Here is a 114,213-nt window from a genome sequence, read left to right on the forward strand (position 1 = left end):
ACAACGTGCCGACGCCGGTGTCGAGCGCTTGGGCGAGGAGTTGGCGCGTGCGTTCGTGCCGGGCGGCGTTGTCGATGAGGTCTTCGTCGGAATTCAGGTCGTAATACGCCACTTCGGGAATGGTGAGGTTGAGCGTATCGCGAAGCAGCGCAAGCAGTTCCGCGCACCCGTTCGCTTTCACCATCGCTTCGAAGGAATTGCCGCGCGTGATCGCGAAACTCGACTGACCGAACTGCGGCGGGTACCCCAATTCGCGGGCGATGGCGGCTTTGTCGACAGCGGCGGCGTCGAGTAGGGCACGGCGTGCGCAGCCAGGGTTAGCTGTGAGCGCGGCGATGGTGCGCGCGTTATGGCGCATTGCCGGTGCGGCACCGCGCAATTGGTTGAGTCGATCCGTCAGCGCGTTCATCTCACCTCCTGTAGCCGAACAACTGTGCGGCGGCGTCGAGTTGCTCGGCCGCCCGACGCGCTTGTTCCCGATGACGCGCATCCGCTTCCCTGTGTACCGCGAGTTCTCGTTGCGCGGCGGTTTTGCATGCTTGGAGATCGAGCGTGTCGGGGGTTCCTGTTACGTCGGGCACGGTCTTCGCGAGTTGCCAGAGCAAACGTCGGGCTTCCGGGGACGGATGCGCGCTGACTTTGTCGGCTAGGCGCGTGACCATGCTCAGCAAGTGTACGCGGGGGGTGAGCGGGCCGACTAGTCGTTGTTCGAGTGGCCACGTGCTCAAGGCGAGCAAACCGCGAGCGGCAGTGAGGGAGTCGACGGTGAGGGCGGCGCAGAGAAAGTAGGGACGTGCTTGTGGGGCGGCGCGGAAGGCGCGTTCTTCGTCGCGGCGGAGGTTGTGGAGTCGGGCGGGGTTGAGCGGTGTCTTCTGAAAGGTGTTGTGCACCTGGGTGATTAGCTTCGGGGTGGCGGGATGGCCGAGCAGGGTGAGTGCGTTGGCGATGTGATTGCGCGCGGGATTGGGCGTTCGTGGCTTGCGGGCAACGGTGTTGTGCGCGCCCCGATCGACTGCCCGCAGTTCGGCACGCAGCTCACGCGCGGCGGAGTGATCTCCCGCGGTGACCGCACGCCGCAACGCACCCTGCAATTCCGCGACCCGATCACTAAGGACCTGTGGTACCTCGCCCATAGCCTGGGTCATCCGCCCTCGCAAAACTCGTCGACACTTGTGCGCCGAAAGGTAGCAAGGGGGTCTGACAACATGCGCGTTCGCGCCGCTGCCGATACGTTCTCTTGGTGTATTGGGATCCGACGCGGTTTGTTTGGGAAGAGTCGGCCGGGACGCCGCTCATCGGGTCCGAGCGGACAGTGCTTGCGGAGCCCGCAACGTATCTGCGCGGTGAGTGGGCTAACCGAGACTGGCGCAACGTGCCCGGCCCGTTTTACGGCGCGTTCACCGATTCCTGCTGGGTCGGACGCCTCGTCGCGCCCGATCACATTGTTTACGAGAACGATCGAGGGAGCGAGGTCGTGTTTCGTCAGCCGCGCAACCCCATCGAGACGCGGCGAGTGCTCGCCGCAGCGGTCAACGATCCGTACCAGTGCTACGCGTGCGACGGTGACAGCCATTGGACTGTGTCGCTGATTCGGGAATGGTGGGCAGACAGGTCGCGAGTCGCGGAGTGGATCGAGGAGCAGTATGCCGCGTGGTCGGTGCTCCCTCGCGACCAGGAGCGGGACGCGGCCTTCGGTCTGCGCGCATACGGCGGCTATTTGAGCGGCGGGCTGGAAGCTGCGCTGCGTGAGTACGCTTTTTGGGTCGACAACGGGCGCGCTGCGGACCCCGGTGAGCTGTTGCCGACCATCGTTTGAGCGAGCGGGCGCAGCCTCAGGGGGCGAGTGGTCGGAGCGGCACGGTTCGCCTGCTACTCGCGTGGGCCTAGCTGCGTGTCCACGCTCGCCAGCCCCCTCGCGGACGTTGCTGGAAAAGCCATGCGCTAGCGCGCGTCGATTTGGATTCAGCATGATCGCAATCGGTCCACTATGGGCGTGAACTGGGCATTATCGGGAGATGAGCGTCAATGGGGACAGCGGGCAGAACCGGGCGGTTCGCGAGAATGTGATTCTTGTGCACTGGCACGACCTCGGACGCCATCTCACCTGCTACGGGGCTCAAGGGGTGGAAAGTCCGCATCTCGACCGGCTCGCTGCCGAGGGGATTCGCTTCACTGACGCCCACGCCACCGCGCCGCTTTGCTCGCCCGCGCGCAGTTCGCTGTTCACCGGGTTGCACCCGCATCGGAACGGGCTCGTCGGGCTCGCGCATCACGGGTTCGAGTACTACGACCACGTCCGCACGCTGCCCGCGCTGCTCGGCGCGAGTGGGTACGACACGGCGCTGTTCGGGATGCAGCATGAGAGCGCTGACCCGTCGCGGTTGGGCTTTGACACCGTTGATGTCTCGGATTCGCTGTGCGATTACGTGGTCGCGCGGTCACAGGAGTGGTTGCGCGACAACGACTCTCGTCAGCCGTTCTTCCTCACCGCGGGGTTCTTCGAAACGCACCGGCCGTATCCGGTTGACGAATATGAACCCGCTGACCCGGAGGCGATCGGCGTGCCTGGCTTCCTGCCTGACGCGCCGGAGGTGCGCGCTGACCTGGCTGGACTGCATGGCAGCATCACCAAGGCCGACGCGGCGGTCGGCCGGTTGCTCGACACTGTCGCCGAACTGGGCCTCGACGAGACCACCTGGATTGTTTTCGTCACCGACCACGGGCTGGCGTTTCCGCGTGCGAAGTCGACGTTGTATGCCGAGGGGACCGGGGTCGCGCTGATCGTGCGGCCGCCGCGGGGACGTCGGCTCGCGCCGCGCGTGTATGACGACCTGTTTTCCGGCGTCGACCTCACGCCAACGATCCTTGACCTGCTCGGGGTCGCGATCCCCGATGACATCGACGGTGATTCGCACGCTGCCGAACTGCTAGCCCCGACGGGCGAGCCGGTGCGCAGCGAGCTGTTCACGCAGAAGACCTACCACGACGCGTTCGATCCGATCCGCGCCGTGCGAACCAAAGAGTTCGCCTACATCGAAAACCTCGCCCCGCGTGACGCTTTGGTGCTTCCGCTCGACATCGCGGACAGCTTGTCGGCCCAAGCTTTGGACCCGCACGCCCTCGCCGCGCCGCGCCCGCGCCGCGAACTGTACGACCTGACCGTCGACCCGTATGAGCGTCACAACGTGGTCGACGAACCGGCGTACCAGTGGACGACGCGCCGCCTGTCGGGGCTGTTGGCGCAGTGGCGGGCGGAGACCCGCGACGTGGTCCCGGACGACAAAACGGGTTCGGCGATCGCGCAGCGTTTTATGGCGGCGTTCTTCGCGAAGGCGGCGGCGAAGAGGGACGCGGAGGAACTACCGTCCCGCCGCCCGCAGGGTGAGCGGCGCGAATTGGTGCCGCCGGGCGCGACGGCGAGTGCGGACCAAGCAGCCGGCTAAGCAGTCAGCGGGCTGGCCAGCAGGTGCAGCGGTCGCCCAGTAAAACCCGCTTGCTCAGCTGCGTACGCTGGACTGATCGTGCGCCCAATTCATGGGCACTAGATTCGACGAGAGGATCAGGCCAGTGCGGGAATCTGTGCGGCCCTTGGCAATCACGGTCGCTGACGCGGTAGCGCAAGCTATGTCCGCCGCGTTGCCGACCGATGTGTCGGGAGCAGATCCGCTGGTCCGACGATCCGATCGTGCCGATTTCCAAGCGAACGTCGCACTATCACTAGCGAATAAGATCGGGCAGCCGCCTCGCGCGGTCGGCGAGGCGATCATGCGGCATCTGGCTGCCGAATCAATTGCGGCGACCGAATTATCCGGTCCCGGATTCATCAATATCTCGGTCACCGGACCGGCGGTGTGGGCTCAGCTCGCAAACCGTGCCGAAATGCCCGAGCTTGGCATCGGTACCCCGCTTGAGGGCGAGAGAATCATCATTGACTATTCGTCGCCCAACATCGCCAAGCAAATGCATGTCGGGCACTTACGTACCACGATTATCGGCGACGCACTCGCACGGGTTCTCGGATTTCTCGGTGCGCAGGTGACGCGGCAGATCCATTACGGCGACTGGGGGACGCAGTTTGGGATGCTCATTCAGTACCTGGACGAGCACCCTGAGGCAAAATGGCATCACGACGACCTGGCTGGCGGTGCGGATGCTCCCATCGAAGCTCTCGATCGTCTCTACCGCGCCGCACGAGCGAAGTTCGAAGCAGAGGCGAGCTTTGCTGACCGCGCGAGATCTCGGGTCGTCGCGTTACAGTCCGGTGACGCCGACACGCTGCGAGTATGGCGCGACCTCGTCACCGAATCGCAGGTCTCGTTTCAGGCGCTGTACGACCGACTCGGTGTCCTCCTCACACCCGACGATGCCGCAGGCGAGTCGACCTACAACCAATACCTTGGCGAAGTCACCGATGAGCTGGTCCGCGCGGGTATCGCGGTCGAAAGCGATGGGGCGCTGTGTGTCTTCTTCGATGAGTTCACTGGCCCCGACGACAAGCCCGTGCCTCTGATCGTGCGCAAGAGTGACGCCGGATACGGTTACGCCGCAACAGATTTGGCGACGATCCGCTATCGCGTCGACAAGCTGAACGCGACTAAGATCCTCTATGTCGTCGACGCCCGGCAGGCGCAACACTTCGAGATGGTCTTCGCGACCGCTCGCCGCGCGGGCTGGCTGACCGAGGATGTCCAAGCGATCCACGTGCCGTTCGGCACTGTGCTTGGTGCCGATGGCCGACCGTTCAAAACGCGTTCTGGATCGACGATTCCGCTGAGCGAATTGCTCGATTCCGCCGTAGGCCGTGCCCGTGACATCGTCACCGAAAAGGCGGGAGACCTTGATGCGGCGACCCTAGATCAGGTTGCCGAAGGTGCGGGAATTGGTTCGGTCAAGTACGCGGACCTATCCGGATCCCGAATCAAAGACTACGTGTTCGATGTCGACCGGATGGTGAGTTTCACCGGAAACACCGGCGTCTACCTGCAGTACGCGCATGCGCGGATCCAATCCATCCTGCGTAACGTCCCAGCCGAGGAGTCCACGCCCACGGTCGTCACCGACCACGAACCCGAGGCTGCCGAGCGCGCCCTCACGCTACTGCTGGACGAGTTCGGCAAAGCGGTCACTGATGTCGCCGATACGCTTGAGCCGCACCGTTTAGCGGGATATCTGTTCGCACTTGCGCAGACTTTCACCACCTTCTACGAGGCTTGTCCGGTGTTGAAGGCGGACGATCCGCAGGTGCGCGGCAACCGTATCGCGCTCTGCCAACAGACTGGTAACACGCTCGCGAAGGGGTTGGAGTTGCTGGGAATCGCCGCGCCCGAACGCATTTAGCCTGCTCTCGACCACTGGATCGGACGATGGCGGGTAATTGCAAGGCAGCACGGGCCAGCGCACCTTCCGCAGGCGCGTCACGCTAGCGGGCAACCGTGCGAAAACCGATGTTGCTTGCCGTTGACTCCGGGGTGTTGTGGGAGCGGGCGGCTACTCGGTAGCGGTAGCAATAGCTGTCGTGGCACAGGTGGGAGCCGCCGCGTAGGACGCGGGATGCGCCCCGTTCCGGGCCCTGTGGGTCGAGTTCGGGGGAGGCGCGGTAGTAGCGGGCGCTGAAGCGGTCGGCACACCATTCCCAGACATTGCCTACCGTGTGGTACAGGCCGAAAGGGTTGGGCTGCAACGACTTTGCGGGCATCGTGCCGACCGGGGCGGTCGGGGACGAAGGGAAATCGCCCTGGAAGATGTTGCAGTCACTTGCCGTTGGGGCTGCGTCGCCCCACGGGAAACGAGCCGATGGCAAACCCCCGCGCGCCGCGAACTCCCACTGCGCTTCCGTCGGCAATGCGCGACCAGCCCACGCGCAATAGGCGAGGGCGTCGCGGTGCGAGACGTGGACCACGGGGTGCAGGGAGTCGGCGTGCGTTCCAGGCCCGCCGGGGTTTCGCCAGTTCGCCCCCGACACCGTCAACCACCAGGGCGTTCCCGGAACGGGCGTGCCCGGTGCCCCGGCATTCGCCTGAAACACCGCCGACGCCCCGAATTCCTCCGCGTCCGTGCGATACCCCGTCGCATCAACAAAGACGGCGAAGTCCGCGACGGTCACCGTCGTCACGTCAATCACGAAGGGCGACAGCCGAACTCGATGCACCGGCAACTCCCCGTCAGCGCGATACCCCTCGTCGTGCGCGTCGCCCATCAAGAAGTCGCCGCCTGAGAGGGCCGCCTGACCAATAGAGTGCCGGACTCGCCCCGTCGGAAAACGGGGCGTGGGCAGGCGGCCCAGATCGACCCCGTCATCGTCTCGACGAGGCCAACCACGACTGGGCGTGCAACAGCTCACTCCAGAATTATCCCGCGCTCAATCAGTAGGGCGATGATGCGGGCCGCCAATTCCTCCACCTCCGCGCCCGTTGTATCGAACGACAGGTCCGGGGTCAGCGGGTCTTCGTAAGGGGCGTCGATGCCCGTCAAGCCACGCAGCTCACCTCGGCGGGCCCGTGCGTACAGACCCTTCGGGTCGCGGCGTTCGCATTCCTCCACCGGGGTGCTCACATGCACCTCGACAAAGGGTAGGTCAGCGGCCTGGTTCAGCTCGCGCGCGATGGTGCGGTCCGAGCGCAGTGGCGACACCATGGACGCAATCGCGATCACGCCCGCATCGGCGAACAAGCGGGTCAGGTGGCCAACGCGGCGGATGTTCTCGGCGCGGTCACCGGGGGAGAAGCCAAGATCGTCGGAGATGCCGTGGCGGATGTTGTCGCCGTCGATCAGGTACGCCACGTGCTTGCGTGAGACAAGCGCGCGTTCCAGCGCCACCGCCACCGTCGACTTCCCCGACGCGGGCAGGCCCGTAAGCCACACCGTCGCCCCACGCTGACCCGTCTTGCCCCACCGTTCAGCGCGACCAAGCGAACTCGGATGCCACTTGATGTCGTTGCGAGTCGCCTTGCCCGGCACCACTTCTCGGGCAACACGGATCGTGCCCGCACCCACCGTGTCGTTCGATGCCTCATCGATGAGGATGAACGCCCCACCGTCGCGGTTGTCCGCGTAGGGATCGGCGACCACGATGGATGACGTCCGCAGCGTGACCGTGCCAATGTCATTGAGCCCCAACTCACTTGGGCTCACCTGCTCAATCAGCGACTCGGGGTCGAGCCGTCGATCAAGCGACTGCACGGTTGCCCGCACCGTCGACGTCGAATGCTTCACCGCGATCCGATCGCCCGCCCGCAACGGTTGCGACGACAACCAACACACCGTCGCCTCCAATTCCCGTGCGGGAACGGGCAAGTGGGCATCGGCCGCGCCGCTGACAATCACATCACCACGGCCGACGTCGATCTCATCAGCGAACTCCACCGACACCGAAAGCGGCGCGACCGCAACGCTCCGATCATCGTCGAGCGTGTCGAGCGAAAGCACGGTTGTCCGCGCGCCAGAAGGGAATACGCGCACGTCATCGCCAACGGCAAGCGTGCCAGCGGCGAGGCGGCCGGTGTAGCGACGGCGATGCTGCCCGGTCGGCCGCGACACCCACTGCACCGGCAACCGCAAATGCGACTGCACTGGCGAAGGTGCGTGCAGCTCAACATCTTCCAGGTACTCAAGCAGCGTTGGGCCCGAATAGAACGGGGTATGCACCGATCGCGTCACCACATTGTCGCCGCGCCTAGCGGCGACCGGAATCGCCAGCAGATCCGACACCCCGATCTGCGCACCGAGTTCGGTCAATTGCCGTGCGACAGCGGCGATCTGGTACGCGTTGTAGTCGATCAGGTCGATCTTGTTCACCGCCGCGATGATGTGCGGGATACCAAGCAGCGACGCGATGCGCGCGTGCCGACGCGTCTGCCGCACCACCCCGGCGCGCGCGTCAACAAGCAACACCGCGACGTGCGCGGTCGACGCCCCGGTGAACATGTTGCGCGTGTACCGCTCATGCCCTGGCGTGTCGGCGAGAATGTAGCTGCGCGTAGGCGTCGAGAAGAACCGATACGCCACGTCGATGGTGATGCCCTGCTCGCGCTCAGCGCGCAACCCATCCGACAGCGCGGCGAGGTCGATGTCGCCATCACCGCTGGTCACGGCGTCAAGGTGATCGGCGGGCAGGCTGCCGGTGTCGTGCAGCAGCCGCCCGATCAGCGTGGATTTACCGTCATCGACGCTGCCCGCGGTGGCGAGGCGAAGAAGTTGTCTGCTCATCAGAAATATCCCTCGCGTTTGCGGTCTTCCATCGCGGCGGCCGACGTGCGGTCGTCGGCGCGCGTGGCACCCCGCTCGCTGACGGTCGCCGCTTCGATTTCGGTGATCACGGCATCGATGTCGGTCGCGGTCGACTCAACCGCGCCGGTGACGGTGAGGTCGCCAACAGTGCGATACCGCACCGACAGCGTTCGAACCTCTTCGCCCGCACGGGGTTTCGTGAACTCCGAGACCGCGAGCAACAGCCCGTCGCGCTCGAACACCTCCCGCTCGGCGGCGAAGTAAATCGACGGCAACGCCAGCTTTTCCACCTGGATATACCGCCAGATATCGAGCTCGGTCCAATTCGACAGCGGGAAAACACGAACCGACTCGCCACGTCGAATCCGCCCGTTATACAGCGACCACGGCTCCGGCCGCTGCGCACGCGGATCCCACTGCCCGAACTCATCGCGGAAGCTGAACACGCGTTCCTTCGCCCGCGCCCGCTCCTCGTCGCGCCGCGCGCCGCCGAACGCGGCGTCGAAACCGCCCGCTTCCAGCGCGTCCAACAACGTTCGCGTTTGTAATCGGTTGCGGGAGCCCGATTTTTCGGTCGACTCCACGACGCGACCGTCGTCAATCGCCTCCTGCACCGACGCGACAACCAGCGTGATCCCGTCCGGGTTCTGCGCGCTCGGCGCGACACGGGCGTCGCGGAAGGCGATTACCTCGTCGAAGTTGTGTCCGGTGTCGACGTGCAGGATCGGGAATGGCAGCGGCGACGGCCGAAAAGCCTTCTCCGCCAAGTGAAGCAGGACAATCGAATCCTTGCCGCCCGAGAACAACAGCACGGGTCGCTCCAACTCGGCGACGACCTCGCGAATGATGTGGACGGCTTCGGCTTCGAGTACGCGCAGTTCGTCAACGCGATCACTACTGGTCATAACGGGTATCCGTTCTCGGCGGCGTCAACGCGATAGCGCGCGGCCCACTCAGCCGAGCGACCGTCGGATTGACGATGCAGCGGCGGCGGGGGAGCCAGGTCAGGGTCTTGACCGAGCGCTTCCAGCACGCGCGCGGTGGCTTTGGTTGGCTCTTTGGTGAGCGTCGGGAAGTCGACTTCCAGCGGCGTGATGTTTTCGGCGGCGAACCAGTCGCGCCACGCCTGATCTTGCGCACGCAGGACCCCCGCGAGATGCGCGATGCCGTCGGCGCGATACCGCGCGCGGTGGTACGCCTCGCCCGCGTCGCCGCGCCACACCCGCGTTTGCACGGCAACCCACATCGACACCGCCTGGCCGACGAGGTCGGGCCGGTGGACGTGGACATAAAGCGGGTCAGCACCGTCGAACAGCGACCGAATCGCCGTGCGGACCGACCCGGTCGCCGAGCGTGTCCGCGCGAGGAGCAGCGGCGTCTGATTCCACATCAGCTTCCCGCCCCACACGCCGTTGGGCGTTGCGCCCTTGCGGAGCAGGTCGGCACGCCACTCGTCGGTGGTTCGGGTATCGACTGTGCCGGGGTCGGTTGGGTCGAGCAAATCGAGCAACGACGGGTCGCTGACACCGGCGAACCATTCGCGCGGCTGCGGCGATAACGACGACGACGCGAAGTATTGGAAGAACTCTTCGGGCTTGCCCGCGACCCCGGTTGCGGCGAGCGATTCGACAAGGAGCGTACTGCCGCTGCGCTGAGAAGCGCAGACAAGATAAGCGGCTGACATGCACCGTAGTGTGCCCAATGTGGCTGAGCTATCAGCGTTTTGAAATCGGTGTGACGCTAATTCACCGAGAAGTTACCCACACAAAACTGCCCACGGCGCGGCACGCCGTGGGCAGTCTCGGAAGTGAAAAGACTAGTCGGTACCGGAGTCCATCGCGGCCTCGTCGAGCGCGGCACCCTCACCGGCGTCCACGCCGGAGTTGATCGCGATCTGATCGCCACCCGACTCCTCGGACAGGGTGTCGAGTTCCGGGTCGCCGAACAGCGCCGAGCGGCCGAGCAGGATCTCGGTCTGCGCGGCGTACTGCTCAAGCTTGGTGCGGCTGTCGGCGATGTCGAGGTTGCGCATGGTCAGCTGACCGATGCGGTCGGTCGGACCGAACGCGGCGTTCTCAGTGCGTTCCATCGACAGCTTGTCGGGGTGGTAGGAGAACGCGGGGCCGTCGGTGGCGAGGATGGTGTAGTCGTCGCCGCGACGCAGGCGCACGGTGACCTCGCCGGTGACCAGCGAAGCAACCCAGCGCTGAATGGACTCACGCAGCATGAACGACTGCGGGTCGAACCAACGGCCCTCGTACATCAGGCGGCCAAGGCGGCGACCCTCGGTGTGGTAGGCCGCGACGGTGTCTTCGTTGTGAATCGCGTTGAGCAGCCGCTCGTAGGTGATCCACAGCAGCGCCATGCCCGGCGCTTCGTAGATGCCGCGCGACTTGGCTTCGATGATGCGGTTCTCAATCTGATCCGACATGCCGAGACCGTGGCGGCCGCCAATGGCGTTGGCCTCCATGACAAGCGCGACCGGGTCGTCGAAACGAACGCCGTTGATCGCGACCGGGCGACCGGCCTCAAACGTCACGGTGACATCTTCGGTGTCGATGACGACCTCGGGGTCCCAGAACTTCACGCCCATGATCGGCTCGACAGTCTCAAGCGAAACATCAAGGTGCTCAAGGGTTTTCGCCTCGTGCGTGGCACCCCAGATGTTGGCGTCGGTGGAGTACGCCTTCTCGGTGGAGTCGCGGTAGGGCAGGTTGTGCGCGACGAGCCACTCGCTCATCTCAGCGCGACCACCCAGCTCGGTGACGAAATCGGCGTCAAGCCACGGCTTGTAGATGCGCAGCGCCGGGTTGGCGAGCAGACCGTAACGGTAGAACCGCTCGATGTCGTTGCCCTTGAACGTTGACCCGTCGCCCCAAATGTCAACGCCGTCTTCGCGCATCGCGCGCACCAGCATGGTGCCGGTGACCGCGCGGCCAAGCGGCGTGGTGTTGAAGTAGGTGCGGCCACCCGACCGGATGTGGAAGGCGCCGCACGCGAGCGCGGCAAGACCCTCTTCGACCAGCTCACGGCGACAATCGATCGCGCGCGCCAACTCAGCGCCGTACGCGATGGCACGGGCGGGGACGCCGGAGATGTCGGGCTCGTCGTACTGGCCGATGTCGGCGGTGTAAGTGCAGGGAATGGCGCCCTTGTCACGCATCCACGCGACTGCCACCGAGGTATCGAGGCCGCCGGAGAAGGCGATACCGACACGCTCGCCCTTCGGGAGGGACGTCAGAACCTTGCTCAAATCAATCTCTTTCCGAGTCGGTTGCCGGTAGCGGGATGCCGCTGCTCAGTTGATGATCGTACCGACCCGCCGCGCGGTGTTAGCTGACCAGGGTCGCCGCGCCGAACGACACATGAAAACGGGCGCACCAAATGCTGACTCCGGTGAACCGGGACAGGTCGGTGCCGGGCGGAATCGAATAATTCTGATTGCCCTCGTTGCCTTGCAGCGGCCCCAAATCGAGGTAGGTGCCGTCGTCGGCGTTGTGCCAGTCGTCGGGGGTGACCGGCTGGTCAGTGAGGTACACGTGCAATGCGGGACCGTCGGAGGTGCGCAGGTCAGTGAGACGCAACACGGTGCCGTCGACGGTCGACGCGATGGTGACGGTGCCCGAGGTTTCGTGCTCGTGCGAGATCAAGGTGCCATGCGCCAGCGGTGGCACCGGCGCGCCAGCCGAGTTGGTTGCCGCCGCGATCGGGGCTTCATCGACGCGGGTGGTCGTGAACAGTCGCCACGGCTGGAACAGCGACAGCGCGACGATCAGGCCAACAACGACGATCGCGCCCAAGGCGACGAGCCACAGGCGTTTCATGTCTCGTCAGTCTCCGGCGCGTCCGGCGCGCTAGCTGGTTGCTCGGCGACCGGGGTAATCCGGATGACGCCCGCGCTCAGATCCAAGTCGACGCGCGGGTGATCCTGCCCGTCGCTGTCCCCGCCAGCTTCGCTACCCAGCTTCTGACCAGGGAAAAGTTCGCCCATAATGCCCACCCAGTCGAGGGTACTCGGGCAGGGCCCACCAAAAGCTCACCAGAAGCTCACCAGAAGCGAGGTGTCAACCCCCATGCGGCGAATTCGGCGGCGATCACGTCTTGCAGGGCTTCGCGGGTGGGGAAGCGGTCGGGGTCGGCGCCCGTGACGACCAGTCGCGCGGTGGTTTCGTCGTGGGAAAACGCGAAGTTCACGCCAACCTCGATGCCACGGAACAACTCGATCGGGCCCGGGTTCACGACGGGACGCATCACGATGTCGGTCGCGCGATGGCCGCCGATGGTCGCGATCTGCTGTGCGGTGCTGCCCATGTTCGTGCACAGGCACTCGGGCGCTTTCGCCGTGCGCGCGAACTTATGCAGCACGAACTTCGGCAGCAACATCTGCACCGGCTGCAAATGCTGGATCGGCGGAATCGTTTCGGGGTTGCGGTAGGCGAGGCCCGCGGCCTTGAGCGCGGCGCGGATCGTCGGCAGATCGGCGCGTTCGCCCGCGCGGTAGTCGACGCTGATCGGCAAACCGGTGGTCGCGTTGGCGCGACGGTCGTCGGCTTCGCGCATCGAATGCGGGATGTCGACGCGGACCTTGGCGCTGTCACCGATACGGCCCGTGCGACCGAAGACGCCGACGGCGAGCCCGATCAGCAGACCGTTGGTCGTGCCGCCCGCCGCGTGCGCGACGGCGTTCCACTCCGCCAAGTCGACCTGCACGATCGCATCGGCGGCCCGGTACGTCTCGGGCAGGTCGAGCTTGGGCTCGACGGGACGCGGGTTGCGCGCGGGTTCGCTCACGCCCTTGGCCTTGCGCGCCGCGCGCACCCCACGCGCGACCGCGCGCAGCTGATGTCGCGCATCGGCAAGATCAGCGGCGAGCCGACCGCGACCAGCGACCGGACCAACGAGCCGACCCGACGAACTGTCGCGGTCGGGCGCTAACCCCGCGTTGAGGCGGTTGAGCGAGTCGGTGAGCGCGACCATCGCCCCGCCGCCGTCGCACGCGACATGCGACGCGACGAACGTGACGAGCGTGCCGCCGGAAGCCAGGGGCGCGCCAGCCAACTGCCACACTTCGCCGGATTCCGGGTCGAATTCGACCTGGGCGCGCGCGAGAAACCAGTCGAGCGCGTCTTCGTCAGCGACCGGCTCGTCCGACCAGACAAGCGGCATCGTCGAGGTCGCGGGCTCCCAGTGCGCACGCGCGATCGGGAACCGCGTCGTCCGCACTCGACGCGCGACCGAGCTGACCGCCAAATGCGCGTGCCACTGCTCAAGCAACTCGCGATCAAGTCGCGTTTCGAAGCGGTAGGCGAGCTGGTTGACCAGTGCGTTCGGGTACAGGCTGTGCAGTTTGAAGAACAGGTCGTCGTCGGCGGTGATCCGGTTGAGGCCGGTCTCGGTTGCCGACACCTGCGCGGGCGCGGTGACAGTCATCGCGATACTCCTAGCGACTAACGGGAACGAAGCGTGCGGACGGTGAGCGGCGCGAAGATCACGACAACGACGATCGACGCGACAAGCGACAGGACCGCGTCGGTGCCAACCGTGCCGTGGTTGGCCAGCTCGCGCACGGCCGAGACCAGGTAGGAAACGGGGTTGAGGTCGGAAACGTGCCGCATCCAGGTCGGCATCGCTTCCTCAGGGACAAGCGCGTTCGATGCGAAGCCGAGGAAGGTGAGCACCAGCATCGACATGCCTTGCACCGCGGCGGGTTTCGCGACCGTCGCGCCGATGAAGGCGAACAGCCAACTGATCGCGGTCGTCGCGAAAACAACGAGAACCGCGCCGGCGAGGAAACCGCCAACGTGCGGCGGGTGGTAGCCCATGCACAGGCCGACGATCACGACCGTCGTCGCGGCGAGCACATACCGAACCGCTCCCGCGAGCAATGCGCCAGCAACCGGCGCGCTGCGGGCGATCGGCATCGCGACGAAGCGATCGAATACCCCCGAATGGATGTCTTCGGACAGCGAAACACCCGTGGCAACCGACGACGTAAGCACGATCTGGACAAGTACGCCCGGAATCATGGTCGGCAGGTACGCCTCCATGCTGCCCGCGATCGCGGTGCCGAAAATGCTGCCGAACAGCACAGGGCCAACGATCGGCAACAGCAGCGCGTCATAGAGCAACTGCGGGCTGTGTCGGAACGTGAGCAGCCCGCGCCACGCCATCATCAGCGAGTGGCTCAGCGCCGCCATCGGGCCAACGCGGGTCACGCGAGGCTTGCGTACAACCTGTGCGGGGGTGAGAGTGGACGTCATCAAAGCAACTTTCTGCTGGTCACGCGGCGGCGTCGGCTTTGGCAGTCGACTGCGCGTGCCCGGTCAGGGCGAGGAAGACCTCGTTTAGGTCAGGACGGTCAATCGCGAAGCCGCGCAAGGTAATTCCGGCAGCGCGACAGCCAGCGACGATGTCGGCACCTACGGCAACGTCGCTCAGCGGCACGGTGAGCGTGCCCGTCGATGAGCCCTCGGGCACCTCGCCGGTCAGTGTTTCGATCAGCGCTTCGGCGTGACGCATCTGGGCGACGTCGGGAATGTCGAGGCGCAACACCTGCTCACCAATCGACGACTTCAGCTCGGCGGCGGTGCCCTCGGCGACGAGCGACCCGCGGTCGATCACCGCGATCCGGTCGGCAAGGGCGTCGGCCTCGTCGAGGTACTGCGTGGTGAGCAACACGGTGGCGCCTCGGGCGACGAGCCCGCGCACAACGCCCCACATCCGGTCGCGGGTGTGCGGGTCGAGACCGGTGGTCGGCTCGTCGAGGAAGATCAGCGGCGGCACGGTAATCAGCGTGGCAGCCAGGTCAAGACGACGGCGCATACCGCCGGAGAACGCGCTCACCGACCGCGACGCGACCGCGCTGAGTTCGAATTCCTCAAGCAGTTCATCGCACCGCGCCGCTGCTTCGCGACGGGAAAGCCCGAGCAGTCGACCGAACAGCTTCAGGTTCTCGGCCGCGCTCAGCGTTTCGTCGACCGACGCGTACTGGCCGGTGAGCCCGATCATCGACCGCACCGCTGTCGCGTCACGGACGACGTCGTAGCCGAACACCTCGGCGCTCCCGCGATCGGGGCGAAGCAGGGTCGCGAGCATGCGCACCGTCGTCGTCTTGCCAGCGCCATTCGGGCCGAGCATCGCGAACACCGTGCCCGCTTCGATCGTCAGGTCGACGCTGCCGACGGCGGTGAAGTCGCCATAGGACTTGCCGATGCCGGTCGCGCGGACGGCGATCTCGGTGGTTGTCACTGCATTCTCCCAGCGTGATCGAGTTCGACAGTCGGAAAGCGAAGCGGCGCAATGCTTTCCACCTGATCGGCAGCGCGCGCGACGCCATCGTCGGTGAAGTGATGCGCGTAAGCGGCAGCGTGGGCGACCACGTCGGGGTCGGCGATCTGGTCGAGCGCGGCGGTGAGGGTGTTCTCGGCGAGCTTGGTCGATGGCATCGTCGCGGCGAGGCCACGCTTGGTCAGCGCGTGCCCCCAGTACGGCTGATCGGCCTGCACCGAGCAGATGACCTGCGGAATGCCGGCGCGCAATGCCGCCGCTGTCGTGCCCGCGCCGCCGTGATGCACGGCGGCAACGCAGCGCGGGAAGACAACGGCGTGGTTGACCTGCTCGACAATGGCGACATCGGCCGACAGTTCGGTGTCAATGCCCGCCCAGCCCGACGCGAGCAGGAGGCGGCGGCCACGTCGCGCGCAGATCGCCCGCACCATCGCGACAAGCGCGGCGGGATCGTCGACGGCCATCGACCCGAACCCGACGTAAATGGGCGCGGGCCCGGCGTCGAGCCAGGCAAGCAGTTCGGGGTCGACCGGGGAACCGAACAGCCCGTCCCGATCGACCGGGAAACCGGTGACCGGATGAAAGTCAGGCAGTTCAGCGGCCAGACCGGGGAACAGGTCGATGTCGTAAGCCTGGATGGAAAGCCGGTGCGGCAGTTCGTGTTTCACGATGCCGAACTCGGCGAGCGGCTTCTTCAGTGCGGCGTCGCGCGCCCAGCGCAAGCCGCGCCACACCCGTCGATTAAGCCCGCGCGGCACCCGGTCGCCCCACGGCGCGGCGATCACCGACACCGACCGCGACGGATGAATCGGGAAGAAATGCACCGCCGCCAGCGGCAACCCGACGCGACGCGCGACCGTTTCGGCCGCCTCTTCGCCCGCCATCCCGGTCACCAGCACATGGTGACCGGGGGCGAGCGCGAGGAGATCACGCGCGCCTTCGGCGACGCCGCGTCGTTGCAAATCGAGCACCGCCGCCATCCGCTGCCGGGGCGATGGACTCCGAAACCGCTCGTCTTCATGTTGAGTGCGAAGCAATTCGGCACTGTCACAACCGAATTCGACCGCGTCAACACCGTGCGCTTTGGCGAAGTCGACCAGGTTGGGCGACAACGCGAGCGTCACGGCATGCCCGCGCGCGATGAGTTCGCGCGCGAGCAGGATGCCGGGCTGAGCGTCGCCTCGGCTGCCGGTGAAGGCGAGCAGTGCACGCACGATCAGCCCGCGCTGACCGCGGTGGTCGTCGCGGTGTCGACCGGCTGCGTGGTTGTCGCGACCGAGTAGATCGCCCGCGCGAACGCGGCGAGGTAGGCGTCCATGATCTCGGCGGGCATCCCGGCCGGGTAGCGCGTCGACACGTACAGGCCCTCAGGGCCGCGCACGACCCAGAAGTACACCTCGTCGGTGGAGTACGACACCGCGCGCAGGGTACGTCCGCGCAGGTCAGCGACGATTTCGTAGTCGGGAAGCAGACGGATGTCGAGGAACGACGACCCGAACGAAGGGCCGCTCAGCGCGCCCGCCATCGCCATCGCGCGCCCGAACGACGCGTCGTTGCAGGTGTGGGCGCGCTTGAGCGCGGTGCGGGTCGCGTCGAGCGCGGCGTGCATGTCGGCACCGGCGGGCACGGTGATGTCGAGCGGAACGACATTGACGAACCAGCCCATCGACATCAGCCACTTGAGGTCGGGGCGGGTCGCGATCGGCATCACGGTGCGGAAGCGGTCTTCGCCGAACACCTCATACGAGGCGACAGCGAGGGCGGCGAACACCGCCGTCGACAGTCGATGCCGCACGCCGTTGAGCGCGGCTTCGACCTGTTCGAGCTGATCGAGGGTCAACAGCGTGCGCGACACACTTGGCTGCGCGTGCTCGCCGTCGAGCTCAGCGACGTGGTCGGCACCGAAACGGGGTGTTGGCTGACCGGCTCCGCCAAGGAAGTCGCGCCACACCCCCACCGCGGGGGAGTCGGGGGTCAGCTCCTCGGCGGCGGCGCGTTCGATCGCGGCGAAGTCGGCGGCACTCGCGAAGATCGCGGGCGCTTCCTCGACGCTGTCGGTGCCGACCTCGGCGTAGAGCTTGCGCAGCTCAAGAATGAGAACGGCCTGGGAGTAGGCGTCCATGACCGAGTGGTCAGCGCCGACGAGCACGGTGAAGTCGTTGGTGTCGTGGGCGACGGTCGCGACAAGCAGGTGCGGCCAGACGAGCGCGGAGAGGCGCAGCTCAAGGACACCGGAGAGGAATTCATTGATCTCGTCGCCGTCGGTCAGGTCGGCAACGGGCACACCGGCGACGCGGACGGTGCCCGGCGCGGTGGTGACGCGGCGGTAGTCGCCGCCGCTGGTCGGGGTGACGGTGGTGCGGAACGCCTCGTGCCGGTCATGCCACAGCTCAAGGGTGCGCGCCCACTGCTTCGCATCAAGCGGGGCGTCCATTTCGAAGATGGTGCCGATCCAGCGGCCACGGCCGGGCGCGGGGTCTTCGGGGTCGAGGAAGCCCAGGTACTGCGCGTGCACGCTCGCCAGCGGGCGGTCGTCGTCGGCCCAGGTGCCCGGGGCGGAGGTCTCGGGAGTCCAGATCGTCAGGTCGCCGGAACGAATCTGAAATTCGGAGAGATGGGTGTATTCCATGCCGGGTTACCTCAGAGTGCGAAATGATGAATCGGTGAGCTGGTGCGCGTCATCGATGAGTTGCTCCGGTTGCCCGCACCTGGTGAAGCTGGCGAATCCTCGGCTACCGCTGGAGTCTATAACTCTAAGAGATTTCTGAAAGAGCGCTTAGTCACATTTATTTCGTGTGAAGAAGATCACTTTCACAATTCTCGTTCAAACCAAAGTCAAGACCCGTTTCTTAGGGTATTGCCAGGATTGCTCGCTCAGCCTAACGGCCATTCGTAGCCGCTGCCTCCACGGGAGGCGTGATGCTGATCTCGTCGCGGTGCTGTTCATTTACTGGCAATCGGGCGTCAATGAGCAGGCCCATTACGCCGATCGACAGGCACAGGGCCGAGATCGTGACCGCGACCGGGTTGGCCGATTCGGTCAGCGACCCGGCGAGAATGGCCGTCGAAATGGTGCCAGGAGCGGACCCGACGACAGTGGCGATGACGTAGGGAAGTGGTCGAACCGACGAGAGGCCACAGCAATAACTGACCACCGAAAACGGGGCAAGCGGAACCATCCGCAGCGCGCCGACAGCCAACCAACCGCGTTGACGCAGCCGCGTATCGATCGCTTGGACGGCGGGGTGGTGCAGATGCGCGGCGACGCGGTCCCGACCGATCGCGCGGACGCCAAACAGGGCAAGTGCCGCGCTCACGCCCGACGCACCAAGCGCGATGGCCGCGCCCAACGCGGGACCGAACAAGACACCACTGGTGACGGTAAGCACCGTGCGCGGGACCGGCGCGGTCGCGACAAGCGCGTAGAAGGCAAAGAACAGCACTGGCAACAGCGGACCGACGCCGCCTGCCCAGTCGCGGATCTGCTGCGCGTCAGGAAGGGGAACGAGCGCGGCGACGACGAACAGGGCCGCTACCCCGACCAGGGTCAACAGCACGCGGGGAGAACGGAGAAGTCGCAGCACCGGGCAAGCGTACCGGGCGGTAACAGATGGCCCGAGTGAGCGGACACCCTGTCACAGTTAGCATCAGTGACGAACCGGGCACATCCTGGTTCGCCGTGCACTGTGAGACATCCCAGCGATGTCGAGTTGGCACGGGTCGGCGGTAGCAGAGGGAACGACAACTATGCCGATTGGTTCAGGTGGTTCGGGAACCCAACCGGACGCGGGTCCGGTCCCGGAATTCGCCGCGTGGCGCCAAGGCGTCGCGGGCGTGCTCGCCAAAGCGCGACGGGTCGACGCGTCAACATTGCCCGACGAGCCCGAACGGCTGCTCGACGAGACCACCTACGACGGGCTCACGGTCGCCCCGCTGTATACGCGCCGCGATGAGCTGCCTGAGCAGCCGTTGCCCGGCTCGTTCCCGTTCGTGCGCGGCACCAGCGCGACGCGCGACCCGCAGCGCGGCTGGTTTGTCGCCGCTGACGTGGTCGCCACCGCCGCGGCTGCCGCGAATCGCACGATCCTGACCTGGCTGGAAAATGGCGTCAGCGCGCTGTCGCTGACTGTGGGCGCCGACGGTGTTCCGGTCGCTGACGTGCCTGCCGCGCTGAACGGCCTGCTGTTCGAACTCGCGCCGCTGCGGTTGGTCGCGGGTACCGACGTTGCCGCCGCTGCCGACGCGCTGTACAGCGTGCTTGACGGCTACGCGCTTGACGACCGCACCCAGATCCAGATCGGTTTGGGCGCAACGGTATTGACCGATGCCTTCGTCGGGACTGGCGCGGACGTCGACCTCGATCCTGTTGTCGCCCTTGCCGTTTCGGCTGCCGCACGATCAGAAACCGTGCGCGCCATCACCGTCGACGGCACCGCCTTCCATAACATCGGTGCCGCCGACGCCCAGGAACTCGGCGCGTCCGTCGCCGCAGGCCTTATCTATCTGCGCGCGCTCGTCGCCGCTGGCCTTGACGTGCCGACCGCGTTGGCGCAGGTGGAGTTCCGCTTGGCCGCCACCGACGATCAGTTCGCCACCATCGCGAAATTCCGTGCGGCACGGCGACTTTGGGCCCGCGTCGCCGAAGTGCTCGGTGCACCCGACGCTGGCTCGGCACCGCAACACGCGGTCACCTCCGCGGCGATGATGACCCAGCGCGACCCGTGGGTGAACCTCCTACGCACCACGCTCGCCGCGTTCGGCGCTGGCGTTGGCGGCGCTGATTCGGTGACCGTCGCGCCGTTCGACTCGGCATTGCCTTCGGATGAGCTTGGCGTTTCGCGCTCGTTCGCCGACCGCATGGCACGCAACATTCAGTTGCTGCTCCTTGAGGAATCGCGACTCGGACACGTTGCCGACCCGGCAGCGGGCTCCTGGTACGTCGACTCACTCACCGACGAACTCGCCGCGAAGGCGTGGGAGTTCTTGCGGGAGATCGAGGCGGCGGGCGGCCTTGTCGCCGCGCATGACCTGGTCACCGAGCGCATCGCGACCACCGCGGCGCAGCGCGCGAGCGACGTCGCCCATCGCAAAACCGCCGTCACCGGCGTCAACGAGTTCCCGAACCTGGGCGAGACCCCGCTGTCGGAAGCGGCTCGCGGCGACCAGGCTGGTGTCGTTCGCTACGGCGCGGAGTTCGAAGCGCTGCGCAACCGCTCCGACGCGCATCTTGCCGCCACGGGCGCGCGTCCGAAGGCGTTGATTGTCGCGTTGGGCCCGGTCGCCGAGCACAACGCACGCACGATTTTCACGGCGAACGTGCTCGCGTCCGGTGGCATTGAGTCGGTGAACCCCGGCCCGCTCGCCATCGACGCCATCGCGGCCGCCGCCACCGACGCGGGCGCGCCGATCGCGGTGCTGTGCGGGTCGGACGCCCGATACGGCGACGAAGCGGGCGCGGCCATCGACGCGTTGCGCGCCGCAGGCGTGGGCACGGTGTTGCTCGCCGGTCCGGAGAAGTCGGTCGCGCAGTACGAAGGAAGCCAGCGTCCCGACGGGTTCTTGACCCTGCGCATCGACGCGGTCGCCGTGCTTTCCGAGCTTTTGGAGAAGGTGGGAGCCTGATGACGACATCCGAAATCGAGCAGGTCGGCAGTTTCGCCGACGTGCCACTGACGGGCGAGTTGGCTTCTGCTGCCGCCGTCGACACCGAGGCGTTCATCGCTGACGCTGCCGCCGCGAACCAGACCACCGCCGACGCGCTCACCTGGGCGACACCCGAAGGCATCGATGTGCCGCCGGTGTTCACCAAAGCCGACCGCGATGCTGTTGTCGCACAAGGCTATCCGCTTGACACGGTGCCCGGCGTCGCACCGTTCCTGCGCGGTCCTTACCCGACGATGTATGTGAATCAGCCGTGGACAATCCGTCAGTACGCGGGCTTCTCCACCGCCGCCGATTCGAACGCGTTCTACCGGCGCAACTTGCAGGCCGGGCAGAAGGGTCTTTCGGTCGCGTTCGACCTCGCGACTCACCGTGGATACGACTCCGACCACCCGCGTGTCCAGGGTGACGTCGGCATGGCCGGTGTCGCGATCGACTCCATCCTCGACATGCGTCAGCTCTTCGATCAGATTCCGCTCGACCAGGTTTCGGTGTCGATGACGATGAACGGCGCTGTTCTGCCGATCCTCGCGCTCTACGTCGTCGCCGCCGAAGAGCAGGGTGTCGCGCCTGAGCAGTTGGCCGGAACGATTCAGAACGACATTCTGAAAGAGTTCATGGTCCGCAACACCTACATCTACCCGCCGAAGCCGTCGATGCGGATCATCTCCGACATCTTCGCCTTCACCAGCGCCAAGATGCCGAAGTTCAACTCGATCTCGATTTCGGGCTATCACATCCAAGAAGCCGGTGCGACAGCCGATTTGGAGCTCGCGTACACCCTTGCCGACGGTGTTGAGTACCTGCGCGCGGGTATCGACGCGGGCATGGATGTCGACAAGTTCGCGCCGCGCCTGTCGTTCTTCTGGGCGATCGGCATGAACTTCTTCATGGAGGTCGCCAAGCTGCGCGCGGGGCGTCTGCTGTGGAGCGAACTGGTTTCGCAGTTCGAGCCAAAGAGTGCGAAATCGCTTTCGCTGCGCACACATTCGCAGACGTCGGGCTGGTCACTCACCGCGCAGGACGCCTACAACAACGTCGCGCGCACCTGCATCGAGGCGATGGCAGCGACCCAGGGCCACACCCAGTCGCTGCACACCAACGCCCTCGACGAAGCGCTCGCGCTGCCGACCGACTTCTCGGCGCGCATCGCCCGCAACACCCAGCTCCTCATTCAGCAGGAGTCGAACACGACGCGCCCGATCGACCCGTGGGGTGGTTCGTACTACGTCGAGTGGCTCACCCATCAGCTTGCTGAGCGCGCTCGCGCACACATTGCCGAAGTCGAGGCGCATGGCGGGATGGCGCAGGCGATTTCGGAAGGCATTCCGAAGCTGCGCATCGAAGAAGCCGCCGCACGCACCCAGGCGCGTATCGACACCGGTCAGCAGCCGGTGATCGGCGTCAACAAGTACCAGGTCGAGGAAGACCAGCAGGTCGAGGTCCTCAAGGTCGAGAACTCGCGCGTGCGCGCCGAGCAGATCGAGAAGCTGGAACGTCTTCGCGCTGACCGGGATTCGGCTGAGGTCGAGCGGGCGCTTGCCGAATTGACCCGTGCCGCAGCCTCTTCCGAAGGTGGTATGGAGAACAACCTGCTCGCGCTCGCGATCAACGCCGCGCGCGCCAAGGCCACCGTCGGCGAGATCTCGGACGCGCTTGAGCAGGTTTACGGTCGCCATCAGGCCGAAATCCGTACGCTCTCCGGTGTGTACCGTGACGAAGCTGGCAAGGCATCCAACATCGGCGCGGCCATCGCGCTCGTCGAGGAGTTCGCTGAAGCCGAAGGTCGTCGACCGCGCATCCTTGTCGCGAAAATGGGCCAGGACGGCCACGATCGCGGCCAGAAGGTCATCGCGACCGCGTTCGCTGACCTCGGCATGGACGTCGACGTTGGCCCGCTGTTCCAGACCCCCGAAGAGGTTGCCCGCCAAGCGGCCGACAACGACGTGCACATCGTCGGCGTCTCGTCGCTCGCCGCGGGTCACCTCACGTTGGTGCCCGCCTTGCGGCAGGCACTGGCTGACGTGGGTCGCCCTGACATCATGGTCATCGTCGGCGGCGTCATCCCGCCGGGCGACTTCGACGAGCTGTATGAAGCGGGTGCCGCCGCGATCTTCCCGCCCGGCACGGTGATCGCGGACGCGGCGATCGACCTGCTGCGCAAGCTTGGCGCGTCGCTGGGGCATGAGATTGGTGGCGGCGCTGAGGAATGAGGCGCGAGTTGCGATGGGCCGATCGGCGATGAGCACGGGACGTGCGGCTGACGATCAGCCGAGTGTGTCGGCTGGCGATCAGCCCACGCGCTCGCCCAGCGCGGGCGGCGCGGCGCGGGATTCCCATCGCGGTGTCACGGCCGACGAACAGCGTGATGCCGTTGCCGCGCAAGGCAAGTCGAACGCACCCGGCGCGGCCAGTGCGCGCGTCCCCGGTGCGGACGGCGTGGTTCCCGGCACGGGGGTCGGCGACGGGCATCCCCGGTTGCTCACTACGTCTGGTGTGGGTGCCACGCGCAAAGGGGGAGCGGTTGCCGCCGCGCCCCGGCTCATCGACGTCGACGCGCTCGCTGACGGCATTCGCGCCGGTCAGCGGGCCGCGCTCGCGCGGGCGATCACGCTCGTCGAGTCGACGCGGTCGGATCACCGCGAACTCGCCCAACAGCTGTTGCTGCGGTTGGGGACCGAGCCCGGCGATGGTGTCGTGTCGAATCGTGTTGGTATCACCGGGGTTCCGGGTGTCGGCAAGTCGACGTTCATTGACGCGCTTGGCATGCACCTCATCGGCAAGGGGCATCGGGTTGCCGTGCTCGCCGTCGACCCGTCGTCCACGCGGACCGGCGGGTCGATCCTCGGCGACAAAACCCGCATGGCTCGGCTGTCGCTAGAGGCCGACGCGTTCATCCGACCGTCGCCCACCGCGGGCACGCTCGGCGGCGTCGCGAAGGCCACTCGCGAGACCATCGTGCTGCTCGAAGCCGCAGGGTACGACGTGATTTTGGTCGAAACCGTCGGCGTTGGGCAGTCGGAGGTGACCGTCGCGAACATGGTCGACGTGTTCTGCTTCCTCACTCTCGCCCGCACCGGCGACCAGCTGCAAGGCATCAAAAAAGGTGTGCTTGAGCTGGCCGAGGTAGTCGCGGTCAACAAGGCCGACGGCAAGCACGAGATGGAAGCGAAGTCGGCGGCCCGCGAACTTGCCGGCGCGCTGCGGCTGATTCATCCACATGACGCGCTGTGGAAACCGCCGGTGCTCACCATGTCTGGGCTGGAAGGCGTTGGGTTAGATAAGTTTTGGGACACCGTCCTCGACCACCGTCGCGTGCTCACCGACGCGGGTGAGTTCGATGAGAAGCGTCGCCGTCAGCAGGTGGAGTGGACGTGGACGATGGTGCACGACCAACTGTTGCGCCGCCTCGCCGACAACCCGAACGTGAAAGAACTCCGCGCGGGGGTCGAAGCCGACGTGCGCGCGGGCACGCTTACCCCGGCGTTGGCAGCCGAACGCTTGCTTGACGCGTTCGACGCCTGAGCCGCCGTTAGTGGTGGCTCATCCCGGCCATGGGCGCTGCCACCTGTCCCGGTGCGAGCACGAGGAATTGGCCCATCATGCCCTGGTCTTCGTGGTGGAGCAGGTGGCAGTGGTACATGTACGGGAACGTCGGGTCGGTGTGGTCGGCGAAGCGCATGGCCAGCGTGTAGGTGTGGTTGGGTGCGGTGTAGACGGTGTCCTTCCACCCCGAAAGCGTTGGGGGAGGCGGGTTTCCGTCGACGGCTATCACCTGAAATTGCACGTCGTGGATGTGGAAGTTGTGCGGCCAGTTGTCTTTGTTGGTGACGGCCCAGACTTCGGTGGAGTCGACTGGGATGGACATGTCGATGCGCGCCATATCCATGCGCTGGTTGTTGATCATGAACCATTGCAGGTCGAAGGTGCGGGTCGCTGGGGTGCCGGGTGCGGCAAGCGGCGTCATCGGGATCAGGGTCGCGGGGACGGCGGGGGAGGTGCGCAGGGTCGGCGCGGCACGCAGAGTGAGGATGTCGAAGGTGTCGTCGAAGCCGAATTCCTTGGCGCGGTCGATGCCCGCGCGGTCGGTGACCGGCAACGACCGCAGCGCCACGGTGTCGCCGGGATGGATCGCGACAACCACTTCGGCGCGTTCGCCGGGACTCAGTTGAAGCGTGGTGACCTCGACCGGTTTGGTGAGTAGTCCGCCGTCGGTCGCGACCAACTGGAACGGGCGATTGTCGGCGAACGCGAGGTTGTACATGCGGCCTGCCGAGCCGTTGAGCAGGCGTAGTCGGAGGCGTTCGGTGGTCGCGGTGAAATGCGAGTCGGCGATGCCGTTGGTGATGATGGTGTCGCCGAGCATGCCGATGCCCGTCGATTTCGTTTCGTCGAGCGCGCCCGCCGGGGTCAGGCGTCGGTCTTGAATGACGAGTGGGATGTCGTCGACGCCGTACGTCGATGGCAGGTTGAGCGCGTCCGCGGCATCGTCATCGAGGAGGAAAAAGCCCGAAAGTCCGCGGTACACATGCTTTTCCGTCGCCCCGTGCGGATGTGGGTGATACCACAATGTCGCCGCCTGCTGTTCGATCGTCCATGTTGGCGACCACGTCGCGCCCGGGGCGACGGGCTGATGCGGGCCACCGTCGAACCGCGCGGGCAGGTGCATGCCGTGCCAGTGCACCGTCGTCGGTTCGGGGAGGGCACTGGTGATGTCGACGGCCACTTGTTCGCCGCGCCGAGCGCGCAGCGTCGGTCCCAAGATCGCGCCGTTGAAGCCCCACGTCGGCGTTTGCTTGCCACGCACCATCTCCGTCGTCCCCGACAGAGCGTGCAAAGCGAAGCGGCGGACGCCGTCGGCCCCGACCGTCGACGGTGCCAGCGGGGGAATCGGCAACGGCCGACTCCCAGCGGCTGTCTCGGTGACGCGGGCCGCGCAACCTACGGCGTAGACGACCGGGGTGAGGGCGAGGCCAGCCAGAAATCCTCGTCGCGAAACCACATCTGCTCCTAGTTTGTCCGTGTCCCTCCACCCTTGTTGCCTCGGCAGCCTGGCGACTCCGTCGCGCGGCCCGACTAACCCGCCACATTTCCGCCCGCGCGACCGTTGCGGACGCGCCGGTCGTCTGGTATTGCTGCACGTCAGCGGGGTGCCGGTCACCTACTGTGGGGTCGTGATCGACCTCCGCACACGCCGTGACCTGCGCATCGCCTTGCGCTGGCTGCCCCTGGTGTTGGTCCCGGTGCTGCTGCTCGCGAGCACGTACCCGGGGCTTTACCGGGTGCCGCCGCACTACTGGGCGCTGGCGATGGGTGCCGCTGCCGTCTTTGTCGCGGGTGCGCGCTGGCCGTTGCCGGTCTCGCTGACCCTGTCCGCGCTCGCCGTGCCGATGCTGCGGACGCCAGCGTGGGGCTTGTCGGGGCTCGTCCCGTTTCTTGGTGCTGTCGCGCTGATCGACGTGATCGCGCGAACCCATCGCCGAACGATCGTCGTTGTCGCGACCGTGGCGTGGGGCGCGGCAGTGGTCGTCGGTAGGCAGGGCGCGCACGACACCTCGATTGGTGCGGTGTCGATTCTGGTCGAAACGCTTGCCTACGTCGGGTTGCCGTTGTTGCTGGGGTTGTATTTGCGTGGCCAACGCGACCTCGCTGACAACCTGCGCCTGCGGGCAGCCGATGCGCAAGCGCGCGCTCGCGTCGACGAACGGGCGGCGCTGGCCAGGGAACTACACGACCTCGTCGCGCACCACATCGCGTCGATTATCTTGCGGATCGCCGTCGCCAATCATGTTGTGCGCGAGGCGGACCCGCGCGTGGTTGAGGTTCTCGATGATGTGCGGGCGACCGCGACCGCCGCGCTGGCCGACATTCGCAAACTGCTTGTCGCCCTGCGTGATCCGACACTGGCGACGGTCGCCTTAGTTGACCCGATGTCGGTGGCCAGCGAGGTTGAGGCCGCAGCCGATCGGGTGCGGGCGGCAGGTTTTGCCGTCGACGTCGAATTAGACAGTGAGATAACCGGTTTGGATGCGATCGGTCGGTTGACGCTCTTGCGGTTGGTGCAGGAATCGCTCACCAACGTGATGAAGCACGCTGATCGCGGCGCACCCGTGCTGGTGCGGATCGTGCGCGACGGTGACGAGGTCGCCGTGCGGGTCCGCAGTGGCGGCAGTGGCGTCGCGAACCCGCCGGGGCACGGCATCATCGGCATGCGCGAGCGGGCCGAATTGGCTGGTGGGACGTTAGTGATCGGCAATACCGCCGACGGCTGGATTGTTGAAGGTCGACTGCCGATGGAGGCGCCATGATCACGATTCTCTTGGCCGACGACCAACGTCTCGTGCGCGCGGGCCTGCGCATGTTGATCAATGACACCGACGACTTAACCGTGGTGGGTGAGGCGACAAATGGGGTCGAAGCCGTTCGCATGCATGCCGAACTGGCCCCCGACCTGGTCGTCATGGACTTGCGCATGCCCGGCCTCGACGGTATCGCCGCGACGGCCCAGATCCGCGCGGCGACCCCGACAGCCAAGATCCTGGTGCTCACCACCTTCGATGACGACGACCACCTTTTCCCCGCGCTGACCGCGGGCGCGAGCGGCTACTTCGTCAAAGACACCGAACCGAGCGTGCTGCTCGACGCGATCCGCCGCACCGTCGACGGCGACCTCCTTTTCTCTCCCGCCTTACTGCGCCGTCTCGTCGATCGCGCGCTCCTCACCCCGGCCCCGACCGTTGCCGAGGTACCACTGACCCCACGCGAACGCGACGTTTTGCGGCTGGTTGGCGAGGGCTACGGCAACCAGGACATCGCCGACCGCCTGCACCTCGGCGTGAGCACCGTGAAATCGCACGTGGCGACCTTGCTAGCGAAAACGAACAGCGACAACCGAGTACGCCTCGCCGTTTACGCGTCGAAGCTGCCCTAACCCGCGCCAGCGGTGTCTTTCATCCGAATTGGGCGAGGTGCTGCTGGCGCTCGGCCGCGCAGTATTGGCCCATGTCGCCATTACCCGAGTTGGGACCCGTTGAGTTCGTCGCGCTGTCGTTTCCCGGCACGCGCGTAGACGCCGCCGTGGTGACGGCATTGACCGAGGTGATCGCGCGCGGCGACGTGACCATTCTTGACCTGGTCGTCGTCGTGCGCGACGCGGCTGGCGAGCTGACTGAGTTCGAACTCGACGACGACCTAGACAAGCTTGGGCTCAGTCCAGTCTCGGCGGCCAGCATCGACCTGGTCAGCGACGACGACATCACCGTGGTGCGCGATTCGCTCGCCCCGAACACCACCGCCGTTGTCCTTGTCTTCGAGGAAACATGGGCGCGTCGCCTCGCGAACGCCGTTCGCGACAGCGGTGGCGAAGTGATGCTCCACGTCCAAGTTCCGCGCGAGTCGGTGGAAGCCGCACTCGCCGCGTCCGTCTAGCCGCGTTAGCCGAGAAACGGAGAACTAAAATGCCGCTCATTGGACGACGCATGGGTCGACCCGGCCTGCTCGGCGCGGCAGCGCGCACCGCGGTGGTCGCGGGTACGGCGACAGCGACATCGAACGCCGTCAACAATCGTGCGCGCAGGCGCGCGGCTGAGCAGGATGCTTACGCCGACCAGCAACAGCAGGCCGCGTACGCTCAACAGCAGGCCGCCTATCAGCAGCCGCAGTACGCGCCGCCGTCACCACCGCAGGCTGCGCCAGGCGAAGATGACGTGGTCGCGAAGCTGGAGCGCCTCGGCAAGCTCCACAGCTCAGGTGTGCTCTCCGACGCGGAGTTCGCTGCGGCGAAGGCCAAGCTGCTTTCGTGACTAGCTCAGGTCGAACAGTTCAACCGCGTTGGTGGACAGCACTTTTCGGACCCAGTCGTCGCCTAGATCGAGGCGTTCGAGTGCGTTGACGGCCTCGCCGTAGTCGTACGGGATGTTCGGGAAGTCGCTGCCGAAGAGGATGCGGTCGCCCATGCGCACCAGGCGATCGCGTTCGGTGGTGGGGAACGGCGCGTCTGCCTCGGAGAATCGCGTGAAGACCATTGTGGTGTCGAAATAGGTGCGCGGGAACCGGTCGGCGATGTCGAGGAACGCGGAGTACTCGGGGGTGCCCATGTGCGCGATGATCAGGCGCAGGTTCGGGAAGCGCTCAAGCACTCGTGCGACCGGTGCGGGACCGGTGAATTCGCCTGGGGCAGGCCCACTTCCGCAGTGAATCAACGCCGGCACGTCGCGGTCAGCGAGGATCTGCCACACCGGATCGAGCAGGGGATCCTCGGGCGAGTACGCGCCAACTTGAATGTGCACCTTGAAGATTCGCGCGCCAGCGTCGATCGCCTCGGTCACGTAGCGGGGCGCGTCCGGTTCGGGGAACAGCGTTGCGGTATGCAGGCAGCCGGGCGTGCGGGCGGCGAAATCAGCCGTCCAGCTGTTCAGCCATTCGGCCATCCCCGGTTTGTGCGGGTACACCAGTGACGTGAATGCGCGAACCCCGAAGTCGCGCAACGTTTTCAGTCGCACCTGCTCGTCGTCGCGGTAGGTGATCGGCCACGGTCGACCAGTGAGCGGACCGGCCGAATCGAAGTACGCCCACACCTTGCGCATCACCTGGTCGGGCATGAAATGCGTGTGAATATCGACGATGCCGGGCAGGTCGAGGCGGTCACGAACGTCAGCGAGGTACGCGGCGGTGTCGGTCATCGGCGGTGTTCCATGTCGCTGCGGTGCTCCATATCGAGACGTCGGGCAAGCGCGCCGACGCGGGTGATCATCCGGTCAAAGAAAATGCCCGGCTCGGTGCCAATCACGATGTCGGCGTTGGGTTCTCGGCCCCACATCCCCGCCCAGTCGGCAACAGTAGTCGCGCGGGTGAGGCGACCGGTGAGTTCCACATCGACCGTCGCGGGCTTCGTCACCGCGAGCCCGGGATCAAGCGCGACCGCCGCAGCGAACGGGTCGTGCACGTGCGCGAGGTAGCCGAGGTCGTAGGAGTGATGGAAGTCAAAGTAGAAGCGGATCGCGTCGGTGAGGTAGGCGATCACCGGATTCGTTGCGGCCGAACGCCATTCAGTGTCGAAGTCTTCGTTGACCAGCTCGGGTGGCGTGCTGCGCGCGGCTTCGGCGAGCGCGACTAGGTGGTCGGGGCGCATCTCAATGGTCTCGGTGATGTCGAGCGCGCACACCACCGGGCGACGCCCCGGCGGGACCGCCGAAAACGCGTCGAAAACCTCTTTCGCGGCTTCGGGGTCGACGTGGATGTTCCACTCGTTGGTCGGCGTCGTATTACCCGGGTGGTTGAACGCACCGCCCATGATGACCAGGCGATCAAGCAACAGCGGCAGGTTCGGTTCGAGGCGCAGGGCCAGCGCGAGGTTGGTGAGCGGGCCGGTGCAGAGGCCGGTGAGTTCGCCGGGGTGCGCACGGACCTGATCGACCCACATTTGGGCGGCCGACCGGTCCGAGAGCGGACGCGGCGACGCCGGTAGCTGGGCGTAGCCAAGCCCTTGCGGGCCGTGCGTGTCCTCGGTGGTGCGCAACGGGATCGCGAGCGGTTCCGCCGCACCGAGCGCGACTTCGATGTCGTCGGCATCGGCGAGGTCGAGGATCGCGAGCGTATTGGCCGCTACCTGTGGCGCTGGCACGTTGCCCGCTGTCGCGGCGATGCCGACCAGCTCGGCGTCGGGGGACGCGAGCAAATACAGGATGGCAAGGGAATCGTCGATGCCGGTGTCTACGTCGAGGAGGATGCGCTTGGCCACCTCGCCGACCTTAGCCGTCCGCGCCGAACGTGACGCGCGTACTCGGTGACGCACCCCAGGTCCCGTATTCTGGATGCCAGTTGCGGAGAGTTTGCTTGCATGGCAGTTCGTTCTGGTGAAACGACGATCGTCAAGGGAGCCCCGATGAGCGACAACGACCGGCCGGATCTCATCAATCCGATGACCGAGTACCCCGCGCCGCCCTTCCCCGAACAGCCCCAGCCGTGGCCGGGTCTGCAATCGAAAATGCGGCCGATCCCCGACTGCGGTGAGACGAGTTATCGCGGGTCCGGCCGCCTCGCCGGGCAGCGCGCGCTGATCACCGGCGGCGACTCGGGCATCGGCCGCGCGGTCGCGATCGCGTTCGCCCGTGAAGGTGCCGACGTGGCGATCAACTACCTGCCCGCTGAGCAAAGCGACGCCGACGAGGTGCTCAACCTCATTCGCGACGCCGGCCGCACCGCCGTCGGATTGCCCGGCGACATTCGCGAAGAGGCGTTTTGCAAGCAACTCGTCGCCGACGCGGTCACCCAGCTTGGCGGCATCGATACCTTCGTCAACTGTGCTGGCCGCCAGCACTACGCCAGACACATCGAAGAACTGAGCACCGAAGACTTCGACTGGACGCTCAAAACCAACCTGTACGCGCTGTTCTGGTTGATCAAAGCCGCTGTGCCGCACCTGAAACCGGGCAGTTCGATCATCGCGACCACCTCGCGTAACGCGTACCAGCCCATCGACATTCTCATCGACTACGCGCTCACCAAAGCGGGCATCGCGAACATGGTGCGTGGGCTTGGCAAACAGCTTCTGCCACAAGGGATTCGAGTGAACGGTGTTGCGCCCGGCCCGTTCTGGACCCCGTTGCAGGTGTGTGGGGCCCAGCCGCAGTCGGTTGTCGCTGAATTCGGTGCCGACGTTGTGTACAAGCGGCCCGGACAGCCGGTCGAGATCGCGCCCGTTTATGTCACCTTGGCCTCACCGGAAGCCAGTTACGTGACGGCGCAGATTTGGGGCATCACCGGCGGCAACGGTGTGCCGGGCTGATCGCTAGTAGTTGGGCAGCGGGAAGTCGCCGGTGCTGTTGCTGAAGAAGATTTTCTTCGTCAGCGGGCGCATCGGGGCCGACAGCATCAGTCGCATGTTCACCCGGGCGAGCGCGGTCATCCACGCGCTCTTGGGCAGCATCACCTTGATGCTGCCGCCCGGGATTTCCCGCGCTTTGTCCAGGAACGGGACCAGCGTTTCCTCGTACCGCTTGAGCGCGCCGGTGAGATCGGTTGGGGTGCTTGCGATTTCGCCTGCCAGAACGTAGGCCCCGACGATCGCCATCGCCGTGCCCATGCCCGTCATCGGTGAGCCGCAGTAGCCCGCGTCGCCGAGCAACGTCACGCGGCCTGCCGACAGGGTTGGCATGTCGATGCGCACCAGTTCGTCGAAGTAGTAGTCGGGCGTTGTTTCCATCGCGGCGAGGATGTCAGCGGACCGCCAGCCCGCGTCAGCGAGGAACGAGTTCAGCAGATTGTGCTGCGCGGTGACGTCGCGACGCAGCGTTGGGTCGTGGTCGGCACGGACAATGAGGATCGCTTTCGACGTCGCCGGATCGCGATCGGGGCGCAGGCCGAGCATCGCACCGGGCACCGAACGCATTTCGAACCAGCCCGGCCGCACGCCCGCCGGCGTTGGCATCGTGAAGTACGAGCAGTAGCCGCCGAGGTAGGTCGCGAACTGGTCTTCGGGGCCGAAGGCGAGTTTTCGGGTCGCCGAATGGACGCCGTCCGCGCCGACGACCAGGTCGTATCGGCCCGTCGCGCCGCTGGCGAAGGTCACGTCGACGCCCGTTTCGTCCTCGGTGAGTGCGGTGATGTGGTCGCCGTAGCGGTAGTCGAGCAGGGTTTGGTCGGTGGTGTCGATCGCATCGAGCAGCACCTGGTTCAGATCGCCACGGGTGATTTCGATTTCGGCGACCGCGCCTTCGCCGTCGAAGTCCTCCATCGCCATTCGGGCGTAAATCTTGCCGTCGCCGTCGACGTAGGACATGCCGCGCTCGTCGAGTTGCCGCTTGGCGATGCCGGGCATCAGGCCCATGCGTTCGGCGGCTTCCTTGCTCGGCCCGCGCAGGTCGACGGCTTGGCCGCCGGGTCGGGGAGCGGTCGCCCGCTCGACGACGGTGGTGCGAATGCCGTTGCGCAACAACTGAAGTGCCACCGCGTTGCCCGCGATGCCGCCGCCGGAAACCAGAACGCGAAGAGAGGTGGTGCTCATGTCGGGAAGTCCCATCTGGTGAAGAACGAATGTCTTAGACATATGTCTAACAGACGTTAAGACGGATGTCTAGAACAAATGTCTAAGACGGTCGGGTAGGCTCGCTGACATGGGAAATCGAGAAGACCTGTTGGCGGGAGCGCGCAAGGTGATCATGGAGCGTGGCGTCGCGAAAGCCACCGCACGCGACATCGCGGCTGCCGCCGGGGTGAGCTTGGCCGCGATCGGCTACCACTTCGGGTCGAAGGAACGCCTCGTCACCGAGGCATTAGCCGACGCGCTGGGCAATGCGATTGGCGACGCGATGGAGTCGCTGATCCGCGACGGCGCGGGGGAGCAGCCGCTGACGTCGTTCGCGCGCATGTGGGACGCGATGCCGACCGTGTTCGCGGACAACCGCGAGGCGATGCTGGCGAGTTTGGAGAACGTGGTCCGCATCGTGCGGTCCCCTGAGGCGCGCGCGCAATTGGGCGACCAGCTGCCAGAGGTATACACGGATTTGGCCGCCCACTTGCGCGAGGCCCACCCGGAACTTGATGCGGTGCAGGCGGATTCAATCGCGCGTTTAATGTTCTCGCTGGTACAGGGTTTGAGCTTGATGTGGTTGCTAAACCCTGCGGCGATGCCGAGTGGGGACCAACTGGCCGTCGCGGTGCGGGCATTGGCGGGGAGCTAATCCAAGCGCGAGGATTCGAGTAGTGCCAGGATCGGACGATGTCGAAGAATCCGGTAGATCTAGTCACGAAGTTGTCGTTGGTGTCCGAGTACTGGTCGCCGAAAGTCGTCGCTCGGCTCAACGACTACGAGATCAAGGTTGTCAAGGTTGAAGGCGAGTTCGTGTGGCACACACACGAAGAAACCGATGAACTCTTCTTCGTCATCGAGGGTGAGCTAACTATCCAGATGCGGGACGGCGACGTCAATGTTCGGCCGGGCCAATTGTTCGTTGTGCCCAGGGGTGTTGAACACTGCCCGGTGGCTGATGGGGAGGTGCACGCGATGCTCATCGAGCCCGCGGGGGTCGTGAACACCGGCGATGTGGGTGGCCCGCTGACCGCAAACTATGACGACTCGCTCACGTCGTAGAACGGGGTTTCACGCTATATGAGTGCTGTTGACCCGTAGCCGGGGGCGGGGTGAGGGTAGTCGGCGTGTTCGGCGAAAGCTGGTGTGGCCGTTGTTAAGTCGCCGTGGGTGACTGTCGCGCTGGGCGTTGGTGGTGTCGCGGGTGGGTGGTTCGGGGTGCGGGTGGGGTGGGCCAGTAACCATGCGGCGGTGCGGGCTAGTGCCACCGCTACGTCATAGGAGATGCCGTCAGTGTTGCGGGCGCGCAGTGCGTCGATGACGGCCGCCACTAGGAGGTAGCCCGACGCGTGGTCGAGAGCCTGAGTGGGGAGCGCGCCTGGACGGCCCGCTCCCTCGATGAGCGCGATGCCAGACGCGGCTTGGACGATGCTGTCGAAACCGCGCCGCTCGCCCCACGGGCCGGTCGTGCCCCACGCCGACACCGATGCGGTGATCAGGTGTGGGTGCCGATCCGGGTGCACACCCAGCGTCGCGAGCGCGCCCGGTCGGTAGCCAGTCACCAGGACGTCGGCCTCGGCAAGGAGTGCGTTGAGCAGGGCGGGATTCTCGCGTAGATCTACAATCGCTGACCGTTTGCCCTGGCAGGTGTCGCGAAACTGGAACCCGATCTCGGGCAGGTGCGGCGGGTCGATGCGCAGGACATCGGCACCAAAAAGCGCGAGCGTGCGGGTGGCGACGGGCCCGGCGAGCACGCGGGTGAGGTCGAGCACGCGCACTCTGCCTAGGGGGCGATCGACGGTGGGATTGGTGCGCGGGAGCCAACGCCCGGCGGTGATAGCGCTCGCCGTCGCCGTCGCGTCTGTCGCATCTGGCGTGGTCGGCGTGGTCGCCGCGCGTGCTGCCGCCTCTCCGTCCTCTTGCCCCGGCGTGCCGAGGGGCAACGTCGTCCGAGGCGTCCACCGCACCAGCGGGCCCTGCGCGGCGAACCGGCCGGGTTCCGTTGCCGCCCACTCGCTTTCCGTGCGCACTGCCGCCGCGATCGCGCCCACTGCTACCGCGCGCCGCTCAATCTCCTGCGCGGGCAAATCCGCGAAGCACGCGCCTAACTCGTCGGCCGTTGTCGACTCCGGCAACTGAAACGCGGTCAACAAGCGGGCGCGGTGATGCGGGTAGTTCGCGTGGGTGCGCACCCACCCGTCGCGTGCGGCGAAGAAACCCGAGAGCTCAGCGAAAGCCCTTGGGGTTTCGCCATTTTCGCGGTAAACGCGGTCACTCGCGAAGGCGGCGGTCACCCGGTCGGGGTCAAGGTGAACAGGGCGAACAGGTAAGCCGAGCGCGGTGCGGAGCCGGTCGAGTGCGGCACCGACGGTCGCCACCGACCCTGCCGCCAACGCCCACACCGGTAACGTGGCCGCCAAGCGCGCGCCGGGCTCGGGACACGACGTCACCGCCGACGGCTCAACCCCGATGCTCCGCTCGTATTCGCCCACCAGCTCCAGATGACCCTTCACTCCGCTCACGGTAGCGAGCGAAACCCGAATAGGAGTGCGATCTTGACCACGTCCACCTCGAACTGGCTCCGCGACTTGCGCCCCGATTCGGCGGCGCGCCTTCGCCTCGTCTGCCTACCACCCGGCGGCGGCTCAGCACCGGTGTATCGCGCCATCGCCAAGCACATCGGCGCTGCTGTCGCGGTTTCCGCCGTGCAGTATCCGGGCAGACAAGACCGACTGGGCGAACCGCTCATCACCGACCTCCATGAGCTCGCCGACCGCATCGCCGACGATCTTCTCGCCCGCCCGACAACCCTCCCGACCGCACTGTTTGGCCACAGCATGGGCGCGACCGTCGCCTACGAAACCGCCCTTCGGCTCACCGCGGCAGGCCACCCGCCGACGACCCTCATGGTCTCGGGGCGCCCCGCGCCGACCATCCCCGAAACCAGCCGCCTGCACCTCGACACCGACGCCGCGCTCATCGAAAGTCTCGAACGCTTCGCCGCCGACCCGTCGTCGGTCGCGATTCTGCGCACCGAACCGGGCCTCGCCGACCTCGTCCTTCCGCCATTGCGCGCCGATTACCAGGCTGTGGAAACCTATGTGCGGCAAGCAAATACGCCGAAACTCGCCTGCCCCGTCGTTACGTTGGTGAGCACCGACGACCCAACAACGACGATCGAGCAGGCCGAGCAGTGGCACACCGTAACCACGGGCGCGTTCTCACTCGCGACCTTCCCCGGCGGCCACTTCTACTTCGACACCGACCCCACCTCGGTCGCCGCTGAAATCACGCGACACCTGAGCTGACCCACCCCACGTGCCCCTAAACCGCTTCCGATCCCACCCGCCGATGCCGCTGCGCCAACACCGCGTACCCGACCCACGACACAACAACGCACCCAGCGGCAACAAGGCGGACGGTGCCCAACGCGCTCGCCGGGTACAGCACCCCGGTGAGGTAGTGGGCGATGAAACCGTCTGGTAATTCCGGCATTCCGGCCCCCCGCCGCGCCCAATTCTCCGCGTACGTCAGCGGGCAGTGGAAGCCAACGAGGATCGTGCCGAAGCCCCAGCCGACAGCGACGAGGTGGCCCCAGATCGTGCGCGGGAAACGCCACGCGAGGAAACCGCCGACGACCACGTAGGCGATGAACGCGAAATGTGTCGCGGCGACCACATCGACGATCCCTCGATACAGCACCTCTCCAGGGTAGGGGCGTACGCAGGCGAAAGTGGTCGCCTGCGGCGGCGTTTCGGCATCGACTCGATGGCGAAGCGGCTACCCCAGCCAGGGTTAATTCACCAAGGTGACGGCTGATAATCCTTGAGGAAACACCCGTACAGGTCTACGCCGTTCTCGCCTTGGACGATCGGGTCGTAGACGCGGGCGGCACCGTCGACGAGGTCGAGCGGGGCGTGGAAGCCCTCTTCGGCCAGCCGCACCTTGGTGTAGTGCGGGCGCTCGTCGGTGATCCAACCGGTGTCGACGGCGGTCATCAGGATCGAGTCGGCTTCGAGCATCTCCGCCGCGCTCGTGCGGGTGAGCATGTTCAACGCGGCCTTGGCCATGTTCGTATGCGGGTGGCCGGGCCCCTTGTACCCGCGACTGAACTGGCCTTCCATCGCCGACACGTTCACCACGTACTTGCGTCGCGCCTGCGAAGCGGCGAGCGCGGGCCGCAAACGCGAGACCAGGATGAACGGCGCGACCGAGTTGCACAGCTGCACCTCAAGCAGTTCGGTGGCGTCCACTTCACCGACCGTCTGCACCCAACTGTTGGTGTGCGCGAGGTCGGGAACCAGTCCGCCCGCGTCGATCGCGACCCCGGCTGCGATGCGTTCCGGCGTTGCCGACCCAGCTACGAGCGCGAGTTCAGCGACATCAGCTGCCGACAACGACGGGGTGAGCGAAGCGGTGAGCGCGGTCGGGTGCGCCTGCATCGTCTTGCCGAACGTGATCATTTCCGGCAGGTCGCCAGCGGGCAGCGGCGCGGTCTCGGCATCGACGAGCGCGCTGTACGCACCGGCCGAGCGACGCACAGTCTGGGCGGCGTTGTTGATGAGGATGTCGAGCGGACCTTGCGCGGCGACGTCGTCGGCAAGCGCGACGACCTGCGCCGGGTCACGCAGGTCGATGCCGACAATGCGCAGCCGATGTAGCCAGTCGGCGCTGTCTTCCATCGCGGCGAACCGGCGGATCGCGTCGTTGGGGAAACGCGTGGTGATCGTGGTGTGCGCGCCGTCGCGCAGCAGCCGCAACGCGATGTACATGCCGATCTTCGCGCGACCACCGGTCAGCAGTGCCCGCTTACCCGTGAGGTCGGTGCGCGCGTCGCGCTTAGCGTGGCTCGACGCCGCGCACTCGGGGCACAGCTGGTGGTAGAACGCGTCGACCTGGGTGTAGCGCTGCTTGCAGATGTAGCAGGGTCGCGGCTTGAGTAGCGTGCCCGCGCTCGCGCCCGACGTCGACGAGCTGATCGGGATGCCAGCGGTCTCGTCGTCGATACGCTGCGGCGATCCGGTCGCGGTCGCGGCGATGACCGCGCGATCGTTGTCGGAAACCACTTCGCGCGCGGCAATGCGACGCGCCTGCTTGAACTTCTTGAACATGTGCCCGACAGCGCGTTGGACCGCGACGGAATCGGGGTGGTCTTTCTCCAGCGCACCCGCCTGGTCAAGCACCCGCAAACAGGTCGCCAACTCGTCCGGATCGATCTTGTTCTCGGCCATCGGTGAGCGCGACATTCCTTCATACGGGAGCAGGGGGCAGCATCTATTGTCGCATTCGGCGTCAGCGCGGCCTGCTGGGTATCGTGGTACGACGTCGCCGCAACCACGCCGCGACCACAAGTACGCGACGGAGCAGTGCGATTTCCCCGCTCGACACCGACACCCAGGACCCGCCACGGCGACGCAGGCTTGAACCCGATGAGCGTCGAGCCCAGATCTTGGCGTGTGCCATCGACATGTTCGGGGAACGGCCGTACGCGGCGGTGTCGACGGCCGAGTTGGCCGCCCGCGCTGGCGTCGCGCGCGGGCTCATCAACCACTATTTCGGCACCAAACGCGACCTGTATTTGGCGGTCGTGCGCCGGATGGTCACGCTGCCGCGTCAGGACCGCATCGCGGTACCCGCTGCCAGCACTCGACGCGAACGGGTCGACGGGATCGTGGCGTGGCTGCTCGACACCATCGCCGAACACGGCAGCACCTGGGTGAAGGTAACCAGCCACGAAGGCGTTGGCGACGACCCCGAGGTGCAGCACATTCTCGACTTGGCCGACAACGCGGCAGCCGAGCGGATGCTGTTGATGATCGGCCGTCCCGACCTAGCCGACAGCGCACCCGCGCGTGCGCAGATTCTGGCTTACGCGGGCATGGTCAAGGTCGCGGGCCGCGAGTGGATTGTGCGCGCGACACTGTCGCGCGAGCAGGTACATCGCCTGCTCGCCGAAACGCTGATGACGGTAGCTGAAACGTTGCCCGCCGGGGAAGCTAGCTAGTCCCCGAACCGCTATTGCGCTGCTTCTTGCGGATTTCGTCCGGCCCGTACTCGATCGGCACGGACTTGCCGACCGGATGACCAGCGCGACCGATCGCTAACTCGATCCGCTTCTCCCGCTGATGTTCGATGACCAGCGCGGCGATCCCGCCGACCAGGGTCACCACGGTGAGGATCACGGCGGCAGTGAACCAGCCCCAATGGTCGGTGCCTGCGGCGACAAGCGCGAAAGCGAGCCCGGCCACCGAGATGGAGATCATGACGATGCCGGGGACGTTGTAGTCGTCAGCGAGCAGATCGCCCGCCTGGGCGTGCCAAGAACGTTTGGCCGATGGGGACGCGGGACTGTGGGTCATGTTGGCCTCCTCCCCACCAGGATGGACCCGCTGCTAGGGCGAGGCAAAAGGAGTTGCTGGTTCGTTACCAGTGTGGTGCGCGCGAACCGAGCGTTAGTGGCAATGTGATGGGTTTGCGCGTTGCGGGTGACCGAAGGTGACGAAGTCTCTATCCTCGTCGCCATACCCCGGCCACGTTCGCTGTCGCCGTGGGCGAGATCGGAGAGGGACCCGGGGTTTGATGGCACGGTACGAGCAGTGGGACAACGGCCCCGAGGAGGAGTTCGACGACGAGCGTTGGGACGGTCAACGGTGGCCGACCGCGGAGCCGTTCGATCACGCTGAACCCGACGACGCACCACGCACCAATCCCTACGCGATGGTCGCGCTTGCCGCCGCGCTCATCGCGCTCTTCCCGATCGCGCTGGTCTTCGGGCTGCTGTCTTTCGCGCATCCGCGTGGGCGTGCGATGGCGACCTTCGCGCTGCTGCTCGGCATCGGCGAGGCCGCTGTTGCCACGGTGGTAGCGCTCACTGTCTTCGGCGGCTTCGATGTTGGGCTGCCCGCGTTGGCGAAGTCGACCGAGTCGAGCGTGGCGACAACGACCACCGCGACGGTTGCCGCCGCACCCAACGCGCCGTCGCATGGCGCACCGACCGCGCCAGCGGCACCCGTGACCGCGCCGGTTGGCACGGTGGTGGTGAAGGGCAGCGCATGCACCAACGCGCAGGCTGGTTTGGTTGGCGTTTCCGCCGACGGTGCGACGCTGTTGTGTCTGAAGTCGGCGGGCGCGTACACATGGTCGGGACCGTTCCGGGTGTCGGGCTCGTACTACACCGAGGGCACCAAGTGCGATCCGTCGACTGATAAGTCCGGCCGGACCAACGACAACCGCGCGCTCGTGTGTGAAGGCAAGGGCAGTTCGGCCACATGGGTGCCCTGGCTGGAGTGACCTAGTCCTTCTTCGCCCGACTCGGCGCGACGCGCGGCGGTTCGTTCGGCATCTTCGGATATTGCGGCGGCCACGGCGCGTCCATGAGACCAGCGGCCATGTCGGCGTCCGACATGGCCAACAATGGTGCGATCGACTGCGGTTGCATGCCGGCCCACGGGTCGCCGAGTTCCGCGACGCGCGCGGGCACCGTCGCGATGGTGAGTTCGTCGGGAACGACGGTGGCTAGGTCGTCCCAGGCGATGGGCGTCGAGACTTGCGCGCCGACTTTCGGCCGGACACTCCAAGCCCCGAAAACTGTTTTGTGCGGGGCATTTTGGTTGTAATCGACGAACACCCGCTGACCGCGTTCCTCTTTCCACCAGTGCGCGGTAATTTCTTCCGGAAACCGACGTTCCAATTCACGCGCCAATGCGACGGCCGCCGCCCGCACCTGATACCCGTCCCATTCCGGCAGGAGCGGCACGTAAATGTGCAACCCACGCGAGCCCGAAGTCTTGATCGCCGAGTCAATTCCCAACTCCGCCAACAACTCTCGCGTACGAACGGCTGCCGCACGCAAGTCGTCGAAACTAATGCCCGGTGACGGGTCAAGATCAATTCGCAATTCGTCGGCAATGCGCAGATCGTCAACGTGATTGGGCCACACGTGAAAACCGAGACACCCCTGATTGACCGCCCAGAGAATATGCGCGAGATCGTGTGCGACGAGCGCGTCGCTTGTGGTGCCATTCGGCGTCGACACTTCTACCGTCTGTAACCAGTCCGGTGCTGACGACGGCACGCGCTTCTGAAACCACGACTTCCCGGACGCCCCATCGGGATAGCGCTCAAGCAGGACCGGCCGGTCGCGAATGGCGGCGAGCAGTGGCTCTTCGACCGCACGGTAGTAATTCACCAGGTCGAGCTTGGTGTCGCCGCGTTTGGTGAAGTAAATCTTGTCCGGATGCGAGATGGGCAGCACGTGCCCATCGACTTCGATTTCGACCTTCTCACTCATGACGATGCTCCAAAGATCGCGTCGAGTTCGGCGGGGGCAACCTCGTCGAGCTGGGCGTAAGTACACGAATCGGGGGTGCGGTCGGCGCGGAACCGGGCGAGGCGACCGCCGTGACGGAATCGGCGACCCTGCACGTGTTCATACCGCACCTCGGCGACAAGTTCGGGTCGAAGTGGTTCCCACGACAGGTCTTTGCCGCCGCTCCACCGGCTGACCCCGCCGGGCATCGTGCCCTCGGCACTGGCCTGGGCGCTGGCATCGGCCCACTCGCGCCACGGATGGTCAACCAGTGCGTTCTCCCGCAACGGCGCTAGCTCGCTGAGCAATTCGCGCCGCCGCTTCGCGGTGAAACTCGACGCCACCCCAACATGGTTGAGCCTGCCCGTGTCGTCGTATAGGCCAAGCAGCAGCGACCCGACGCCCTCGCCGTCCTTATGCATGCGGTACCCGGCAACGACACAGTCGGCGGTGCGCTCGTGCTTGACCTTGAGCATGACGCGTTTGTCCTGCATATACGGCTGATCGTCGGACTTGACCATGACCCCGTCGAACCCCGCGCCCTCAAAGCGACTGAACCAGTCTTGCGCGACGTCCGGGTCGTGCGTCAGCGGCGTGAGGTGGATGCGCCCGGGCGCGGCGTCGAGCAGCTTTTCCAGCTCCCGCCGCCGTTCGGTGAACGATTCGCCGGTGAGGTCGCGATCGCCGACGGCGAGCAGGTCGAATGCCACGAAGCTCGCGGGCGTCTCTACCGCGAGCTTGTTGACCCGCGACGCCGCCGGATGCAGCCGCTGTTGCAGCGTGTCGAAGTCGAGCCCGTCCGGCCCGACAACCACGATCTCGCCATCAACAACGCACTTCTCCGGCAGCGCCTCTTTCAAGAGGTCGACTAGCTCAGGGAAATAACGCGTGAGCGGGCGATCGTTGCGCGACCCGATTTCCAGCTCGTCGCCATCGCGAAAGACGATGGCGCGGAACCCATCCCACTTGGGCTCATAGCTGAGACCGGGCTCGCGCGGGAGCTCCGGCGTGGACTTGGCCAGCATCGGACGCACTGGCGGCAGTACGGGCAGGTCCATGTCGACGATCGTAGGGCCACCCACCGACAACTTCCGGGAGCTTGACTAACTGTCGACGTGAACGTGCGGGCGATCGGCGGGATTGGGCTCGGCCCGGCGAATGATTTCGCGCGTCACCGGGGCGACCTCGCCTTCCCCGACAAACAGGAATTTCAGCAGGTTGAGCACGGGATTGCCTTCGGACCACTCGAAGTACACGTGGGGTTGCAGCCCGGTGCGCTCGCGGATAGCGAACAGGATCGCCGCGATGGAATTGGGCACGGCCGCCGAATCGGTGACGAGCACGTGATGACGGTCGACATCGGCAGTAGTCACCACCAAATCGGTGCTGAAATCCGAGGCGTCGATGACATTCACCTCAAGGAACACAATCGAATCTGTTTGCGGGATATGGCTTTCCCAGCGCTGCACCAATTCCTTGCGGTCGTAATCGGTTGGTTCGCGTTCGTCGTGGTCGTGGGCCACGATTCGAATCACCCCGGTGCGCGCGGCTTCTTCGATCAGTTTCGCTGCCGACTCGGTGAAGGTCACCGTGATCGCGCGCAATTCGAACGCGCGATGCACGCGCGAAGCGAACGACACCACGATGATCGCGATGATGAACAGCGAAGCCAATTGCACGCCTTCGGGCCGTTCGAAGATATTCAGAATGGTCGTGTACACGAAGACAAGGCTCACGAGAGCGAAGCCAATCTCGGCTTTGCGCTGACCTTTTCGATGCGCCGACACCGTCACCGCGATGGCGGCGGAGGTGATCAGCACGAGCACGCCGGTCGCGTACGCGGCACCCTGAGCGTCGACCGAGGCGTCGAAATACCAGGTGATGCCGAACGCGATGACCGCGAACACCAGTACCAAGGGCCGCACCGCGCGCGCCCATTCCGGTGCCATGCCGTAGCGCGGCAGATAACGCGGCACGAGGTTGAGCAAACCGGCCATCGCCGACGCACCGGCGAACCACAGGATCGCGATGGTGGAAATGTCATAAATGCTGCCGAAGACATTGCCCAGGTATTCGTGCGCGAGGTAGGCGAGGGCACGCCCATTCGCCGGTCCGCCCTCTTCAAAGTCCTTTTCTGGAATCAGCACGACGGTGATAAAGCTGGAGACAAGCAAAAAGACGCTCATGATGAGCGCGGAGGTCGTAAGCAATTTCCGGGCACCGATAATGCGACCGCGGGGATGGGCGGGAGTGTCGCCAGGCTGACCCTTAATGAGCGGCATCACCGCGACGCCCGTTTCAAATCCCGAAAGCCCAAGGGCCAGTTTAGGAAAGACTAGCAGCGAGATGGCGATCATCATCCAGATATTGCCGTGCTCAGTGGTCATCGCGTGCGTCCAGTCAATGACCCGCGATTCAGCCGTGAACACATGCCACAGCCCGACGACGGCGACGACCGCGTTCAGCGAGAGATACACCGCGACAAGGACAACCGCGATCCCGATCGCCTCAGCGAACCCTTTGAGGAACACCGCAGCGAGCAACGCGAGCAGAATCAGGGTGATCAGGAGGCGATGGTCGGTCCACGAATGCGGAGTGAAGGGATTCTCGGCAATATGCGCGGCACCGTCGGCTGCCGACAATGTCATCGTGATGATGAAATCCGTTGCGGCGAAACCGAGTAGCACCAGAATGAAAATTTTTCCTGACCAGTGCGGCATGATTTTGGCGAACATCGCTATCGAACCGCCGCCATCAGGACTTTCGCGCGCGACCCGTCGATAAACCGGCAACGCGCCAAACAGCGTCAATGACACCAGCACCAGCGTCGCCATCGGCGACAGCACCCCTGCGGCGAGCGCGGCGATACCGGGCTGGTAACCCAGCGTGGAAAAGTAGTCAACGCCGGTGAGGCACATGACTTTCCACCACGAACGCTGGTGTGGCTCGACGTCCTGTACCGCGCGCATTGGCCCGAGATGCTGGGCATGGTGGCGATCTTCGGTTCCGTTAAGGAGCCATCGAGTAAAGCGCGAGCGCGAGTGCTCGTCGGTGGTGGTCGTCACCGGACCCCTTCGTGGTCATGCCATGCAGCGCCTGCTGCTCGTGAACAGTGGGCAGTTTAAGCGCTGCGTCCGGCATGACAACGCAGGCGCGAGGTTAGTCGAGCCAGCCGTTTTCTTCGATGTAGGTGGTGAACCGGTCGCGGATCGTGATGATCTCGCCCGCGGTCAGCGCGGGCGACGCCGCTAACAGCAGTTCGGTGATTTGTTGCCGAACATCATCGGCACCGTGTGATGGGGTCGCGCGTTCTTTCCGAGCGCGGGGTGCGGGCGCGCCACCAGCCGCCGTGAGATTGATGGCTTTGGGACCGCGATCACCCTCGGTGACGTCGAATTCGAACAGGCGACCCTGACGCAATTGGTCTTCATCAAGTCCGATGTCGTTTACATGGACGAACACATCGGGACCACCGTCATCAGGACGGATGAACCCAAACCCACGTGACCCATCAAAGGACACCAGTTTCCCGGTATTCACCTAACCACTCCTCCAAAACTCCACTGCCCGCCCAACATTGCGTGACGTGCGTCGTCACTGTAGCGCGGGTCACGATTTCCCGTCCGTTTTTTCGCCGCCTGTCCGCCGCCCGACACTGTCCGGTAACTCGACGGTAACTCGGCCTAGTTAGCCTTCCGAAGCTGTTCGATGTGTGGAGGTTAGCGAGTGATCGACCCCGGGTGGGGGATAAAGGTGGGGGGAAGGTCAGTGGGGAGCGCGACCGCGTGTCGGCCTTCCGCGCCGCCACCAATCGCTCAACTCGGCCCGGTCGTCCGGCCCGCGTTCGTGCCGCTCGCACCCGCGCAAGAACGCATGTGGCATGCCGCGCGCGGTGGCCTGTGCGCGAACTGGAATGTGGCACGCGCGGTGCGACTGCGTGGCGCTCCGGTGCAGGTCAGCGCGTTGCGGAAGGCGCTTGAGCTGCTGGTTGCCCGACACGAACCGCTGCGCACCCGCTATCCGCTCACCGAGCACGGACCCGCGCAGCAAGTCGTTGACGCCGGTGCGTGCCCGCCCGACATCATCGACCGCCCGCTCGCCGAAACCGACCTGCGTGCCGCGCTCGCCGAACTCGCGACCAGGCCCTTCGATCTCGCCCACGACCTGCCGTTTCGCGCGCGACTGTATGTTCTCGGCCCCGATGATGTGGTTGTCGCGCTAGTCGTCCACCACATTTCGGTGGACGGTCGGTCGATGGGCCCGCTGCTGCGCGATCTGACGACGGCGTATCTGGCTGCCGTGGGAGGCGTTGCGCCCGCATGGGAACCCCTTCCGGTGACCTATACCGACTACACGTTGTGGAAACACGCGCAGTTGGGCGAGTTCTCCGACGAGGGCTCCCGCGCGACGCAGCAGTTGCGCTATTGGGCCAACGCCCTCGCTGGCCGTCCCGCTGTGCTTGAGCTGCCCGGTCGGCCGCAGTGCCCCGGCCCGGTCGACCCGGTCGCTGGCGCGTTGCTGCCGGTCGCGATGGACCCGGCGACGCAAGCTGGCCTGTTGCGGTTGGCACAAGATCGTCGCGCGAGTCTGTTCATGGTGTTGCAGGCGGCGTTCGCGGTGACGGTCGGTTCCTTCGCGCGCTGTTCGGATGTCACGGTCGCGACGGCGGTGTCGGGCCGCGATCACCACTTACTCAACGATCTCGTTGGCAATTTCTCCGACGATGTCTTGATGCGAGTTCGGCTCGACCGCGCCGCCGACGTCGATGACCTCGTCGACCAGGTGCGTCGCGTCGCGCTTGCCGCCTACGCGCACGCCGACACCCCGAATCTACGCTTGAAGCGGTGCCTGCCGCAGGACGCGGCTCACCCGCTTTTCCAGGCGACGCTGATCTTGCAACGCGCCGACACCCCACGCTCGTCGGATGCGCCGTCGGAATCGTGGATCAGCGACGTCCCCATCGACGTGGTGCGCGCCAAACATGACCTCGAATTCAGCCTCACCGATCACTACGACGAGCACGGCGCGCCGGCAGGCATCGACGGCGCGTTCCTCTACCCCCTCGCACGCTTCGATGAAGCAACGGGCAAAGCCTTTCTCGCCCACTTCACTTCGGTGGTCGAGCGACTAGCCGAGGGCTATCGCGGGTCTCTTACGGGACTGGTGCGACCGGGTCGCCGCAGCAAATCGTGTGCGGTGGCGCGGCAGGCGTTGCGGTTGTTGGTCTGAGCCGCGTTCGCTAGCCCCGCTCCATGGGCAGTCCCTCGTCACGCCAGGCGAGGATGCCGCCCGCCAAGCTGTAGCTGGTCAGCCCGGCCCGGGTGACGGCGGCGGTAAACCGTGCCGAGGTCTCGCCGACTGGGCACACGAATACGACGGGGCGCGAGCGTGGGAACGGCAGCCCGGTGGCGAGCAGGTCGTCGAGGAGGTCGTCGCGGATGTTGAGTGCGCCCGGCACGTGCCCGACGCGGTAGGCCATCGCGCCACGCGTGTCGACGATGGTCACCTCGTGCAGCCGTTCGGCGAGCGCGGTCGGGGTGATCGTTGGCGCGGTCGCGAGTTCGGCGGGCGTTGGCGCGGGCGGGGTTGTGCGGCCGAACAGGTCGGGCCGCCGCTTGGCGAGATACGACAGGTACGGCTCAAGCCGGTCGCACACGATCAGCACCGCGACAAGCGGCCGGTCGACGGGGCGCGGCGTCGCGGCGATGACCCGCAGCGCGGCCGCGTATCCAGCTCCGCTGGTCGGCCCGGCGAGGACGCCGTAGCCGCGGACCAGCGTCATCGTCGCGTCGATCGCGGTGCCCGAGTCGATGGTGACGATCTCGTCGTAGAAGTCTGGTTGAAACAGCCCGACCTCCCACATCTCGCGTTCGGAACGAATGCCCGGGATGAAGTCGAACCGATCCGACACCACCCCGACGGTCCGCAGGTCGCGGTACTTTTCGCGCAGCGCGGTCGCCGCACCCCTGGTCGAGCCGGTGGTGCCGAGTCCGCCGACAAGCAGGTCGAGGTGGCTCACGCCCGCGCAGGCGAGGTCGTCGGCGATTTCGGTGCCGGTTCCGTCGCGGTGGGCGGTGATGTTGCGTTCGTTGGTGTACTGCGACGGGTGGTACCAGCGGTCAGGTTCGGTGGCGATGGAGGTGGCGATGACGGCCGAAACATCGTCGGCCGCTTGGGGATCGGGGCATTCGGACAGTCCGGGCAGTTCGACGATGTCGGTGCCGAGCAGTCGGAGCAGGTCGCTGACCTCGGTGACGCGCACCCGATTGGTGACCGCGCGCAGCCCGATGCCGTGCAGTTCGCCGAGAATCCGCAACGCTTTGGCCGTGTTGCCGCTGGACGCTTCGATGAACGACTGCCCGCGTGCTGCGACAGCGTCGATGTCATCGCGAATCATCGCCCACGCAACACGATCCTTGACGGAACCAAAAGGGTTGTGCGACTCCAACTTCGCGTACAACTCAACCCCAGCGAGTCCGTGGACGGCGGGGTCGAGCCGGAGCAGGGGAGTGTTGCCGATGAGTTCGGTGATGTGGGAGTAGATCACGACAGGTGCCCGATTTCGACAGCATCAGGCGTCACCGAATGGTCTTCATGTACAACGAGTTTCGGGACGCGCGGATGCATCGCGGCGTGCGCTGCCGACAGATCCATGTGGTAGGCGGCGGTGTTGGCGAAAACCACGATGTCGCCGGGGTCGGGAACCGCGTGGACGCGGACACGGCGACGCGTGATGACGTCGCGTTCCAGGCAAAGATGGCCCGCGAAAAACACCCCGACGCCTGCTTCGGTGGGTGCGGGTTGGCCGAGAATGATCGGGTCGAGCAGGATTTCCTGGTCGGCGGCGGTCACGGTGTCGCGCGACAAGTCGAGGTGCACCATCACGTCCCCGTTCGCCAACGTCTTCACGAATTCGACCGTGGCTAAGGTGATTCCAGCGCCATCGACCAGCGACTTCCCTGGCTCAAGCCACAGTTCAAGCAGATTATCCGCGAGCACCGTGGCGACACTGCGACCGTCGTGGTCGGGCAGCGGAGTGGCGAGCAGGTCGGCGAGCATGGTCCGGGCGGGGACGGTGTTGGCGTACTTGTGGAACACCGGCGTCCCGGTCCCTTCTCGCGTGTAGCCGAAAGTGCTAGTGGCCCACTGCATTCGGGGGCCTGTCCCCGCGAACCCCGCACGCAAAGCGGCATCGTAGGTGTCGAACGCGAAGGGGTCCGCGCCAAAAACCTGGCGCAGTCCGCCGCCGATATTGAGGACAGTGGGCGAGAGCCCCCGCGCGTAGGCAAGTTCGAACAGCGGAAGACACTCACCGATCGCGCGCACCCGTTCGCTCATGGATTCACTGTCGAGATGAAAGGCGAAGCCGCGCAACATAACCCGGCTCTCTGCCACGCGGAGTAGCGCGGCTGGCACCTCGGCGAGGTCGATGCCGAATCGACTCGGCGCGCTCGCGGTGAACCCGGAGACCCTCAGCAGCACCGCGACGGGCACGCCGGAATCGACGAGAAACGCCAGCTCCCACAGATTATCGACACTGATCAGCGCACCCCGGGAAACCAACTCACCCAAGAACGCCGCGCCCTTGGGTCCGGTCGCCTCGATCTGGTCCGATGAGAATCCCGCCGCTAGCGCTGATCGCAATTCCGGTAGGGAAGCGACATCAATGCCGATCCCTTCCTCCCGCGCCGCCTGGACAAACGCCGCTGCCTGATTCACCTTGTGGGCGTAGAGGATTCGATACCGCATCGGGGCTGCGTCGAGCACTCCACGCAATCGGGCGAGATTGTCGCGAAACACCTCGGGAAACACCAGGTGCACCGGCGACCCGAATTCCGTTGTCACCGCACGCACTTGGGCACGCGAGGCGAGGAAGTTCGCGACCGGTTTGGCTAGCGCGGGCGGAACAGCGGGTACGTCGACCATCACGCGACCGACGTCGGTGCCGCGTCGACAGGGTTGTATCCACCGTCACGTAACGCTTCAAACGCACGAAATCGGTTGCGCGGGCTGCGAAACCGTGCAACCACGCGCTTCTCGCCAAGGTCGATCGACACGAGGGGAATGTCCATCGCGGTCAGCACCGCGGTAATGGTGCGCACGCAATGCTGGCAACTCATGTCGGGAACGAAGAACACGGAATCTTCTGCCAGGTCCACATCAGCCGACACATCAGGATGCGGCGACGAGTCAGCGACAACGCGAACCGCGTCGGCGACCTCGCCAAGCACCTCCAGAAAACGGGCGCTGACCAGCGACAAAACATTCACCGACCCGCCGTCGACGACTTGCGTCGACGCCGCCAAACACGCCGGGTGCGCCCCGGCGGGAAGCAACGCGTACTGCCGAGAGATCAGGTCAAGGTCGTCGTGATACTTGCCGATCGCCGCTTCGACGCTGAGGCCCTCCTCGGTCGTCGCCCGCGCCATCACCGCATGCGCGTCCGCGATCGTCGCTTCCTTCATCGCGCGCAGCACCGCGACCGAATCGGCCGTGTACCGCACCCCGCCGTCGGGCTGGGCGCGTAGTCGCACCGGAATCATGCCCCGCCGATAGGTCGACGCCTGCAACTCCCAGAACCAGCTCGTGGCGACCGTAGCGAGAACGCCCGAATCGCCAAGCAGCCGAGCGAATTCCACGGGGCCGCCGTATCCGACGTCGTCCGCGATCAGCCCGTGTTGCGCGATCGCGCGACCCGCCGCCTCGATGCCAACCCGGAAGATTTCCCGCAGGTCATGATCGGTGGTCGTCCCTTCAAGGACCGCGCGATCGACGTCAGAAATCGCTCCTTCGACGGCAAGCGAATCCCACAGGGCGAGAATAGTTTCCCGCACAAGCAGGCTCAATTCCGGTCCCGCACCACCGACGCGGTAGTACCCGGTGTTCGGAATCCCAGCACTGTCGGTCCAGGTAATGCGATGCGTCGCGCTCGTGACCTGATCGGGCGAACAGGGCCGCATGAATCCCGCAAGATAGAGCCGTTGCGACTGCGTGAGCGCCGAACCCGGCTCCGGCGTAAGGGCGCTAGCGCGGTACGAAAGCGACACGGGCACAACGGGTTTACGTGGGCTGAACAAACCCCGCGCCGCAACCGAGGCAAGCAGTTTCGCGGCGGCTCGTCGGTCATACATGGGTACTCCTCCAGCATCGACAGCGATGGGCGTTAGCGAACGAGTGCGCCGAGACAATCGACAAACCGATCAACATCGTCAGCACTGGTGTAGACCTGGGTGCTCACCCGCACCGACCCGTCCGACGCGGCAGTCGGCACACAATGCGCGCCCGTTCGCACGAAGAACCCGGCGTCGGCAAGCGCGAAACCCAGGTCGGCACTGGACAATTCAGCGACAGTGAACGCCACGATGCCGTAGCCCACCGCGCACCCGGCGAAGGCTGGTCCCGGCGTGAACTCCAGTCCGGGAATCGTGCGCAGGCCGGCGATCAATCGTTGCGTGAGCGCGAGATTGTGTTCCGCGATCGCCGCACGACCGACCTCGTCGAGGAAATCGAACGCGGGCGCGAGCGACAACACCGCGCCAATGTCGTACGTGCCGCCCTCAAGCAGCGTGGGCATCGCGGCACCTGACTCGCCGCCGGGCAGAAATGGTCGCAGCTGATCGTGCACGCGCCGTGCGCAATACAGCAGTCCAACACCGGGCGACGCGAACATCTTGTGCCCCGCGAAAACCGCGAAATCCGCACCCAGTTCAGTGACATCAACCGGCAGATGGCCGCCGCTCTGCGAGCAGTCGAAACACAGCAGCGTCGATGCGGGCAGCCGCAGTTCCTCAAGCGTGCTGCGCGCCCCGTACACGTGGTGGACGTGGCTGACGGTGATCAACCGCGTTCGCGAACTCAGCGCGGCGGCGACATCGTCGAGATCGGCCTCGCCGCTGGCGGTACTGCGATACGGCCGCAACGCGATGCGCCTGCCGAAGTGAGCGAGCGTGTCGCGCAACACCATCCACGGCGCGACATTGGCCGCGTGATCGTCAGCGCGATACAGAATCTCATCGCCATCGGCCAAGTTCGTTAACCCCCACGCCAACGCGACCGCGTTGAGTCCGGCAGTCGCGCCACTCGTGAACACCACCTCATCGGGGCTGCCCGCGCCTATAAAGCTTGCCGCCCGCGCGCGTATCTCCGCGATGCGCCGGGCGAGGCTCGTCGACCACGGATAGGCCCCGCGACCAGCATTGGCGGTGCGCTGCGACAGATAGTCGGTGACCGCCGCGATAACGGTGTCGGGCTTTTGCGTGGTTGCCGCGCTATCGAGATAAATCGGTGCGGCGGGAGAAAGCGCGGGGAAGCGGTCCCGGATCGATGCGGGGATGGCGATGCGTGCTGGCGCTGGCTGCACCTATTCGAGGATACGCACGAAAACCAGGGCGAGCGTCACGATTGTTGGCACACAACGGGTTTCACTCGTCGTCAAGTCCCGCCGACAGATACGCGGCGGCAGCGAGCCATTGACGGCACTGCGGCCCATGAACGTCGTGGTCACGCAAGATTTCCCGCGCTTGGCGGTACGTCAACGTGCTCGGCTCGTACGAACAGGCGGCAGCATTCGACGTAGGGGGTGCGGATATCGAGCCACTCATGGTTGCCCCTTACGTCTGGCGGGTGTGCCGACGAGTTTAGGGCCGTGTCGTTTGCAGATGCAAGAACATCTGTGCGCGCGTTTTCATCTACGCCATCCCGGATTCGATTGGGACACTGCACAATTCAGGGGACTTAACTAATGATGAGTCAGGGAAAGTACCGACCGGTGCGCAAGCGGTTTCCCCGTGCTAACCTCCCCACCGCGTGTGCAGATGCAAGTACGTTTGCAGTTACATCTGAGGAGTGGACCATGTCCGAAAACCAGCATGAGCAGCGCGAATCCGTGCAGGACTACGCGTGGCGCAAGAGCACGTTCAGCAATGCCAGCGGCAACTGCGTCGAGGTCGCCGCGGTGGCTGACGGGTCAGTGGCAGTGCGCAATTCGCGCGACCCCCACGGTGCGGTCCTGCACTACACCCGCCCCGAAATCGATGCCTTCATTCGGGGGGCTAAGGCGGGAGAGTTCGACTATCTGACCCGCTGATCGGTAATATCGGCGGTCATGACGGCGGAACTGGTGCCCCATGACCCCGAACGCACGCTCGATGCAGCGGTGGTCGATCGCGGTCCCACGGTTTTGCGGATCGCGCTCGGCGGTCAGTTGCGAAAGTTGCGCGAGGCCAAGGGGATTACGCGCGAGGCCGCCGGCGAGGCGATTCGCGGTTCGCACGCCAAGATCAGTCGGTTGGAGCTGGGCCGAACGGGCTTCAAAGAACGCGACATTCGCGATTTGCTCACCCTCTATGGCGTCCGCGATCCCGCCGAACGCGACGCCTTCTTCGACCTAGCCCGCCAAGCCAACGAACCGGGGTGGTGGCACCGCTACAGCGATCTGCTGCCATCCTGGTTCAGCACCTATCTCGGGCTAGAGCAGGCGGCGAGCCAAATCCGTACCTACGAAGCGCAATTGGTGCCGGGACTATTGCAGATTCCCGAATACACTCGCGCGATCGTCACGACTGGGCTGGCCGACGACGAAGCCGAACGACGCGTTCAGGTGCGGCAATTGCGCCAAGACGTGCTCAGTCGCACGGATCCACCAACGGTGTGGGCGATTATCGACGAGGCGGTGCTTCACCGGCCAGTCGGCGGTATCGAGGTGCATCGGGCGCAATTGCGGCATCTTGTCGAGATGTCGAAGCTGCCTAATGTCACCGTGCAGGTGCTGTCGTATGCGGCGGGCGCGCACGCGGGCGCGGGGAGTTCGTTTTCGATCCTGCGTTTCGCCGAAGCGGAGCTGCCCGACATCGTGTATCTCGAACAGCTCACCAGCGCACTGTATTTGGATCGCAAAGCCGACCTGGCGCGCTATCTCTCGGTGATGGACCAGCTCAGTGTGGTGGCCGAGGCGCCGCACCGCTCGCGGGAACTGTTGAGTTCCTACGCGGAGCAATAAGCGCGAACGTTAGCGGATGCAGCCCGCTGCGATACGCCAAAAGGCGTCGGGGGCAAGCATTTGCAGGTCCCAATCGTCGGCGAGGTCGTGTGCGGTGCTCACGATGCGGTCGATGTCGAAATCGTTGCGCGTTGCCGCGCCAGTGGATTCGACGGCATCGATGACAAAGGCCACGGCCGTCTCGCGTGACCACCCCGGCTGGAGTTGGTTGGTGAGGTCGAGCCTGCTGGTGATGGTGTTGCTCATGTTAACGCCCCTGTATCTAGGCAGCAGCTAACCTACGGCAAATATCGCCGTGGATCTGCCGCACGCGGCCTCCCCTGACTGTCCCCTTCAATTGTGTTGCGGCCCTGAGTTTAGGACGCGGCCAGTTTGAGATGCAAGCACATCTGTGCGATCGATTTGGTCTCGATCCACGCCATTTTCCGGCTTCTCGGCGGCGAATCGGTGAATGCCGGTTCCGCGCCCGGGCGTAGGTGTGCCGAAACCGTCGTTGACCGGCACTTCCTCTCGGAAGTACTTCATCTGAAGATCGTGCGGGCTAGCGATTTTCGCTGCGAAGCTGGCGAATTGTCCGGTATCAGTTAATCTTTGGCTACTGGTGGTCGTGTCGTTAGCGTTCGGGCCCGCCGGGATTGCAGTTGGCCGCGACCACCGCGTCGTATCCAACGTCAGGTCGCCACGGTTCCAGGTTCCAGCTTGGCTTGTCCGGGGCAACGAGTCGCGCCCACACCCAGTGGCAGCGGAACTGGTCGCGCATGCCGGGGGAGTCGGCGCTGCCATCGAGAGCAACGACCTCCTGCCATGCGCGCGCTTCGCCATCGGGTGCTGCCGTTTTTCGCCCGGCCACGGTAGGGAAGACGAGAAGTCGGTCACCGTCGACATTGGACGTCCAGGTCACGTGATCGATGAGGGGAAGTCCGAGATAAGGGTCGATCGTCGGTGTCGGCGGGGTGGTGGTGTGACTCGTGGACACCGTCGTGGTTGTCGGCTCGGCGATGTCATTGACAACAGGTGAGGTCGAGCAGCCAGCGACGGCCAGCATAACCGTCGCCGCGAGTCCCGTTGCTGCCCAGCGATATTCCACGCCGCGAGCCTAGCGTGCTGTCAATGCCACAGTGACCGGCACGGCAATCGCCGCAGCGCGGGGTCGACCTCGGCATCGACGGTCACCATGAGTCCCGCGTGCACCGCCGCCGTGGTGAATTCGCCTGCTTCGGCTTGTGTTGCCGCGTATTCGAGCACAAGCGCGTCGTCGGGAGTGGGGCCATCGAAGTAGACGGTGATGCGCCGTGTTGGCTGATCCGCAGGGTCGGCAGGGTTCTTCTCGGCGGGAATCATAGACGTGCTCCTTAGGCCAAGGCGCTGGTCAACGCCTTTCTACTCAACGGTAGGTCGATCACCATCGAGAAGAACATGTTCTGGTTCGCCACGTGGAAATGTCACAGTGAAAAGGGGTGGGGAGCAGGTTCCGCCGACACGGTACGCGTCGGCATCGCTACCACCGCGTGACGACACGCGGCCGTCCGATGTTGTTGCGATAGCGCGGCATTGCACACACGATGCGGCCACAACGCCGCGAAGCAGCCCAATCCGATTGCGCCCCATCGCTACCGTGAATACGACGATGTCGTCACTTGACGAAACCGGGGGGCATCCCATGAGATTCGTAGCCACCGCGACGTGCGCACTCCTGCTGTTGGTCGGGTCAGCCAGCGGTATCGCCGCAGCGCAACCCCCGCCGATCCCTCAGCCCGGCTCACCCAACTTTCTGCCCGACGTGCAGCGTTGGATCGACGTTATTCTGCCGCCGCCACTTCCCACCACGGGCGACCCGACCGACCCCGACGCCGCGGCCACCGATCTAGCCGCCTTGCGCGCGGCCGTGCTGCCATCGCCGGTGGGCGACAGCCTTTTTGATGAGTGGCCAGCCAACCTCGCTGACTTCGCGCCCGGCGAGGTGATCACCACCCGCGACGTCACAGCGACGGCCGCACCGCTGACCCTGATCCCGATCCGGCAGGCGACGCAGCTGAAGTTTCGCACCGAAGACGCGCTCGGTGCCCCGTCTTTCGCGACGGCCACGCTGCTGGTCCCGGCGACCGACTGGACCGGCCCCGGCGACCGACCCGTGCTGGTGAACAACCTGCCCATCGACGCGCTCGGGCAAGCATGTACGCCGGGCTACACCTTCTCGCACGGACTGAACTTCCATACCAGCACCACTGAATTCATCCCGCCCACAACACAACTCGCGGCCCTGCGCGGGTACGCGGTGCTCATTCCCGACCACCAAGGCCCGCGCATGGCCTATGCCGAACCGTACGTCGCGGGCCACGCCGTCCTCGACTCGATTCGCGCGGTGCGTGGCTACGACCCAACCTCGTTCGGCAGCAGTCGATTCGCCATGCACGGGTATTCGGGCGGGGCGATCGCGACCAACGGCGCGGCGAAACTCCTTGGCTCGTACGCGCCAGAACTCGCTGACGTTGTTGTCGGCGCTGCCTACGGAGGCGTGCCCGCCGACTTCGAAGTGCTCTCGCGCAGCATGAACGCCAACCTCGCGTCCGGCATTTTCATGGCGGCGGTGTTCGCGATCGGGCGCGAGCGAACCGAGATTCTCGCCGCGATGAACAACCTCGCGCAATGGGTCGCGACCTCGCCGATGAAGGATCAGTGCGCGAGCGTTTTCGCCATTCCCGGCATCGCGCAACTGCCGATTGATATTGGCGCCAACATCGTTGACCCACTGCATTCGGATTTAGCGAAAAGCATCTATGAGATCACCCGAATGTCGGGAATGGCGGCTGTGACGCCGCTCTATATCTACAACGGCGAACAAGAGTGGTGGATTCCAGCGGCGGGTGCGCGAAATCTGTACAACGAACAGTGTGCGCTCGGGGCCAACGCGGTGTACCGCAGCGTTTTTGGTGAGCACATCATTGCCGCCGCCGTCGGCTATCCCGAGGCGATGCTCTGGCTCGACGAGCGACTGCAAGGGGTGCCAGCGCGGTCAGAATGCTAATTGCCGTAATTCTTCCTGTGCTCGATCACGCGAGTTTCTCGAATAGCTAATGAGTCGTTGGTAATTCTCTTCGACGGTGATTTTTCGCGGGAAAACCAGCTTTATCTTCCTCGCATGTCCATATTGAAGAACGCGGTCAGCGGCGCGACGTTCGCTCTCGCGATGACGTTATCGTGCGGGGTCGGCGCGGCCGCACCCACCGAAGCCGACCTTGGCTCCATCGTCCACAACGGCCGCGACGTCGCCGGATCGTCGGGCAGCGCGTGTACCTCCGGCAGCGGCGCTGGCTCGGGCAACGGCTCGGGGAACTGCTACGGCGGCTCGGGATCGAGCTCGGGTTCCTCGGGCGGCACGGCCACCGACACCACGACAACCGGCCCGGAAATGACGTCGTGGCTTGGCGCGTTTGCCTACGGGCTCGCCAACCCCGACGCCAACCCGCCCGGCGCCAACGACTGGAACTGCAAACCGACAGCCGCGCACCCGCGCCCGGTGGTCTTGCTGCACGGCACCTGGATGAACGCCTACAACGGTTTCGCCTACATGGGTCAGCCCATGAAAGACGCGGGTCTATGCACGTTCACCTTCAACTACGGTCGCTCGAACATCATCGAAGGCGGCGGGCTCGGTTCGTTCCTGCCCGGCGTGATGGGCACCGGCTACATCCAGGACTCGTCGAAGCAGGTCGCAGCTTTCGTTGACCGTGTGCTCGCCGCGACCGGTGCGGGCGAGGTCGACATCGTCGCCCACTCCCAGGGCGGCGCGCTCGCCAACTGGTACACCAAGTTCGACGGCGGTGCGGCCAAGGTCAAAAACCTCGTGACCTTCGGCGCGACGCACCACGGCACCAGCCTCGACGGCATCGGCGCGCTCGGTCGCATGATCAACAACATGGGCATCGACATCCTTGGCCCCATCGAAATCTTCGTCGGCCACGCGGGGATTCAGCAGACCATTGGCTCGGACTTCGTGAACACCCTTAACGCCAAGGGCGACACCATCGCTGGCGTCGACTACACCGTCGTTGGCACCCGCTACGACGAGATCACCAACCCGTACGAACTGACGTTCCTCAAGGCGGTGCCGGGCGCGACCGTCAACAACATCACGTTGCAGGAGGGGTGCGAACAAGACATCTCCGACCACCTGACGATGCTCTACTCGCCACGCGCGCTGTCGATCGCGTTGCGCGCGCTTGACCCCGCGGGCAACCACCCGCTCGCGTGCACCTTTAACCCGTGGGTCGTCGGCGGGGGCGGCTCGATCTAAGCGAGCCGGATGCGGACCGAAGGCGCTGTCGGAACCCCTTGTCCGACAGCGCTTTTCGCTATACCGACGTGGTTGGGTTGCGATAGGTGCGCGCGACGAGCGCCGACCGCAGGTACCACAGCCCCGACGGTTGGGTCGGATCGAAACCGGTGAGCTGACCGATGCGCTTGAGTCGATAATCGACGGTGTTGGTGTGCACATGCAGTACGCGCGCGGTGCGCTGGCGGTTGAGATTGTTGGCGATGTGGCGCTGCAACGTCTCAAGCAGTTCCGGGTACTGGTCGAGCGGATCAAGCAGCGAGCCGAGAAATTCGCGACCCGGGCCAGGGCGGGTGAGCTGGTATTCGAGCGCGAGCTCGTCGAAGCGGTAGAGCCCGGCGGTGACTTCGAGTCGCCCGACCATGTCGAGCAATTCGTGTGCCTGGTCAGCAGCGTCGGGGATGCCGGTGGTCGGCGCTTCAACCACCGCGGCGGTGATCCCGACCTGGGCGGCCTGCGAGAGCTGCTCGACGAGCGTGGTGAGGCCGGCACGGTCGAGGGTGTCGATGGGGATCAGTACAGTGCCGCCGTCGACGGACAGCAGCGACAGCGCCGTTTCCGTACAGCGTTTCGCCAGTTCGGCCTGGACGCGCCGCAGCTTGCGTCGGGCGACGACCTTCGCGTCGAGCGCGGGGTTGGCCTCTTCGCGATGCGGTGGGATCGACAGCGCGAGCACCGCGTACTGCTCGGCGACGGTGATGCCACACTCCCGCGCCATCGTCGACGTGCTGTGGCCGCCAAGCAAAGCCGAGGTGAGCGTGTGGACGGCGGTGTGATGCTCGCTGATCACGCCGCGCAATTCGCGAACATAGGCAAGCGAGATTTGCGCGGTGATGGTGTCGAGCATTTCCATCACCATGCGGACACCGCTGAGCAGGTCGTCGAAATCCTTGCCCGAGGCGGCCGAGACGACGAGATCGAGGCCCATCTTGAAGCCTTCGGCGATCGAATGATGGATCGTGTCGATCGGCACACCTTCGCGCGCCCATGCGCTCGCCGCGTCTTGGAGACGCTGCAATTTCGTTGAGATATCGCGGCCGTCGAGCATGCCGACGGCGAACTCAAGACAGATGCGTGTGATCGTGGTGACATCACCGGAGATCGCATCGCCGGGCAGGGTGCCGCACGGCGCGACATTGGCGACGAAGTGACCGACCATCTGTCGCGACACCGATCGCACATCCTGCAAAGGCCCTGACATGGGCTTTCCTGAGATGGTCAGCGAAGAACGTGGTGGGTTGTCGACCGACATTGTGTAGATCCCTTCACCTAATTCCCCCGCTGTGTAGCCCGTCCACCCTAACCAACGCTTGGGTAAGCGGTGACCAAACCAGTGTTTATGGTCATCGGCAATAGTCATTCCGCTATCACTGGTGGCCGGTCACAAGGCTAGTCGGCAGGCTATGACGGTTGTAGAGTTGCCGCAGCCGGAAGCAAACCGATAGGGGCACCCATATGTTGCGACCTGCCGTGCGTTGTCTGGTCTGGGAACTCGACGACACCCTGTGGGACGGGGTGGTCGCCGACCAGACCATCACGGCGCTGCGCCAACCCGCAGTGCGGACGCTGACTCAGCTCAGCGAGCGAGGCGTCGTCCACGCGGTCGCCGCGCGGGGCGACAGCGCGCGCACCCTGCCCGCGCTGTACCGGCACGGGTGCTACGAAATGTTCAGCGCGATCGAGGTGGGCTGGGGCCGCAAGTCGGCCGCGCTGGTGCGCATCGCGCGGACGCTGGGTCTTGGGCTCGACTCGTTAGCTTTCGTTGACGCTGAACCGGTCGAGCGCGCCGAAGTCGCGCGGGCATTGCCGATGGTGCGCTGCTATGCGGCGCGCAATATCGACGTGCTGCCGCTGCTGCCGGATTTCCGGCACGACCTGCGCACCGCGCGTGCGCCGTTCACGCGGCGGGGGCCGATGCAAACACCGCCGCTTGGTTTCGAGCGGGTGCCCGCTCGGTAAGGGACATGCGCCCGATCGCGAAAGATCGGGCGCACGTTCGGTTTACGCGTCCTGAGCCTCTTCGGCCTCTTGGGCCTCTTCGGGCTCGGACTCAGCGAGGATGAACTTCGCCGCCTGCTCGCCAATGAAGATGGCGGGGGCGTTCGTGTGCCCACGGATGATCAGCGGCATCACCGACGCGTCAGCGACGCGAAGTCCTTGCACCCCACGAACTTTCAGGTCCGGCTTCACAACGCTCGCCGCGTCGGTACCCATCCGGCAGGTGCCGACCGGGTGGTACAGGGTGTGCGAGAACTTCTCGATCGTGAGCGCGATCGTCTCTTCCAGCTCGGCCGGGGAGTTCGGCGGGTAGATCAAGTCGCCGAGAGCGGCCTTGAGCGCGGGCTGACCAGCCAGGTTCGCACACACCCGCAGGCCAGCTTCGAGCGCTTCGCGGTCGGCAGGGTCAGCCAAGTACCGCGGATCGATGACCGGCTTAGCCGTCGGGTCAGCCGAGGCGAGCTTGATCAAACCCCGGCTGCGCGGACGCAACAGGATCGCGCCAAGCACGACACCGTGGCCTTCAGCCTCAACGAGCCCCTCGTTGTAGAACGGGGCTGGTGCGTAAATGAGCTCAAGGTCGGGGTGCTCAAGCTCAGGGTTAGAGCGGATAAACCCATACGCCTCACCAACATTGGACGTGAGCATGCCACGGTGCCGGATGAGGTAGTTCAGCAATTCTAGGGGCTTCTCCGCCGCGTACAGCGAGTCGCCGTCGACGCCGTAACCGAGCGCGGCGATCAGGTGGTCCTGCAGGTTCGCGCCAACCTCGGGGGCGTGCACGATCGTGTCAATTCCGTGCTCAGCCAACGCTTCTCGATCACCGATGCCCGAAAGCTGAAGCAGCTGAGCGCTATTGATCGCGCCACCGGACAGGATCACTTCGCGCTTGGCGGTGATGATCTCGGTCTTGCCCTTGTGGGTGAACTCCACCCCGACGGCCTTGTCGCCGTCGAAGATCACGCGGGTGGCGAGAGCTTCGGCCTTGACGGTGAGATTGCGCCGCTTCATCGCCGGGCGCAGGTAGGCGTCGGCGGTGCTCCACCGCGACCCGTCGCGCTGGGTGACCATCGTCTGGCTAAAGCCTTCTGGCGCGGGACGATTCGGCGCTTCCAGCTCGTATCCCGCTTGCCGGGCGGCCTCCAAGTAGGCGTGGGTCGACGCGCGCGGGCTGCGCTGGCGCTGCACGTGCTGCGGGCCTTTGGCGCCTTCGTCGGGGAACTGCGCGTCCTGAACGTTCTCGATCTTGCGGAACTGCTCGACGGCGGCGGCGAAGTTCCATTCGTCGCCCGCGAGCAAGCCCCACTCGTCGTAGTCGGCTTTGAACCCGCGTACCCACATCATCGCGTTCATCGACGACGAGCCACCGAAGGTTTTGCCGCGCGGCCAGTAGATTTCGCGGTCAGCGAGCGCGGGCTGCGGCGTCGTGAGGTAGTCCCAGTCGCGTTCGCTGCGGAACAGCTTCGAGAACGCGGCCGGAATGTGGGCGAACTTGTCGTCGTCGGCTGGCCCCGCTTCCAGCACAACGACAGTGGTTGCCGGGTCGGCGCTGAGCCGGTTCGCGATGACCGCCCCCGCCGAGCCCGAGCCGACGATGACGTAGTCCGCGGACATCCCACCTGCTTGCACTGTTGCACTCCGATCCTGCACTGCGTCAGTCGTAGAAAGAACTGGATTCCACCGCGCGCGATCGAGCGAAATCCCAGCTATCTCAACCGGACTCGTCGCTGCGCGTGGTGTTGGGTGCAGCGTACTGGCCGCCGCTCACGCGTGCGTTCAGACGGCGTTGTTGGCGGCCGCGGCGCGACCGGCGCGTCGACCGTAAAAGCTGCCGTCGCCGAGCGAAGCGCCGCTGACATACCCGCCCGCGCACAGCCCTGACGTGGCACGACCGGCCGCGAAAAGGCCGGGGATCGGTTCGCCCGTGACGTGCAGGACGCGCGAGTCCAGGTCGGTCGCGAGGCCGCCGAGGGTGAAGCCCGCGGTGAAGCCACGCAGGTCGAAGCAGGCGAGCGGCGTCGAAATGGGCCGCACCCATTCGGCTTTCTTGCCGAGCACCGGGTCACTGCCGGATGCGGCGTGCCGGTTGTAGGTGGCGATCGTTGTTTGCAGCGTCTGTTCGGGCAGGCCCATCTCGGCTTCGAGTTCAGCGACCGATTCGGCAACCCATTTCGGGGGGAATCGGAAGAACGGCGTCGCGCTTTCGGTGGCGAGCGCTTCCTCTAATGACGTTTCGTCGATGACGAGGAAGGCTTGATTGTCGTTGTCGAGCAGGGTCGCTTGACCGATACGCCCCGGATAGGTGTCTTCGGGGATATAGCGCTGACCTCGCCCGTTGACGAGGATGCCGCGTGCCATCATCTGCGGGTCGCCGAAAATCGCGACCTCGCTCGCGTCCATGTGCGCGAGTTCGGCGCCGAGCGCCTGAGCGACACGGATGCCGATCCCGTCGTGTTCTTCGATCGCCGCGCCCGGTCGGCCGCTGAGCTTAGGGGTGTAGCGCTCGACCATCGCCGTGTCGTAGGCGAAACTGCCGGTGGCGAGCACGACGCCGCGCTTGGCTCGGACGGCGACCGGCGTGCCGAAGTGGGTGGCGAGCACGCCGATGACGCGGTCGTCTTCGACGATGAGCCGCCGCAGTCGGGTGTCGTATTCGACATCGATGGGCAGGGAAGCGACGGTGTCAGCGAGCGGTTTCATGAGCATGTAGCCACCGCTGCGCTGGCCGATCTTTTTGTCGGCAAGCTGCGGAATGTGGCCGCGCGGAGCGGGTTTCGCGAGATCGAGGAACGGGGCGGAGTTCTCACCACCGGAGTACATGAGACCTTCGTCGTGCGGCGGCTCCCAGCCGGGTTCACCCCAGAACGACTCTTTGAACGGCACACCACAGTCGACGAGCCAGTCGAAGTGTTCGACGCTGCCCGCGCAGTAGTCGGCGATTTTCGCGGTGTCGACGCCGGGCCCGAGCGCGGCGGTGAGGAAGGTGGTCATGTTCTCGACGGTGTCGTCGAACCCGAGCGACTTCTGCAACGCGGTGCCGCCGCCGAGATAGATGAAACCGCCCGCCAATGCCGCCGCGCCACCCCAGCCCCCGGTGCGTTCGAGAATGAGGACGCTCGCTCCCGCGCGCGCCGCTTCGATGGCCGCGCAGACGCCCGCGATCCCGTATCCGACGACCACGACATCGGCTTCAAAGTCCCATGTTTCGACGCTGCTCGCGGGAAGTGGGCGAACGGTGTCGGTCTGCGGCTTGGCCTTGGTCACGTTGTCCTCCGGTTCGTGGTGCTGGTTCCCAGCGTGCCACAAAACAGGAACGTGTTGCAGAAATCGGGGCGAGTTGGACCGGTGACCGGGATGTTCGACTCGGGTACGGTGGCCAACTATGAGCAACATTCGCGACATCGCGGTGCGTACCCTGACCGATGAACCGACCACCCTGGGCGACCTAGCGGGCGACGGGCCGATCCTGCTCGTCAACGTCGCTTCACGTTGTGGGCTCACCCCGCAGTACACCGAATTGGTCGAACTCAACAAGACCTACGACGGCCTTACCGTGATCGGCTTCCCGTCCAACCAGTTCGGCGGCCAAGAGCCCGGCTCGGCCGACGAAATCGCCGAGTTCTGCGCGGTGAACTACGGCGTCGACTTCCCGCTGCTCGCCAAGGGCGACGTGAACGGTGCCGAGCGCCACCCGCTCTACACCGCCATCACCGAGACCGCCGACGCCGAAGGTGCCGCGGGCGACGTGCAGTGGAACTTCGAAAAGTTCCTCATCGCGCCCGACGGCACCGTCGCCGCTCGCTTCCGTCCGCGCACCGCGCCGACCGCGCCCGAGGTCACGAGCGCGATCGAGGCGTTGCTCTAGCGGGATGTCGCGCGTACCGCGAGCGCGGCGGTCACCGTCGCGCCCGCGGTCACCAGCGCGCTCAGCCCGTGGGCCAACGCCACCGCGGCCTCGGGCGAGGTGTGGTCGAGCAGGGTAAACAGCAGCGAACCCGAAATTGAGATGCCGGCGACAATGCCCAGCTGCACGCAGGTGACCAGGATGCCGCTTGCGTCGGCGGCGACGGTGATCGGCACCTTCACTAGTGCGCGCGTCATCAAGGGGCTGAACGCGAATCCGCTACCGAGCCCGATCAGTGCCGAAGCGATGAGTTCGAACGTGTCCAACCCGGAACCGTCGCGCAGCAGCAGCCCAAGCCATGCCATCGCGATCGCGGCCAGCGCCAGTCCGGCGACGATCATGCGTGGATGCCACTGTGCGGGAACGCGATTCCAGTACAGGCCGCCCGCGGCGAAGGTGACGCTCATCGGAACGATCCGCACGCCCGCTTCGAGTGCGGTGTAGCCGAGGTCGGACTGCATGTGGATGGCGATGACGAAGAGCCACCCGCCGAAGCTGAGCATGATGAGAAACAGCGTGGCCGCGGTGACGACGAGGCCCGGTGCGCGAATGACCGTGGGGGAGAACAGCGGATCGCGCCCGCTCGCCGCGACGCGACGCTGCACCGCCACGAACGCGAACACCCCGATCACGCCCGCTGCCAAGCAGATCCACGACCACACGGGGAAACCCAGTTCGCGGCCGAGGACAAGCGGGACAACAAGGAGTAAGACGGTCGCGGTCAGGGTCGCGAGGCCGAGTCCGTCGATCGCGCGGTCGCCGCGAGTGTCGGTGCGCGGCAACGTCTTTGGCGCGAAGATCAGGAGCGCGATGCCGATGGGGACGTTCACGAGGAACACCCCGCGCCACCCGCTGCCCGCGATGTCGAGGTCGACAAGGAGGCCGCCCAACAGCTGGCCAGCGACCATGCCGCCGGAGATGATCGCGGCGTAGATGCTGAGCGCGCGAGCACGCGCCGCGTCGGCGAACGTGCGTTGGATCAGCGTCATCACCTGCGGCACCATCGCGGCGGCGCCGATGCCTTGCAGGAAGCGAAACACGATGAGCGACGGTTCATTCCACGCGAGACCGCACGCGAGTGAGGCGGCAGTGAAGATGGTCAGGCCACTGATAAACGCGGTGCGCTGACTGATCCGGTCGCCCAGTCGGGCTCCGGTGACGAGCAGGACCGCGTAAGCGATCACATAGCCGGCGACGATGAGTTGCAGGCCAGCGCCGGACGCGTGCAGGCTGTCGCGGATCGACGGGATAGCGACGATGACGATGGAAGCGTCGAGGACGGCCATGAACTGGCCGGTGAGAATCACGATGAGGACGGCAAGCGACCGCTTACCGTCGAGTTGAGGTGGCCGGGGTGGTGCGGCGATCAGCGTTTCGGACATGTGTTCGATCGTGCCGGGTTCGCTTTGGCGACAACAGGAGTCCACTGACACTGGTATTGCTAGCACCTGGATACCAGGACCAGGGTGCGCGATGATGAAGTGATGTCGACCGCCACCGGTTCTTCCGTCGTGCGTACCGCTCGGCGCGCCCAGCTCGGGGAGTTCCTCAAAACTCGCAGGGCCAAGATTTCGCCGAGCGACGTCGGCCTGCCGCCCGGTCCGCGCAGGCGCACGCCGGGGTTGCGGCGTGAAGAGGTCGCGCAACTGTCGGGGATCGGGGTCACCTGGTACACCTGGCTTGAGCAGGGGCGACCCATCAATGCCAGCGTCCAAGTGCTCGACGCGATCGCCCGCACTCTCGCGCTCGACCCCACCGAAAAGGCGCATCTCTATCGCCTCGCCGATGTGCCGACCGTGCCTAATATTCCGGGCCAAACCGCGATGCCGCCCGGCATTCCGAGCATTCTCGAACAACTCAATCCGCTTCCCGCCGTGTTGCTTAACGGTTGCTACGACGTGCTCGCGCACAACGACGCGTACGCGAAACTCTGCCCAGGCTTCCTGCAGGGCGAGCGCAACGTCTTGCGGCGGGTGTTCCTCAGCCCGGAATGCTGTAACCCTTACGCGCGCAGCCCGCAGGATCTGCGGCGGATGGTCGCCTATCTGCGTGCTGCCTACGTCAAGCACCTCGACGACCCCGCATGGACGTCGCTCGTCGACGAATTGTCTTCGGCCAGCCCAGTTTTCGCGGAAATGTGGGCGAGCAACGACGTTGCCGTTCCCGCGAATTTGGTCAAGATCATTCGGCATCCAGCCATCGGTTCGGTTGCCGCGCACATGACGAGCATGTCGTTGCCCACCATCGAAGGCGCGTGGATGCAGATCTTCACGCCGGTCGACGACGGCGAGGCCGCCAAGCTCGCCACGTTGCTCGCCATGCCCGAACAACAACGCCACGATCCAATCCTCGCGCACCTTGCCCAAGCGCACGCGAGCTGAAACCTGCTCGGCCAACTGAGAACTCACAAAGTGTGATCCTCGGGTAGGATCCCGTCCGGGGGAGCGCGCGAGATGGCAGGTGCCAGCTTCGGCTGCCTCACTTGCAGACTCACCACCTTCCCAGGGGATGAAAACTTGATCGACATGAACCGGTACCGCCGTCTCACCACTGTCGTCGCTGCCGCCGCGCTCGCGGGCGCGCTCGTCGCTGGCTGCTCCAAGGACGAGGCGGCCCCCACCGCGCCCGCAACCGGCGCGCTGCCCGATGGTGCGCAGATCGTGAAGGAGTCGGCCAAGACCACGCAGACTCTGCGCACGGTCCACCTCAACATCAACGCGGCGAACCTGCCGAACCTGCCCGTTGAAAAGGTGTCGGCCGACGTCACCAACGAGACGCAGGGCAAGGGCGCGGCGATGGGCGACGCCAAGGTGAAGATCACTCCCGACGCCGCCTTCGCCGAAGCCAAGTTCCTCGTCGTCGACAAGGTCCTTTACACCCAGCAGGGTGGCCGCTACGTGCCCGCCGGGCCAGCCGAGAAGGTCTACGATCCGGGCGTCATCCTGGACAAGGACAAGGGCATCGCGAACGTGATTGCCAACATTCAGAACCCCAAGGCCGAGGCGCGCGAAACCATTGATGGTGTTGCCACGGTGAAGGTTTCGGGCACCATCGACGCCGCCGTGATCGACCCGATCGTGCCGCGCCTTGGCGAGAACGCGGGCACCTTCCCGATCACCGTGTGGATCAAGGACGTCGCGCCGCCCGCCACGGATTCGGTCAAGCCGTCGGAGGCACCGTCGACGGGCGATGGCCCGAATCTTGTTCGCGCCGTAGTGAAGAAGGACAGCGGCACCGTGACTGTCGGCCTGTCAAATTGGGCCAAGCCAGTCAACATCGTCAAGCCCGCAAGCTAGTGCGCTAGCCCGGCATGTCCCGGGCGACACACCGAAATCGGCCCGGGGCCATAGGGATTGAGCATTAAGGCTCTTTCTCGGCCCCGGGCCGTTGTGCCGTAATTAGCGAACCTTCAGTGAAACGCAAGGCGCTGCAAGGACTATTACGTGTCGAGACACTGGTCGACCCACGCCAATCGTAGGCGGAGCCGATCGGACACGAAGGAAGAACTGATGACGATCGACGATCGACCTGATGAAGACGAGCGCGAGCTCCCGCCACCGCCCGGACCGGGTGGACGACCTCCCGTCAACAACGTCTGGGTGTATAACGGCAAAGCCTACGACCTCAGCGACTGGATCTCCAAGCATCCGGGCGGTGAATTCTTCATTGGCCGCACAAAGAACCGCGACATCACGTCGATTATCGGTTCCTACCACCGAGATCCGGAAAAAATCGCGCGGATGATCGAGCGTTACAGCCTCCATCGCGATGCGACGCCCGAAGACATCCACCCGAAGAACAACGCGCCGGACTTCTTGTTCAAAGAGGGCTTCAACAGCTGGGACGACACGCCCAAGTACGCCTTCGACAACAAAGAAGACCTGCTGCACAAGGTGAAGGCGCGCATCAAAGAGCCTGAGCTCGCCGCCAAACTCAAGCGCATGGACCGCGCCTTCGACATTGTCGTTGTGCTGCTTGTCCTCGCCTACTTCGCGGTGCAGGGCCTGCGGCTCTACAACACCTCATGGATGCCGTTGCCCGCCTTCGTGATTGCGATGGTGCTGCTGCGCAGTTCGCTCGCCGGCTTCGGGCACTACGCCATTCACCGCGCGCAAAAAGGCTTAAACAAGTACGCCGTCAACGCTTTTGACATGAACTACGTCGCGCTGTCGTTCGTGACCGCCGACGGGCACGCGCTGCTGCATCACCCGCACACCCAAAGTGAAGTCGACATCAAGAAGAACGTCTTCACGATGATGATGCAGATCCCGAGGCTCTACCGTGTGCCCGTGCATACCGTGCACAAGTTCGGACATCTGTTGACGGGCATGATCATTCGCCTGCTCGACGTGTGCCGACTCACGCGCAAGGTCGGCATCAAGGATATGTACGGAACGTGGCGTGGCGCGCTGCCGCACTTCATCGGTTCGTTCGGCGTGCGGTTCCTGCTTGTCGCCGAGGTCATCGCGTTCACTCTCGCAGGCGACTTCTGGGCCTGGGCACTGCAATTCGTGATCACACTGTGGATTTCGACGTTCATGGTTGTCGCGAGCCACGACTTCGAAGTGCCTACTGAAGAGCTGCATACCGACACCGATGACTGGGCTGTTAACCAATTGGAGCAGGCATACGATCTGACTGTGGTCGGCAATAAATACGTCGATTGCTTCCTGTCAGCGGGCCTGAGTTCGCACCGGGTGCATCACGTATTGCCCTTCCAGCGCAGTGGTTTCGCGAACATCGCGTCCGAAACCGTTGTCCGCGAGGAAGCGGCGAAGTTCGGCGTCGAGTGGCTTCCAGCGAAAAGCTTCTTCGGCGACCGATTCCCCAAGCTGTGCCGGACATATCTGCTCGCGCCGTCGCGTGAAGCCGAGGAAAACCGGTGGGGTTTCGTGCGCGAACACTGCGCACCCACAGCGTTGAAGACCTGCGTCACCTACACCGTGCAGGGCTTCACCGGCATCGGAACCGTCTGACCCGGTCCGACGCCTGTCATCTGGTAATCGAAAGGAATTGTGCCCGTGTCTATTTCCCCTCTTCTCCGTCCAGGCGCTGTCGAGCACGGGCACGACTTGCTTCCTCCCACCCCGCCGAGCACGGTCGGCGTGATCGAAGCCATCGCGACCGGCTCGCCCGAACTGGTCGTGCCGCAGGCAAGCAATGCGGCGCGGGTAGCCGCCCTGTTTACCGATCCCGTTCAGCAGCAACGCATTCCGCGCATTTACGCTAAGACGCGCATCAATACGCGACATCTCGTGCTCGATCCACTCGACCCCGAGTTCCTCGCGTTCTCGCGTCAGCCGGGCACGATTCGCGATCGGATGAACCTGTTCTTCGAACACGGCGCGCCGCTCGCGATCGACGTGGTGCGCCGCGCGATCGCGGGCCTCGATGACCCGGCCGAAGAGATCGGTCAGCTCATCTTCGTGACGTCGACCGGGTTCATCGCCCCGGGTATCGACGTCGCGGTCATCAAGGAACTCGGGCTGTCGAAGACGGTCAATCGTCTTGTCATCAACTTCATGGGCTGCGCGGCGGCGATGAACGGCATCCGCGCCGCGTCTGATTACGTGAAGTCGCACCCGGACAAGAAGTCGCTGGTGCTGTGCATCGAATTGTCTTCGGTCAACGCGGTTTTCGATGACGACGTCAACGACGTGATCACCCACAGCCTCTTCGGCGATGGGTGCGCGGCCGTTGTCATCGGCGCGCGGTCGGTCGGGCAGCCGCTCGACGGCGGCAGCATCGTGATCCGCGACGGGTTCAGCCACCTGCTCGACGATGCCGAAGATGGCATTGTGCTCGGGGTGAAGCAGGCGGGCATCACGTGCGAGTTGGCGACCGACCTGCCCGACTACATCTACCGTGGCGTTGACCCGGTGATCGTCGACGTGCTCGCGCGCAACGACTTGGGCAAAGACGACATCGACCTGTGGGCCATCCACCCCGGTGGCCCGCGCATCATCGAGGAGTCGGCGAATTCGCTTGGCATTTCCCCGGATTCGGCCCCGCTGAGTTGGGAAGTGTTGGGCGAGTACGGCAACATGCTGAGCGTGTCGCTGCTGTTTGTTTTGCAGCGGATGGTCGCCGAAGCCGCCGAGTCGCATCGGGCCATTTCCACCGGTGTCGCGTTCTCGTTCGCGCCCGGCGTCGTCCTTGAGGGCATCGTTTTCGATGTCATCGGTAGCTGAGAGCACATCATGCAATTACTCCGTTTTCTCGCGGCATTGTCGCCAGCTCGGATCGCCGCGGTTGTCGCGGCTGGCCTGATCTGCGGCGCTGCCAACACGTACTTGGTGACGCTCATCAACGCGGTCGTTTCGCCTCGGCCGCAACCGGATCACCTGCTCCTGCGCTTCGGCGCGACCGGCGCGGTGATCTTGGTGACCGGGGTGCTGTCGCAGGTGCTGCTCATTCGGTTGTCGCAGGACGCGATCTACAAGTTGCGTGCCGACCTGAGCACCGGCGTTGTCTCGGCACCGCTCGAACACCTGGAACGCCTTGGGACGCATCGCCTTATCGCGACGCTTACCGAGGATGTGCGGTCGCTGTCGCAGGCGGTCACCGCGATTCCGTCGATCTGCGTCGACGTCGCGACCATCATCGGGTGCTTCGTCTTCCTCGCGATCGTATCCGGGCCGATTTTCGCGGTCACCGTCGGCGGCACGCTGGTCGGCATCGCGTGTGTTGAGCTGGTGCTCAAGCGGGTGCGTGGGATTTACCGCGAAGCGCGTGAGCATGAAGACGCGTTGCTGCGGTCGTTCCAGGCGGTCACGCTCGGTATCAAAGAATTGAAGCTGCATCGCGGTCGGCGCCGCGACTTCATGGACCGGCACCTGCTCGGTTCGGCGAAGGTGCTGCGCGAGCAGAACACGTCGGCGGGCTCGAAGTTCTCCTACGCGCAAGGATTCGGCCAAGCGCTGCAACTGGCGACGATGGCGTTGATTTTGTTTGTCATCGCCGCCGCGCTGAACCTGCCGCGCGACACGATGGTCGGGTACGTGCTTGTCACGACGTTCCTGGCGATGCCGATGCAGAACTTCATGCACCGCATTCCCGACCTGTTGCGCGGTGACGTGGCGCTGGCGAAGATTCGCATGATGAATCTGTCGATGGAGACGATGCATAACGAGGAACTGCTGCCGTATGTGGAGCGGGCCGCCGTCGGCGAGGCGAAGCTGGAACTGGCCGGGGTCAGCTACGTGTATCGGGCCGAAGCGCCGTCGATGATGCCGCCCCCGCCTGGTGGCGGACACCCGCCGCACCCGGGCGGTCGGCCCGGGCACCGTGGGCCCGCTGGCAACCATCCGCATCCGCCGCATCCTGGTGCGGCACCCGGCGGACCGGACGTCAACGGCAAGAACTGGGTCGACCACGGTGCGGGCGACCATCGTCCCGTTCCGTTGGCAACACTCGAATTGGCCGATCCCGCAGGCGAATCCGGGTTCCGACTCGGGCCGATCGACCTGGTTTTCGAACCCGGGCAAATCAGTTTCATCGTCGGTGGCAATGGCAGCGGGAAGTCGACGCTCGCCAAGCTCATCACCGGGCTGTACGTTCCGCGCGCCGGGTCGTTGTCGCTCAACGGGGAGAGGATCGACCACGACAACATCGAATGGTTCCGGCAGAACTCGTCGGCCGTGTTCACCGATTTCCACCTGTTCGAGGACTACCTCGGGTTCGACCGGCCTGGCATCGACGCGGAAGTGCGGCGCTACCTTGTCGAATTGCAGCTCGACCACAAGGTCACGGTGCGCGACGGACGGCTGTCGACGGTGGATCTGTCGCAGGGGCAGCGCAAGCGGTTGGCGTTGCTGACCGCGCTGCTGGAAGATCGACAGATCTACGTCTTCGACGAATGGGCAGCCGATCAGGACCCGCGCTTCCGCGAGGTGTTCTACCGCGAGATCCTCACCGACCTGAAACGCCGGGGCAAAACGGTCATCGTGATCACCCACGACGACCGCTACTTCGACCTCGCTGACCAGCTGGTGAAGCTCGATTTCGGGATGGTCGCGGCGTAGGTCGCTACGGTGGGTGCGGGAGAGTGTTCATTGCCTCCCGCACCTTTCGTGTTCTCAAGGGGGACAGATGAATTCGACCGTTGTTTCGGTGAGCAGCGCGGCTAAGCACGAGTTCAGCAAGCAGGTGCGGTCGAGCATTCGGTTGCTCGCCGGGCTCGGCGTCGAGGGTGACGCGCACGCGGGTGTCACGGTGCGGCACCGATCGCGGGTCGCGCAAGATCCAACGCAGCCGAATTATCGGCAGGTGCATCTGATCGCGACCGAATTGTTCGATGATCTTGCCGCGCACGGCTTCTCGCTTGCTCCAGGGATGTTGGGCGAGAACATCACCACGCGCGGCATCGACCTGCTCGCCCTGTCGGCGGGGACGCGGCTGCGCATTGGCCCCGACGCGATTGTGGAAGTCACCGGGCTGCGCAATCCCTGCGGACAGATCGAGAACTTCCGTACCGGGCTGTTGAAACAGGTTGTGGGACGCGATGATTCGGGTGAACTTGTTCGTCGCGCCGGGGTGATGGGTATCGTCGTCGCAGGTGGGGTGGTGCGCGCGGGTACGGCGATCGTGGCGACACCACCGATTGGGCCGTTCCGCAAACTCGACCGAATCTAGGAGTGCTGGGTGCTTGAAGTAAGCAAAGGCGCCAAAACCGACCTCGCTGAGCGGCGATATTCGGTGCGGATCGACGTCGACCATCCCGTTGGTGCGGTCGATGTGCTCGCGGTGCTTGTCACCGCGGACGGGCGTGTGCGGTCCGACGCTGACCTGGTGTTCTTCAATAACCCGACCGCGCCGGGCGTTGCTGTCGTCGCGGATTCGGCAGTGACGGTTGACCTTTCGTCGGTGCCTGCCGACGTGGCACGGGTGGTGATCGCGGGCAGCACTGAGGCGCAGGGGTTGCGCTTCGGTGAGGTGTCCGGGGTGCGGATCACGGTGAGTGGTTCGGAAGAGGAAATCCGGTTCGCACCAACAGGATTGGGGGCGGAAACAGTGTTGCAGGGCGTCGCGCTGTATCGGCGGGGCGATGGGTGGCGACTCGACGCGATCGGGCAGGGGTACAGCGCGGGGTTGGCGGCGTTCGCGACCGATCACGGAATTGTGGTCGACGAGCCGGAACAGCCCGCGCCCGCCTTCGCCGCGCCTGCGACTGGTGCGGCCTCCGCGAATACCGTTTCGTCCGCGCCAACTGTGCGCGCGCCCGTCGCACCACCGGCGTCGGTTGCGCCGGGCCTCGGATCTCCTGGGACGCCCGGCCCGGCTATCGACCTGCGCAAAGTCGATGTCGTGCTCACCAAAGATTCGCCGGACAAGCGGGCTCGGATTGATTTACGCAAGGGCGACCCCGGATACGTGCTCACCGTCGGGCTTGAGTGGGACGGGCGCGGCGCGAAGTACGACAAGGCTGGGAACGTCACCACTTACGGCACCGGCGATTTGGACGTCTATTTCTTCTGCCGCAACGAGGTCACCGGCGAGTTCGTCGTCATCAGCGGCGAAAAAGGTCACCAGGGCACCATCGACGCGTGGCCGTTCATGCACCACCAAGGCGACAGTCGCGGTCCTGGCGCGGGCAACGCGCCAGCGTCGGAACAGGTCATCGTGCGGCCAACCGAAAACGGCGACCTGCTGCTCAACGTGTACCAATCCGTCGACAACGGCGCGGGCGCGATCGACACCTTCGGCCGCCCCCGCGTGCGTGTTCGCTACGGACGTCCCGGCCCAGACGGCCTGCCCGGACCCGACGCCGACCAAATCACCGTGCTGATCGGCAATGGCAAGAATTCGTTCTGGGCCACCGTCGCCCACATCGACGTCCAAGACGGCATCCTCACCGTCGACGGCACAACCCGCTACAGCCGCGCGTTCAGCGAGAAAATGCCGGTCCTCGACACGCGCGGCGAGTGGCAGCGGTCGTTCAAAGGCGGCCCGACCGGACGAAGCAAGAAGGCGAGCGGACTGGGATTGAGCCATTACGAAGGGCGCTGCCCGGAGGCCCGGTAGCAGTCCGTCAATCGCCGAGCAGTTCCGCTCGACGTTCATCGACCGTCGCGCGCAACGCGGCAACCACCGCGGCGACCTCTGGCCTGCGTAGCGTCTCGGCCCGGGCGACCAGCCAATACGTGAGTCGGATGCGCACCTGAGGGGCGAGGACGCGCACAAGGTCGGCGTGCTTATCGGCCATGAAACTGGGCAGCAACCCGATTCCCGCCGACGCCCGCGTCGCTTCGACGTGCACGAAGACGTTCGTTGACGACACCGATTGGCGCATCGTTGGAGCGAATCCGGTCGCGCGATCCAGGTCGTCTACCTGCAACATCGACTCGATGAAGTACACGAGCCGGTGGTTGCGCAGGTCGTCGATGGTCGCGGGGACGCCGTGGTCGGCGAGGTAGGCGCGCGTCGCGTATAGGCCAAGTGTGTAGTCGCCTAACCGGATCGCCTCGGCCCGCCGAACCTGCGGCGCGCCGACGACCACTTCGAGGTCGAGCCCACTGCGTTGCGTCGACGCGCGCCGCGTTGTCGCGATGATCTCCACTGCGACGCGCGGGTGCGCGCGCTGCACCCGCGCCGCTGCGGGCGCGGCGAGGTAGGCGCTGAACCCGTCGGTTGCCGAAAGTCGCACTACCCCTTCGAGATCGCCCGCTTGCCCCGCATGACCGAGCGCGCGCACCGCGCCGTCGATGGTTTCGGCGACGGTCAACGCGGTTCGCCCGAGGTCGGTGAGTTCCCACCCGGCCGCGCCTCGCGTGAGCACCCGGCCGCCCAGCGCGCGCTCCAACGCGGCGATGCGGCGCGAGATGGTCGTGTGGTTGATGCCGAGTTCGTCGGCGGCGGTCACGAACCGGCCCGATCGCCCGACCGCAAGCAAAACCAGCAGGTCATCGGCACTTGGCCGGCGAGCTGGATCGTGCGAGGTCGGAAGCATTTGTGCAGTTTCGCAGATATTGGGTGCGGGTTTGGGCATTGTGACCGAATTCGATCTGCGCGGATACTCGCAGCATCGCTAGTGGTCCACATCACAGTTACCGCGTGATGTGGGCTTGATCACCAAGGAGTTTCTGATGAGCGTCCGCAATGCGGCAACGCGGTCCGGCGGGGGAACACCCCTGCAAGGACTGCGTCGCGTGGTAGCTGCCTCGATGGCAGGCACCGTCGTCGAATGGTACGAATTCTTCCTGTACGGCACGGCGGCGACGCTCGTGTTCAGCAAGGTGTTCTTCGCGAAGGGCACAAGTGATCTAGACGCGATCCTCGCCGCGTTCGTCACCTACGCGGTCGGTTTCGCCGCCCGCCCGCTCGGCGGCATCGTCTTCGGATACTTCGGTGACCGCTACGGTCGTAAGAAGCTGCTGCAACTGAGCCTCGTGCTCGTTGGTGGCGCGACCTTCCTCATGGGCTGTCTGCCCACGTTCGCCCAAATCGGTTACTGGGCACCGGCTTTGCTCGTGACGCTGCGGTTCATCCAGGGCTTCGCGATCGGCGGCGAATGGGGTGGTGCGGTGCTGTTGGTCGCCGAACATAGCCCGAGCCGCAGCCGTGCGTTCTGGGCGAGTTGGCCACAGGCAGGGGTGCCCGCTGGCAACTTGCTCGCGACGGTCGTGCTGCTCGTCCTCACCTCGACGTTGTCGGATGCGGCGTTCCTGAGCTGGGGCTGGCGTGTCGCGTTCTGGCTGTCGGCGGTGGTCGTGCTCGTTGGCTACTACGTGCGAACCAAGGTCACAGACGCACCGATTTTCCTTGCGGCACAACAGCAGATGGCCGAAGCGAAGGCCAGCTCCTTCAGCGTCTTCGAGGTGCTGCGTCGCTACCCGCGTGGCGTGTTCACCGCGATGGGACTGCGGTTCGGCGAGAACATCATGTACTACCTCGTCGTGACGTTCTCGATTACTTATTTGAAGGTCAAGGTTCACGCGGACACCACAACCATTCTCTGGTGGCTGCTCGCCGCGCACGCCGTGCACATCATGGTGATTCCGCTCGCCGGTGCGCTCGGTGACCGCATCGGGCGCAAGCCGGTGTATCTGATTGGCGCGTTGGCGGCGGCGACGTGGGGTTTCTTCGCATTCCCGCTCATGGATTCGGGCCACAGCCTGCTGATTCTGTCCGCGATCATCATCGGTCTTGTCTTCCACGGGTTCATGTACGCCGGGCAGCCCGCGATCATGGCGGAGATGTTCCCGACGCGCATGCGGTACTCCGGGGTGTCGCTCGGTTACCAGGTCACGTCGATTGTCGCGGGGTCGCTCGCGCCGATCATCGCGGTGAAGCTGCTGAGTTCCTACGGGTCGTCGGTGCCGATCGCGATCTACCTCGCGCTCGCGGCGAGCGTCACCGTGATCGCGGTGCTGTCGGCGAAGGAAACCAAGGGCATCGACCTGGAATCGCTGGATACCGAGCTCACGCAACAGCCCGCTCCGGCAGGTGCGAGCGCGAAAGTGGCTCCGGCATGAGCGATTTGATCGGCCGTACGGCGCTGGTCACCGGCGCGGCCAGCGGGATCGGTGCCGCGTGCGCCGTCGCGCTGGCCGCGCGGGGCGCGCAGGTCACCGTCGCTGACGTCAACGAGCTCGGTGCGAAGTCGGTTGCCGCCGACATCGGCGGGCAGGCGTGGGCCGTTGACCTGCTCGAAGTTGGCGCGCTCGCTTCGCTGTCGCTTGAGGTCGACATCCTCGTCAACAACGCGGGCGTGCAGACGGTCAGTCCGCTCGAAGACTTTCCGCCAGAACGGTTTCGGGTGATTCAGACGCTGATGGTCGAAGCGCCCTTCCTGCTGATTCGGGCGGCGCTGCCACACATGTACGCCAAGGGTTTTGGCCGCATTATCAACGTGTCGTCGGTGCATGGGTTGCGGGCGTCGCCGTTCAAGGTCGCCTATGTCACGGCCAAGCACGCGCTGGAAGGACTGTCGAAGGTGACCGCGCTTGAGGGCGGCCCGCATGGCGTGACAAGCAACTGCGTGAACCCCGGGTATGTACGAACCCCCTTGGTGGACAAGCAAATTGCCGACCAGGCGACCGCGCACGGGATCCCCGAACAGGAGGTCATCGAGAAGGTGCTGCTCACCGAGAGTGCGATCAAACGACTCATCGAGCCAGCGGAAGTGGCCAACCTTGTCGCGTGGCTTGCTGCCGACGAGGCAGGCATGGTGACCGGTGCGTCGTATGTGATGGACGGGGGGTGGAGCGCCCGATGACCGAACCGCAGTGGACACCCAGCGCCAATGATGTTGCGCGGGCGCAGATTACCGCGTTCGCCGAGTTTGTCGCGCAGCGTCACGACGTGGTGGTGAACGACTATCAAGCGTTATGGCAGTGGTCGCTCGACAACCTCGCCGACTTCTGGGGCACGCTGTGGGACTACTTCGCGCTGGGTCCGCGCTCGTCGACCGTCCTGGCATCGGCGACAATGCCTGGTGCGCAGTGGTTTCCGGGAACGACAGTGAACTACGTTGACCGGGTCATCAGTCAGGCGCGCGAAGACCGACCGGCCATCCTGTCGGTCGAAGAAGACGGCAGCGTCGTGGAACTGTCATGGGCGGAAATGCTGTCGCGCGCAGCTGGATTCGCTCGAAGCTTGCGCAATCTTGATGTGCGGCCGGGCGACCGTGTTGTCGGCTATGTGCCGAATATCGCTGTGGCGGTGATCGCGTTTCTCGGCACCGCGAGCGTGGGCGCGATCTGGAGCGCGTGCGGTCAGGATTACTCCGCCCAAGCCGCGTTGGACCGGTTAGCGCAGCTCGATCCGGTCGTGCTTGTTGCTGCCGATGGGTATACCTACGGCGGTCGCAATCACGCGAAACTTGATGAGGTGCAAGCGATTCGAGCGGGGTTGGTGAACTTGCGTGCGACGGTGCTTGTCTCACGGCTGGGCGGCGACCTCGCCGACGCGGTCGACTGGGATGTGGCGACCAGTTCGCCGGACGCGGTGCCGGTTACCGAGCAGGTGGGATTCGAGCATCCGCTGTGGGTGCTGTTCTCATCGGGGACGACGGGCAAGCCGAAAGGCATCATGCACGGGCACGGCGGCGTGGTCGTTGAACACCTGAAAGCCGTTGCGCTGCACTGTGATATCGGCGCGGATGACACGTTCTTTTGGTACACGAGTCCCAGTTGGATGATGTGGAACTTTCAAGTCGCTGGGTTGCTGGTTGGGGCGACGATCGTGTGCTACCCGGGCAGTCCGGCAGCGCCAGCGTCAGATGCGTTGTGGGAGTTAGCCGCTCGCACGGGAACAACGGTGCTGGGCACGAGTCCGGGGTACGCGCTTGCCTGTGCGAAGAAGGGGCACGTGCCGCGTCGAGACCATGCGCTGAGCCGATTGCGCCTCGTCGGGGTCACCGGGTCGGCGTTGCCTGCCGAGACCTCGCGGTGGCTTGGCGACAACGTCGGGGTGCCGGTGTCATCGATCAGCGGGGGCACCGACATTGTGTCGGCGTTCGCGGGCGGGACGCCGACGGTGCCCGTGTGGCCGGGCGAGCTGTCGGCACCGTATTTGGGTGTCGCGCTCGACGCGTGGGACGCCCAAGGGTTGCCGGTGCGTGGCGCGGTTGGCGAGTTGGTTGTCACCGCGCCGATGCCGTCGATGCCGATCGGGTTTTGGCGCGACCGCACCGGATCACGGTATCGCGCAGCCTATTTCGAGACGTACCCCGGTGTGTGGCGACATGGCGACTGGATTACCCGCACCGACCACGGCAGTGTACTGATGCACGGCCGTTCGGATTCGACGTTGAACCGCAACGGAATTCGGATGGGTAGCGCTGACATTTATGAGGCGGTGGAGCGGCTGCCGGAAGTGCTTGACGCGTTGGTGATCGGCGCTGAACTGCCCGACGGCGGATATTGGATGCCGCTGTTCGTCGTGCTACCGCCGTCGATGGTGCTGACCGACGAGCTGCGCGCTCGGATCGTCGACACCATCCGGACGGAGGTGTCGCCGCGCCACGTCCCCGACGAGATCATCGCCGCACCCGGGGTGCCGCGCACGCGGACGGGGAAGAAGGTGGAGGTGCCGATCAAGCGGATTCTGCAGGGTGCGCCGCCGCGTGAGGTGGTTGACCCGGCGTCGATTGATCACCCCGCGCTGTTGGATTGGTACGCGCAGCGGAGTGTGGTGCGGGCGGTTGGGGTGTCGTAAAGACTTCGCCGCTTAGCATGGCGGCCGTGGAGTCAAGGGATAACCAGGTAGTCGCCGCTGCGCCGCTGCTCGCCGAACTCGCCGACATTGTGGGGGCAGCGCACGTGCTCAGCGATCCTGACCTCGTCGCCGGGTACGTCACGGATTGGACGGGGCAGTGGCGCGGGGCTGCTGCCGCGGTGGTGCGACCGGGGGATGCGGACGAAGTCGCCGCCGTGCTCGCTGCCTGTCATCGGGCGGGGTGGCCCGTTGTCCCGCAAGGTGGCAATACCGGGCTCGTTGGTGGGTCGATTCCGATGGAGGGCGAGATTCTGCTCAGTACCACCCGGCTCGATCAGGTGGAAACCGTTGACCCGGTCGGCCGGACCATCGCCGCTGGCGCTGGCGTGACCGTCGCTCGGGCACAAGCAGCCGCGCGGGCGCACGGGCTTGACTTCGGCGTCGACCTCGCGTCGCGGGAGTCGGCGACGCTGGGCGGGATTGTCGCGACCAACGCGGGCGGCATTCGGGTCGTTAAGCACGGCGATACTCGTCGCCAGGTGGTCGGCGTTGAGGCGGTGCTTGCTGACGGTCGTGTGTTGACGCGGTGGAAGCATCTCGCGAAAGACAATGTGGGATATGACCTTCCGGGCCTACTCACCGGCTCGGAGGGGACGCTCGCCGTGATCACGCGCGTCCTGATGCGGCTGGTTGTGCCCGCGACGGAGACGCAGGTCGCCCTGGTCGGGGTGCTCGACGTGGGGAGCGCGTTAACCCTGCTCGATCGCCTAGAACGAGCGGGCCGCACACTTGAGGCTGCCGAATTGATGACAGCGGACGGTATCGCCCTGGTGCGTGCCGTGCACGGTTTACGCGCCCCGCTCAGCGAAGACACGGAATTCGTTCTGCTGGTTGAGGTTTCCGGTGGCACCCTGGCTGAGGTGCTTGCTGAGGCGCCAGACCTGGTCATCGATGCGGTGGTGGAACCAGGTCCTGCCCGGCGACTGTGGGAGTACCGCGAAGCCCACACGGAGTCGATCAGTGCCGAATCCGCAACGCCTCCACTGAAATTGGACATCTCGACCCCGGTTGGCGAGCTTGCGTCCTTCTTGCTCGGCCTCGACGCTGACCTCGCCGCGCTCGATCCCGCCCCGCGCGCGATCACCTTCGGTCACCTCGGCGAGGGCAATATGCACGTGAACCTGCTCGATGTCCCCGACGACCGACGAGAGGAACTCACCGACCTGGTCCTCGCGCGGGTCGCGGCGCACGGGGGGAGTATCAGCGCCGAACATGGGGTCGGTCGGGCGAAGGCGCAGTGGATTGGGTTGAGCCGCACCGAGATTGACATCGACGTGATGCGATCGGTGCGCGCCGCGTTAGACCCGGCAAAGCTGCTTAACCCCGCGATCCTGCCCTCGTAGGGGCCACTTCGCGACGCGCCCGGCTGTCTGCGACACGAAACGAAGGGGTGGCATATTCGTGCACGTTCGCGCCTCGACCCCCGTTTTTCGGCACCGAGGCCGCGAGCGCGCACGAAAATGCTACTCACTTAGCGTGACTAACCTCCTCGGCGAAGCGTTCGCCAATCAGGTCCGGGGTCAATCCGTAGTCCGCGAGCGCGTAGTTATGCGTGGGTTTCCTTGCGCCACTGTGACTTTCAGCATCCAGTGCGAGAACACCGGCGCGGGCGGCGTCAGTAAACTCCGTTCCGAGTGCGGCATAAATGCTGGTCACAACCCCGACCGGGTCCGCGCGCAAGTCAGCGAAGTCGACGTCAAGGAACGTCGCCTCCGGATGACGTGCCCGCGCGGCAGCGAACTCCGCCGCACCCCGCGCCCACAGGTCCAGTTGGGTTCGACCGATCACGTCGGGGGTGAACACCGTCGACCAGCCGCGCGTCGCATGGTCGTTGAGGCTGCACACCGACGCGAGGACGGTCGCGGGGTCGCGGTGCGTCTGGATCACGATCGCGTCGGGGTACACCGCGAGCAACGCGTCGAGGCAGAACAGGTGACTCGGGTTCTTCAACACCCAGCGTCGAGGGTCGTTGTGCCCGATGAGCTGGAGATTGCGCCGGTGCCGCGCATAAGCGGGCGTCCAATCTTGAGCCGCTAACCAGCGTGAATAGCTCGGCACGTGCGCGAGGCACTCGTAGGAGTGCGACATCGACGACTGGCGCAGCAACTGCCAGCACTCCTCCACGTCGCCCGCGCTCATGTAGTGCAACCCCATGAAGTCCGGGTCGCGCACCTGCTGCGCGCGCAACCCCGCGTCGATCTGCTGAAAGGCCGGGTTGCTCGCCCACGAGTCGACCGGCGGTCGTGGCTGCGGGAATTCAGTCAGCCACATCTCCAGCCCCTGGTGCGCGGGGTCGGCGGCGAGCAAACGGTGCAGCGCGGTCGTCCCGGTGCGCGGCAGTCCGGTGACGAAAATCGGTGCGGTGATGGGAGTTTCGGGCGGTTGTGCCGCCCACGCCGCCTCGCTCAATGCCCGCGCGATCAGTGCGCCGCGAAGGAAGAACCGCGACATTTTGCTGCCGAATTCGGTGAGCCCCGCCTCGTCACGGTAAGAGTCAAGCAGCACGCCGAGACCCTCAAGGTAGTCGTCGGTGCCGAAGTCGGTGAGTCCGGTGAGTTTGGTCGCCGAAGCGTGCAAGTCGTCGATGGTGCCGACGTCAGTGCGCACGGTCATGAAAGCTCCTAGTGGTGGTATTCGCCGCAGTTCACGTCGATGGTTTGGCCGGTAATCGCGCTCGCCGCGTTCGATGCGAGAAACAGCACTACGCGGGCGATTTCGTCCGGCTCGGGCAGCCGCTTAAGGTCGGACTTCGCCGCCGTCTGCTCATAGACCTGTTCGGCGGTGATCCCGTACTTGGCCGCGATCTCACCGAAATACCACTTCAACTGGTCGGACCAGATGTAGCCGGGAGCCACACTGTTGACGCGAATGCCCTTGCCGCCCAACTCCGTTGCCAGCGTCTGCGACATCGCCTGCAACGCGGCTTTGGCGAGTTTGTAGCTGCCGTACCGAGGTTCGGAGTGGCGCAGCACCATCGAGTTGATCATCACGACCGACCCCGCTGTTTCAGCGAGCGCGGGCGCGAACGCGCGCGTAATCCGCAGTCCACCAACAACAGTGAGGTCGAGACTCGACCGAATCTGCTCGAAATCGGTGCGTTCGAGCGGCTTCATCGACGGCATCGCGAACGCGTTGTTGACCAGCGCGTCAACGCGACCGAACGTGTCGATCGTTTCCGCGACCAACCGCTCCACCGCGGCGTCGTCGGTGATATCCGTTGGGACACACAGGGTTTTGACGCCATCGAGTTCGGCAGCGACCTCGCGCAGTCGCGACTCGGTCCGCGCCGACAGCACCACATGGGCGCCCGCCGCAGCCGCTTCAAGACAAATCGAGCGCCCAAGCCCCGGGCCGACCCCGGAAACCACGATCACCTTGTCGGTCATGTTCATCCGAGCATCCTGTCGGCGAAGGCCCGCTGACGGGCGGCGATGCGATCGCGCCAGCCAGCGGCGTCGATCTTGTTGGTCTCGTACTCAGGCAAGTGCTGGCTCACTTCGTCGAACGGAACGACGGTGATGGTTGGCCCTTCGGTGACTGGTTTATCCACGCGCTGCCACCGAAACTGCATAATGCCGTTGGTGCGACCCGTTGTCTCGATCCAGTTGGCGATGCCCGGGTCGCGCTTGCTCACGACCATACGAATCATTCCGTCCGAATCCACCTGTGCCTGAGCATGATTGAGGCTCGTTTGGTGGTTGACGTAGTCGAGGGAGATGTACCAGCGACTGCCCAACTGGAACCCCTGGTAGGGCGCGTCCGACGCGGGCACGGTGATCACCAGCGCCTGATCGTCGGCCAGCTCGAAGTGACCAACCGAGGAGTATTGGGTGCTCAGCCCACCCGGTGTGAGCCTCGGCGCGGTGAGCGTGTTGACCGGCAGGTCGAGGTAAAACCACTTCGGGAAGTTGAACCACGTGTGCACGCGCGTGAGGAGCATTTTCGCCGCCGCCACATAGCGTTTGCGCAGGCGTTCGGTGTCGGGCTCAACGGGCGCGGTGCCGATCGTGTCGACGCGTTCGATGCGAATCGAGCCCTTGCGCTCGGTCCAATCGCTATAGACCTCGCGGACCGCGAGCATCGACGCGCCATCGCCGAGCGCGAAATAGTTGGGCTCGGGATCGGCTTTCGCCGGGCCGAAGCGAATCGCGAAACTGCCGTCATCGGCGATCGGGATACGTCGGTCGTCGAACGCGTCTTCGCCGCCGGGCACCTCGGACGCGGTGTAATCGCCTTTGAGTACTTGGAAACTGAGGTCGACCGTGCTGCCGCGCACCCCGCTGACCAGGTACTCAGCCGTTGGCTCGATGTTCGCGTGGTAGTAGAGCGTGTCGGGATTGTCGAGGCCCATCTTCGCGTAGGGGCCCGTCGACGACACGAAGTACGGGTGGCTCGTGCCATGCGCGCCCGAAAGGCGAAGGCAGGCGGCGATACTCGCGGCGAGGTAGTCGTAGCCTTCGGCGAGGTCGGCGTCGCTTCGCACGAAATCGGCACTGGCGACGAGTTTTTCGGCTTCGGCTATCGCGTGGGTAAACGGTTCGGTCACGGTCATCGTGCGGTGATTCCTAGCTGTCGAAGAAGGTGGACGGCGATGTCGACGGGGGAGCCCAGCGCCGGGGTCACGACCAAATCGGGGTGGTCGGGGCGCTCGTAGGGCGAGCTGATGCCGGTGAAGTCCGGCAGGTCACCGGCGCGGGCGCGCGCGTAAAGGCCTTTGGGGTCACGCTTTTCGCACTCGGGCAGCGGGGTGTCGACGAAGACTTCGTAGAACGGGAGCCCGCGGTCGGCGTGGACCGTGCGCGCGTTGGCGCGTTGCGCGGCGAACGGGCTGATGGCGGCGACGATCGCGACGGTGCCCGAATCGGCGAACAAGGCGGCAACCTCGCTGATGCGGCGAACGTTCTCGTCGCGGTCGGCGCGGGAAAACCCGAGGCCCGCGGTGACGCCGTGGCGCAGATTGTCGCCGTCGAGCACGTACGCGGCGCGACCAGCGGCGACGAGCTGACGTTCGAGCTCCACCGCGACCGTGGATTTGCCCGACCCCGACAGCCCGGTGAGCCACAGCGTGGCACCCAGCTGTTTGCGGTCGGCGCGACGCACGGCCGACGCGTGCCAGACCACGGCGTGGGTAGGTAGGGCGTGCCCGTCTCGCACGATGTCGCCTCCGGTTTTGCATTGTCGAATATTCGACGCTATTGTTCGAAAGTGTGACACCGACCATAAAGGCGGCCGCGTCGGACGGTCAAGGGGATCTTTCGGACGCGGTCGCGTCGCCGCCGACGCAGCGTGTGCTGGCGATCCTCGAACTGTTGTCGCGTCATGCGACAGAGCGACTATCGCTTGCGCGCATCGTCCGCGAGGTCGACATCTCGCGAGCCACCGCACACGCAGTGCTCGCCCAACTCACCGCACAGGGTTGGACGGTGCGCGACGAGGACGGCTGCTACGGCATCGGCCGCCGCCTGCTCGTCGTCGCGCGACGCGCCGAGGTCGCGTACCCGGTGCGTCATGTCGCGCTGCCGCACCTGCGTGCACTCGCGAAAATGGTTGGCGCACCGGCCTTTCTGGCGGAACGGGAGGGCGACGCGATCGTGGTTACCGAAATGGTTGGCGAACCGTCGGCATCGTGGTTGCGGGTGGGCCGCAGGTTGCCGGTGGCGCCGCCGTTCGCGCGGGAGTTCGTCGCGTGGTCTTCGCCTGCGGCACAACGTGATTGGCTCGACGAGGCGGACGAATTGGTGCGCCCGCGCTTGACGGAAGTCCTCACGACGATCCGTGATCGCGGCTATTCGGTCGAACGCCTCGTCGGCGATTCGGGAACGATGCTGGAAGTCCTTGCGCGACTGGATAATTCGACGGTCACGGCACCGCTGCGCTCCCAGCTGGGCTCGGCGATCGCCGACCTCATCACGATCGACTACCTCCCTGACGAATTGACCGACGACAACCCGGTCGTGACGGTAGCGGCCCCTGTTCGCGATGCGACGGGCACGGTCATCGCGGCTTTGGTCGTGTGCCCCGACACCCGCCTAACGGCCGATGCGTTGACGGCCGTAGGCACCAACACCTCCACGGCCGCCGCCACAGTCACCGCCGACCTCGTCGACGGCCCGCATGGAGTCGGCAAGGGAGCCCAACCCGAGTCGCGGACATAGGCGGGCAAGCTCGCGGGCGGTCGACCTGCGGAAACCGCCGCCCGACAATGCTCACCAAAACTGTTCGTAGACTAAGGACATGACCGCGTCGGCCGCCGAACCAACCCCGCTCCCCGCCAGCCTCGTTGAACTCACCGCTGGGCATGTGCGCGGCGAGGTGCTCAGTGGGGTACTCGCGCCGGGGGAGCGGGTCGGCGAAGAAGCGCTGTGCGCGAAGCTGGGGATCAGCAGGGCGCCCGTACGGGAGGCGTTGCGGCGGCTCGCTGAGCAGGGCTTTGTCGAGCATCTGCCTCGGCGCGGCTACCGTGTTGTCGTTTGGTCGGCTACCGACGTGCTTGAACTGTTCGAGGTGCGTCGCGCCTTGGAACTCCACGCGCTCGCGACCGCGCTGCCCACGCCCGACCTCCCGACACGACTGCGACCGGCCCGCACCGCGCTCGCTGAGCTGGCCGAAGCCGCCGAGCGCCGCGACTGGCAAGCGCGCGACGACGCGCACCGACGCTTCCACATCGCGCTCGTTGCCGTCGCGGGCAATCGGCAACTCGACCTCATCTACAGCCAGGTGCTGATGAAGCTGCAGTTGGCGATGGCATGGAATCTGCAATCGGAAACCGACGCGGCCCACCACCGGGAAGGCGTCCGCCGCCACGAGGAATTACTCGCCGCGATCGCCACGAACGATCCAGCCACCGCGACCGCCGCGCTCACCGATCACGGCGAGCGCACCTACCTCAAACTCGCCCGCTCCTAACACATCCGATACAGACGACGCGAATAGGCGTCACATGTTTTGTCGACAATCGACAGCATGCTCGGTTCCACTGGACCCACCGTCGCGGAAATCCTGACCTCCCACCAAAGCGGAAGCGGGTCACCCTCCAAAACCGCTGCCCGCGTCGCCGACGACATCGCCGCCCGTGGCGACGACGGCACCTGGATCACCCCGGTCCCTCGCGACGAATTGCTCGCTGCGGCAAGGGAACTCGAAGCGCGACCGGGGGCGCGCATGCTGCCGCTCTACGGCGTGCCGTTCGGGGTGAAAGACAGCATCGACGTGGCTGGCTACCCGACCACGCTCGCCTGCCCCGACTACGCGTACGTCGCCGAAGTGACCGCACCCGCGGTCCAGCGGCTGCTTGACGCGGGCGCGCTGTTCGTCGGCAAAACCAACCTCGACCAGTTCGCCACCGGCCTCAACGGCACCCGCACCCCAAACACCATCCCGCGCAGCGTCTTTGACGACAACCTCATCTGTGGCGGCTCCAGCTCGGGCTCTGCTCGCGCGGTCGCGCTCGGCCAAGTGCCGTTTTGCGTTGCCACCGATACCGCGGGCTCGGGTCGAGTTCCGGCCGCCCTCAACGGCATTCTCGGCTGGAAACCTTCGCGTGGGCTCATCAGCACCGTCGGGTTGGTGCCCGCGTGCAAGTCACTCGACTGCATGACGCTGATGGCGACAACCGTCGAAGATCTCGATCTCGTCGCCGACGTGATCGTCGCGCTCGACGAGAACGACCCGTGGTCGCGGTCGCGCGGCCCGCATCACGCGGGCACAGCCATCCGCGTGGGGCTGCCCGCTGTCGACGAACTCGACTTCTTCGGCGACGACGCGATGCGCACGGCCCACGTGGCCGCGCGAGAACACCTGCAAGGCAAAGGTTTTGCCCCCGTCGCGACGACAATCGAGCCGTTCCTCGCCGCGGGCGAACTGCTCTACCAAGGTCCGTGGGTGGCCGAACGACTTGTCGAATTCGCCGACTTCCTCGCCGCGAAACCACAGTCGATCCTGCCCGTCATCCGCGACATTCTCAACAGCGGCAAGCGATTTGACGCCGTCGATGTGTTCCGCGCACAGCAGCGTCTCCAAGAACTGCGCGCACGAGTCGGGCGCACGTGGGTCGACTTCGACGTGCTCATCGTTCCCACGATCGGCACCACCTTCACCGTCGACGAAGTCCTCGCCGACCCCATCGCGACCAACACCACCCTCGGCCACTACACCCACTTCGGCAACCTCCTCGACCTCACCGCCATCGCCGTCCCCGCGGGCACCACCAGCGACGGACGCCCGGTGTCGCTCATGGTGATTGGCCCCGCGCTGTCCGACGACGTCGTTCTTGCCAGCGCTGCCCGTCTCATCGACGAGCCACGTGCCCCACTGTTCGCCCACCGACTCCACGTCGTACCCCAAGAGGACCGCCGATGACCACCGTGCCCGCCGCCCCCGGCCCCTTCCCTTTCGACCCAGCAACGACCGCGCTTGTCGTGATCGACATGCAACGAGACTTCTTGCTGCCCGGCGGTTTTGGCGAAAGCCTTGGCAACGATGTGAGCCTGTTGCGCGTCGTGATCGAGCCGCTTTCCGCGCTGCTCGCCGCCGCACGCGCGGCGGGCATGCTCGTGATTCATACCCGCGAAGGACATCTGCCCGACCTTTCCGATTGTCCCCCCGCGAAACTGCGCAGAGGGAACCCGTCGCAGCGGATTGGTGATCCCGGTCGCTTCGGTCGCATCCTCATTCGCGGGGAATACGGCCACGACATCGTCGACGAACTCGCGCCCATCGACGGCGAAGTGGTGATCGACAAGCCGGGCAAGGGCGCGTTCTACGCCACCGGGCTACAGGAAGTGCTGCGTGCCAACGGGATTGAACGGTTGATCGTCACCGGCGTGACCACCGAAGTGTGCGTGCACACAACCACGCGCGAAGCCAACGACCGCGGTTACGACTGCCTCGTCGTCGCTGACTGCGTTGGCTCGTACTTCCCGGAATTCCAGCGCGTTGGGCTCGACATGATCAGCGCTCAAGGCGGCATTTTCGGTTGGGTCGCCGACTCGGCCGCGCTGATCAGCGCACTTACCGGCGCGACCGCGACATCCGTCACGGCCTAAGCGAAAGAACGAGACAATGTCTGTCGATACCACCGTCGAATCACCCACTGCGACACCAGACCCCGTCCCCGAACGCCTGCCGTGGTGGACGCGCGGCGACACCAACGCGTTCTTCGGGCTCGGCTTCAACATCCTCGTCAATGTGCTGACGCTGACCACCTTGACGATCGCGGTCGTGAAGATCCCCAGCGGCGACGTGCTCGGCACCGTGTTGCCCGCGCTTGGCGTCGCGCTTGTCCTCGGCAACCTCTACTACATGGTGCTCGCGCGCCGTCTCGCCCGACGTGAGGGTCGGACGAACGTGACCGCGCTGCCGTATGGGCCGAGCGTGCCGCACATGTTCATCGTCGTCTTCGTCGTGATGCTGCCCATCTACCTCAAAACCAACGACCCGCTGCAAGCGTGGGCGGCGGGACTCGCGTGGGCGTTCATGATTGGCATCATCGTGATGATCGGGGCGTTCGTCGGACCCTACATCCGCAAAGTCACGCCCCGCGCCGCGATGCTGGGCACCCTCGCCGGTATTTCGATCACCTTCATCGCGATGCGACCGGCAGCGCAAATGTGGGAAGCGGCGTGGATCGGGCTGCCCGTCCTGGCGATCATTCTTATCGGCTTCTTCACTGATGTGAAGCTGCCTGGCAATCTTCCCGTTGGCCTCGTCGCACTGCTGGTCGGTACCGCGATTGGCTGGATCGGCGGGTTCATGTCCGCGCCCGACGTCACCCAAGCCGCACACGACATCGCGATCGGGTTACCGCATCTGCGTCTCGATCTGCTCTTCGACGGGCTGAGCAACCTCGCACCGCTGCTCGCCACCGCGATCCCGCTTGGCATTTACAACTTCACCGAAGCGATGAGCAACGTCGAAAGTGCCGCTGCCGCGGGCGATAACTACAACCTGCGCAGCGTGCTGCTCGCTGACGGGTTCGGTGCCGTTATCGGGGCGGGCTTCGGCTCGCCGTTCCCGCCCGCCGTCTACATCGGCCACCCCGGATGGAAGGACGCGGGCGGCCGCACCGGTTACTCGCTTGCGAGCGGCGTGAGCATCGGCATCATGTGCTTCCTTGGGCTGTTCGGCGTGCTCGCGACCCTGCTCCCGATTCCCGCGATCGTGCCGATCTTGCTCTACATCGGCCTGCTGATCGGCGCGCAAGCGTTCCAAGCCGTGCCGCGTTTGCACGCCGTCGCCGTGGTCGCGGCGCTGCTGCCGAATCTCGCTGAGTGGGCCGTCGGTCAGATCGACAACGCGCTCGCGGCCGCGGGCACGTCCGCCGACAAGGTCGGTTCGGTCGCCCTTGGACAGGCGGGCGTGGTTTACGACGGCTTGAAGACGCTGGGGTCCGGTGCGGTGCTCGCCGGCCTTGTCCTCGGGGCGATCGTCACGTTCATTCTTGACAAACGCTTCGTCGCCGCCACCGTCGCGGCGACCATCGGCGCGCTGTTGAGCTGGTTCGGTCTCATCCACGCCCACGCCGTCGGGTGGGCTGCCGCGCCGCAAGTCGCGCTCGGGTACGCGTTCTTCGCGCTGGTCTGCCTCGGCTACGCACTCATGCCAAAACCAGCGAAACCCGTTGAGACAGCGACCGTTTCGAGCAAGGTGGTTTAGGCGGGCAAGCTCGCCAAGTACTCGCGGAAGCTTGTTGCCAGGTGACCGGTCAAGCGGGTCACGGTGTCGGTCGCCTGGGCCATCTCCCCGTTCGCGATCGCGGTGTACGTGCTGACCCAGCCGTCGACTTCCCATTTCGGGGCGTTGTACTTCGCGCGCGTCGCGTACGCCTCGTCGACCGTTTGGTTTTCGTAGCGGAACGGGCGGCCGAAGAACTGGGTGAGTTCGAAAGCGGCGGTTTCGAGGGTGAAAGCGCGTGGGCCGGTGACGTCGAAGGTCTCGCCGGAGTAGTCGGTGGTGCGGAGCACCGCCGCCGCGCAATCGGCTACGTCGGTGCGGGTCACCGCGGCGACAAGGCCGTCGGCCGCCGGGCCCGCGATCACGCCGTCGCCGTCGGCGAGGTGCGGGATGACGTCCTGGTACTGGTTGTCACGCAGGAACGTGAAGTCGACATCGGCCGCGCGAATGGCCTGCTCGGTGTAGTAGTGGTCGCGGGCGAAAGTGAAGGTCGCATCCGGTGCGGCACCAACGAACGAAAGATACACAATCCGTTGCACCCCAACCGATTTCGCCGCCGCGACCACCGCTTCCTGCTCGCGTGCGCGGTGCTCGCTCTCGGTCGCGGAAACGAAGAAGAACGTCTGGACACCCTTAAGTGCGTCGGCGACGGAATTCGGATCGGCGAAATCGACGCGCGCCGGGGTGGAGTCGGGCAGCACGACAAGGTGATCGGGGTTGCGGCTCAACAGGCGCAGGTGCGGGCCGGTGCCCGCGAGCAGCTTCGCAACGTGGCCGCCGATGTGTCCACTAGCCCCCGAGATCGCGATGGTTTCCGACATGGGACAAGGTTAAGCCGCGACGACACCGTGACGCGGGTACACCGACACGCGCGTCGGGAAGCGGTGATTCCGGGATGAGGTGGTGGAATCGGCCGGTGCGAATAACAAGCGGCCTGCTGGTCGCGGTTGCCCTGCTGTTCCCGGCTACGTTGGCTGTACCGGCTCACGCCCTCGCTGAACCCGGGTGCGGCTCAACGCTGACGGCGGCCGACGCCGCGACCATCGCGCGGCTCTCCGACATCAGCACACTCGAGGGCGACAACAACCTAGCGCTACTCGAAGACGCCGTCGCGCGTAACCACGAGCTCACGGAACTGCTTGTCGCCCACCATGATCCACGCGGACTCTTCGCGATCGGGCTAGACGGGGTCGAATACGCGGCGGTGATGCCGCTGCAACGCGACCCAGGCGCGTTCGACGACCCCGAATACGCGCACGCGATCAGCCTCGAACTGCTCAGCCGCTTCCTCACCAACATCCACGGCGAATTCACCGACGGACCAGTCGAACCGCAGTGGCAGCGCTACTTCGCCCTCGCGATGGACTGCGACAGCTCCCGGGCCCGCGCGGCGATGGCAGGCTACAACGCGCACCTCACTGTCGACCTCACGAATTCCGTTGCGGCCGTAAACAGTAAGCCCCACAATGCCCGCGACTACTTCACCATCGTCGCGGCCATCGCCGCCGCGGGCGACGTGATCGTCGACCGCACCAAAGCCGCCTACCAAGCCGACCTCGGTCCGCTCTGGCGGTTCTACTTCGTCGGCGAAGGGCTCGACCAACTGTTCGGCAAGGGCGTCGCGACCGAGCAACTGCTCATTGCCGCCGACCTTGGTGCCAACACCGTGATCTTCGCCAACGGGCTCGCTCTCCAAGATCCGGCGCTCGCACCCACCGTCCGTACCGAAGTCTGGGCGCTGTGGACCGCCGCCGACCTCGCCTTCGACCTGCTCGCCCGCATCAACGCGCTGTAAAACGAAACAGCCCGGTCGCGCGGCGATAACCGCGGGACCGGGCCGAAGGTGAACGGCGAGGATCAGCTCGCGTTCGGCTGCCCGGATCGGATCTCGACGATCGGGAGAACAAGCGCCGCAGGCGCATTCGCCGGGACAACCGGCTGCTTGGGCGCGACCGGCGCGATCTTGACGTACCCGGCCGCCTGCTCCGGGCGGGTGTCGACCTCGCCGTTGTTCGGCCAGTACGCGGCGGCGCGCTCGGCCTGCGCGGTGATCGTGAGCGACGGGTTCACGCCAAGGTTCGCCGACACCGCGGCACCGTCGACCACGCTGAGCGTGGGGTAACCGTAAACGCGGTGGTAGGCGTCGATCACGCCGTGGTCAGCGTCGGCGCCAATCGCCGCGCCACCGAGGAAGTGCGCGGTGAGCGGAATGTTGAACACCTCGCCCCACGTGCCGCCCGCGACGCCACCGATCTTCTCCGCGACCCGGCGCGTGACGTCGTTACCGGCAGGAATCCACGTGGGATTCGGTTCGCCGTGGCCCTGTTTCGAGGTGAGCTTGCGCCCGAACACGCCGCGCTTGGAATAGGTGGTGATGGAGTTGTCGAGATGCTGCATCACCAGCGAGATGATGGTGCGCTCGCTCCAGTTCCGCACGCTCATGAACCCGAAGAACAGCAGCGGGTTACGAATGACAACGCCAAGGAAGCGCAGCCAGCGCGGCACGCGACCGCCACCGTCGACCATCAGCGTCTGCAACAGGCCCATCGAGTTCGAGCCCTTGCCGTAGCGAACCGGCTCGACGTGCGTGTCGGGGGTGGGGTGAATCGACGAGGTGATCGCGACGCCCTTGGTGAAATCTTGGCCGGGCGCAAGGGTTTTCGTTGCCGCGCCGACGATCGACTCGGAGTTGGTGCGGGTGAGCAGACCAACCTTGTTCGACAGCTTGGGCAGGTGGCCAGCGTCGCGGTTGAAGTGCAGCAGCTTCTGCGTGCCAAGCGTGCCAGCGGCAAGCACCACGTGCTTGGCGGTAATGGTCTTGGGCTCCTTGCGAATCCACGCGCCCGTGCGCTCGGTCGCGACCTCCCAGCCACCATCGGGCTGCGGGCGAAGCGCGGTGACCGTCGTCATCGGAATAACCTGTACGCCAGCCTTTTCCGCGAGGTAGAGGTAGTTCTTGACGAGCGTGTTCTTCGAACCGAACTTGCAGCCAACCATGCAGTCGCCACATTCGATGCAGCCGGTGCGCTCAGGGCCGACGCCGCCGAAGTAGGGGTCTTCGGCCTTCTTGCCAGCCTCACCGAAGAACACGCCGACGGGAGTTTGCACGAACGTGTGGCCAACGCCCATGTCTTCGGCGACGGACTTGAAAATCTCGTCGGCCGGGGTCATGTGCGGGTTGGTGACCACGCCGAGCATCTTCTTGGCCTGCTCGTAGTACGGCGTGAGTTCGGTGCGCCAGTCGGTGATGTCGCGCCACTGCGGGTCCTGGAAGAACGGCTCCGGCGGAACGTAGAGGGTGTTCGCGTAGTTCAGCGACCCGCCGCCAACGCCAGCGCCGCCGAGGATCAAGACATCGCGCAGCGGGTGGATGCGCTGAATGCCGTAACAGCCAAGCTTGGGCGCCCAGATGAACTTGCGCAGATCCCAGCTGGTTTTCGGGAGTTCGTTGTCGGCGAAGCGGCGACCGGCTTCGATGACTGCGACCTTGTAGCCCTTCTCCACCAGACGCAGTGCGGTGACACTGCCACCGAAACCAGAACCGACGACGATGACGTCGAAATCGGTGGGTGAGTCGGACATGAAAGGGCCCTTCGATCGGTGTCGGCGGTGACGCCGCAACGCTAACGCCGACAGCGGGCACTGTCAACGTTGGCATCAATGGCCCTATGCTGGTCGCGTGGCTCGATACACCCGCGCCGAATTAGCCGACGTCAGCGGCGTCGCGGCAAGGACCATCCGCTACTACCACACGCTTGGCCTGCTCCCCACGCCTGAACGGGCGGGCAAGGAAGTGGTCTACGGCGAAGTCCACCGCGACCGACTGCGCGACATCGCCGCCATGCGGGCGCGCGGGTTGCGCCTCGACGCCATCCGTGAGGTGTTCGCCGCCGAAACCGACGCGGCCGACCCGAGCTGGCACGCGCTGTTCGACCCGCGCGCGGGGGCGGCGCAGCGATCGGCGCTCATCAGCGACAGCGAGCTCACCAGGCTGCTCGGCGATCGCAGTGAGGCCGTCGCCGAACTCGTCGAAGCCGGCTACCTTGAGCGGCAAGGCGACGCCTGGTACGTCCCCGATCGACCCATGCTCAAGGGCGCGCTCGTGCTCTATGACGTGGGCACCGACATCACCGTCAGCGGCACGTTGCGCACGCTTATTCGCGAACGGATGGCCGAACTGGCCGACGACCTTGTCGACGTCGTGCGCGCCGCGACCGGGACGGGATATGGCGGCGAGGGCGTCGCGGTCGACCTCACGCGCTTTCGCGAACAGTTCCTCGCGATGGCGTGGGAAGTCGGCGGGACCACGCTTGCCGCCGAGGTCGAACGCGCGGCAAGCGACGCCGCGAACGTGTCCGACAGCAACGGTGCCTCCGAGGACACCGACGCTTCAGCCGATACGCGATGATTTCCCGATGACCACCGCCGAGACCGGACCGCGCGCGCGGGCGCGTGCGCAGACCATCGCCGACATCAAACGGGTCGGCCGCGAGCAACTGGCCCAGCACGGTGCCGCCGCGTTGTCGTTGCGTGCGGTCGCGCGGGAACTGGGGATGGTCTCGTCGGCGGTGTATCGGTACGTGAGTAGTCGCGATGAGTTGCTCACCATGCTCGTTGTCGACGGTTACAACGCTCTAGGGGACGCGGTCGACGCGGCGCTCGTCGAAGCTGGCGACCAGCCCGCAGCGCGAGTGCGCGCGCTCGCGACCACGGTGCGGAAGTGGGCGCTGGCCGAACCCGCTTGGTACGCACTGCTTTTCGGTACGCCGGTGCCCGGCTATGCGGCACCCGCCGAAACGACGGTCACGCCCGGCGTTCGGGTGGTCAGCGCGCTTATCGGCATCGTCGATCGCGCGTACCGCGATGGGCAGCTCTCGGGCCCGCTGGTCGACAGCGCCGTCAGCGCGACCACCGCACGCGACTTCGACACCATCCGCGCGCAGTTCGACCTCGCCATTCCCGACGCGCTTCTCGCCGTCGCGCTGACTGTCTGGACCACGCTGTTCGGCGCGATCAACTTCGACGTCTTCGACATGTACGGCACGGACACGTTCACCGATCGTGGCGAGATCTTCGACCTCCAGGTCGACAGCATGGTCGGCCTCCTCGGCATGGGCCCGATTGCCCGAAAATAGCCAGCCAATACCTCGCATTCCGGACTCGATCGGTACCGTAGCGAACGAGGTGTTGTCCACGGTAGGTGTGGACCGTGTGCGTGTTGATGGGAGTGCCCGAGTGAATTCTCGCGAGGAGATGTTGCGTCGCGTGCGAGACGGGCTGCTCGAATTACCCGACGACGAGCGTCGCGTGCCGATGCGACGCGGCCGGTCGTCGGCCCCGGGGATCGATGATCGGGGAGAGGTGCTCGAGCGCTTCGCCGACCGACTGCGAGCGAATGGCTCGCTCGTGCGCACGGTTGACCTGGTCGGGTTGCCCAGCGCGATCGCGGATCTGCTGTATGGGATGAGCGTGTCGTCGGTGTCGGCGGCCACCGAACCGGGGCCAGCGTGGCTCGACCACTGGGCAAGCGCGCCCGGGCATCAGGTGCTGCATGGCGGCCGAAACTCCGGTGACGCTGGCCAGGTCGTCGTCCGTGACGCCGTCGCCGGTGACGCGTCGACGGGCTCGCTTGCGTTGGAAGTCGACGGTGGTCCCGACGTGTCGAGCACGATTCCGCAGGTCTGCGTGTTGCGGACCGATCGCGTCTTCGGATCGCTTCCTGACGCGCTCGACCGCCTTGATCCGCGTCGACCGCTGGTCTGGCTCGGTGGCCCTGTTGATGAGGAACTGGCTAGGCAGCTGGTCGTCGTGCTTGTTGAGTGACTCGCTGTGCCTGGCTTGTGTGTGACAGTCTGTCCCGGTTATTCTGGAGATACGATGTGACGTGGGATACACCCACGCCGCCTCGCGTGATCTTGAGGAGGCACCGATGACGCTGACCGAGCCAAGCCGCGAATACCTGAGCCAGACGTACCGTGACGCTTTGACCACCCTGTCCGAGGGTTCGGTCAATCGACGTTTCGACCCGTACCTGGACATCGACTGGGATTCGCCCGAGCTTGCCCTTGACCCCAACGACGTGCGCTGGGTGCTGCCCGCCGCCGTCGACCCGCTTGGGGCGACGCGGTGGTACCGCGATCAGCCCCTTGAGCGGCAGATCGCGATTGGCCGATGGCGCGTCGCTAACGCCGTTAAGGTCGGCGCGGCCTTCGAGTCGATCCTCATCCGCGGCATGATGCAGTTCGCGATGACGCTGCCCAACGGGTCGCCGGAATTCCGCTACGCGATGCACGAGATGACCGAAGAGTGCAACCACATCCAGATGTTCCAGGAACTGGTGAATCGCATCGGCGTCGACGTGCCCGGCCCCAAGCGGCACTTCCGCTGGCTTTCGCCGTTCATCGGCCTCGCTGGCGGTTACGCGTACGTGATTCTGTTCATCGGCATCCTCGGCGGCGAAGAACCGATCGACCATTACCAGAAGGCGATCATCCGCCAAGGTGGCTCGATCCCACCAATGGTGTTGCGCACCATGGAGATTCACATCGCCGAAGAGGCACGCCATATCTCCTTCGCTGGTGACTTCCTTGCCAGTCGCGTCGCGCGGATGGGCAAGTTCAACCGAGGCGTCTGTTCGGTGGCGTTCCCCATCGCGATGCGGTGGCTCGCGGGCGAGATCATGGCTCCCGGTAAGGAGTTCGCGCGTGAGTTCGACATCCCCCGCGAAGTGATGCGCGAAGCGTTCTGGGACTCACCGCATTCGCGCCAGATTCTGGCGAGCTACTTCGGCGATATGCGCAAGCTTGTCGATGAGCTTGGTCTGGTGAATCCGGTGGCGCGTCGACTGTGGAAAATGCTTGGCGTTGACGGCCCGGTTTCGCGGTACCGCAGCGAACCCGAGCGCAAGGTGCGCGCGGCGTAGTCGTTACGCGCGGGCCGCCAGCTGGCTGATGATCGTGGTGAGCGGCAGGTCGGGGTCGAGGACGAGGTCGTGTTGACGCGCGACCCCGTCAACGACATGCCATGCGTACGAGGCGACTTCGCTGATCAGTCGTTCGCGCGGAAGCGCGGGGGAGGGGTCGGTTGCCCAGCGCGTGACCGTCGCCTCGGTCATTGACACGATCGCGAACGTCATCGTGTCGGCGGCGTCGTCGTCAGCGACGCCGACCACGCCGGCCAGCCCCGTGACGAGCGAGGTGACCGAGGATGAGATCGACGTGATCAGCGAGCTGAGCGCGTCAGTGTCGGAGTTCTCCTCCGACGGGCCGGTCTTGAGGAATTCATGCAGGCGGGGATGCCCCTGCACCCAGGCGACGACGGCTTCGACTGTGCGGTAAAGGATTTCGTTGATCGAGCCGACGCTGATGTCGAGGGCGTCTTCGATCTCGTTGGTGAAGCGTTCGGCGATGTCGCGGCGGGCGAGTCGGTCGAGTTCTTCGCGGCCAGCGAACTGTCGGTACATCACTGATTTGGCGAGGCCCGCGCGTTCGGCGATCTGCACGACCGGGACTTCCACGCCCGCGGGCGTTTCCTCAAGCAGTTCGATCGCGGCGAGCATCAGCCGTTCGCGGCGACTTTCATTGTGCGGCTTCCAGCGTTCCTTGCGCCCGCTCATCGCGGGAGGGGGAGGGGAAGCTGCGCTCGTCACCGGCCCGAGTTTAGAGGAATGGGCTTGGAGGCAGGTCGAGTACCGGGTTCGTGGGGCGGGGAGCTGAAAACGCACTTTATTACATGAAGCTAGGTAGATATGCGCATCTACGCATGTTGCTCGCCCTATGGCTGGGCGCGACCGACAAAAGCCAAAAGGAAGAAAAAACCACTCTAAGAGACAGAGAAAAGTGATGTGAGTCTCTCGATGAGCCGCCGAATGCGCCAAATATGTTCGTGTGAGCCAGGATTCGAAGAATGTGGGAATGGAATTCGATTCAGCGCTTCGCGAGGGGGTTCGCCCGTCAGCCGTGGGTGATGCGGGGAGCAGGCGTGGTTTTGCCTGCGGAACGGTTCCTGCGCAGAGTTACCGGTGGGCGGTTCGGCGTGCTCGACATAGGCGGATTGCCGTCGATTCAGATCACCGTTGTTGGTCGGAAGTCCGGACTGGAACGCACGACGTCGCTGTTGTGTGTGCCCGATGGTGATGGTTTTCTGCTTGTCGGCTCGAACTGGGGTCGGCCCGAGCATCCCGCCTGGTCGGCGAACCTGCGCGCGGCGACAACCGCGACGGCCGTGTACAAGGGAAGCGCGCCCTTCAAGGTGTCGGTTACCGAGTTCACCGGGGTTGAGCGCAAGCGGTATTGGGACCAGGTCGTCGAGTTCTGGCCGGGCTACGAGATGGAAGCCGGGCTGGCACAGGGGCGCGAGTTTCGGATCTTCCGGCTGGCCCGGGTCTAGCTAGAGGCCGAGTTTCGTCACCGCGTTGTCGTCGAGTGGGTTGGCCGTGCGGATGTAGCCGTGGACGGTGCGAGGGTTGGACCAACGGCCTTGGCGCATGATTTCGCGGTCGCTCGCACCGCCTAGCGCGGCCTGGGTGGCGAAGCCGGCACGTAGGGAATGGCCGGAGAACAGGGCGGGGTCGAGACCAGCGCGTGCGGCATAGCGTTTGACCAGCTCGGCGACCGCGCGGCCGGAGATCGCGGTGTCGCCGATGCCGCCGTGTCGGTTGATCGTGGGGAACAGGGGGCGTTGCTCGTCGTCGGTGAGGTGCGTGCCGGTGAAGCCGTGGCAGCGGTGCACTTTCGGGTCGACTGGTTCTTCGTTGCCCGGTGCTTCGAGCAGGCGGATCCAGTCGGCGAACGCGCAGACCGGGCAGGTGTGCGGGTGCTGACCTCGGGGGAGCGCGATGCGTTGTTCGGCTGCGCCGGTGGGGTCGGTTTTGGTTGTCGGCAGGGCGATGACCAGCAGCGGCTCGCCGGTCGCATGATCGGTGCGGACCTCGACGTCGCTGATGCGCAGGCCAGCCAGTTCGCTGCGGCGTAGTGCGCCAGCGAAGCCGACCAGCAGGGCTAGGGCGTCGCGACGACGCGCTGGTTCGGTAGGCCAGCCCGGTTCGGGCAGCTGGGCGAGGAGTTGGTCGAGCGTGTGCAGCATGACCGGGCGTTTGCGGGTCGGTGCGGTGCGTCGCGTGCGCCGGATGCCGCGCAGGGTGAGTCGGACGACGTCGGAGCGGGTTGGTGACGGCAGGCCGTTCGCGGCGTGGACAGCGGCGATCGCGGCTGCTTTCCGGTCGAGAGTCGCGGGGCTGAACGCCCATCGCCCGTCAGCTTTACGCGCATCAGCGGCGGCCGCGAGGTACACCGCGACGTCAAGCGGGTCGGCGGGCAGCGCCTGACGGTGCTCGGCGAGGCACCATGCGGCCCACGCGACCCAGTCGGTGCGGTAGGCGCGCAAGGTGTTCTCGGATTGCGACGCCTCAAGGTAGCGGTGGAGCGCGGACGCTTGGTTGTCGTCGAAGCGTTCGCGGACAAGGCGCAATGCGGCGGTGTCGACGAGGACGCTGCGCACACCCCTGCGTAGTTCGGTGCGGACGCGTTCCGGCAGGACGACTGCGGCATCGCGGTTGGTCACCCGATCAACCCTAGGTGATCGGGGTTAGCTCATGGCATTTCAGCGAGTTCGGCGAGCTTCGTGTGGATGTAGGCGGCGAGGCGGTGGCGTGCCGCGGTGGTGAGGTGGCTCGTTTCGCCGATGCTGGGGAAGCCCGCGTGGTTGAGTGGTGTCGCCGGTTCGTCGGCGGTTTCGGCAGGTTCCGTCGCTGGCGACGGCTCGGTTGCCGGGGTGACTAACTCAAGGTGAGTCGATGTGTGCCGGGGTAGCGGAACGTACGGCTCATCCGGCTCGGTAGTTGCTGCTCCGGTGTGTCCCATATATGAACCCTAACGGTTTGATTACGGCCCTTGCCAACACATCGACATATTCAGTGGCGACCGACACGTTTAGCCAACGCACGCCATGAGTATCCATGCTCGCATAACCGCATGCTTCGTGCGCGAGATCGCCGGTGCGATAAGCGAACTCAGCGAAGTTGTCGGTGGGTATCGTCATGATGGGCAGGTGGACATCACCTTCGCCGCCGACGAGATTCGGTTCGTCGCGTATCCGTTCGTCGGCGCGTCGGTGTATCCGGCTGGGGTGTTGCCCGTCGCTGACATTCGGGATGTCGATGTGTCGGCGTGGCCGCCCGAGATCCGCACGCGTGCTGGCGAAACAGTGTTCGTGCATGGGGGTTCGCGCGCTGAGTTAGCGGAATTTTGTCGGCGCAATGGGGTTGTCGAGGTCTATCGCGTCGACGTGTGGGCTGATTTGCTTGAACCGTTCCTGGATACCCAGTTCGACGCGACGCACGAGGATTTCACACTGTCGCGGCTGCGTTCGGTGGGGTTTTCGGCTGGTGAGGTCGCTGAGATTCGGGCGCGCGTTGGGCCGTTGATGGAGTCGTACAACTTCGACACGATGCTGTGGGAATGGGTGCATTTGGGGTTGCACGACCTGTTGTCGGCGTTGGTGTGGTCGCGAGTGTCGCGTAGGGCGCGCCGATCGTTGGGTGACCCGGCTGAGGTGTATCGGTGGGCGATGGCGATTGCCGAGCGCGGGGCTTGACCTTCGCACTGTGTCAAGCCGTTCACTGGGGTGATGAACATTTCTGGGTTGACGGCGGTGGATTCGTCGGTGCGGTTGTCGACGGCGCTCGCGATTGGTACGCACGTACCTGACGGGCTGGTCGGGGTACTGGTTGAGCGGTGCGCGATTGAGCCGGACTTCTACGTCCGCGACATGCTCACGTGGGCGTTGACGCGCTATCCCCGTGCTTCGGTTGTGCCCGCGTTGCGGGCTGAGTTGCGTTCGGCGCGCGCGCAGGCGCGGAGTCAGGCGTTGCATACGCTGTCGAAGATTGGCGATGCGTCGGTGTGGCCAGACATCACGTCGGCGCTGCTGCGTGACCCCGATGTGGAAGTGGCGCGGAGTGCGTGGCGGGCCGCGGTCGTGCTCGTTCCCGATGCGGAGAAGGGGTGGTTGGCGGTGGAGTTGACGACGCAGTTGGGACGTGGGGCGACCGAGACTCAGCGGAGCTTGAGTCGGGCGCTTGTTGAGCTGGGTGATCATGCGTCGGTGGTGATCGCTGGGTTCGAGGCGAGTGCCGATCCGGTTGTGCGCGCGCACGCGGTTGCGACGCGGGCGTTGCTGAATGATCCGGATGCGGCGTTTGAGCTGAATGTCGCTGCTGCGCGGCGTGCGGTTGCCTTAGGGGCGGTGCTTCGTGCTGATCGGTGACGTTGCCGAGCGCACAGGGGTCAGTGCGCGGATGTTGCGGCATTACGACTCGCTCGGGTTGGTTGTGCCCACCGGGAGAACGGTTGGTGGGTATCGCGAGTACGCGCCAGCCGACCTGCGTCGCATCTTTTATGTGGAAGGGCTTCGCTCCCTTGGTCTTTCGCTTCGTCAGGTTGGGGCGGCGTTGGCTGACGCGTCGTTCACCCCGGCTGGACTCGTTGGTGAGCTGATCGTCGAGACGCAGCGGCGACTCGAGGCCGACCGTGAGTTGCTTGCCCGTCTGCGTGCGGTTGACACGGCCGCCCCTGCTTCGTGGGAGGAAGTGGCTGACGTTGTCGGGTTGCTGCGTGGGCTCGCTTCGCCGGATGCGGGGCGACGGCAACGCACGGTGTTGACCGAGTCTGTGCCCGCTGACGCGCTGGTAGAGGCCGTGCTCGCCGAGGACGTTCCGAACGTCGCCGGTGCGCTGCGGTGGGCGTTGGCCCGTGCGGGCGACGATGCGGTGCCGGGGTTGGTCGCGGCGTTGAGTTCCGACGACGTTGTGTTGCGGCGTCGGGCTGTTGACGCGCTGGTGAGCCTGCCGGGAGTGGAGTCGACAGCGGGTCTTGTTGTGGCGCTTGATGATTCCGACGAGGTCGTGCGGAGGCGTGCGGTGTTGGCGTTGGGTGCTCGTAATGATGTTTACGTGGTGGGAGAACTTGTTGCGATCGTGCGTGATGGGCCGAACGATGTGGAAGCGGCGGAGTTGTTGGGCGCGTTGGCAAGTGGTGCCGAGGGCGATCGGATTCGGGCTGCGCTAGCGGTCGAGTTGGCTGCGCCCGCTGCCGATTCAGCTCAGCGGATCCGGCTCACGCAGGCGCTGGCGGAGATCCCGGGCACAGGTTCGATGTTGACTGAGCTTGTCGATGACGACGACGAGGCGGTGGCGCGGATCGCGTCGGCGCTGATTTTGTGACGGAGGGAAGCTAACTGTCGTCGCGCGGCTGGCCTTCGACGATTGTCTCTGGGTGGTCCAGCATCGCGGCCGCGCGTGTGGTGGCGTTGGCGCGCAGTTCCGATTCCGATACTTCGTCGAGCCCCGTTGCGGCCCGGAGGAACGGGCCGAGGATCTCCCAGCCGATGAGCAGTGCGGCGGCATTGGCGGCCGCTAGTGAGGCTGAATGCTGTTCGGCCCCTCCGGCTTTCGCTCGCTCAATCAAGGCTTCCATGATGGGGAATCGGTGTTGCAGTTCGCCGACGGGGTAGCCGTCGAGCAGGCAGCGGACCAGCACTCGGACGTGTAGTTGCGCGCCGGGGTTGGGGGTGAGGTTGGCGTTGGGGTCGTGTTGGTCGCCCAGGTGATCGAGGACCGCGCCGATGAGGTTGTCTTTCGCGCCGAAGTGGCGGAAGACGAGACCGTGGTTGATGCCCGCGCGTTCGGCGATGTCGCGGACTGATGTCGCGTTGGGGCCGCGTTCGGCGAACAGGTGCGCGGCGTGTTCGAGGACGGCGGCGCGGATGGCGGCGCGGCCAACCGGGGTTGGAATCGGGTTGATTCGATCCGTCGTCTCGCCTGTAGTCACCTGACTACATTAGCGGTAGTCCTGCTGTAGTCGAGCGACTACATGAGCGAAGGAGATCGTGAGATGTCGGCATCAACCACCCTGACCGCGCCGATCGGGCCATTCCCACTTTTCGGATACCCGCTGGTCGTCGGCCCCTACGGGCATCTGCGTGCCGAGCGAGACCGTCTGCGTGGTTTGCGGTGGCAGCACTTCGACGCCCGCCTCGTCGGCGCGACGCTCGGTGCTGAAATCAGCGGCGTCGACCTCACCGTCGAGCAGCCTGCCGAAGTCATCGCCGAAATCACGCAGGCGCTGCACGATTACAAGGTGCTGTTCTTCCGCGACCAGCCGCTGACCCCGGCCCAGCATGTGCGGTTCGCGCGGGGTTTCGGCGAACTCGAAATCCACCCGGCCCTCGCCGCGAGCGCTGACCAGCCCGAGCTGGTGCGATTTGAGAAGGGCGACAACATGGTTGGCGTCGAGAACGCGTGGCATCACGACGTCACATGGCGCGAGCGGCCGTCGCTGGGTGCGATCCTGCACGCGGTCGATGTCCCAGAAATCGGTGGCGACACCCTTTTTGCCGATATGTACGCCGCGCACGACTCCCTGGACGACGAGACCCGCGCCGAGATCGACACGCTCGACGCCGTGCACGATTTCACGCGCGCGTTCGGTCGCGGTGCTTCGCCGGAACAGCAGGAACAACTGCGCAAGCAGCACCCGTCGGTGGTCCATCCTGTGGTGGCAAAACACGCCGTGACCGGCCGCAAGCATCTTTACGTGAACCGGATTTTCACCGAGGGCATCGTTGGTTACGACGAGTCCCGCAGCCGCGAGCTGATCGACCGTTTGGCCCGACGCGCCGACGCCCCCGAACACCAGGTGCGCTTGAAGTGGGAGCCGGACACGGTGGCCTTCTGGGACAACCGCGCGGTCCAGCACTACGCGGCAAGCGATTATTGGCCGCAGCGCCGGGTGGTTGAACGCGCGTCGATCATCGGACCGCGCCCGAGTCGGTAGTGGGGGAATGTCGTCGCAGGCTGCTTGAGCAGCGATGAAGTGGATGGTGGTGGAACAGCTCAGGCACGTGCGTTGTGTGAGACTGCCGATACTGGGTATTACGGTGAAAGCTGTTCTTGGCGTTGATGATTGGTGCGGTGATGGCCGCGCTCGCCGTCGCCGCCAGCCAACGCCCGCGCCGTCGCTGCTGACTTTGCGTGCGGGTCGCGCCCCGGCTCGCGCCCGTGCAGACGAGGTAGGTACCCGCGACTGAGTAGTTGCCCGCATCCGCGGAGGTCGGTGTGACGCGATGCTTAGTCCATGGGTGACACATCAACCAAGGTTCCGCAGCTTCGATCGACCGTCTCGTGGTGGGAAATCGTGCTCGCTGTCGTTTGCTACGGTCTCGCGTTCTCGACCGCCGCGTTCCTGTTGATCATGACCGCGATGTTCGCGATGGCGGCGGATAGTTGCCAGTCGCCCAGCCCGTGCCTGGATCGCGTGAACCAGGCTGGGGCGATTTCGGCGGGCGGGATCGCGACGGTTGTGGTCGGCGGCGTTATCGCCGGTGTCGTTGCCGCAGTCATCGCGCGTCGGCAGATCTGGGTGTGTGGATTGGCCACGTTGGTGCTGCTCGTCGTGCCGTTCAGCGTGGGCATGACGATGGCCAATAGCGCTGGCGACCTTAGTACGACGTCCGTGCGCTAAAAGCCTGTCAGTTGTCACCATTCGGGCGAGGGAATTCGCGGTATCGCCTCGACTCTGTCGACCGTGTCGATACCGCGAATTCCCAGGGGCTGCTCCGTTTTTCGTGCGCTAGGACGCGCGCAGTGCGATCACGAGGCCGTCTTTTTTGCACACCGACGGGGTTGTCGGGTCAGCTTGAGCGTCGCACTGCCAGCCGTCGACGGTCATCGATGGGGACGGGCTGACTGTCGTTACGTAGGTTGTCGCGACGTTGATCGCTTCCGTGCAACCCGGGCGTCCAGCCGAAGTGCCAACGGCGATAACGGTTCTCGTGCCGCCACCCGCGTCGGTGACGGGGCCGCAGTTCACGTCGTCGACGACCGGGGCGGGTTCGGGCGGAACGCTGCTTGTTGTCGTGACCGGGGTGCTGGTCGGGATGATCGTGCGAATAGGGGTCGGGGCCGGGCTCGGCGGATTCGCCGGAGCCGCGTTGCCGCGCAAGCCGATCATCAGGCCGTCTTTGAAGCAGACATGCGGGACGGTGGTGTCAGGTTGGGGTTCGCAGGTCCAGCCGTCGACGGTGGCCGCGTCGCCGGTGCGGGGGACCGTCAGGTAGTCGGTCACCACGTTGAACGCTTCGGTACAGCCGGGTCGGCCCGCGTCGGAAGCGAAGGCGATGACGTCGGCTGTTCCGCCGTTTCCGCCGGTGACTGGTCCACAGTTCACGTCAGCGAGGGGTTTCGGTGCTGGCGGATGGCTCGGGCTGGGCGCCGGGAGTGGGGCCGCGCTGGTGCCAGTCAGTTTCACCGCCGTCGTTGCCGTCGTTGATGCGGTGGTTGTTGATGCGGTGGTTGTTGACGAATGCGCGGCGTGGTCACCGGATTTGTCGCTACTGCACGCCGCGGTGACAGCCACCGCGGCGCACGCGGCGAAGACGCTGACGGTGCGTCGATTGACGATCATCGTGCCTCCAGATGTTGCGGCCGGGCGGCCGAGCGTTTCGTCCTGTCCCCGTACGCGTTTGGTCATTCGACCATGTGCGGGCATCTCGGTGAACGCGACGCGCTGGATGTCGCCGCTTGCGACGAATCATGAAAGTGCGACCGGACAGATCGACGGTTTCGACCCGCCCCGGCTGTTTTTGGTCGACCCGGTCTTGGGGTTAACCGGGGCTGCTCAGGGAAGCGGCGCAACGCAATCGGCGGTGGCAGCCGCATTCCGGTACGTCCGTACAGGGGTGCACAGTTTTTGCGAGGTTTCGTAGGCGATACGTTGCGTTGGCTGCGACCAAACGTAAACGGAAATATGTCCCATCTCAATATTTCTGGTCTGCGAGGCTGACTGCGACCTGCGATGGACCAGGATAACTGAGCCGGAATTGAGGAAAGTGGCTCAGTGTTTCTGGTCTGCGTGGAACGTTAGGATCAGTAGCGCGTCCTTGCGGAGAGGGTCCTCCGGGAGTCTTGTCGAGCTGGCCTCAGGGCCGCTCAACGAGGGGGTCCAGTAGCGACCAGGGGTCCGGTGACCAGGGGTCCGGTAGTGATGGCCAACCGCGGCCAGGCTGGATCGTTCCCGTTCGTGACTTCGGTTGATTCACTCGTCACGGACTTGCGCCTGCCGTACTCATGTTCGCCGAGCGATCCTGAAGCCGGAACCGAATAATTCGTAGATTGAGTTCCTATTTGAAGATTTCATAATGGAACTCCTGAACCGGATGAACTCACCTATCGAACGCGCGTAAGCGGGGGTTGACATTTTTCGTAACGGAAGGGCATTTTGCCTCGAAGATGCAACTATCGGGGGATACTTCTACTCGGAAGTACAGCAGGAAGGCTGATTTTATGTATCGACAGCGCGTTACCTCTGGCCAATTGGGGCGATATACCCAATGGATGTCGTTCTTCACTACCGGCGTGCTGGTGGTCGCGATACTCTTGGCGGGGCCTGCTTCTGCGCAGCAATCTAATCAGGGTCAACCGGATCTAGAATTGCAGGTCGGTGATCCTCAGAATCGGTCGATCGGTGCTGGTAGTTGCTCTGGCTTCTTTCATGATCCTCAGGCGGTGAACGGGTTCCTCGAGTGGGGGCTAGAAAGTCATTGCGCTGGTAGCGGCTGGTTTCCGCACCATATCAGTGTCACGCTACAGAAGCAGCGCAAGACCCCGTGGTTCCCCGACATCTTCTTCGATGATATCGATACCATGGCGAGTGAGTCATACCAGTTCGGGTGGGCAGACATCAGCCTACTTGAGCACAATAATACGATCTGCGCGAACAGTGACCAAACTGTCTACCGACTCGAAGGGACGATTACCGCGGGCGAAAATGAAGTTACGGGAATTTCTGAGGAATTCACCTTGTACTGCGGAGTCGAGACCTAAGATTGGCGTCGAACCGAACCACGTTTCAGTCCATCACATAATTAATGGGGTAGGATTATGTCTGCAACCAAAATTGCTCGTACGCTGCGCCGCGTTGCGTGTATCGGCCTGACTGCGGGCGCGGCCGCGCTCATGATTCCGGGACAGGCTGGCGCTGCTACTCAGATTGGCTGGACCGGCGGCACACCGCCGATCGGTGGTGTCATCTATCTGCACAATTCGACGATCACTGACGACGGTGGGCTCCGAGCGTCGAGCAAGATCTGGACATCCACCGGGTCCACCGTAGCGCCGGGGATTATGGGCGTCCGCGCTCGCCTGTTCAAGAGCGGCGTAATATGTGAAGTCGCGGGCTACCAGCACAACACCGCGTGGATCTCGACTCACGAGGCTTTCACCTCGGCGGTCTGTGGAACCGGCTCCTACAACAGCCACGGCTTCGTCCGGGTGTACAACGGTTCTGGGTTCAACGAGTACGTTACGTTCCCGTCGAATCCGATCGATTACTCCGGAGCGGCAAGTGCGCGATCGCAACGAATCGAGCAGGAGTCGGCGGCCGACACCAGCAAGACCTTCACTGTCGGCGGTCAAACCTTCGGCCCGGCGAGCCAGTCACCAGACGAGCCGGACCCCGACTTTGTCGCCGCCTACAGCGACGAGGGAGAGTTCGGCTACGTCCGAAGCGGCGACCTTGCGAACAAGTCCGATTCGGGTACACGGCTGTCGGTATACGATGACACCGGCGCCAGCGAGATCGGTTCCCTGACAGTGAGATAGCTGACCTGGATTGGTGACGATGACGAACCTGACAACACAGTTACCCACCACCGGAGTCGTCGCGATCGCGACTCTGAACCCGGACACCAAGGCTTGGATCACCCCGATGGCGTTGTTTCCGGACGGGCTGTTGTTCACGGTGATCGCGTTTCCTGCAGCGCCTCTTGAGATCGGCGTTCTGCCGTACTACCTCGAAGCGGAAATCCATCATGGTGGGAACAAGCACTACATCGGTGGCGGATCTACGAGCGCTTCCAATCATCAGGCCAAGGTGTCGTTCTGGGTACCGACCTGGATGTTCGACTGGCGGCTCTTGAAGGAGGGAGGCGGTGAGTTGGCCCTTTTCGAGTCGACTCATCGTCTCGACGTCCGTCGCTTATCAGGTCCCAAAGGTCCGCCCATCCAAACCTTCGGTCTTCATATCGCATAGCGGGAACGTCGGTCGGGATCGGAGGTTGTTCCTCCGGTCCCGACCGACTTACGCTGTGGCTGGCCGGTGCGCCCATCATCAGGCGCTGCGACGGGTGCGCGGTGAGCGCCCGCGAGTTCGGGCCGTCGTTGGGAACCAGGACCGTGGATTCTGCTTTCGGTCCGGGCGATGTCGCCATCGGGCGCCCGCGCGAGGATGCGGCACGACCGCGAATGTATCTATGCCCGTACCGCATCGGTGATCGAGCCGATGCCTATGTCGAGGGGATCGACGAGGTACAGGCGTTGATGTCGGCAATCCACAGCGTCGGCGCTGTACTCGGTATCCCATGTGATTGGCCGCAGAAGTAGCGACCTTCTATCGGCGAATGGCCCGTCCCCACGGTCGGTGTTCCGTTCGCTGGCATGACGCGGTCCGAGAGGTGGGTTCCATGATGCGGCGCCGAAGGCGTCAGGTCTGAGATGTTCATAGGGGTCGAGGAATCCGCCGTGAGGGTAGCTCGATCCTCTTCCAGTCGATGTGTTCGCGGCTGAGGCCCTCGATCCAGTTCGCGATGGGGTCTCGGTTGCGCCGTGGCCAATAGGTTCGCCGTTGGCCGCTCACCCGTGTTCCGAGTTCGATCAGGAACCGTGTGACCGTCTCTTTCCTGGAGGCGATTCGTCGCCAGTGCGGTGATGCCAGGAGAGCCGCAGTGTCGACAGCGTTGGGGTAGATCGCGGCCAGGAATGAGGGGTCGTCGATGAGGACGCGGGTCTCGCCTGGATTCAGGATGTCGAGGCGGTTGCTGATGCCTGCGAAGGCCGTCGTGTCGGCGAAGCTGTTCCAGAAGTCGTTGTCCTCGAAGAGCCTTCGGGCGGTTCTGAACGCGTATTGAGCTGGTTGGGGCTGATGACGGCGAGCCAGGCGCCGATGAGTGGTGTGAGCAGCCAAAACCTCGGGAACGGCGCTGATATCGAGCAGTCTATGTCGGTGAGAATGCTTGTCGCTGAGCCAAATTCGATGTTTCGGACACGCGTGGACGTAGGACGGATAGTAGCGAATCACTCGTCCCCCGGTGTGGCGGCGGATGCAACGAGGGCAGGCCGGGCGGGCCCAGTTCGCCAGATGCGTGGAATCGCGGTGGCGGCTGGTGAGCTCGGGAAGTGCGCGAGTCAGCTGATCACGCGAATAGCCGGTGATCACGACGAGCCTGCCTAAGTTGGGCGGCCGCATCCGCAACTCCAGCAGTGTGGGATTCATGCCCAGATGTATCTTCAGCTCGTCGATGGCGAGGTGGTTGACCGTGGCGAGTCGACCCAGGTAGGAGGCAGTGGTCTCGTTCGGTGCGGGCGGGATCGGAATGGGCAGCTGACGCGCTAAACCCGGCGCTCGCCATCCCTGTTTCATGCGACGCCTTTTCGCCTGCCAGAACGCTTCCTGGGGGTCGTTTCGGGCTGTTGTTCGGCGGCGTGGTCCAGACGCTGGGCGTCGAGGTGGGCTTTGGTGATCTTCTCGCTGCCGTCATGGATGGCGTCGATCGCCGCGCCTCGGATCAGGTGCGACAGGCTGCCGAGCATGCCGCCGGTCCGCTGATAGAGGTATTGGTCATGGCGGGCAAGAGATCCGGGCCGATGCTGATGCAGGCGCAGCGCTTGTTCCAAGGTGACGATCAACGATCGCCAATGACCGCGGTGTTGAGGGCTGCCAAGGGCGAACGGGCGTGTGGAGATCGTGGCGAAGCGGCTGGCGATCTGTCTGCCCCGGATGCCGGAGAACAGCCCGGCGTGCTCGACATCGATTCCGGCATAGACGAACGTCGCCGGAATCCGTTCGGAGAAGTATTTCAGCTGGTCGGATACCTCAGCTCCGGCGCGAGTGGTCAGCGAGATGTTGTGGATCTCATCGACCAGGACCAGGTCGCAGCCGACATCGCAGAGCACCGCGCAAACGGAATTGGTGATGTCGGTGAGGTTGGCGCGGGCCAGGATCGGCAACCCGAGGAACCGGGCGAACTCGACGGCGACCATACGTGCGGTCGCCGCGGGCGGCAGCGTGATGTAGACGACCGGGATCCGCGGGCCCGGGCGCGGATTGCGCAGTTGGGTGCGTAGTTCGTGTGTCAGCCCGAGTTGGGTCAGCGCGGTGGTCTTGCCGGTGCCCGCGCCGCCGGTGACGATCAGCCCGCGCCGCGCCGAGATCTGGCGCCGGTTCAGAACCAATAGGCGGCTCACTGTTTTGGTGATGTCCTGGATGGTCGGGGTGTTCACCACGATCAGATCGGAGTGGTAATTCAACCGCTCATCGTCGTATTCCAGGCGTTCGGCTGGCGCCAGCTCACGCCAGTCCTCGCGCAGCTGCGGCGGGGTCCTGTTGCGGCCGGTCCAGAGTCTCCACCCTTCCTTGGTGGTCAGTGGCGAGTCCGGTGGAGGATCGAATTCGCTGGCGCGACTCACGGCCACCTCTCGGCCTCGGCGGCGGCGTCATAGACGCCGAACGGGATCACGGTGCCCAGGTCGCCGTCGTCTGCGCTGTTGTCGAAGTCGTCATCGGGGTCGATATCGCGCAGGTCGACCGGCGCGAATTGATCCAGATGCGGTGTCGCGGCGCGGGTTCGGGCAGCGACCTTGCGGTCGGTCTTCGACTGTTCCGGGCCTGTGCCGGGACCGGCGCCAGCTCTGTTCAGCAGATCCGCCAGCGCCCGCGCGGTCGCTGTCTCGATCGGTTCACCGGTCGGTTCGGACTCAGCGACCACCCGGCGTGCGTGACGCCAGGTGAAATCGGCGAACGGCGCTGTCACCATCGGCAGATGAGTCCAGGCGGCGCGGATCCAACCGCCCTCACGGTGGTTCCGGATGAACACATGTGACAGGTCGTAGGGGTCGTAGCGGACCTCCCAGGCCCCATTGCGGGACGCGACCCCAGAATTCTGGCGGCGGTAAGGGTTCAACGCCATATCGTCGTAAGTACGGCGATCGATGCGAACCCCGTAGTCGTTGATCGTGCGCCATTGAGCGGGCAGCAACTCCACGTAGTCTTCGCCGGTCAACACCAACGGCAGATACCCGGCCGCGGAGACCAGCACCGAATACATCTCGTTCGGCGACACCGGGCGAGCGGTGTCGGGACTGAGCAAGCCCTCGTGCGGGCGGCGCTGCCAATGCATCACCCATTCGTCGAACAGATCCTGCAATTGCGCCAGTGACCATAGGGCTTCGGCTTCGACCGTCGCGCCGCGACGGGTGACGTCCCGGCCGACATAGCCGCAAACATACTGGCAGAACAAGGAATTGATGGACTGGAAGGTCCGCTCGATCACAGGATTATCAGTCGGAGTCCGAGGATGCGAAGGCAGCACCGAAATACCCAGCCGCTCGCAGGATCGCTCGAAGGTCTCCGACAAGAACACCTTCCCGCGATCGCAGCCGATCACCTCCGGAACGATCACCGGTTTGGCCGCGGCATCGGCCATCCGGGCATCAATATCGGACAGGCTGCGGTGCGGCAGCCGCGACACCGACATCCGCAACACCTCCGGCCAGCCAGGACGCATCGGCTCGGGCACCAGCATCCGCGCCAACAACAGCGAGGCATCCACCGCCTTAGTCCCGACCGGGCGCAACAGAGCCGCAGTGATCGTGCGGGTCGCGACGTCGACCGCAGCGGTCAACTCAACCCGCCGAGCCACCCCGTCATCGAACATCGCCAACACATCCAGCGGAGTCGTGTCGATCTGAACGTGCTGGCCCGGCCTCGCCGCCCACGTCGCCGTGAACGGTCCCGCCGGACGATTCGCCGCCGAGCGGCGGGTTTTGGCCGACCCGAACGTGTGCCGGCCCGCCGACACGGTCGCGGCCAACCGGTTGAACGTCGCCTTCGACGGCAACTCCACCTCGCCTTCGCCGTGGCGCTCGGCGAGGATCGCCTCGACGCGGCGCCGCAACCGGTCCCGGGTGCCCGTCGAGCGATTGGTCTCGCTCTCGATCGCCTCTTGTAGCGCGGCCACCAGACGCTCGTCGGCGCGGCCGAACGGCGACCCCGACCGAAGCACCCGGCCGTCGACCAACGCCCGGACACCACCGGCGCGGTAGCGCAGACGCATCCGTTTGACCATGCGGGCGTTCACCGGCCTCCCAGCCGCCGTCAGCTCCGCGGCCTTCGCGGCATCACGCTCAGCGATAGGCCGGACCGGGTCGTATTCCGGTCGCGCAACAGCGGTTTCGCCGCCGGGACGCACGCCGGTTTCCAGCTCGATCAGGTGCCGTTCCCAGAACCGTGCGAGCTCGGCCTGCGCCGATGGCAAATCGTCCAGACTCTGGCCGACCAAACCCCCTCCTCGCGCCGGGATTTGGCGGTTGGTGAGCAGGCGAAACCCCTGCGAGGCGACCAAATGAACCAGCGAAACGACCGTGGCCTCACCCGCCACGCTCACCAACCGCACCTTCGTGCCCGATATGGCGGCCACCTCGTGCTCGACTTCGTCGAACAACACCTGGTCTCCGATCCGGATCACGCCCGTCACCGGTTCGCTCCCGCAGTCACCAACGACCAACCTTCCAGCCGTATCTCCAGGTCCGTCACCAGTTCCCGCCGCCAGAGCAGGTGATAAAGCACCGGCAGCACCGCGACAGGATCACCCGCAGCCTGGGCGCCCTCGATCAACGGGCGCGGTCGCGCGAACAACCCACGAAGCATCGACGCCACCGGTTCGACCCGGAACCGCCCGGCGCGATATCCCGCCAGCCACCGCACGTTCGCCAGCCAGACCGGATCATGGCCGGTCACGAGCCGATACGACCAGCCCACCTCCGCGCAGGCTTTCGCGGTCGTGTCGAACACCGCCTGATCGCGGGGCTTGATCCGCGCCGCCGGACGGCAGTCGATCACCACACCGGTTCGGTCCGCGAGGCGCGCGAAGAAGTCCGGCGCATGCGATCGCTGCTTCACCCCGTCCATCCAGAACAGCCAAAATGGTTGCGCCGCGTACCCAACAACGCCTGGATCGAAGTCCAGCGCCATCGCCTCGTCTCGCTCGAGCCACGACTCGTACTCAAGGTGCGCGCCCACCGTCGCCGAGTAGTAGAGACCCGGATTGTTGCGCTGCCCCCGAAACGACGGGATCGACCGCACCGGCGCCACCGCCTCGAACGCCATCCCGGCGGCCTCGGCCAACCTCTCACGCACCAGCTCACGATCCGCGCCGACGAACGCTACCTGGAAACCCGCGAAACCAGCCGCCCCGACCCCGCCGACCAGCAGCTGCAACCCAGCATCACTGCCAGACACCCGCCACCATCCGTCCAAATCGACCCAGCCCCAGCAGAATCCCGGTGATCATGCCACACGGACCAGAAAGACTGAGTCGCAGACCAGGTAGACGAGGTGTATACCAGATCAACTGCGCCTGGACCAGATTCACTGAGCCAGGACAAAATAAGAGCAGCCACGAAACGAATCCCGTTGATCCTGACCGCCGATAATGTTCACTTATCGGCGGTCAGAAACGGCGGCGGGGAAACGGGTTGCCTTGCTGCGGCACGTAATTCGTTTCGGTTGATACGTAACAGAATGACGAAACAAACGCTACGATTCACCCATGTCGAGCGTCTGCAACTACCCGGGCTGTGCCCGACCCATTCCGCGCAACGGCGGCCCCGGCCGACCATCGGAATACTGCGACCACCCCGACCACACCCGTTGGCGTGCCTGGCGCGAACGTCAACGCCAACAACAAGAGACCGACACCGCGACGCAAGCCGTCACAGTGACGACTCAAGGGCCAGTCACCGTTGCCCGCCTGCGCGCCGACGAACTGCTCGGCCAGTTCCGTGGACTCGCCGACCAACTCGGCACCACGCTCACCGCCGCTGTCGCCGAACTGTCCACTCTCGCTGACCCTTCCGTCGCTGAAGCCCAGGTCCAAACCGTGCAAGCCGACGCCGCTAGGCGTATCGCCGAAGCGGAAATGGCCGCCGTCACCGCTGAACAAGCCCGTCGCGACGCCGAAACCGCCCGCGCGCTCGCCGAGTCCGTCGCCGAAGATGCTGCTGCCGCCGCCGAACAGGCCGAAGAAAAGATCGCCGCCGCCAACACCGCTCGTGACGAAGCACTAGCCGCTATCGAAGAAGTCACCAAAACCGCGGCCGACGATGTTTTCGCCGCCCGCAGCGCCGCCGAGACCGAGATCCGCGAAGCTCAACGCGAAACGGAAGCCACCATCGCTGCCGTACAGGAGGAAGCGGCTGCCGCGATCGCCGCCGCCGAGCAGCGCGCCCGCGACGAGCTCGCCACCTACCGACGCGAAGCTGACGCCCAGGTCGCGGCCATCACCGCCGAACGTGATCTGGCGGTGCAACGCGCCGCCGACGCTGACCGGGCAACCGAACGCGCCGAAGCAACGGCCGCCGAACGCGTCGAAGCGGCAGCCGAAGCGCGCGACGAATGGCGAAGGGCGAGAACAGAACTCGACGCCACCCGCGCGGAACTGGATCGCGTGCGGGCGGAACTGCAAGAACTAC

Annotated in this window: 109 protein-coding genes and 1 pseudogene (2 of these 110 cut by a window edge); 55 read left to right on the top strand and 55 right to left on the bottom strand. The window is 65.2% G+C overall.

All coding sequences use genetic code 11. The features are described 5' to 3' along the window. Together IEX78_RS01325 and IEX78_RS01330 are read right to left on the bottom strand one after the other, a co-directional pair. Window positions 1–409: the 5' end (the start) of a hypothetical protein gene (locus IEX78_RS01325; RefSeq protein WP_188826861.1), read on the bottom strand. Its footprint begins 677 nt before the window's first position; 409 of the gene's 1,086 nt are visible here — the first part of the coding sequence; the start codon lies at window positions 407–409; its stop codon lies beyond the left edge, outside the window. A gap of 1 nt (window position 410) precedes the next feature. Continuing rightward, window positions 411–1,145, bottom strand: a complete 735-nt coding sequence (locus IEX78_RS01330) for a hypothetical protein (RefSeq protein WP_229683631.1) — start codon at window positions 1,143–1,145, stop codon at window positions 411–413. Between the two features lie 95 nt (window positions 1,146–1,240). Here IEX78_RS01330 and IEX78_RS01335 point away from each other — a divergent pair, with 95 nt between their 5' ends. From IEX78_RS01335 to argS, 3 genes are all read left to right on the top strand, one after another. Further along, window positions 1,241–1,816, top strand: a complete 576-nt coding sequence (locus IEX78_RS01335) for a ferredoxin (protein WP_229683632.1) — start codon at window positions 1,241–1,243, stop codon at window positions 1,814–1,816. 199 nt (window positions 1,817–2,015) lie between these two features. Next, entirely contained in the window at window positions 2,016–3,443 is a 1,428-nt protein-coding gene (locus IEX78_RS01340; protein ID WP_188826862.1) for a sulfatase family protein, read from the top strand. A 124-nt stretch (window positions 3,444–3,567) separates the two neighbouring features. Next, window positions 3,568–5,337 carry an arginine--tRNA ligase gene (gene argS, locus IEX78_RS01345; RefSeq protein ID WP_229683633.1) on the top strand — a complete coding sequence of 590 codons (1,770 nt, stop codon included), beginning with the start codon at window positions 3,568–3,570 and terminating at the stop codon, window positions 5,335–5,337. 82 nt (window positions 5,338–5,419) lie between these two features. Here argS and IEX78_RS01350 read toward each other — a convergent pair whose 3' ends face one another. From IEX78_RS01350 to IEX78_RS01410, 13 genes are all read right to left on the bottom strand, one after another. Continuing rightward, the gene (locus IEX78_RS01350; protein ID WP_444543783.1) at window positions 5,420–6,340 is read right to left on the bottom strand and encodes a formylglycine-generating enzyme family protein; all 921 of its coding nucleotides are present in this window, start codon (window positions 6,338–6,340) and stop codon (window positions 5,420–5,422) included. After that, entirely contained in the window at window positions 6,337–8,205 is a 1,869-nt protein-coding gene (cysC, locus tag IEX78_RS01355) for an adenylyl-sulfate kinase (RefSeq protein ID WP_188826865.1), read from the bottom strand. Before cysC (IEX78_RS01355) ends, IEX78_RS01350 begins: the two co-directional genes overlap by 4 nt. Continuing rightward, a complete protein-coding gene (cysD, locus tag IEX78_RS01360; protein ID WP_188826866.1) occupies window positions 8,205–9,131 on the bottom strand; it encodes a sulfate adenylyltransferase subunit CysD in 927 nt (308 codons plus the stop codon). Before cysD ends, cysC (IEX78_RS01355) begins: the two co-directional genes overlap by 1 nt. Beyond that, window positions 9,128–9,910 (bottom strand): trehalose 2-sulfotransferase, encoded by a 783-nt coding sequence (gene stf0 / locus IEX78_RS01365; protein WP_188826867.1) that lies wholly within the window; start codon window positions 9,908–9,910, stop codon window positions 9,128–9,130. The genes cysD and stf0 overlap by 4 nt, the downstream gene beginning before the upstream one ends. Window positions 9,911–10,042: 132 nt before the next feature. Then, window positions 10,043–11,479, bottom strand: coding sequence for an argininosuccinate synthase (gene argG, locus IEX78_RS01370; RefSeq protein ID WP_188826868.1), 1,437 nt, complete (start codon window positions 11,477–11,479; stop codon window positions 10,043–10,045). Between the two features lie 79 nt (window positions 11,480–11,558). Continuing rightward, window positions 11,559–12,050 carry a DM13 domain-containing protein gene (locus IEX78_RS01375; protein ID WP_188826869.1) on the bottom strand — a complete coding sequence of 164 codons (492 nt, stop codon included), beginning with the start codon at window positions 12,048–12,050 and terminating at the stop codon, window positions 11,559–11,561. After that, on the bottom strand, window positions 12,047–12,226 hold the full coding sequence (locus tag IEX78_RS01380) for a hypothetical protein (protein ID WP_188828324.1): 180 nt from the start codon (window positions 12,224–12,226) through the stop codon (window positions 12,047–12,049). Before IEX78_RS01380 ends, IEX78_RS01375 begins: the two co-directional genes overlap by 4 nt. A gap of 47 nt (window positions 12,227–12,273) precedes the next feature. Continuing rightward, complete coding sequence (locus IEX78_RS01385; protein ID WP_188826870.1) at window positions 12,274–13,656, bottom strand: hypothetical protein; 1,383 nt, start codon at window positions 13,654–13,656, stop codon at window positions 12,274–12,276. 17 nt (window positions 13,657–13,673) lie between these two features. Continuing rightward, window positions 13,674–14,486: an ABC transporter permease gene (locus IEX78_RS01390; RefSeq protein ID WP_188826871.1), complete on the bottom strand. Its 813-nt coding sequence runs from the start codon at window positions 14,484–14,486 to the stop codon at window positions 13,674–13,676. 19 nt (window positions 14,487–14,505) lie between these two features. Then, window positions 14,506–15,474, bottom strand: coding sequence for an ATP-binding cassette domain-containing protein (locus IEX78_RS01395; protein ID WP_188826872.1), 969 nt, complete (start codon window positions 15,472–15,474; stop codon window positions 14,506–14,508). Then, complete coding sequence (locus IEX78_RS01400) at window positions 15,471–16,727, bottom strand: glycosyltransferase (protein WP_188826873.1); 1,257 nt, start codon at window positions 16,725–16,727, stop codon at window positions 15,471–15,473. The genes IEX78_RS01395 and IEX78_RS01400 overlap by 4 nt, the downstream gene beginning before the upstream one ends. Window positions 16,728–16,729: 2 nt before the next feature. Next, complete coding sequence (locus IEX78_RS01405; protein ID WP_188826874.1) at window positions 16,730–18,142, bottom strand: condensation domain-containing protein; 1,413 nt, start codon at window positions 18,140–18,142, stop codon at window positions 16,730–16,732. Between the two features lie 250 nt (window positions 18,143–18,392). After that, entirely contained in the window at window positions 18,393–19,097 is a 705-nt protein-coding gene (locus IEX78_RS01410) for a TVP38/TMEM64 family protein (protein WP_188826875.1), read from the bottom strand. Between the two features lie 163 nt (window positions 19,098–19,260). Here IEX78_RS01410 and IEX78_RS01415 point away from each other — a divergent pair, with 163 nt between their 5' ends. From IEX78_RS01415 to meaB, 3 genes are all read left to right on the top strand, one after another. Further along, a complete protein-coding gene (locus IEX78_RS01415; protein WP_188826876.1) occupies window positions 19,261–21,135 on the top strand; it encodes a methylmalonyl-CoA mutase family protein in 1,875 nt (624 codons plus the stop codon). Then, complete coding sequence (scpA, locus tag IEX78_RS01420) at window positions 21,135–23,387, top strand: methylmalonyl-CoA mutase (protein ID WP_188826877.1); 2,253 nt, start codon at window positions 21,135–21,137, stop codon at window positions 23,385–23,387. The genes IEX78_RS01415 and scpA overlap by 1 nt, the downstream gene beginning before the upstream one ends. Before the next feature lie 283 nt (window positions 23,388–23,670). Beyond that, the gene (gene meaB / locus IEX78_RS01425) at window positions 23,671–24,699 is read left to right on the top strand and encodes a methylmalonyl Co-A mutase-associated GTPase MeaB (protein WP_188828162.1); all 1,029 of its coding nucleotides are present in this window, start codon (window positions 23,671–23,673) and stop codon (window positions 24,697–24,699) included. A gap of 7 nt (window positions 24,700–24,706) precedes the next feature. On the opposite strand, the gene IEX78_RS01430 is transcribed toward meaB, so the two are convergent. Next, complete coding sequence (locus IEX78_RS01430) at window positions 24,707–26,176, bottom strand: multicopper oxidase family protein (RefSeq protein WP_188826878.1); 1,470 nt, start codon at window positions 26,174–26,176, stop codon at window positions 24,707–24,709. 172 nt (window positions 26,177–26,348) lie between these two features. Here IEX78_RS01430 and IEX78_RS01435 point away from each other — a divergent pair, with 172 nt between their 5' ends. The 4 genes from IEX78_RS01435 to IEX78_RS01450 all read left to right on the top strand — a co-directional run bounded on the left by IEX78_RS01435 (window position 26,349) and on the right by IEX78_RS01450 (window position 28,976). Next, complete coding sequence (locus tag IEX78_RS01435) at window positions 26,349–27,482, top strand: sensor histidine kinase (RefSeq protein ID WP_188826879.1); 1,134 nt, start codon at window positions 26,349–26,351, stop codon at window positions 27,480–27,482. Further along, window positions 27,479–28,105, top strand: a complete 627-nt coding sequence (locus IEX78_RS01440; RefSeq protein WP_188826880.1) for a response regulator — start codon at window positions 27,479–27,481, stop codon at window positions 28,103–28,105. The genes IEX78_RS01435 and IEX78_RS01440 overlap by 4 nt, the downstream gene beginning before the upstream one ends. Window positions 28,106–28,176: 71 nt before the next feature. After that, the gene (locus IEX78_RS01445; RefSeq protein ID WP_188826881.1) at window positions 28,177–28,602 is read left to right on the top strand and encodes a DUF6325 family protein; all 426 of its coding nucleotides are present in this window, start codon (window positions 28,177–28,179) and stop codon (window positions 28,600–28,602) included. Window positions 28,603–28,631: 29 nt separating this feature from the next. Next, window positions 28,632–28,976, top strand: a complete 345-nt coding sequence (locus tag IEX78_RS01450; RefSeq protein ID WP_188826882.1) for an SHOCT domain-containing protein — start codon at window positions 28,632–28,634, stop codon at window positions 28,974–28,976. Here the strand turns inward: IEX78_RS01450 and IEX78_RS01455 are convergent, their stop codons facing one another. Together IEX78_RS01455 and IEX78_RS01460 are read right to left on the bottom strand one after the other, a co-directional pair. Next, window positions 28,977–29,855 carry an amidohydrolase family protein gene (locus IEX78_RS01455; protein ID WP_188826883.1) on the bottom strand — a complete coding sequence of 293 codons (879 nt, stop codon included), beginning with the start codon at window positions 29,853–29,855 and terminating at the stop codon, window positions 28,977–28,979. Continuing rightward, window positions 29,852–30,913 carry a nucleoside hydrolase gene (locus IEX78_RS01460; protein WP_188826884.1) on the bottom strand — a complete coding sequence of 354 codons (1,062 nt, stop codon included), beginning with the start codon at window positions 30,911–30,913 and terminating at the stop codon, window positions 29,852–29,854. Before IEX78_RS01460 ends, IEX78_RS01455 begins: the two co-directional genes overlap by 4 nt. A gap of 144 nt (window positions 30,914–31,057) precedes the next feature. Here IEX78_RS01460 and IEX78_RS01465 point away from each other — a divergent pair, with 144 nt between their 5' ends. Further along, window positions 31,058–31,960 carry an SDR family oxidoreductase gene (locus tag IEX78_RS01465; RefSeq protein WP_229683634.1) on the top strand — a complete coding sequence of 301 codons (903 nt, stop codon included), beginning with the start codon at window positions 31,058–31,060 and terminating at the stop codon, window positions 31,958–31,960. 3 nt (window positions 31,961–31,963) lie between these two features. Here IEX78_RS01465 and IEX78_RS01470 read toward each other — a convergent pair whose 3' ends face one another. Then, window positions 31,964–33,178, bottom strand: coding sequence for an FAD-dependent monooxygenase (locus tag IEX78_RS01470; RefSeq protein ID WP_188826886.1), 1,215 nt, complete (start codon window positions 33,176–33,178; stop codon window positions 31,964–31,966). A gap of 109 nt (window positions 33,179–33,287) precedes the next feature. On the opposite strand from IEX78_RS01470, the gene IEX78_RS01475 reads away from it, so the two are divergent. Together IEX78_RS01475 and IEX78_RS01480 are read left to right on the top strand one after the other, a co-directional pair. Beyond that, a complete protein-coding gene (locus tag IEX78_RS01475) occupies window positions 33,288–33,854 on the top strand; it encodes a TetR family transcriptional regulator (protein WP_188826887.1) in 567 nt (188 codons plus the stop codon). Window positions 33,855–33,892: 38 nt separating this feature from the next. Next, a complete protein-coding gene (locus tag IEX78_RS01480; RefSeq protein ID WP_188826888.1) occupies window positions 33,893–34,264 on the top strand; it encodes a cupin domain-containing protein in 372 nt (123 codons plus the stop codon). Window positions 34,265–34,278: 14 nt separating this feature from the next. Here IEX78_RS01480 and IEX78_RS01485 read toward each other — a convergent pair whose 3' ends face one another. Next, a complete protein-coding gene (locus tag IEX78_RS01485; RefSeq protein WP_229683635.1) occupies window positions 34,279–35,715 on the bottom strand; it encodes a CoA transferase in 1,437 nt (478 codons plus the stop codon). 42 nt (window positions 35,716–35,757) lie between these two features. On the opposite strand from IEX78_RS01485, the gene IEX78_RS01490 reads away from it, so the two are divergent. Next, the gene (locus tag IEX78_RS01490; protein WP_229683636.1) at window positions 35,758–36,510 is read left to right on the top strand and encodes a thioesterase II family protein; all 753 of its coding nucleotides are present in this window, start codon (window positions 35,758–35,760) and stop codon (window positions 36,508–36,510) included. 16 nt (window positions 36,511–36,526) lie between these two features. Here IEX78_RS01490 and IEX78_RS01495 read toward each other — a convergent pair whose 3' ends face one another. Together IEX78_RS01495 and IEX78_RS01500 are read right to left on the bottom strand one after the other, a co-directional pair. After that, window positions 36,527–36,904, bottom strand: coding sequence for a DUF2784 domain-containing protein (locus tag IEX78_RS01495; RefSeq protein WP_188826890.1), 378 nt, complete (start codon window positions 36,902–36,904; stop codon window positions 36,527–36,529). 98 nt (window positions 36,905–37,002) lie between these two features. Next, window positions 37,003–38,433 carry an SDR family NAD(P)-dependent oxidoreductase gene (locus IEX78_RS01500; RefSeq protein ID WP_188826891.1) on the bottom strand — a complete coding sequence of 477 codons (1,431 nt, stop codon included), beginning with the start codon at window positions 38,431–38,433 and terminating at the stop codon, window positions 37,003–37,005. A gap of 140 nt (window positions 38,434–38,573) precedes the next feature. Between IEX78_RS01500 and IEX78_RS01505 the strand changes: the two genes are divergently transcribed. Further along, window positions 38,574–39,206, top strand: coding sequence for a TetR/AcrR family transcriptional regulator (locus IEX78_RS01505; RefSeq protein ID WP_229683777.1), 633 nt, complete (start codon window positions 38,574–38,576; stop codon window positions 39,204–39,206). Here the strand turns inward: IEX78_RS01505 and IEX78_RS01510 are convergent. Further along, window positions 39,199–39,561 carry a hypothetical protein gene (locus tag IEX78_RS01510; protein ID WP_188826893.1) on the bottom strand — a complete coding sequence of 121 codons (363 nt, stop codon included), beginning with the start codon at window positions 39,559–39,561 and terminating at the stop codon, window positions 39,199–39,201. The genes IEX78_RS01505 and IEX78_RS01510 overlap by 8 nt on opposite strands. Before the next feature lie 220 nt (window positions 39,562–39,781). Here IEX78_RS01510 and IEX78_RS01515 point away from each other — a divergent pair, with 220 nt between their 5' ends. Next, window positions 39,782–40,492 carry a hypothetical protein gene (locus IEX78_RS01515; protein WP_188826894.1) on the top strand — a complete coding sequence of 237 codons (711 nt, stop codon included), beginning with the start codon at window positions 39,782–39,784 and terminating at the stop codon, window positions 40,490–40,492. 1 nt (window position 40,493) lies between these two features. Here the strand turns inward: IEX78_RS01515 and ligD are convergent, their stop codons facing one another. From ligD to IEX78_RS01535, 4 genes are all read right to left on the bottom strand, one after another. After that, window positions 40,494–41,492: a non-homologous end-joining DNA ligase gene (gene ligD, locus IEX78_RS01520; protein ID WP_188826895.1), complete on the bottom strand. Its 999-nt coding sequence runs from the start codon at window positions 41,490–41,492 to the stop codon at window positions 40,494–40,496. After that, the gene (locus tag IEX78_RS01525) at window positions 41,489–42,568 is read right to left on the bottom strand and encodes an ATP-dependent DNA ligase (RefSeq protein WP_188826896.1); all 1,080 of its coding nucleotides are present in this window, start codon (window positions 42,566–42,568) and stop codon (window positions 41,489–41,491) included. Before IEX78_RS01525 ends, ligD begins: the two co-directional genes overlap by 4 nt. 45 nt (window positions 42,569–42,613) lie before the next feature. Continuing rightward, window positions 42,614–44,428 carry an APC family permease gene (locus IEX78_RS01530; RefSeq protein ID WP_188828164.1) on the bottom strand — a complete coding sequence of 605 codons (1,815 nt, stop codon included), beginning with the start codon at window positions 44,426–44,428 and terminating at the stop codon, window positions 42,614–42,616. A gap of 241 nt (window positions 44,429–44,669) precedes the next feature. Further along, on the bottom strand, window positions 44,670–45,050 hold the full coding sequence (locus tag IEX78_RS01535; protein WP_229683637.1) for a cold-shock protein: 381 nt from the start codon (window positions 45,048–45,050) through the stop codon (window positions 44,670–44,672). 228 nt (window positions 45,051–45,278) lie between these two features. On the opposite strand from IEX78_RS01535, the gene IEX78_RS01540 reads away from it, so the two are divergent. Beyond that, window positions 45,279–46,739 carry a condensation domain-containing protein gene (locus IEX78_RS01540; RefSeq protein WP_229683638.1) on the top strand — a complete coding sequence of 487 codons (1,461 nt, stop codon included), beginning with the start codon at window positions 45,279–45,281 and terminating at the stop codon, window positions 46,737–46,739. Between the two features lie 10 nt (window positions 46,740–46,749). Here IEX78_RS01540 and IEX78_RS01545 read toward each other — a convergent pair whose 3' ends face one another. The 5 genes from IEX78_RS01545 to IEX78_RS01565 form a co-directional block, all read right to left on the bottom strand. Next, window positions 46,750–48,057, bottom strand: coding sequence for a pyridoxal-phosphate dependent enzyme (locus IEX78_RS01545; protein ID WP_188826897.1), 1,308 nt, complete (start codon window positions 48,055–48,057; stop codon window positions 46,750–46,752). Then, complete coding sequence (locus IEX78_RS01550; protein ID WP_188828167.1) at window positions 48,054–49,436, bottom strand: type III PLP-dependent enzyme domain-containing protein; 1,383 nt, start codon at window positions 49,434–49,436, stop codon at window positions 48,054–48,056. Before IEX78_RS01550 ends, IEX78_RS01545 begins: the two co-directional genes overlap by 4 nt. Next, window positions 49,436–50,641: a heavy-metal-associated domain-containing protein gene (locus IEX78_RS01555; RefSeq protein ID WP_188826898.1), complete on the bottom strand. Its 1,206-nt coding sequence runs from the start codon at window positions 50,639–50,641 to the stop codon at window positions 49,436–49,438. The genes IEX78_RS01550 and IEX78_RS01555 overlap by 1 nt, the downstream gene beginning before the upstream one ends. Before the next feature lie 32 nt (window positions 50,642–50,673). Further along, window positions 50,674–51,870: an aminotransferase class V-fold PLP-dependent enzyme gene (locus IEX78_RS01560; RefSeq protein ID WP_188826899.1), complete on the bottom strand. Its 1,197-nt coding sequence runs from the start codon at window positions 51,868–51,870 to the stop codon at window positions 50,674–50,676. A gap of 61 nt (window positions 51,871–51,931) precedes the next feature. Then, window positions 51,932–52,111, bottom strand: a complete 180-nt coding sequence (locus IEX78_RS01565) for a hypothetical protein (RefSeq protein WP_188826900.1) — start codon at window positions 52,109–52,111, stop codon at window positions 51,932–51,934. Window positions 52,112–52,362: 251 nt separating this feature from the next. Between IEX78_RS01565 and IEX78_RS01570 the strand changes: the two genes are divergently transcribed. Next, window positions 52,363–52,596: a DUF397 domain-containing protein gene (locus IEX78_RS01570; RefSeq protein ID WP_188826901.1), complete on the top strand. Its 234-nt coding sequence runs from the start codon at window positions 52,363–52,365 to the stop codon at window positions 52,594–52,596. Between the two features lie 18 nt (window positions 52,597–52,614). After that, window positions 52,615–53,508: a Sco1979 family transcriptional regulator gene (locus tag IEX78_RS01575; protein WP_188826902.1), complete on the top strand. Its 894-nt coding sequence runs from the start codon at window positions 52,615–52,617 to the stop codon at window positions 53,506–53,508. A gap of 9 nt (window positions 53,509–53,517) precedes the next feature. On the opposite strand, the gene IEX78_RS01580 is transcribed toward IEX78_RS01575, so the two are convergent. The 3 genes from IEX78_RS01580 to IEX78_RS01590 form a co-directional block, all read right to left on the bottom strand. Further along, entirely contained in the window at window positions 53,518–53,754 is a 237-nt protein-coding gene (locus IEX78_RS01580; RefSeq protein ID WP_188826903.1) for a hypothetical protein, read from the bottom strand. A 367-nt stretch (window positions 53,755–54,121) separates the two neighbouring features. Continuing rightward, window positions 54,122–54,595 (bottom strand): DUF2599 domain-containing protein, encoded by a 474-nt coding sequence (locus IEX78_RS01585; protein WP_229683639.1) that lies wholly within the window; start codon window positions 54,593–54,595, stop codon window positions 54,122–54,124. Window positions 54,596–54,615: 20 nt separating this feature from the next. After that, the gene (locus IEX78_RS01590; RefSeq protein ID WP_188826904.1) at window positions 54,616–54,849 is read right to left on the bottom strand and encodes a hypothetical protein; all 234 of its coding nucleotides are present in this window, start codon (window positions 54,847–54,849) and stop codon (window positions 54,616–54,618) included. A gap of 319 nt (window positions 54,850–55,168) precedes the next feature. Between IEX78_RS01590 and IEX78_RS01595 the strand changes: the two genes are divergently transcribed. Then, window positions 55,169–56,533 (top strand): lipase family protein, encoded by a 1,365-nt coding sequence (locus IEX78_RS01595; protein ID WP_188826905.1) that lies wholly within the window; start codon window positions 55,169–55,171, stop codon window positions 56,531–56,533. Between the two features lie 114 nt (window positions 56,534–56,647). Then, window positions 56,648–57,802, top strand: coding sequence for an esterase/lipase family protein (locus IEX78_RS01600; protein WP_188826906.1), 1,155 nt, complete (start codon window positions 56,648–56,650; stop codon window positions 57,800–57,802). Window positions 57,803–57,860: 58 nt separating this feature from the next. On the opposite strand, the gene IEX78_RS01605 is transcribed toward IEX78_RS01600, so the two are convergent. Then, window positions 57,861–59,093: a PucR family transcriptional regulator gene (locus tag IEX78_RS01605; RefSeq protein WP_188826907.1), complete on the bottom strand. Its 1,233-nt coding sequence runs from the start codon at window positions 59,091–59,093 to the stop codon at window positions 57,861–57,863. 203 nt (window positions 59,094–59,296) lie between these two features. Between IEX78_RS01605 and IEX78_RS01610 the strand changes: the two genes are divergently transcribed. Next, window positions 59,297–59,800 carry an HAD-IIIC family phosphatase gene (locus IEX78_RS01610; protein ID WP_229683640.1) on the top strand — a complete coding sequence of 168 codons (504 nt, stop codon included), beginning with the start codon at window positions 59,297–59,299 and terminating at the stop codon, window positions 59,798–59,800. Between the two features lie 42 nt (window positions 59,801–59,842). Here IEX78_RS01610 and IEX78_RS01615 read toward each other — a convergent pair whose 3' ends face one another. Both IEX78_RS01615 and IEX78_RS01620 read right to left on the bottom strand, forming a co-directional pair. Continuing rightward, window positions 59,843–61,453, bottom strand: coding sequence for a GMC family oxidoreductase (locus IEX78_RS01615; protein WP_188826908.1), 1,611 nt, complete (start codon window positions 61,451–61,453; stop codon window positions 59,843–59,845). Between the two features lie 162 nt (window positions 61,454–61,615). Further along, complete coding sequence (locus tag IEX78_RS01620) at window positions 61,616–63,103, bottom strand: FAD-dependent oxidoreductase (RefSeq protein WP_229683641.1); 1,488 nt, start codon at window positions 63,101–63,103, stop codon at window positions 61,616–61,618. 118 nt (window positions 63,104–63,221) lie between these two features. Between IEX78_RS01620 and IEX78_RS01625 the strand changes: the two genes are divergently transcribed. Further along, on the top strand, window positions 63,222–63,704 hold the full coding sequence (locus IEX78_RS01625; protein WP_188826910.1) for a glutathione peroxidase: 483 nt from the start codon (window positions 63,222–63,224) through the stop codon (window positions 63,702–63,704). Here IEX78_RS01625 and IEX78_RS01630 read toward each other — a convergent pair. Then, window positions 63,701–65,125, bottom strand: coding sequence for an MFS transporter (locus tag IEX78_RS01630; protein ID WP_188826911.1), 1,425 nt, complete (start codon window positions 65,123–65,125; stop codon window positions 63,701–63,703). The two genes, IEX78_RS01625 and IEX78_RS01630, sit on opposite strands and share 4 nt — an antisense overlap. A gap of 102 nt (window positions 65,126–65,227) precedes the next feature. On the opposite strand from IEX78_RS01630, the gene IEX78_RS01635 reads away from it, so the two are divergent. The 7 genes from IEX78_RS01635 to IEX78_RS01665 all read left to right on the top strand — a co-directional run bounded on the left by IEX78_RS01635 (window position 65,228) and on the right by IEX78_RS01665 (window position 73,766). Further along, the gene (locus tag IEX78_RS01635; RefSeq protein WP_188826912.1) at window positions 65,228–66,124 is read left to right on the top strand and encodes a helix-turn-helix transcriptional regulator; all 897 of its coding nucleotides are present in this window, start codon (window positions 65,228–65,230) and stop codon (window positions 66,122–66,124) included. Between the two features lie 144 nt (window positions 66,125–66,268). Continuing rightward, window positions 66,269–67,039 carry an LppX_LprAFG lipoprotein gene (locus IEX78_RS01640; protein WP_188826913.1) on the top strand — a complete coding sequence of 257 codons (771 nt, stop codon included), beginning with the start codon at window positions 66,269–66,271 and terminating at the stop codon, window positions 67,037–67,039. 213 nt (window positions 67,040–67,252) lie between these two features. Further along, window positions 67,253–68,719 (top strand): fatty acid desaturase, encoded by a 1,467-nt coding sequence (locus IEX78_RS01645; RefSeq protein ID WP_188826914.1) that lies wholly within the window; start codon window positions 67,253–67,255, stop codon window positions 68,717–68,719. A gap of 45 nt (window positions 68,720–68,764) precedes the next feature. Next, entirely contained in the window at window positions 68,765–69,934 is a 1,170-nt protein-coding gene (locus tag IEX78_RS01650) for a type III polyketide synthase (RefSeq protein WP_373291508.1), read from the top strand. 9 nt (window positions 69,935–69,943) lie between these two features. After that, window positions 69,944–71,767 (top strand): ATP-binding cassette domain-containing protein, encoded by a 1,824-nt coding sequence (locus IEX78_RS01655; protein WP_188826916.1) that lies wholly within the window; start codon window positions 69,944–69,946, stop codon window positions 71,765–71,767. Between the two features lie 67 nt (window positions 71,768–71,834). Then, window positions 71,835–72,377, top strand: a complete 543-nt coding sequence (locus IEX78_RS01660; protein ID WP_188826917.1) for an MOSC domain-containing protein — start codon at window positions 71,835–71,837, stop codon at window positions 72,375–72,377. 9 nt (window positions 72,378–72,386) lie between these two features. Beyond that, entirely contained in the window at window positions 72,387–73,766 is a 1,380-nt protein-coding gene (locus IEX78_RS01665; RefSeq protein WP_188826918.1) for a TerD family protein, read from the top strand. A gap of 7 nt (window positions 73,767–73,773) precedes the next feature. Here IEX78_RS01665 and IEX78_RS01670 read toward each other — a convergent pair whose 3' ends face one another. Next, on the bottom strand, window positions 73,774–74,691 hold the full coding sequence (locus IEX78_RS01670) for a LysR family transcriptional regulator (RefSeq protein ID WP_229683642.1): 918 nt from the start codon (window positions 74,689–74,691) through the stop codon (window positions 73,774–73,776). Window positions 74,692–74,827: 136 nt separating this feature from the next. On the opposite strand from IEX78_RS01670, the gene IEX78_RS01675 reads away from it, so the two are divergent. Genes IEX78_RS01675 through IEX78_RS01690 form a run of 4 tightly spaced genes read left to right on the top strand, consistent with a single transcriptional unit; the run spans window position 74,828 to window position 80,305 of the window. After that, window positions 74,828–76,216, top strand: a complete 1,389-nt coding sequence (locus tag IEX78_RS01675; protein WP_188826920.1) for an MFS transporter — start codon at window positions 74,828–74,830, stop codon at window positions 76,214–76,216. Next, entirely contained in the window at window positions 76,213–76,959 is a 747-nt protein-coding gene (locus IEX78_RS01680) for a 3-hydroxybutyrate dehydrogenase (protein ID WP_188826921.1), read from the top strand. The genes IEX78_RS01675 and IEX78_RS01680 overlap by 4 nt, the downstream gene beginning before the upstream one ends. Then, complete coding sequence (locus IEX78_RS01685) at window positions 76,956–78,902, top strand: acetoacetate--CoA ligase (protein ID WP_188826922.1); 1,947 nt, start codon at window positions 76,956–76,958, stop codon at window positions 78,900–78,902. Before IEX78_RS01680 ends, IEX78_RS01685 begins: the two co-directional genes overlap by 4 nt. A gap of 26 nt (window positions 78,903–78,928) precedes the next feature. Beyond that, a complete protein-coding gene (locus IEX78_RS01690; RefSeq protein WP_373291509.1) occupies window positions 78,929–80,305 on the top strand; it encodes an FAD-binding oxidoreductase in 1,377 nt (458 codons plus the stop codon). A gap of 124 nt (window positions 80,306–80,429) precedes the next feature. Here IEX78_RS01690 and IEX78_RS01695 read toward each other — a convergent pair whose 3' ends face one another. The 4 genes and pseudogenes from IEX78_RS01695 to cysC (IEX78_RS24050) all read right to left on the bottom strand — a co-directional run. Further along, entirely contained in the window at window positions 80,430–81,575 is a 1,146-nt protein-coding gene (locus tag IEX78_RS01695; protein ID WP_188826924.1) for a sulfotransferase family protein, read from the bottom strand. An 8-nt stretch (window positions 81,576–81,583) separates the two neighbouring features. After that, window positions 81,584–82,354: an SDR family oxidoreductase gene (locus tag IEX78_RS01700; protein ID WP_373291510.1), complete on the bottom strand. Its 771-nt coding sequence runs from the start codon at window positions 82,352–82,354 to the stop codon at window positions 81,584–81,586. Then, window positions 82,351–83,514 carry a hypothetical protein gene (locus IEX78_RS01705; protein ID WP_188826925.1) on the bottom strand — a complete coding sequence of 388 codons (1,164 nt, stop codon included), beginning with the start codon at window positions 83,512–83,514 and terminating at the stop codon, window positions 82,351–82,353. The genes IEX78_RS01700 and IEX78_RS01705 overlap by 4 nt, the downstream gene beginning before the upstream one ends. Continuing rightward, a pseudogene (cysC, locus tag IEX78_RS24050) lies at window positions 83,511–84,083 on the bottom strand (adenylyl-sulfate kinase); the annotation flags it as partial. The gene IEX78_RS01705 and the pseudogene cysC (IEX78_RS24050), both read right to left, overlap by 4 nt. An 86-nt stretch (window positions 84,084–84,169) precedes the next feature. On the opposite strand from cysC (IEX78_RS24050), the gene IEX78_RS01715 reads away from it, so the two are divergent. The 5 genes from IEX78_RS01715 (at window position 84,170) to IEX78_RS01735 (ending at window position 89,615) form a co-directional block, all read left to right on the top strand. Next, complete coding sequence (locus IEX78_RS01715; RefSeq protein ID WP_229683643.1) at window positions 84,170–85,117, top strand: IclR family transcriptional regulator; 948 nt, start codon at window positions 84,170–84,172, stop codon at window positions 85,115–85,117. A 79-nt stretch (window positions 85,118–85,196) separates the two neighbouring features. After that, window positions 85,197–85,868, top strand: coding sequence for a GntR family transcriptional regulator (locus tag IEX78_RS01720; RefSeq protein ID WP_188826926.1), 672 nt, complete (start codon window positions 85,197–85,199; stop codon window positions 85,866–85,868). Window positions 85,869–85,925: 57 nt separating this feature from the next. After that, complete coding sequence (locus tag IEX78_RS01725) at window positions 85,926–87,320, top strand: allophanate hydrolase (protein ID WP_188826927.1); 1,395 nt, start codon at window positions 85,926–85,928, stop codon at window positions 87,318–87,320. Further along, window positions 87,317–88,006, top strand: a complete 690-nt coding sequence (locus IEX78_RS01730) for a cysteine hydrolase family protein (RefSeq protein WP_188826928.1) — start codon at window positions 87,317–87,319, stop codon at window positions 88,004–88,006. Before IEX78_RS01725 ends, IEX78_RS01730 begins: the two co-directional genes overlap by 4 nt. A gap of 16 nt (window positions 88,007–88,022) precedes the next feature. After that, window positions 88,023–89,615 (top strand): SulP family inorganic anion transporter, encoded by a 1,593-nt coding sequence (locus IEX78_RS01735; protein ID WP_188826929.1) that lies wholly within the window; start codon window positions 88,023–88,025, stop codon window positions 89,613–89,615. On the opposite strand, the gene IEX78_RS01740 is transcribed toward IEX78_RS01735, so the two are convergent. Next, a complete protein-coding gene (locus tag IEX78_RS01740; protein WP_188826930.1) occupies window positions 89,612–90,454 on the bottom strand; it encodes an SDR family oxidoreductase in 843 nt (280 codons plus the stop codon). The genes IEX78_RS01735 and IEX78_RS01740 overlap by 4 nt on opposite strands. A 149-nt stretch (window positions 90,455–90,603) precedes the next feature. On the opposite strand from IEX78_RS01740, the gene IEX78_RS01745 reads away from it, so the two are divergent. After that, on the top strand, window positions 90,604–91,428 hold the full coding sequence (locus IEX78_RS01745) for a DUF5995 family protein (protein ID WP_373291531.1): 825 nt from the start codon (window positions 90,604–90,606) through the stop codon (window positions 91,426–91,428). A gap of 62 nt (window positions 91,429–91,490) precedes the next feature. Here the strand turns inward: IEX78_RS01745 and IEX78_RS01750 are convergent, their stop codons facing one another. Then, the gene (locus tag IEX78_RS01750) at window positions 91,491–93,215 is read right to left on the bottom strand and encodes a GMC oxidoreductase (RefSeq protein WP_188826932.1); all 1,725 of its coding nucleotides are present in this window, start codon (window positions 93,213–93,215) and stop codon (window positions 91,491–91,493) included. A gap of 97 nt (window positions 93,216–93,312) precedes the next feature. Here IEX78_RS01750 and IEX78_RS01755 point away from each other — a divergent pair, with 97 nt between their 5' ends. The 4 genes from IEX78_RS01755 to IEX78_RS01770 all read left to right on the top strand — a co-directional run bounded on the left by IEX78_RS01755 (window position 93,313) and on the right by IEX78_RS01770 (window position 96,555). Further along, window positions 93,313–94,041, top strand: a complete 729-nt coding sequence (locus IEX78_RS01755; protein ID WP_188826933.1) for a MerR family transcriptional regulator — start codon at window positions 93,313–93,315, stop codon at window positions 94,039–94,041. 7 nt (window positions 94,042–94,048) lie between these two features. After that, window positions 94,049–94,768, top strand: a complete 720-nt coding sequence (locus IEX78_RS01760) for a TetR/AcrR family transcriptional regulator (RefSeq protein ID WP_188826934.1) — start codon at window positions 94,049–94,051, stop codon at window positions 94,766–94,768. A gap of 100 nt (window positions 94,769–94,868) precedes the next feature. Next, window positions 94,869–95,456 carry a hypothetical protein gene (locus tag IEX78_RS01765; protein ID WP_188826935.1) on the top strand — a complete coding sequence of 196 codons (588 nt, stop codon included), beginning with the start codon at window positions 94,869–94,871 and terminating at the stop codon, window positions 95,454–95,456. A gap of 106 nt (window positions 95,457–95,562) precedes the next feature. Continuing rightward, complete coding sequence (locus IEX78_RS01770) at window positions 95,563–96,555, top strand: AurF N-oxygenase family protein (protein ID WP_188826936.1); 993 nt, start codon at window positions 95,563–95,565, stop codon at window positions 96,553–96,555. A 3-nt stretch (window positions 96,556–96,558) separates the two neighbouring features. Here IEX78_RS01770 and IEX78_RS01775 read toward each other — a convergent pair whose 3' ends face one another. Beyond that, the gene (locus IEX78_RS01775) at window positions 96,559–97,281 is read right to left on the bottom strand and encodes a TetR/AcrR family transcriptional regulator (RefSeq protein ID WP_229683644.1); all 723 of its coding nucleotides are present in this window, start codon (window positions 97,279–97,281) and stop codon (window positions 96,559–96,561) included. A 257-nt stretch (window positions 97,282–97,538) separates the two neighbouring features. On the opposite strand from IEX78_RS01775, the gene IEX78_RS01780 reads away from it, so the two are divergent. Continuing rightward, window positions 97,539–98,021, top strand: coding sequence for a nitroreductase family deazaflavin-dependent oxidoreductase (locus tag IEX78_RS01780; RefSeq protein ID WP_229683645.1), 483 nt, complete (start codon window positions 97,539–97,541; stop codon window positions 98,019–98,021). Here IEX78_RS01780 and IEX78_RS01785 read toward each other — a convergent pair whose 3' ends face one another. Together IEX78_RS01785 and IEX78_RS01790 are read right to left on the bottom strand one after the other, a co-directional pair. Beyond that, a complete protein-coding gene (locus IEX78_RS01785) occupies window positions 98,022–99,194 on the bottom strand; it encodes a site-specific integrase (protein ID WP_188826937.1) in 1,173 nt (390 codons plus the stop codon). A gap of 29 nt (window positions 99,195–99,223) precedes the next feature. Then, window positions 99,224–99,493 (bottom strand): hypothetical protein, encoded by a 270-nt coding sequence (locus tag IEX78_RS01790; protein ID WP_188826938.1) that lies wholly within the window; start codon window positions 99,491–99,493, stop codon window positions 99,224–99,226. Between the two features lie 85 nt (window positions 99,494–99,578). Between IEX78_RS01790 and IEX78_RS01795 the strand changes: the two genes are divergently transcribed. The 3 genes from IEX78_RS01795 to IEX78_RS01805 are packed head-to-tail and all read left to right on the top strand — an operon-like array spanning window position 99,579 to window position 101,853. After that, entirely contained in the window at window positions 99,579–100,226 is a 648-nt protein-coding gene (locus IEX78_RS01795) for a hypothetical protein (RefSeq protein ID WP_188826939.1), read from the top strand. Window positions 100,227–100,259: 33 nt separating this feature from the next. Next, a complete protein-coding gene (locus IEX78_RS01800) occupies window positions 100,260–100,898 on the top strand; it encodes a HEAT repeat domain-containing protein (protein WP_188826940.1) in 639 nt (212 codons plus the stop codon). Beyond that, window positions 100,885–101,853, top strand: a complete 969-nt coding sequence (locus IEX78_RS01805; protein ID WP_188826941.1) for a HEAT repeat domain-containing protein — start codon at window positions 100,885–100,887, stop codon at window positions 101,851–101,853. Before IEX78_RS01800 ends, IEX78_RS01805 begins: the two co-directional genes overlap by 14 nt. A 10-nt stretch (window positions 101,854–101,863) precedes the next feature. On the opposite strand, the gene IEX78_RS01810 is transcribed toward IEX78_RS01805, so the two are convergent. Next, complete coding sequence (locus tag IEX78_RS01810; protein WP_229683646.1) at window positions 101,864–102,460, bottom strand: TetR/AcrR family transcriptional regulator; 597 nt, start codon at window positions 102,458–102,460, stop codon at window positions 101,864–101,866. Between the two features lie 63 nt (window positions 102,461–102,523). Here IEX78_RS01810 and IEX78_RS01815 point away from each other — a divergent pair, with 63 nt between their 5' ends. Together IEX78_RS01815 and IEX78_RS01820 are read left to right on the top strand one after the other, a co-directional pair. Then, on the top strand, window positions 102,524–103,465 hold the full coding sequence (locus IEX78_RS01815; RefSeq protein WP_188826942.1) for a TauD/TfdA dioxygenase family protein: 942 nt from the start codon (window positions 102,524–102,526) through the stop codon (window positions 103,463–103,465). Window positions 103,466–103,765: 300 nt separating this feature from the next. Continuing rightward, window positions 103,766–104,152 (top strand): hypothetical protein, encoded by a 387-nt coding sequence (locus tag IEX78_RS01820; RefSeq protein ID WP_188826943.1) that lies wholly within the window; start codon window positions 103,766–103,768, stop codon window positions 104,150–104,152. 108 nt (window positions 104,153–104,260) lie between these two features. Here IEX78_RS01820 and IEX78_RS01825 read toward each other — a convergent pair whose 3' ends face one another. Beyond that, window positions 104,261–105,094: a hypothetical protein gene (locus tag IEX78_RS01825; RefSeq protein WP_188826944.1), complete on the bottom strand. Its 834-nt coding sequence runs from the start codon at window positions 105,092–105,094 to the stop codon at window positions 104,261–104,263. Window positions 105,095–106,023: 929 nt separating this feature from the next. On the opposite strand from IEX78_RS01825, the gene IEX78_RS01830 reads away from it, so the two are divergent. The 4 genes from IEX78_RS01830 (at window position 106,024) to IEX78_RS24690 (ending at window position 108,069) form a co-directional block, all read left to right on the top strand. Then, complete coding sequence (locus IEX78_RS01830; protein ID WP_188826945.1) at window positions 106,024–106,512, top strand: hypothetical protein; 489 nt, start codon at window positions 106,024–106,026, stop codon at window positions 106,510–106,512. Between the two features lie 57 nt (window positions 106,513–106,569). Further along, entirely contained in the window at window positions 106,570–107,289 is a 720-nt protein-coding gene (locus IEX78_RS01835) for a hypothetical protein (protein ID WP_188826946.1), read from the top strand. Window positions 107,290–107,308: 19 nt separating this feature from the next. Continuing rightward, window positions 107,309–107,719: a hypothetical protein gene (locus IEX78_RS01840; RefSeq protein ID WP_188826947.1), complete on the top strand. Its 411-nt coding sequence runs from the start codon at window positions 107,309–107,311 to the stop codon at window positions 107,717–107,719. A gap of 143 nt (window positions 107,720–107,862) precedes the next feature. Continuing rightward, window positions 107,863–108,069: a DUF6968 family protein gene (locus IEX78_RS24690; protein WP_373291532.1), complete on the top strand. Its 207-nt coding sequence runs from the start codon at window positions 107,863–107,865 to the stop codon at window positions 108,067–108,069. A gap of 115 nt (window positions 108,070–108,184) precedes the next feature. On the opposite strand, the gene IEX78_RS01845 is transcribed toward IEX78_RS24690, so the two are convergent. The 4 genes from IEX78_RS01845 to IEX78_RS01860 are packed head-to-tail and all read right to left on the bottom strand — an operon-like array spanning window position 108,185 to window position 112,960. Next, entirely contained in the window at window positions 108,185–109,105 is a 921-nt protein-coding gene (locus IEX78_RS01845) for a TniQ family protein (protein ID WP_188826948.1), read from the bottom strand. Continuing rightward, a complete protein-coding gene (locus IEX78_RS01850) occupies window positions 109,102–110,151 on the bottom strand; it encodes a TniB family NTP-binding protein (protein WP_188826949.1) in 1,050 nt (349 codons plus the stop codon). The genes IEX78_RS01845 and IEX78_RS01850 overlap by 4 nt, the downstream gene beginning before the upstream one ends. Continuing rightward, window positions 110,148–112,217, bottom strand: coding sequence for a Mu transposase C-terminal domain-containing protein (locus tag IEX78_RS01855; protein ID WP_229683647.1), 2,070 nt, complete (start codon window positions 112,215–112,217; stop codon window positions 110,148–110,150). Before IEX78_RS01855 ends, IEX78_RS01850 begins: the two co-directional genes overlap by 4 nt. Continuing rightward, a complete protein-coding gene (locus IEX78_RS01860; protein WP_188826950.1) occupies window positions 112,214–112,960 on the bottom strand; it encodes a TnsA-like heteromeric transposase endonuclease subunit in 747 nt (248 codons plus the stop codon). The genes IEX78_RS01855 and IEX78_RS01860 overlap by 4 nt, the downstream gene beginning before the upstream one ends. A 331-nt stretch (window positions 112,961–113,291) precedes the next feature. Here IEX78_RS01860 and IEX78_RS01865 point away from each other — a divergent pair, with 331 nt between their 5' ends. After that, a protein-coding gene (locus IEX78_RS01865; protein WP_229683648.1) for a coiled-coil domain-containing protein crosses the window boundary here: on the top strand, window positions 113,292–114,213 show its 5' portion. Its footprint extends 245 nt past the window's final position; 922 of the gene's 1,167 nt are visible here — the first part of the coding sequence; the start codon lies at window positions 113,292–113,294; the stop codon falls past the right edge of the window.

It is taken from the genome of Nocardia camponoti (genome assembly GCF_014646135.1).
Taxonomy (GTDB): Bacteria; Actinomycetota; Actinomycetes; order Mycobacteriales; family Mycobacteriaceae; genus Nocardia; species Nocardia camponoti.

What these genes read in the sequence shown, in the direction of transcription:
- IEX78_RS01330 (WP_229683631.1), bottom strand. Translation starts at nt 1,145, where the DNA reads ATGACCCAGGCTATGGGCGAGGTACCACAGGTCCTTAGTGATCGGGTC.
- IEX78_RS01340 (WP_188826862.1), top strand. Translation starts at nt 2,016, where the DNA reads ATGAGCGTCAATGGGGACAGCGGGCAGAACCGGGCGGTTCGCGAGAAT.
- cysC (WP_188826865.1), bottom strand. Translation starts at nt 8,205, where the DNA reads ATGAGCAGACAACTTCTTCGCCTCGCCACCGCGGGCAGCGTCGATGAC.
- cysD (WP_188826866.1), bottom strand. Translation starts at nt 9,131, where the DNA reads ATGACCAGTAGTGATCGCGTTGACGAACTGCGCGTACTCGAAGCCGAA.
- stf0 (WP_188826867.1), bottom strand. Translation starts at nt 9,910, where the DNA reads ATGTCAGCCGCTTATCTTGTCTGCGCTTCTCAGCGCAGCGGCAGTACG.
- IEX78_RS01375 (WP_188826869.1), bottom strand. Translation starts at nt 12,050, where the DNA reads ATGAAACGCCTGTGGCTCGTCGCCTTGGGCGCGATCGTCGTTGTTGGC.
- IEX78_RS01385 (WP_188826870.1), bottom strand. Translation starts at nt 13,656, where the DNA reads ATGACTGTCACCGCGCCCGCGCAGGTGTCGGCAACCGAGACCGGCCTC.
- IEX78_RS01390 (WP_188826871.1), bottom strand. Translation starts at nt 14,486, where the DNA reads ATGACGTCCACTCTCACCCCCGCACAGGTTGTACGCAAGCCTCGCGTG.
- IEX78_RS01405 (WP_188826874.1), bottom strand. Translation starts at nt 18,142, where the DNA reads ATGGAATACACCCATCTCTCCGAATTTCAGATTCGTTCCGGCGACCTG.
- IEX78_RS01415 (WP_188826876.1), top strand. Translation starts at nt 19,261, where the DNA reads ATGCCGATTGGTTCAGGTGGTTCGGGAACCCAACCGGACGCGGGTCCG.
- scpA (WP_188826877.1), top strand. Translation starts at nt 21,135, where the DNA reads ATGACGACATCCGAAATCGAGCAGGTCGGCAGTTTCGCCGACGTGCCA.
- IEX78_RS01440 (WP_188826880.1), top strand. Translation starts at nt 27,479, where the DNA reads ATGATCACGATTCTCTTGGCCGACGACCAACGTCTCGTGCGCGCGGGC.
- IEX78_RS01445 (WP_188826881.1), top strand. Translation starts at nt 28,177, where the DNA reads ATGTCGCCATTACCCGAGTTGGGACCCGTTGAGTTCGTCGCGCTGTCG.
- IEX78_RS01450 (WP_188826882.1), top strand. Translation starts at nt 28,632, where the DNA reads ATGCCGCTCATTGGACGACGCATGGGTCGACCCGGCCTGCTCGGCGCG.
- IEX78_RS01455 (WP_188826883.1), bottom strand. Translation starts at nt 29,855, where the DNA reads ATGACCGACACCGCCGCGTACCTCGCTGACGTTCGTGACCGCCTCGAC.
- IEX78_RS01465 (WP_229683634.1), top strand. Translation starts at nt 31,058, where the DNA reads ATGAGCGACAACGACCGGCCGGATCTCATCAATCCGATGACCGAGTAC.
- IEX78_RS01470 (WP_188826886.1), bottom strand. Translation starts at nt 33,178, where the DNA reads ATGAGCACCACCTCTCTTCGCGTTCTGGTTTCCGGCGGCGGCATCGCG.
- IEX78_RS01475 (WP_188826887.1), top strand. Translation starts at nt 33,288, where the DNA reads ATGGGAAATCGAGAAGACCTGTTGGCGGGAGCGCGCAAGGTGATCATG.
- IEX78_RS01480 (WP_188826888.1), top strand. Translation starts at nt 33,893, where the DNA reads ATGTCGAAGAATCCGGTAGATCTAGTCACGAAGTTGTCGTTGGTGTCC.
- IEX78_RS01500 (WP_188826891.1), bottom strand. Translation starts at nt 38,433, where the DNA reads ATGGCCGAGAACAAGATCGATCCGGACGAGTTGGCGACCTGTTTGCGG.
- IEX78_RS01510 (WP_188826893.1), bottom strand. Translation starts at nt 39,561, where the DNA reads ATGACCCACAGTCCCGCGTCCCCATCGGCCAAACGTTCTTGGCACGCC.
- IEX78_RS01515 (WP_188826894.1), top strand. Translation starts at nt 39,782, where the DNA reads ATGGCACGGTACGAGCAGTGGGACAACGGCCCCGAGGAGGAGTTCGAC.
- ligD (WP_188826895.1), bottom strand. Translation starts at nt 41,492, where the DNA reads ATGAGTGAGAAGGTCGAAATCGAAGTCGATGGGCACGTGCTGCCCATC.
- IEX78_RS01525 (WP_188826896.1), bottom strand. Translation starts at nt 42,568, where the DNA reads ATGGACCTGCCCGTACTGCCGCCAGTGCGTCCGATGCTGGCCAAGTCC.
- IEX78_RS01530 (WP_188828164.1), bottom strand. Translation starts at nt 44,428, where the DNA reads ATGTGCCTCACCGGCGTTGACTACTTTTCCACGCTGGGTTACCAGCCC.
- IEX78_RS01550 (WP_188828167.1), bottom strand. Translation starts at nt 49,436, where the DNA reads ATGGTCGACGTACCCGCTGTTCCGCCCGCGCTAGCCAAACCGGTCGCG.
- IEX78_RS01555 (WP_188826898.1), bottom strand. Translation starts at nt 50,641, where the DNA reads ATGTATGACCGACGAGCCGCCGCGAAACTGCTTGCCTCGGTTGCGGCG.
- IEX78_RS01565 (WP_188826900.1), bottom strand. Translation starts at nt 52,111, where the DNA reads ATGAGTGGCTCGATATCCGCACCCCCTACGTCGAATGCTGCCGCCTGT.
- IEX78_RS01570 (WP_188826901.1), top strand. Translation starts at nt 52,363, where the DNA reads ATGTCCGAAAACCAGCATGAGCAGCGCGAATCCGTGCAGGACTACGCG.
- IEX78_RS01575 (WP_188826902.1), top strand. Translation starts at nt 52,615, where the DNA reads ATGACGGCGGAACTGGTGCCCCATGACCCCGAACGCACGCTCGATGCA.
- IEX78_RS01580 (WP_188826903.1), bottom strand. Translation starts at nt 53,754, where the DNA reads ATGAGCAACACCATCACCAGCAGGCTCGACCTCACCAACCAACTCCAG.
- IEX78_RS01590 (WP_188826904.1), bottom strand. Translation starts at nt 54,849, where the DNA reads ATGATTCCCGCCGAGAAGAACCCTGCCGACCCTGCGGATCAGCCAACA.
- IEX78_RS01595 (WP_188826905.1), top strand. Translation starts at nt 55,169, where the DNA reads ATGAGATTCGTAGCCACCGCGACGTGCGCACTCCTGCTGTTGGTCGGG.
- IEX78_RS01600 (WP_188826906.1), top strand. Translation starts at nt 56,648, where the DNA reads ATGTCCATATTGAAGAACGCGGTCAGCGGCGCGACGTTCGCTCTCGCG.
- IEX78_RS01605 (WP_188826907.1), bottom strand. Translation starts at nt 59,093, where the DNA reads ATGTCGGTCGACAACCCACCACGTTCTTCGCTGACCATCTCAGGAAAG.
- IEX78_RS01610 (WP_229683640.1), top strand. Translation starts at nt 59,297, where the DNA reads ATGTTGCGACCTGCCGTGCGTTGTCTGGTCTGGGAACTCGACGACACC.
- IEX78_RS01615 (WP_188826908.1), bottom strand. Translation starts at nt 61,453, where the DNA reads ATGTCCGCGGACTACGTCATCGTCGGCTCGGGCTCGGCGGGGGCGGTC.
- IEX78_RS01625 (WP_188826910.1), top strand. Translation starts at nt 63,222, where the DNA reads ATGAGCAACATTCGCGACATCGCGGTGCGTACCCTGACCGATGAACCG.
- IEX78_RS01630 (WP_188826911.1), bottom strand. Translation starts at nt 65,125, where the DNA reads ATGTCCGAAACGCTGATCGCCGCACCACCCCGGCCACCTCAACTCGAC.
- IEX78_RS01635 (WP_188826912.1), top strand. Translation starts at nt 65,228, where the DNA reads ATGTCGACCGCCACCGGTTCTTCCGTCGTGCGTACCGCTCGGCGCGCC.
- IEX78_RS01640 (WP_188826913.1), top strand. Translation starts at nt 66,269, where the DNA reads ATGAACCGGTACCGCCGTCTCACCACTGTCGTCGCTGCCGCCGCGCTC.
- IEX78_RS01645 (WP_188826914.1), top strand. Translation starts at nt 67,253, where the DNA reads ATGACGATCGACGATCGACCTGATGAAGACGAGCGCGAGCTCCCGCCA.
- IEX78_RS01655 (WP_188826916.1), top strand. Translation starts at nt 69,944, where the DNA reads ATGCAATTACTCCGTTTTCTCGCGGCATTGTCGCCAGCTCGGATCGCC.
- IEX78_RS01660 (WP_188826917.1), top strand. Translation starts at nt 71,835, where the DNA reads ATGAATTCGACCGTTGTTTCGGTGAGCAGCGCGGCTAAGCACGAGTTC.
- IEX78_RS01670 (WP_229683642.1), bottom strand. Translation starts at nt 74,691, where the DNA reads ATGCTTCCGACCTCGCACGATCCAGCTCGCCGGCCAAGTGCCGATGAC.
- IEX78_RS01675 (WP_188826920.1), top strand. Translation starts at nt 74,828, where the DNA reads ATGAGCGTCCGCAATGCGGCAACGCGGTCCGGCGGGGGAACACCCCTG.
- IEX78_RS01680 (WP_188826921.1), top strand. Translation starts at nt 76,213, where the DNA reads ATGAGCGATTTGATCGGCCGTACGGCGCTGGTCACCGGCGCGGCCAGC.
- IEX78_RS01685 (WP_188826922.1), top strand. Translation starts at nt 76,956, where the DNA reads ATGACCGAACCGCAGTGGACACCCAGCGCCAATGATGTTGCGCGGGCG.
- IEX78_RS01695 (WP_188826924.1), bottom strand. Translation starts at nt 81,575, where the DNA reads ATGACCGTGCGCACTGACGTCGGCACCATCGACGACTTGCACGCTTCG.
- IEX78_RS01700 (WP_373291510.1), bottom strand. Translation starts at nt 82,354, where the DNA reads ATGAACATGACCGACAAGGTGATCGTGGTTTCCGGGGTCGGCCCGGGG.
- IEX78_RS01705 (WP_188826925.1), bottom strand. Translation starts at nt 83,514, where the DNA reads ATGACCGTGACCGAACCGTTTACCCACGCGATAGCCGAAGCCGAAAAA.
- IEX78_RS01720 (WP_188826926.1), top strand. Translation starts at nt 85,197, where the DNA reads ATGACCGCGTCGGCCGCCGAACCAACCCCGCTCCCCGCCAGCCTCGTT.
- IEX78_RS01725 (WP_188826927.1), top strand. Translation starts at nt 85,926, where the DNA reads ATGCTCGGTTCCACTGGACCCACCGTCGCGGAAATCCTGACCTCCCAC.
- IEX78_RS01730 (WP_188826928.1), top strand. Translation starts at nt 87,317, where the DNA reads ATGACCACCGTGCCCGCCGCCCCCGGCCCCTTCCCTTTCGACCCAGCA.
- IEX78_RS01735 (WP_188826929.1), top strand. Translation starts at nt 88,023, where the DNA reads ATGTCTGTCGATACCACCGTCGAATCACCCACTGCGACACCAGACCCC.
- IEX78_RS01740 (WP_188826930.1), bottom strand. Translation starts at nt 90,454, where the DNA reads ATGTCGGAAACCATCGCGATCTCGGGGGCTAGTGGACACATCGGCGGC.
- IEX78_RS01750 (WP_188826932.1), bottom strand. Translation starts at nt 93,215, where the DNA reads ATGTCCGACTCACCCACCGATTTCGACGTCATCGTCGTCGGTTCTGGT.
- IEX78_RS01760 (WP_188826934.1), top strand. Translation starts at nt 94,049, where the DNA reads ATGACCACCGCCGAGACCGGACCGCGCGCGCGGGCGCGTGCGCAGACC.
- IEX78_RS01770 (WP_188826936.1), top strand. Translation starts at nt 95,563, where the DNA reads ATGACGCTGACCGAGCCAAGCCGCGAATACCTGAGCCAGACGTACCGT.
- IEX78_RS01780 (WP_229683645.1), top strand. Translation starts at nt 97,539, where the DNA reads ATGTGGGAATGGAATTCGATTCAGCGCTTCGCGAGGGGGTTCGCCCGT.
- IEX78_RS01790 (WP_188826938.1), bottom strand. Translation starts at nt 99,493, where the DNA reads ATGGGACACACCGGAGCAGCAACTACCGAGCCGGATGAGCCGTACGTT.
- IEX78_RS01795 (WP_188826939.1), top strand. Translation starts at nt 99,579, where the DNA reads ATGAGTATCCATGCTCGCATAACCGCATGCTTCGTGCGCGAGATCGCC.
- IEX78_RS01800 (WP_188826940.1), top strand. Translation starts at nt 100,260, where the DNA reads ATGAACATTTCTGGGTTGACGGCGGTGGATTCGTCGGTGCGGTTGTCG.
- IEX78_RS01815 (WP_188826942.1), top strand. Translation starts at nt 102,524, where the DNA reads ATGTCGGCATCAACCACCCTGACCGCGCCGATCGGGCCATTCCCACTT.
- IEX78_RS01820 (WP_188826943.1), top strand. Translation starts at nt 103,766, where the DNA reads ATGGGTGACACATCAACCAAGGTTCCGCAGCTTCGATCGACCGTCTCG.
- IEX78_RS01825 (WP_188826944.1), bottom strand. Translation starts at nt 105,094, where the DNA reads ATGATCGTCAATCGACGCACCGTCAGCGTCTTCGCCGCGTGCGCCGCG.
- IEX78_RS01830 (WP_188826945.1), top strand. Translation starts at nt 106,024, where the DNA reads ATGTCGTTCTTCACTACCGGCGTGCTGGTGGTCGCGATACTCTTGGCG.
- IEX78_RS01835 (WP_188826946.1), top strand. Translation starts at nt 106,570, where the DNA reads ATGTCTGCAACCAAAATTGCTCGTACGCTGCGCCGCGTTGCGTGTATC.
- IEX78_RS01840 (WP_188826947.1), top strand. Translation starts at nt 107,309, where the DNA reads ATGACGAACCTGACAACACAGTTACCCACCACCGGAGTCGTCGCGATC.
- IEX78_RS01845 (WP_188826948.1), bottom strand. Translation starts at nt 109,105, where the DNA reads ATGAAACAGGGATGGCGAGCGCCGGGTTTAGCGCGTCAGCTGCCCATT.